Raw genomic sequence first — 115,343 nt, 5'->3', positions numbered from 1 at the left:
CAGGGAGGCGAAAAACGCGTTGAACAACAGGCATACCCACCACGCCATGTGGCCAGTGATGTACAGCGTCGCCGAACCGATCATCCCGGCCAGAGCAAAGGCCAGAATGCCCGCGCCGAGGGCGTCCTGGTGCTGCAGGATCGGGTAGCGTTCGCGCAGCTCGACGCCTTTGGCCAGCACCACTTCGCGAATATGCGCTGATCGCTGGGCAGCATTGTGTCGCTGGGGACTTGCAGAAGTACGGTCCATGCTTCCATCCTCTGTTTATTGATGTTCGCATCCTGCCTTGCGAAAGCTTTATTGATGGTAGCCGTGAACGCCAACCTGTTGACCGGAAGCGCCAATCAGCATGAAGGAACCGACCTCGCTCGCCAGCTGGACCCGTGCCTTGCGCAAGCAACTCGATGCGCTGGGGCTGGACAGTCTCGGCCTGTGCCAACAGGCCGGGCTTGATCCGCAGTTGATGGACGACCCGAACGCGCGGTATCCGTTGTCCGGCACCACGCGCCTGTGGCAACTGGCGGTGCAGTTCAGCGGCGATCCGGCGATCGGCCTGCGGGTCTCGCGCTTCGTCAGCCCGACCACGTTCCATGCGCTCGGTTATGCGCTGGTGGCGAGCGGAAGCCTGCGCGAGGTGTTCGAACGCATCGTGCGTTATCACCCGGTGGTCAGCGATGCGCTGGAACTGGAGCTGAGCCGCAGCGATGACCGCTATCTGTTTCGTCTGAAAATTCCGTCAGGCAATCCGGCGCCGGCCTTCGAAGCCATCGACGCGTTTGCCGCGATCTACGTACGCACCTGCCGCAATCGCCTGGGTCGCGATTACGCGCCGCTGGCGGTGTACCTGCGCCGCCCGGAACCGTCCGATGCACATCAGTGGCACAAGGTGTTCCGCGCTCCGGTGCATTTCTCCTGCGCCGAAGATCGCCTGGAATTCGCCCTCGCCGACTTCGACAGCCACCTCGACGACGCCAACCCGGAACTGGCCGAACACAACGAAGCGGTGCTCAAGCGCACCCTGGCCCAGCTCCAACCGCTGACCTGGGAGCGCAAGGTGCGCGACGCCATCGAAGAACAACTGCCCGAAGGCGAACCCAGCGCCGAACGCATCGCCCAGGCCTTGCACCTGAGCCTGCGCAGCCTGCAACGGCATCTGGCGGATGAGGGCTGTCGCTTCGACACGCTGCTCAACGAGAGCCGCGAAAACCTCGCGCTGCTGCACCTGCGCGATCCGCAGTGTTCGTTGAGTGAAGTCAGTTACCTGCTGGGATTTGCCGACACCAGCAGCTTCAGCCGCGCGTTCAAGCGCTGGACCGGAATGACGCCGGGGCAGTTTCGCGATCAGCTGCGCTGAACATCAGCCCTTGATCAAGCTGCGTTGCAGGCCGGAAGTCCACTGTTCGATCATTGCCTCGCCCACTTCGGCAAACTCGGGATGCTTGCGACTGTATTCGGCCATTTCCTTCATCGCCATCTGCATGCCGTGAGCCACTTGTTGCAGTAATTATTTGCCGCGCTCGCTGAGCTCGAATTTTGGCACTTCAAGACCGCAGTGCTGCGCCGCCCGCATACAGAAATATTCGTTGGTTGCCAGCTGCGGATACTCTTCGGCGCGAAAGGCCTTGACCAGATGAGTCGCGCCCCGATGAGTCAGGCGATCAATCGCCGCAGCGCTGTCACGCACCAGCACTTTGGGCTGCACGCCTGACACTCCGGAATACTGACCGTAGGTCTGTAACAGATCTTCGAACAGCCCCTGAGCACCATCGTGCACCAGCAGATCGCTGAGGGATGTTGCCGGAGGCTGATCAGTCGCCGGTGCGCTGGCAATTGCCAGACGGCCGAGCTGATGAGGCCCGACGATAGCCAACAAAGCAAAATCATCGAAGCCACGCACGGCTTTACTGAAGCGTCGCATCAACTCCTCACGCAGCGCGCCTTCGGGCAGGTTCATCTCGAAGACGGGGTGAATGCCATGTTCCCAGCCATAGCTGTCCAGGCGAGTGGGCATCGTCAGCGATACCGCGTTGTCGGCGCTGGCATCTTCGCGATAACTGAACACACTGTCGTCGCGAACCTGCCCGCGCCCCAGCGTCCCGACCATCTGTTCACCCACACGGATGTGCAACCTGTCCGGCGTTTCAGTCATGGAAATTCACTTTTTGCAGAGTGTCGAGGGTTGGGCGATTGGACTTGCGGGGAACGGCAACCAGCTCGTAACCGAAGCCGTTGAGTATCGCCTCAACCTTGCGCAGGCCGATTTCGGAGACCGTGTTGTTTTCGATCCCCGAGATGGTGGCGCGACTCATGCCATATTGTTGAGCCAGTGCCTGCTGGGAGAGTTTGCGCGCCTTGCGCAAACTTCTGATCACTTCGCCGATCTGTTCCATTGCGCAAACCTGCACTGTTTACGATGCATTTATAGATAAATAAATGAAATGCATCACATGCGATGCACTAGTCACCAAACTCTAGCTGAGTTTCAGAATACTTGCACGGCGCATCATTGGCTCAGGACAAAACCCAACTCAAACACTGTGCCACTCGCATTACTGCTCACCCTGACCTGCCCGCCATGCAACAGCAGGATCGACTGCACAATCGCCAGCCCCAGCCCACCGGAATCTCCAGGCTGTGCCCGTGAAGGGTCGACGCGATAGAAGCGGTCGAACAGTTTGCCCAGATGTTCAGGCGCGATCACCGGGCCGTGGTTGTGTACCTGTAACCAGCACACGCCCGGCTCATCGTGGCGGCGCAGGCTGATCAGTGTGCCTTCATCGGCGTGACGCACCGCGTTGGCCAGCAGATTACCGAGGGCACGTTGCAGCAGTTGCTGGTCGGCCAGCAGTTCGCCGTGCAGCGCATTTCCCAGACGGATATTGCGGTCGTCCGCCAGCGCTTCGAAGTAATCGCACAATTCATTGCCGACCTCGTGCAATTCCAGCGTGCGCAAGTCGAGTGCCCGCTCGGCCTGTTCGGCGCGGGCGAGGAACATCAGGTTCTCGGCCATGCGTTTGAGGCGTTCGAATTCTTCCATATTCGAGGCCAGCAATTCCTGATACTCCGCCGTGCTGCGCGGGTGATTCAGCGCCTGGCCGTTGCTGGCGAGCAAGGTGTGCAACGGGGTGCGGATCTCGTGAGCCAGATCGGCAGAAAACTGCGACAGCCGCTGCACGCTGTCGTCCAGCCGCGCGAGCATGCCGTTGAGCGCCTGCACCGGTTCGAGCAATTCGGCGGGGGTGCCGCTGGCGGGCAGACGTTGATCAAGGCTGCGCAGATCAATGCCGCGCACCGCTTCGCTCAATTGCCGCAACGGTTGCAGCCCCCGGCGCAGCAGCACCAGACCCAGCGCGAACGCCAGCAACGCTCCGAGCCCGACCGCCAGATACAGGCGCAAGCGATAACTGGCGAGCATCTGATCACGTTCGGTCAGCACCTTGCCGGCGATCACCGTCAGCGGTTCGCCGTTCGGCCCTTGGGCTTCACCGGACAGCAGCGCCAGCTCGGCACCGTCCGGCGCCTGCCAGGTCAGCACGTCGCGACGCTGCGGCGTCTGCTCGCGGGGGATCGCGTTCAATGGTGGCAGCTCGCGCTGGCGCGGGTTGATCGCGATCACGTTCGAGCCATCGGCCCGCCGCACCAACAGCAAGCTGTCGAGGTTACCGAGCATGTTCTGGTACAACCGTGGCCGCGCCTGCAAGGCGCCGAGGCTGTCACTGTCGGCGAGCAAGGCGCGCACCTGCTCCAGACGGCCGAGCAACGCCAAGTCATCCCGATAGGCGATCTCCGAGTCGAGCGAGCGGTAGAGAAACAAACCGATCGCACTCAACACCAACGCGCAGACCACGGCGAACGCCAGCGCCAGACGCCAGGCGATCGACCTAGACCGCATTGTCGGGCGCCTCCAGTTGATAACCGACCCCGCGCACGGTGTGGATCAGTTTCGGCATGTACGGATCATCGACCTTGGCCCGCAGGCGACGCACCGCGACTTCGACCATGTTGGTATCGCTGTCGAAATTGAGGTTCCACACCTGCGAGGCGATCAGCGTGCGCGACAGCACTTCGCCCTGACGGCTGGCGAGCAATTGCAGCAGGGCAAATTCCTTGTTGGTCAGGGCAATGCGCTGACCGCCGCGACTGACCCGACGCCGCAGCACGTCAATCTCGAGGTCGGCGATGCTGTAGGACTCGGCCTCGCGCAGCGGCCCACGCCGCAACAGCGTGCGCACGCGCGCGAGCAATTCGGCAAAGGCGAAGGGTTTGAGCAAGTAATCATCGGCGCCCAGTTCGAGGCCGCGCACGCGGTCTTCGATGGCATCCTTGGCGGTCAGGAACAGCACCGGCGTAGCGCCGCGCTGGCGGATCAATTGCAGCAGTTGCCAGCCATTGAGGCCCGGTAGCATCACATCAAGGATGATCAGGTCGTATTCCTGCTGCTCGATGAAATAGCGCCCATCGAGGCCATTGAGCGCCACGTCCACGGCAAATCCCGATTCGCCCAGGCCTTTGGCCAGGAAATTCGCGGTTTTGGCTTCATCTTCTACGACCAGCAAACGCATGGCACACCTCGATTGATCAGGCACACAGGCTAGGCGCCTTCGGCGGCGTTGCCCATTACAAACTTGTAATCGGACTGACGGGGTTCTGACGAAGAGCGGCGATTAAGGTGACGACCTTAGCTTTTGGAGCCTGTCCATGACCGTCAAATACCTCGCAGCCAGTCTCGCCCTCGGCCTCAGCGCCAGCGCTTTCGCCGCCCCTGAATTGCCGCGCCACGCTGACCTGGATCTGAAAACCGCACGCCTGCTGGCCGACACGGCGCTGAGCAATTGCACCGCCACGGTCTCGGTGCTCGACCGTGGCGGCAACTTGCTGGTGACCCTGCGCGGCGACGGCGTCGGCCCGCACAACACCGCTGCCAGCCAGCGCAAGGCCTACACCGCGCTGTCGACGAAAACCCCGACCCGGCTGTTCGCCGAGCGCGCCCGCAGCAACCCGGAAACCGCTAACCTCAACACCCTCGATGAGTTGCTGTTGCTCGGCGGCGGGATCCCGCTGTTCGCCGCTGATGAACTGGTTGGCGCCATGGGCGTGGCCGGATCCGGCGGCGGCGAGCAGGACGAAAACTGTGCCATCAAAGCCGCCGAAAAGGCCGGCCTGACCCTCACCCGTTCCCAGTAAGGAGACTCACTATGCCTAGCCTGCGCATGACCCTCACCACACTCGGCCTGAGTGCCCTCTCCAGCCTGGCACTGGCCGCCGGCAACCCGCTGAGCGTGCATGTGCTCAACCTGGAAAACGGCCTGCCGTCACCCGGAATCAACGTGACCCTGGAAAAACACGTCGGCCAGAACTGGCAGCTACTGGCCCAGGGCACCACCAACGAACAGGGGCGCATCGCCGAACTGTTCCCGGCCAAACAGCCTTTCGAGGCAGGTGAATACCGGGTGGTGTTCAAGACCGGTGAGTATTTCGAGAAGAACAAGCGCGAGACGTTTTTCCCGGAGATTCCGGTGATTTTCCAGGTGAAGCAGACTGACCAGCACTACCACATCCCGTTGCTGCTCAGCCCTTATGGGTTCTCGACCTATCGCGGTTCGTAAGCCGCACTCCTTCAGGTTCTGTGATTTGGCTGAGAACCCTGTGGGAGCTGGCTTGCCAGCGATGGCGTCAGTTCAACAAACACGCATGTCGACTGATGCACCGCAATCGCTGGCAAGCCAGCTCCCACAGTGGAACGGTGTGAGTTTTCAGAGCGTGGCAAGGGCACGCAGCCGCTCGGCATCGAGAATCTCGATCTCGCCATACCCCAGCCCGATAATCCCCTGCCCCTGCAGATCCTTGAGGATCTGGTTGGTGGTCTGGCGTGACAGCGACAGCATCGACGCCAACTGCTCTTGCGGCAGTTGCAGCACACGGCGCGGCGGGTCGAGTTCGCCGTAGCCTTCGGCGATCATCAACAAACGATGGGCCAGACGCGCCGAGGCCGGTAGCAGACTGAGCTGTTCGAGGTTGATGAAGGTCAGGCGCAATTTCTGGCTCATCAGCAATGCCAGATGCCGCCAGTACACCGGCTGTTCATCGAGGATTTTCAGCAGCGTGGCCTGCGGGATATTCAGCAGGGTGCACGGCCCGACGGCATAGGCATCGTGAGTGCGTGGCTGGCCGTCGAACAGGCAGATTTCACCGAACCAGTGCGGCGCCTCGACCAGGCTCAGCAGCGCCTCCTTACCCTGCTCGCTCACCGCCCCGATCCGGATCGCCCCGTCGAGCACCGCGTACAACCCGCACGGCGCATCGCCACGCTGAAACAACCGCTGCCCCGCCGTCAGCCGCCGCTCCCGGGCCGCCGCCAGCAGACTATCCTGAAAGGATGCAGGCAGATGACTGAACCATTGCCCGGTCATCAGCTGTGAACGCTTATCCATGATCACTCCCAATTGTCGCCTGCCTGACAGAGCGAACGCCGAACCCGGGGCATGCTGCTCTCACCCTACAGGAGGAACAACAATGAAAAGCCTCGTCGATCATTTGAGTCAATACGCCGCCTACCACCGCGACCCGCGCAACATCGCCAGCCACTTTATCGGCATTCCGCTGATCGTGGTGGCGGTGGCGGTTTTGTTGTCGCGGCCAGAATGGACGCTGGGCGGCGTGTGGCTATCGCCGGCGGTGCTGCTGGCACTGGCCTCGGCGTGGTTCTACCTGCGCCTGGAACTGAAGCTCGGCGTGCTGATGACGGTGCTGATGGGCCTGTCGGTCTGGGCCGGGCATGCGCTGGCGCAGCAGAGCACCATGGTCTGGCTCGGCAGCGGGCTGGCGATGTTCGTGATTGGCTGGGTGATCCAGTTTGTCGGGCACCACTACGAGGGGCGCAAACCGGCGTTTGTCGATGACGTGAGCGGGCTGATTGTCGGGCCGCTGTTTGTGGTGGCCGAAGTGGCGTTCATGCTCGGCATGCGGCATGAGTTGAAAGCGCAGATCGAGGCGCGGGCGGGGGTGGTGCGGGTCAATCCGAATCGCAAAGCAGCGGCTTAGGCCGTTTGAAAGATCGCAGCCTGCGGCAGCTCCTACATTGGAATGCATTTCCTGTAGGAGCTGCCGCAGGCTGCGATCTTGTGCTTTTAGAGGCCGGCGACTTTCTGCCAGACCTTCGGCTTGAAGAACAGGGTTTCACCCTTGGCCAGTCCGATCAGGCTGTCGTGATCCTTCACCACTTCCGCCTCGATCAGATCCGTCTGCCCTTCGACCTTCAACGTCACCCGCGTGGTCGCGCCCAATGGGCGAATATCACGCACTTCAGCGGCGTGGTGATCTTCCAGCTCATGCTTGGACAACGACACTTCGTGCGGACGGAACAGCACGTGGTTGTCGTCGCTGAGCAGCAAGCGGTTCGAGTCGCCGAGGAAGTGATAAACGAAATCGCTGGCCGGGTTTTCGTAGACGTCGCCCGGCGAGCCGATCTGCTCGATCACGCCCTTGTTCATCACCACGATGCGGTCGGCGACTTCCATCGCTTCTTCCTGGTCGTGGGTCACGAACACCGAAGTCAGGTTGATGTCTTCGTGCAGCCGCGCGAGCCAGCGGCGCAGCTCTTTACGCACCTTGGCGTCGAGAGCGCCGAACGGCTCGTCGAGCAGCAGCACTTTCGGTTCCACCGCCAAGGCACGGGCCAGGGCGATACGCTGACGCTGACCGCCGGAGAGTTGCTCCGGGTAGCGATCCGACAACCAGTCCAGCTGCACCATGTTCAGCAGTTCGTGGACCTTGGTCGCGATCTGGCTTTCGCTCGGGCGCTGGTTTTTCGGCTTCATGCGCAGGCCGAACGCGACGTTGTCGAATACCGTCATGTGCCGGAACAAGGCGTAGTGCTGAAACACGAAACCGACGTTGCGATCACGCACGTCGTGGCCGGACACGTCTTCGCCGTGGAACACGATATTGCCGTTATCCGGGGTTTCCAGACCGGCAATAATGCGCAGCAAGGTGGTCTTGCCGCAGCCGGACGGGCCGAGCAGCGCCACCAGTTCACCGCTGTGGATGTCCAGGCTGATGTTGTCCAGCGCCTTGAACGCGTTGAAATTCTTGCTGACGTTACGCACTTCGATCGACATGAATTATTCCTCCGCGGCGCTGGCGCGCAGGCGGTTGATACGGTTTTCGCTCCACTGCTTGAGCAGCAGGATGAAGAGCGCCAGGATCAGCAACAGGCTCGCCACAGCGAACGCGGCCACGTGGTTGTATTCGTTGTAGAGGATCTCGACGTGCAGCGGCAAGGTGTTGGTCACCCCGCGAATGTGCCCGGAGACCACCGACACCGCACCGAACTCACCCATGGCCCGCGCAGTACACAGCACCACGCCATAGATCAGGCCCCATTTGATGTTGGGCACGGTGACATGCCAGAACATCTGCCAGCCATTGGCGCCGAGCAGCCGCGCGGCTTCTTCTTCCTGCGTGCCTTGTTCCTGCATCAGCGGAATCAACTCACGGGCCACGAACGGCACAGTGACGAAGATCGTCGCCAGCACAATGCCCGGCAGGGCGAACACGATCTGGATGTCGTGATCCTGCAGCCACGGCCCGAACAGGCCCTGGGCGCCGAACATCAGCACGTAGACCAGACCTGCGATCACCGGCGACACCGAAAACGGCAGGTCGATCAGCGTCACCAGCATGCTCTTGCCACGGAACGAATACTTGCTCACGCACCACGCGGCACTGACCCCGAACACCAGGTTCAGCGGCACCGAGATCAGCACGGCGATCACCGTGAGTTTCAGCGCCGACAAGGCGTCCGGTTCAAAGATCGCCGTGAAGAATGCGCCGAGGCCATTCTTCAAACCTTGCGAAACCACGATGAACAGCGGCAGTACCAGAAACAGGAAAAAGATCAGCCAGCCGAGGCCGATCAGGATTCTGCGCGAAGTAGCACTGCCACGGCGGGCAGCGTTGGCCGAGGACGCGGCCGCAATAGACGATTGGGACATGTTCGCGCCTCCTTATGGGGTTTCGATGCGCCGCTGCAACAGGTTGATCAGCAGCAACAGGACGAAGGAAACCACCAGCATCAGCACGCCGATGGAAGTGGCGCCGGTGTAATCGTACTGGTCGAGTTTGACCATGATCAGCAGCGGCAGGATCTCGGTTTTCATCGGCATGTTGCCGGCAATGAAAATCACCGAACCGTACTCGCCGACACCCCGGGCGAACGCCAGGGCAAAACCGGTCAGCCAGGCGGGCAATAGCGCTGGCAGGAGGATATGGCGGAACACCTGCAACGGTTTCGCGCCAAGGCAGGCGGCGGCTTCTTCGACTTCACGGGGAATGTCAGCCAGTACCGGCTGCACCGTGCGCACCACGAACGGCAGGGTGACGAAAGTCAGCGCCAGGGTGATGCCCAAAGGGGAGTAGGCGATCTTGAAACCGAGGTCGGCGGCGAACTGGCCGACCAGACCGGTCGGGGTGTACAGCGCGGTCAGGGCGATACCGGCCACCGCCGTCGGCAGGGCGAACGGAAGGTCGATCATCGCGTCGATGACCTTGCGCCCGGGGAAGGTGTAGCGCACCAGCACCCAGGCCAGCAGCGTGCCGATGATGCCGTTGATGATCGCCGCACACAGCGCGGTGCCGAAGCTCAGCTTCAGCGCGGCCAGCACTCGCGGTGCGGAAATGATCGTCCAGAACTGATCCCAGGTGAGTTGGGCGGCGTGGACGAACATCGCCGCCAGCGGGATAAGCACAATCAGGCTGAGGTACACCAAGGTGTAACCCAGCGTCAGCCCGAAGCCGGGTATGACGGGGGAGATACGACGCGACATAAAAGTCCTTGGTTGTGTGGCGAGGGAGCTTGCTCCCGCTGGACTGCGCAGCAGTCCCTACCTCTTATGAGCGCTGCGCACTCAGGCGGGAGCAAGCTCCCTCGCCACAATGAGTCCGGGTTCTGCTCAGATTACTGCGCCTGATAGATCTGGTCGAACACGCCACCGTCGTTGAAGAATTTCGGCTGCGCGGTTTTCCAGCCGCCGAAGTCCTTGTCGATGGTCACCAGTTCCAGTTTCGGGAACTGCTGGGCGTACTTCGCCGCCACGTCCTTGTCACGCGGGCGGTAGAAGTTCTTCGCGGCGATCTCCTGACCGGCCGGGCTGTACAGGTGCTTGAGATAGGCTTCGGCGATCTGCTCGTTGCCCTTTTTCTCGGCGTTCTTGTCGACCACCGCCACCGGAGGTTCGGCGAGGATCGACAGCGACGGCACGACGATGTCGAACTTGTCGGCGCCGCCATCTTCTTTCAGCGCCAGGAACGCTTCGTTTTCCCAGGCCAGCAACACGTCACCCTGACCGTTGTTGACGAAGGTGATGGTCGAGCCACGAGCGCCGGTGTCCAGTACCGGAACATGCTTGAACAGGGTCTGCACATACTCTTTGGCTTTTTCTTCGCTGCCGCCGTTGGCTTTCAGGCCGTAGGCCCACGCGGCGAGGAAGTTCCAGCGTGCACCGCCGGAGGTTTTCGGGTTCGGGGTGATCACCGAAACGTCGTTCTTGACCAGGTCGCCCCAGTCCTTGATGCCTTTCGGGTTGCCCTTGCGCACCAGGAACACGATGGTCGAGGTGTACGGAGTGCTGGCGTCCGGCAGACGCTTCTGCCAGTCGGCCGGCAGGGTCTTGCCGAGCTTGGCGATTTCGTCAATGTCGCCGGCCAGTGCCAGGGTCACGACGTCGGCGCGCAGACCGTCGATCACCGCCCGGCCCTGCTTGCCCGAACCGCCGTGGGATTGCTGGATTTTCACAGTGTCGCCGGCGTGATCTTTCTGCCAGAACTTGATGAATTCGGCGTTGTAGTCCTGATACAGCTCGCGCGTCGGGTCATACGACACGTTGAGCAGTTCGTAATCCTTGGCAACCGCGGAACCGGCAAACACAGCGCTGGCCAGGGCGGCCAAAGCGTAACGGCGAATCGACGACATGGTGAAAGCTCCTGGAATTCTTGGTGGTGGCTTTTTCTTATGTATTTCGGAAATCGTGGTGCCGGTTCAAAGATCGCCGCCTGCGGCAGCTCCTGCGCATAGCCCCCAGCAGGAGCTGCCGCAGGCTGCGATCTTTTGATCTTCAAATCAGCTCGGCTTGTTACCCGGCTGCTGCAAACGGAATTTCTCTTTGCGTTCGATCTGTACGACCTGGGCGTTGTGCACAGTGATCTCCACTGCGCCAAAACGCAGATCGCGCAGGGCGCTCTGAATTTCACGCAAGATCGTGGTTTCGTCCTGACCGTCAACGCTGCGAAGGGATGCGCTCATGGTGCTGCTCCTTTGAATGGGATATGCCTGGCAGTGGGCGGCACTGCGTTCGGCGTGGGAGCAATATAAGAGAGGCGCAGATATTCTTAAAAAGACTATTTAAGAATGTTTATATAACTGGAAAACATTATGTGGCGGGGCAAGGGTTTGCGCGGTGTTCCCGCGACGAAAGAACACCGCAACCCCTGTGTCGAGGGAGCTTGCTCCCGCTCGAGTGCGAAGCGCTCGCCGTTTTTTTTGGCCTGCTACGCAGTCCAGCGGGAGCAAGCTCCCTCGCCACAGAATCGGATTCAACCGATAAACGGTGCGCGCGCCCAATCAATCTCCCCCGCCGGCACTGGCCGCCCAAACCAGTAGCCCTGCCCCAGATCGCACTCCTGCTCCAGCAGAAACGCCGCCTGTTCGGCCTGCTCGATCCCTTCGGCATGCACCTGCATGCCCATGCTGCGGGCCAGTGCGATGATCACCCGGACAATCGCCGCGTCGTCTTCGTCCCACGGCAGGCCAGCGACAAAACCCTGATCGATCTTGAGCTTCTGCACCGGCAGGCGCTTGAGTCGCAGCAGCGACGAATAGCCGGTGCCGAAATCGTCGATGGCCAGGCGAATACCCAGCTCGCGCAACCGGTGCATTTGTTCCAGCGCCACTTCCGGATCATCCATCACCGCACTTTCGGTGACTTCCAGCTCCAGATATGCCGGATCCAGCCCGGTCTCGTGCAGCACCTGCGCCACCTGCTGATACAGCTCACGCCGGGCAAACAGGCGCGACGACACGTTCACCGCGACAAACGACAGCACAATCCCGGCCTGCTGCCACTGACACATCTGCGAACACGCCTGGCGCATCACCCACGCATCGATTTCGGCGATCAGGCCGGTACGCTCGGCAATCGGGATGAACTCCGCCGGCGACACCAGACCGCGCTGCGGATGCTGCCAGCGCACCAGCGCTTCAACGCCGATCAGGCGACTGCTGTGCAAATCGTGCACCGGTTGGTAATAGACCCGCAGTTCCTGTTGCTCCAGCGCGCGGCGCAGTTCGAAGGCGATCTCGACCCGTTGCTGCGCGTGGGCGGTCAGCTCTTCGGTGTACAACGCATAACCGTTGCGACCGCTGCTCTTGGCCTTGAACAACGCGGCGTCGGCATTGCGCAACAACTGATCGGCACTCAACGCATCACTGGGGAACAGGCTGATACCGATGCTGGCGTTGATGAACAACTCATGCGCATCGATGCAGAATGGCTCCTTCAGCGCATCGAGAATGCGCTGAGCCAGGGCCGCCGCCTGGACCAGCTGTGGACAACTTTCCGCCAGCACCGCGAATTCGTCACCGCCGAGTCGCGCCAAGGTAATCCCGGGACCGAACAATTCCTGCAAACGCGACGCCACCGCTTTGAGCAGGCGATCGCCGATGTTGTGCCCGAGGCTGTCGTTGATCATCTTGAAGTGATCCAGATCGATCATCAGCAACGCGCAGCCGCGCTTGTGGATCTGCGCCGACGCCAGCGCCTGCTCGGCGCGGTCGCTGAACAGCAGGCGATTGGGCAGATCGGTCAGTGGATCGTGGTGCGCGAGGTGCTTGAGTTCGTGTTCGGAATCCTTGATCGCACTGATGTCGGAAAACACCGCCACATAGTGGCTGAGGCGGCCCTGATCATCGTGAATCACGCGGATGGTCTGCCACTGTGGATAAATCTCGCCGCTCTTGCGCCGGTTCCAGATCTCCCCGCTCCACTCGCCCTCGCTCTCCAGCGTGGCGAACATTGCCTGATAGAAGCCCGGCGGATGGTGGCCGGACTTGAACAGGCTTGGCTGATGCCCGAGGACTTCTTCGCGCTGATAGCCGGTGATCGCCATGAACGCGCGATTGACGTGCACGATCAGGCCCTGACGATTGGTGACCAGCACACCTTCGCGGGTGCAATCGAACACCGCAGCCGCCTGGCGCAGGCGCTCACGGTCAGCCTGACGCTCACGCAACCGCGCGCCGATGCCGAGAAACTCGCACAAGCGAACGCGCGCCAGAAAGATCAGCCCGGCACTGAGCGCCGCCCAGACGTAACCGTTGATCAGTTGCCATCGCTGCAGATCGACAGACTCATCAAAGAAACTGTTCAATAAGTAACCAGTGCTCTGCAGCCAGACGACAGCAAGCACCAGGTAAAGCAGCGCTGCACGCAAGGCATCGCGGTAAGTGGCAGGCATTCGGCTGTCCATGTCCCTACAAAAAAGGTTGGAATTATAGGTGAAGAAACATCCAGCGACTCTTATCTGAAAGGGCGACTGGTTTTATCTGTGTGCTTGGTGATAATGCAACGGCTGTTTTTATCTTTATCGAGGGCCCTATAGCCTATGTGGTACGAAGGTTTTCTTGGCTTGTCGGCCTGGTCTCTGGTCGCGGTCACCCTGCTGATGACCCACGTGACAATTGTCGCCGTCACGGTCTATCTGCACCGTTATTCGGCCCACCGTTCGCTTGAGCTGAACGCCGGTCTGAAACACTTTTTCCGCTTCTGGCTGTGGCTGACCACGGCGCAGAACACCCGCGAGTGGACTGCCATCCACCGCAAACACCACGCCAAATGCGAAACCGAAGATGACCCGCACAGCCCGGTCATCAAGGGCCTGTCCACCGTGCTGCGCAAAGGCGCCGAGCTGTATCGCGCCGAAGCCGAGAACCCGGAGACCCTGCGCATCTACGGCAAGAACTGCCCGGAAGACTGGATCGAGCGCAACCTCTACAGCCGCTATCCGCTGCTGGGTGTGGCGATCATGGGCGTCATCGACCTGCTGCTGTTCGGCACCATCGGCATCACCATCTGGGCAATCCAGATGATGTGGATTCCGGTCTGGGCCGCGGGCGTGGTCAACGGTCTGGGCCATGCCATCGGCTACCGCAACTTCGAATGCCGCGACGCCGCGACCAATCTGGTGCCGTGGGGCATCCTGATCGGCGGCGAAGAACTGCACAACAACCATCACACCTACCCCAACTCGGCCAAGCTGTCGGTGAAAAAGTGGGAGTTCGACCTCGGCTGGGCGTGGATCAAAGTCTTCAGCTTCTTCAGGCTGGCCAAGGTGCAGCGTGTGGCGCCGATCGCCCACCGCGTCGAAGGCAAGGGCAGTCTGGACATGGACACCGCCATGGCGATCCTCAACAACCGCTTCCAGATCATGGCCCAGTACCGCAAGTTGGTCATCGGCCCGCTGGTCAAGCAGGAGCTGGACAAGGTCGATCATTCGGTACGCCATCAATTCCATCGGGCCAAACGCCTGCTCTCGCGGGAAACCAGCCTGCTGGAGGACCGTCATCACTTGCGCATCCAGAACATGCTCGAGCACAGCCAGGCGCTAAAGGTAATTTACGAAAAACGCCTGGCCCTGCAGCAGATCTGGGTCAAGACCAGCGCCAATGGTCACGACATGCTCGCCGCCATCAAGGAATGGGTGCACGAGGCTGAAGCCAGCGGCATCCAGTCCCTGCGTGAATTCGCCGACCAGCTGAAAACCTACTCGCTGCGCCCCGCCGCAGCCTGACCGCCATGAACGAATCCCCTGTGGCGAGGGGATTCATCCCCGATCGGTAGCGCAGCTACCGCAAATTTGTCGACGCGTTCTCATTGCTGAAACGCGTCATATCTACCGCCCGGCGGGAGCAAGCTTCCTCGCCACAAAAGCGCGGAACTTAGCACCGAAAGCCCTATCTCAAAGACACTTCGCCACCCTGGCGGGCTGTACTGTGGTCGTTGTCGAAATCGCGGCACGCCCTTTGAGATATGTGCCGATGGTCAACAACAATCAAAAAGACTCATCCCTTGCGCAGTGGCCCGAGGCCGCGCAAACCCTGATGGCGCTGATGCACGCCCAAGGCGAAGTCGCCCGGCTGAGCGAGCGCGAACAACTGTTCAGTTCATTGCTGGTGAGCGTCAACGCGGTGCTCTGGGCGTTCAATTGGGAAACCCGTCAGGTGCTGTACGTCAGCCCTGCGTATGAGCGGATTTTCGGGCGCTCGGCAGGGCTCTTGCTCGCCGATTACAACCAGTGGCGCGACAGCATCTACCCCGATGATCTGGATTACGCCGAACGCAGCCTTGCCGAAGTCCTGCACACAGGCGCAGTGGAAGACCGCGAATACCGGATCATCGCCGCTGACGGACAGGTGCGCTGGCTCAGCGACAAATGCTTCATCAACCGTCAGGACGAGCCCGGGCAACCGGTGATCATTGTCGGCATCGCCGAAGACATCACCGACAAGAAGCACATGGAAACCGAGCTGCAACGCCTGGCGACCACTGACGTGCTGACCCAGAGCAGCAACCGCCGACATTTCTTCGAATGCGCCAACCGCGAGTTCGAAGAGGCGCGCCTGCAAGGTGCACCTCTAGCCTTTCTGCTGTTGGACATCGATGACTTCAAGCAGATCAACGATAGCTACGGCCACCCGGAGGGTGACAACGTGCTGCAGCGGATCGCCGAATGCGGGCGCGGCTCCTTGCGCCGTGGCGATCTGTTCGGACGCATTGGTGGCGAGGAATTCGCCGCCGTGTTCCCGGGTTGCGCGCCGGACATGGCGATGCAAGTGGCCGAGCGGCTCCAGCAGGAGATTCAGCGGTTGAGCTTCAACGTGGACGGCCAGACGTTCGGCATCACCGTCAGCCAGGGATTGACCAGCCTGCACGATGACGACGAAAACCTCGACAGCCTGTTCGCCCGGGCGGACGCGGCGATGTACGAGGCCAAGCGTCAGGGCAAGAACCGGATTATCTCAAGCTGAAACCCACCATCCGATTCACCTCCCCAGTAGGAGCTGCGGCACGCTGCGATCTTTTGATTTTGTTTTAAAAGACAAGATCAAAAGATCGCAGCGTGCCGCAGCTCCTACAGGGGGATGCTCGTGAGTCCGGTTACTTGCGCATCCGCATCAATTCCGGCAGCCCGATCTTCAGCAACCGCGCCGTGCGACTCTTCGCCAGCTCTTCGACGCCCTCATGCTCGGTCAGACGGGCCATTTGCGCCGCCATGTTCATCACCAGCGCCTCACGGGAGTAAACCCCGCCTCCGAGCTGGTAGACCGAGGCAATCAACTCACGCAGCTCCAGCGGCAAGCGCCAGCGTGTACGCAACGCCGAACCGTAAGCCGCGCCGAACTCCGCCAGCGCGTCGCCGACTTCCTCCAGCTCATCCAGCTCGCCGCCGGCCTGCTTCCACTCCTGCAAACAACGCAGCAACGCCAGGTCACCGAGACGATGCAACATACCGGCGCAGTAGCAGCGCTCCTGATCCAGATCGAGCAGGCGCGCCAGCGTGCGGGCATATTCGGCCGTGTGCAGCGACAACCCCCAATAGCGCTCGGCGTAGTCCGCCAGGCATGGATCGCTGAGTTTGGCGCTGCGCTTGAGCGCCAAGCCGAGAATCAGGTTCATGCTCTGCCCGGTGCCGAGGCGATGCAGCGCCTGACCCAGGGTCTGCACCGCCGCGCCATGATGCTGCGCCGCGCTGTTGGCGGCGGCGATCAGCACGGCGGTGATCTGCGGATCGGTGCGGATTTCTTCTTCCAGCAGCTTCAGATCAAGTCCGTTCGGGTTCAGGCTGCGCTTCACCGCCACCTGCACATCGGTCATCAGCGGCGCACCGTCAGCCTGCTCACGACGCCGCTCAAGGAATACCGACAGGGTCATGCCCGCCGCCAGGGCCGGCACTTCGCAAAACACCTCTTCGCCCGCATCCAGCAGCAACCCCTGCAAGCGCTCGGTCAGGTTTTCCATGTTCAGCGGTTTGGTCAGGTAGGCCGTGGGCGCCAACGGAATGGCTTCACGCACGCTGGCGCTGTCGTTGCGGCTGCTCATCAGGATGAACGGCAGCGGCGGATTGCGTTTGCGCTGCCGCACGCTGCGCAGCACGCTCAAACCGTCGATGCCCGACAACTCCCAATCGACAATGGCCAGGTCATAGGGCACTTCGCTGAGTAAAGACAGGGCTTGCTGGCCGTCGGCACACAGGTCCAGCCGCGCATCGCAGCGCACATTGAGCAACACTTGTTTAAGCAGGTCCCGGGACCATGGATCAGCCTCGGCAATCAGCACTCGGGGTACGGCGGGTAAATCAACGGCGGTCATGCGCGCTCTCCCTTGCAATGCCTGAACCTTAGCCAATGCTGGCCTTTCGATACAGCGCAAAAGCGCCGGATGTGTTTCAAGGGGCGTAAAAAAACCCGCCGAAGCGGGTTTTTTGTCGAACCGATCACACAGAGTCGGGGCTTACAGCTCCGAGAAGCACTCTTCGATGATCGCCAGGCCTTTGTCCAGTTGCTCGTCCGGCGAGGTCAGCGGTACGAGGACGCGCAGCACGTTGCCGTAGGTGCCGCAGGACAGCAGGATCAGGCCCTTGTCGCGCGCCTTGGCCACGACAGCCGCAACGGCGGTCGGGTTTGGCTTGTGGCTGTCGCCGTTTTCGAACAGCTCGACCGCGATCATCGCGCCCAGCGCACGCACTTCACCGATCACCGGGTACTTGGCCTGGATGGCCTTCAGACCGGTTACCAGACGCTCGCCGACAGCCTTGCAGCGGTCCAGCAGTTGCTCTTCTTCGAACACTTCCATCACGGCCAGAGCCGCAGCGCAAGCGATCGGGCTACCGGCGTAGGTGCCGCCCAGGCCGCCTGGAGCGATGGCGTCCATGTATTCGGCCTTGCCGCAGACGCCGGCCAGCGGGAAGCCGCCAGCGATGGATTTGGCGAAGGTGGTCAGGTCGGCAGCAACGCCCATCTGTTCCATGGCGAAGAAGGTGCCGGTACGGCCAGCGCCGGTCTGCACTTCGTCAGCGATCAGCAGGATGCCGTGCTGGTCGCACAGGGCACGCAGACGCTTCATGAATTCTTTCGGCGCGACGTAGAAACCACCTTCGCCCTGCACAGGCTCGATGATGATCGCGGCGATGTCTTTCGGCTCGGCGTCGTTCTTGAAGATGCGCTCGATGGACGCGATCGAATCGTCGATGCTCACGCCGTGCAGCTCGTTCGGGTACAGCGCGCGGAAAATGCCGCCTGGCATCAGGCCCATGCCGGCCGAGTAAGGCACGACCTTACCGGTCAGGCCCAGGGTCATCATGGTGCGACCGTGATAGGCGCCGGTGAAGGCGATCACGCCGGCACGGCCAGTGGCGGCACGGGCGATTTTCACGGCGTTTTCCACGGCTTCGGAACCGGTGGTCACCAGCAGGGTTTTCTTGTCGAAATCACCTGGCACCTTGGCGTTGATCTTTTCGCACAGCTCAACGTACGGCTCGTAGGCCAGTACCTGGAAGCAAGTGTGGGTCAGCTTGTTCAGCTGTTCGGTCACGGCGGCGATGATTTTCGGGTGCACGTGGCCGGTGTTCAGCACAGCGATACCGCCGGCGAAGTCGATGAATTCACGACCTTCAACGTCAGTCACGGTAGCGTTCTTCGCCGATTCGGCGAAGATCGGGTGAATCTGGCCAACACCACGTGGAACAGCAGCGGTACGGCGGGCCATCAGATCAGCGTTAGTCTTGCTCATTACAGTCCTCATTCACCGCTCATCGGGCGGCGTGGTTCAAGGATTAAGCGGGAGAAATCGGCGGTGGCAGCATGCGATGATCGACTGCCACGGCGTTCCTGGCCGCAGAGAAAATTCCGGTTTTGAAACGACGCAAAGGGACAGCGCTCTCGTGCCCTTTGCGTTTGCAGCGATCCCTTTCCCGGCTTAGATGCCCAGGCAGAGGTATTTGATTTCCAGGTAATCCTCGATGCCGTACTTGGAGCCTTCACGGCCCAGACCCGACGCCTTGATGCCGCCGAATGGCGCGACTTCGTTGGAGATCAACCCGGTGTTGACGCCGACCATGCCGTATTCCAGGGCTTCAGCCACACGGAACACACGGCCCAGATCACGAGCGTAGAAGTAGGAGGCCAGACCGAACTCGGTGTCGTTGGACATCGCGATCACTTCGGCTTCGTCTTTGAAGCGGAACAGCGGCGCCAGCGGGCCGAAGGTTTCTTCCTTGGCGACAGCCGCGTCTTTAGGCACGTTGGTCAGGATGGTCGGCTCGAAGAAGTTGCCTTCCATCGGCTTGCCACCGGCCAGTACGGTGGCGCCTTTGGCCACGGCGTCAGCGATGTGCTCTTGCACCTTGGCCACGGCTTTTTCGTCGATCAGCGGGCCAGTGGTGGTGCCTTCTTCCAGACCGTTGCCGATCTTCAGCTTGGCCACCGCCACTTTCAGCTTCTCGGCGAACGCGTCGTAGACCGAATCCTGAATGTACAGACGGTTGGCGCAGACGCAGGTCTGGCCGTTGTTGCGGTACTTGGAAATGATCGCGCCTTCGACGGCCTTATCCAGATCCGCGTCGTCGAACACGATGAACGGCGCGTTGCCGCCCAGTTCCAGCGAGACTTTCTTGATGTCCTTGGCGCATTCCGACATCAGCTGACGACCGATTTCGGTCGAACCGGTGAAAGACAGTTTGCGCACGATCGGGTTGCTGGTCAGCTCGCTGCCGATGTCGCCGGCGCTGCCGGAGACCACACTGAACACACCTTTAGGGATGCCGGCGCGCTGGGCCAGTTCCGCCAGGGCGAAGGCGGAGAATGGAGTTTGCGAGGCCGGCTTGAGCACCATGGTGCAACCGGCGGCCAGCGCAGGGCCGGCTTTACGGGTGATCATCGCCGCCGGGAAGTTCCACGGGGTGATGGCAGCAGTAACGCCGATCGGCTGCTTGATCACGATCAGGCGTTTGTCCGGCTGGTGGCCCGGAATCACGTCACCGTAGATGCGTTTGGCTTCTTCGGCGAACCACTCGATGAACGAAGCGGCGTAAACAATTTCGCCCTTGGCCTCGGCCAGCGGCTTGCCCTGCTCGAGGGTCATCAGGCGTGCGAGGTCATCCTGGTTCTCGATCATCAGTTCGAACCAGCGACGCAGCTTGCCGGCACGCTCTTTGGCGGTCAGTGCACGCCAGGCCGGCAGCGCCTTGTCGGCGGCTTCAATGGCACGGCGGGTTTCTGCGGCGCCCATCTTCGGCACGGTGCCGAGGATTTCGCCGGTGGCCGGGTTGTTGACCTTGATCGTCTGACCGTTGTCCGCATCGACCCAAGCGCCATCAATGAAGGCTTGCTGGCGGAACAACTGGGTGTCTTTAAGCTGCATGTCGGCTTTCCTTAACAGCACCGCGGCCTGCGCGGAGCAAAATTATGATTGTAGAAAGGCGCCTCGCAAGGCTGCCGTCAGGGAAATCATCGACCGGGTGAGGCGCAGTGATCGTGCGTTATTCTCAGCACCTGCGCTTCAACACCCGATCAAAGAGCGTTTGAAATCTCAAACGGATCGTAGGAGCAAAGGGGTTAAAGGACAATAGGTCGTTCGAAAAAAAGAACAAAAACCCTGTGTTTGCTGGATTTTTCAGATCAACGCGCAAAAGCCTTCCATGACCGACATCGACAATGAAGGCTTTTGCGAGCGTCATTTCAACCTTTCGGCGTTTTGCTGGCCGAGTCCTGCAGAATCTTCTCGCTGGCTGCCGCACTGGCCGTGGTATCGACGCTGTATATCTGCATCACGCCTTGGTTGGTCGCCGCCTGAGACAACGTATTTTGCTGTTGTTGGGCGCTGACGGCGTTTTCGAACAGGATGCCGGTGGAGTGCGCCATTGTTTGATAAATGGTGCCCATTGCCATGGCCGGCGCTTCAGCTAAAACCTTTACGCTGGTTTGAGTGACTGCGTCGGTGATCTGGTCATTTACAGTTGCCATTGCCTGACTCCTTTCGCTGAACGATGAGTGTTGCAAATGTTGTTCATACCGTCGGCTTGCGCTCAGCCAGACTGCCACTGAACCGGGCGATACTCTGGTTGATTCGCTCAAGGGCCTGATCGACGTTTTCCGCATCCAATACCCCGCTCGCCGCCGCCACCGCAGCAGCGCCACCGACCAGCAAGTGCGTGTGCAGGGCACCCAACGCGCTTTCGTTCGCGGCAGCGAGATCGTCGTTGACAATGTTCTCGGTCATCTGCCGCAGCAGCACACCCTGCGAGGCCAGCGCCAGTTTGGTCACCCCATCGAAATAACTCGCCGCTGACTGCGCCACCAGGCCGCTGGCCTGGCGGATCAGGAGTTCCGACCCCAGCGCTGCCAGCGCGGGGGCTTGAGCTGCCAACTGGCTATTGAGGAAATTCACCGACTCGACCAGTTGCGCATTCAATGCCTCGCTGCCGATGCCATCGGCGGCCTGCTTGAGCAAATGCTCGTTCAGCGCTTCCAGCAAAGACGCAGTGGTAGTCGCGGGATCTGCCGTCGGCGGCTCCTGCCCCGCCGTTTGTGCCTGTTCCTCCGCCATCATGACCGCCCTCCAACCGCCAGAATCTGCTGCACCGCAGCCGCCACAGTGGCATTACCGATAATGTTCAGCGCCTGCTGCTGACTGACCGCGTTCTGCAGTGCCAGGCTGACTGCGTGGCTGGTGACCTGAGTGAGCGTGGCGATCGCCGTCGCGGGCGCAGAGCCAACAACCTGAACATTCGATTGGGTGACTGAATCGGTGATTTGTGGATTGACGGTAGCCATGCATTTCTCCTGAAGGGATAGCGATCAAAGTACCCGCCGCAGGAAAACGATAGATCAGCCCTGCCAAAGCGCCAAAAGATCGTTTTTCAGGACGTTACCGCCTTGAGGAATGCTGCTTTGCGTGGACACGGACGCTGACACAAGCGCCAAAAACCGGCATGGACGCCCCGAGCCGACCTAGGTATGATGTCGCCCGCTGCACCAGTAGCTCAGCTGGATAGAGTACTGCCCTCCGAAGGCAGGGGTCGTGGGTTCGAATCCCGCCTGGTGCGCCATGAATTGAAACGAGAAAGCCCCGGACTGTGATGGTCCGGGGCTTTTTTGTGGGTGCTGCCTTTCATGAGACAGCGGTCACTCCGTCGTCCAGTCAAACTCATCGTAATCCTCATCCTCCTCTTCCTCCCCAGTTTCCTCAAAACCCTCATCTTCTTCCACGACGTCTTCTTCCGACTGGTTCAGCAGAAATTCCTTGCGCGCCTCGGTAATCGCGCGCCGCATCTCCTCGCCCTTCTGCGGGCAGTTGAGGAGTTGGGCGATGCGGTCGATTTTTGCTGCCACTTTGTTCTCCAGCGCTTCAGCCATGGCCCGATAGTGCGCGTTTTTGCCGGGCAATGCCAAATGGCTGGGTGAACAAGCGGTCAGTTCTGGCGGATTTTTTCGAGTCGCCGGTCAAGGTCCACGTCGGGGTAGCGTTTGTGCAAATTGTTGTACAGCGCATCAGCGGCTTGCGACTGGCCGGAGTCGCGCAGGCGCAGGACTTCGTGCAGTTGCGTGTCGAGGCCGTTGGCCGGGGCGGCGGCGCGTTTGCCGAGTTTGGCTTGGTCGCCGCTGATCGCGTCGCTTTGCATCGGCTCGGCCATTTCCATCATCGGTGCCGGCGCGGACATGGCGGCAGCGGGCGGAGCGGCCAGTGACTGCGCTTCCGGTGCTTGCTTGCGCGCCAGTGGCGCGGCCGGTTTGGCGGCCGGGGCGAAGTCGAATTGCGGCTGTGGCTCGGATGCACGTTGCACCAGCGACAGCATCAGTGCCACACCGACCAGGCTGGCGAAGGCGACCTGCCAACGCGGTTTCTGACAGGCCCGCAGCCAGCGTTGCCACAGGCCTGGCTTGGGCACCGGGGTTTCGCGGTGGGCAACATTGAGGATGAACGCATCAAGGTACGCCGGCGGTTCAGCGTTATGCTGTTCACGCACATGTTTGATCACGGGATCTTCGGGTGTCTGGCGGGCGTCAGTCATGTCAGTACCTCCTCGGCCAGCAGCCGACGCAGTTTTTGCTGGGCGTAGCGCAAGCGGCTCTTGACGGTTTCCAGCGGTGTTTCGGTGAGGCTGGCTATCTGCGCCAGGTCGAGGTCGCCGTGGGCGCGCAGCAGGAACACTTCGCGCTGGTCGGCAGGCAAGGTTTGCAGGGCGCTTTCCAGGCGCTGGCAGTCACGGCTGAGGTTCAGCAGTTGTTCGGGATCGTGGGTCTCGTCGCCAATCGCATGCAGCTGTTCGTCGTAACTGTCGTGCAGCGGCTGATGCGCACCGTGTTTGCGCCAGTGATCGATCAGCCGATTGCGCGCAATCTGGAACAGCCATGTACGAAACGTCGCCCGCCTCTGTAGCTGACTGGTGCTGCGGATCAGGCTCAGCCAGGTGTCCTGAAACACTTCGTCAGCCAGTTCCGGTTTGCCGCTCAACCCAAGCAGGAACCGATACAAACCCTGGCGATGGCGCGCGTACAGAATCTCGAACGCCGCGCCGTCGCCCTCGCGATAACGCGCCAGCAGCGTTTCATCGCTGCTGGCGGTCGGGCTGTCTGGCGCAGCAAACAGCTGACTGATGAAGCCTTTGAATCGGCTCACTATTCGATCCGTCGCTCAGTGGGCATCGCATTGGATGCGGTTGAGGTGCGCAGGCTTTGCGCCAGTTCCACCAGTTGCACGAACTCGTTGCGCAAACCGAAACGGTCGTCGCCGCGAGCGCCACGGGCCAGTGCCTCGGTGTCTTTCAGGCTGAAATCGCCGGTATAACGACCGTCCTTGAGCTGCTGGGAAAACGCCGCCACCGCTGCCGCGAAACGCAGGTCCTCGCTGGCCGGTGCGACCTGATTGGCAATCGGCCGGTCGATCAGCAGACTTTTCCCACCTTCAGGCTGTTGATAACGCACACGCAGCATTGCCAATTCCCCGTTGTTCGTCGCCACCGGCGCCTGCGATTTACCGTAACGCAGCGGCTCCAGCCAGCCCTTCTCACCTGCCGGGACAATTTCATACAGCGCGGTCACCGTGTGTCCTGCACCGACTTCACCGGCATCGACCTTGTCGTTGCTGAAATCCTCACGCTTCAAGGCGCGGTTTTCGTAGCCGAGCAGGCGATATTCACTGACCTGCGCCGGGTTGAATTCCACCTGCAATTTGACGTTTTTCGCCAGCACCGCCAAGGTCGAACCGAGTTGATCCACCAGCACCTTGCGCGATTCACGCAGGTTGTCGATGTAGGCGTAATTGCCGTCGCCGGCGTCGGCCAGTTGTTCCATCAAGTGTTCATTGTAGTTATCCACACCGAAACCCAGGGTGGTCAGGGAAATCCCGGTTTTGCGTTTATCCACAGCTATTTGCTTGAGGCTGTCGAAGTCGCTGATGCCGACGTTGAAGTCACCGTCAGTGGCCAACAGGATGCGGTTGATGCCTTTGGGGATGAACGCCTGCTGCGCCATTTGATAGGCCAGTTCGATGCCTGACGCGCCAGCGGTTGAACCGCCTGCGGTCAGTTGCTCGATGGCTGTGCGAATTTTCGCTTTGTCGCGTCCGGAAGTCGGCTCCAGCACCACGCGGGATTCGCCGGCATACACCACCAGCGACACCCGATCCTGTTCGCGCAACTGATCGACCAGCAGTTTCAATGTGCTTTTGACCAGTGGCAGCCCTTCGCGGCGATCCATCGAGCCGGACACATCCACCAGAAACACCAGATTCGCCGGAGCCAGCTCCGCCACGGCGCGGTCGGAGGCCTTGATGCCGATACGCAGCAGGCGGGTGTGCGGATTCCACGGGGTGGCGGCCAGTTCGGTGGTCACGCCGAAGGGTGAACCATCGCTGGGCAGCGCGTAGTCATAGGGAAAGTAATTGACCATCTCTTCCAGCCGCACTGCGCCTTCCGGCGGCACACGTCCCTGATTGAGCAGACGCCGAACGTTGGCGTAGGCCCCTGTGTCGACGTCAGCGCTGAAGGTCGAGACCGGGGCCTCGGCGACGCTGTGAATCGGGTTGTCGGCCAGCGCCTGATACTGCTCGCGCGGCTCGTCGCGATAGCCTTGTGGATAACTTTCCGGTGCCGGGATCGCCGCGAAACTGGCAATCGGCGCCGGACTTGCTCTGCGCTTGACCATCGCACTGTCGGCGGCGAGCGCTTCATGCTGAATCGACGTCTGCGGCTGGGCCGGCGTCGGGACGGCAGCCGATTCGGGATTGGAAGACACGCCGCAACCGGCGACGGTCAACAACACACCGACGGCAACGGGTCGCAGAAAAGGCAGGGAGCGGGACATGGGGGCTGACCTCGGGATGAAAGTGATCCATTCATCCACTGAGACGGGCAGCCCCTTCAGATCGGGTTAAACGCCGCTGAAAATATTTTCAGCGGTGATAACGCCGCACCACGCTGCTGTTACGCAGTACGTGGCCTTTGATTTTGTCCATCAGCTCGGCGCGGGTCAGACCGGCGGGCAAGGCGTCCGGGGCCAGGTCCAAGGCGTAGATCTGAATGATGTAGTGGTGGGCGCTGTCGCCAACCGGTGGGCACGGCCCGATGTAATGGGTGGTGCCTTTGCTGTTGGTACCGCCCACGCCTTCGAGAGTGGATTTGGCGCCGACCCCGGCCGGAATCTGCCGGGTGGTGGCCTTGATGCCGTAGTGAATCCAGTGATCGACGCCCGCACCTTTCTGGCCGTCCGGGTCGTGCATGACGATCGCGTAGCTCAGGGTACCGGCAGGGCCCGCATTCCACGCCAGCGCCGGCGACTGGTTCTTGCCGCCACAGCCAGCCGCATCGCTCGCTGCGGCCGAGGTGAACAGGCGATTGTCCGAGACACCGGGGATGTCGAGGGTAAAGCGCTCGGCCGCCTGCGCCGGAAACTGCACGCAAAGGGCGACGGCGACGGCCGCCAGCCAAGGGTTTAGAGAGGTCAATCGGGTCATTCCGGGAGTACCTTGTGCAGTTGGGCCTTCGTCGGCCTGCAAACTATAGCTGTACCGTTCGTACCTTGGCAGTGGCAATTGGCTGAACCTCGCACTGCGGCGCAAACTCGTAAGAGAAATGCCTGTCAGGAGCACGAACATGAGCCTGCACCGTGTCGCCCATTTCGCCGATGTCCCCGAAGACCATGGGCTGCAAGTCGAAATCGGCGACTGCAAGATCGTCCTGCTACGCGCAAACGGCCAGCTCCGGGCATTTCAGGGCGAATGCCCACATGCCGGCGCACCCTTGGCTGACGGTGCGTTGTGTCACGGACGTCTGATTTGCCCTTGGCACAAGGCCGCGTTTCGCGCCGAAGACGGCGCGTTGTGCGAGCCGCCGGCCCTCGACAGCCTGAAGCGTTATCCGCTGGAGTTACGTGGCGATGAGGTCTGGGTCGATGATCAACCGCTGCCGGATGCGCACACGCCTCCGGCCGATGATCCGCGCATCTTTGTGATTGTCGGCGCAGGTGCAGCGGGCACGGCATGTGCGGCGGCTCTGCGGGAGAAAGGTTTCGGTGGCCGGATCATCATGCTCGACCGCGAAGCGGAGGCCGGTTACGACCGCACGGTGCTGAGCAAATTCGTCCTCGCCGGCGAGATGTCGGCGCAGGAAACCCCGCCGCTGCGCGACGAAGATTTTTATCAAGAGCAGCGCATCGAACGCCGACAAGTCGCAATCTCCGCGCTCGACGCTTCGGCGAGATCCCTGCATCTGAGCGACGGCCAATCCCTGTCCTACGACGCCGCAGTGCTCGCCACCGGCGGCGAGCCCAATCCGCTGCAACTGCCCGGCGCCAACCTGCCGCAGGTGTTTGTCCTGCGTTCGAAAGCCCAGGCCGAACAGATCATGCGCGAGGCCAAACCTGACCAGCGCGCCGTGATCATCGGCGACAGCTTCATCGCCCTCGAATGCGCCTCGGCCCTGCGTCAGTTCGGCCTCGACGTCACGGTCATCGCCCGCCACGCCATTCCGTTCGCCGCGCAGTTCGGCGAAGCCGTGGGCAAGGCGATCCGTGCGCTGCATGAACAACATGGGGTGAAATTCATCACTGATCACGAAGCCCGGGAAATCACTGGCGACGGCAAGGTCGAGGCGGTGTTGCTGGACAACGGTTTGCGCCTGTCGGCGGATCTGGTCCTGGCGGGGGTTGGTGTGCACCCGGCCACCGAGGCTTTTGCGTCGCTGCCTAGGGAGAAAGACCAGTCACTGCGAGTCGATGCCGGCCTGCGTGTTTGCGACGGACTCTGGGCAATCGGCGATATCGCCACCTTCCCCCTGAACGGCCAGCCACAACGCATCGAACACTGGCGCCTGGCCCAGCAGCATGCCCGAATCGCTGCTGCCAACATGCTCGGCGCTGACGAGCATTATCTGGATGTGCCGTTTTTCTGGACCTGGCACTTCGGCAGGAACTATGACTATCTGGGTCACGCGAGTCAGTGGGATGAAATCGAGTTCAAGGGCGAACCCGGGCATCCGCCCTTCATCGGCCTGTTTGGACAAAACGGCGTGGTGGTTGCCGCTGTGGCATGCGAGGAGGAGCGGGCCATGGCGATGCTGGCCGAACGGATGAAACAGCCGCTGACGATGGAAAACGCGTGGGAACTGATTCGCGGCTGAATGCTGATTGCTGATTGCTGATTGCTGATTGCTGAACAATGTAGGAGCTGCCGAAGGCTGCGATCTTTTGATCTTTCAAATCAGAATCAAAAGATCGCAGCCTTCGGCAGCTCCTACAGGGGAGCGTCGTTCAGGTGGGGCGATTTATCGGGTCGCGATTATCGTCGTCCTCGGCGTGCAGGAAGATCACCCGGGGATGTTCCAGCGGCGCCAGCGGTGGCGGCAGCTCGGCAGGCTCCAGCGGACGAAAGTTCAGCACCACATGGCTGATGTCACCGTCCTGATCGTTGTGGATGGTCATCACTCCAGGGGTGCGCAGCTTCTGCAAGCGCTCGTCGCACAGGCGAAAGCTCTTGGTCAGCCCTTCATCATCGACCACCGGTGCCGGCAATCGACGCTGAGCGAAGCTTCTGCTTTTACGCTGTTGATAACGCGCCCAACCAATCAGAATCACTGCGTTGACCAGCGCCACCCACAGGTAGATCTGCAAGGTGCCGAGGGCTTCAAACGCCGAGTTGTCGATGCGCGGCCCACCGGCGTGGGTCTCGATCAATGGCCACAGTCCGCGTATCAGCAGAAACAGCAGGCCGACCCAGGCCAATACGGTGAGGATCACATCGATCACCACCAGGAAGGGCCGCTGGCGGGTCCGGATGATTTTCATTTGATAACCTCCTCTTCGTCGTCGCCAACCGGTTTGATACCCCGATCAGGGCTGACCCAGCGCGCACGCTTCTGATGCTGACCAAACAGCACTTTGGGGAAACTGACCAACGTGGTGAGCAGGCTGACCAGCCAGAACGCGATCGGGTACCAGACCACCCAGAACATGGTTCGGCCCAACCCCGGTTCGTAGCGCCGGTCGATAATGATGCTGACCGCGAATTGCACCAGGCAGACGAACGCCAGTAACAGCCCGGTGAACGCCGGGGGCATCAGGTGATGCACGGCAATCGATTCCGGCATGACCACGAACTTGCCGACGCCCCAGAAAATCACCGACAACAGAAACGTGAAGGCCCACCCGGTCGACAGGCAATATTCGAACAGCAGCGGCCACAGGTAACGATGGCGGTACTGCCAGATGCCGCGAATGTTCTTGAACAGCACCTCGGCACCGCCCTGGGCCCAGCGCAGGCGCTGCTTCCACAGGCCGCGCAGGGTTTCCGGCATCAGGATCCAGCACAGCGCGCGCGGCTCGTAGAAGATGCTCCAGTGATCGAGTTGCAGTTTCCAGCTGATGTCGATGTCTTCGGTGATCATGTCCGGGCTCCAGTAGCCGACCCGGTTCAATGCAGTGCGGCGGAACGCGACGATCACCCCGGACACGGTAAAGATCCGTCCGAACACCCGTTGCGTGCGCTTGATCAGGCCGATGATCGACGAGAACTCGCCGACCTGTACCCGCCCGACCAGGGTCGAACGTGTGCGGATACGCGGGTTGCCGGTCACCGCGCCCAGCCGAGCGTTGTCGAGCATCGGCGCCACCAGATAGGCCGCGGTGTTCGGCGCCAGCAGCGCGTCGCCGTCGATGCACACCAGATATTCGCTGCGCGCGGCAATCGCGCCCATGCGCAGGGCCACGGCCTTGCCCTGGTTTTCCGCCAGGTGCAGCACGCGCAGGCGTGGGTCCTCCTGGGCGAGCCGGTCGAGCACTTCGGCGGTGTTGTCCTTCGAGCCGTCGTTGATCGCGATGACTTCGATGTTCGGATAGTGCTGGGCCAGCGCTGCGTGAATGGTGTCGGCAGCGTTTTCGCCTTCGTTGTAGCAAGGGATGAGGATCGAGATCAGCGGCTCGCCTTCCAGTGGCGGCGGCAAAGTGTCGTCCTTCCATGGCCAGTGGCGTTCCCAGTGCAGCCAGAAATACAGGCCGCCGGCAATCCACAGCCCGGACATGAACAACGGGTAGAAGAACACGAAGTCCATCAGGAACTGCCCGGTGACCAGGAAGATCAACCCCAGCGGCACGCCGAGGACGAGCGCCAGAACAAGCAGGGCTAACAGTCTATCCAGCATGTCATGGGTTCCATTTGTTGGAGAGCGCAGGCCTTACGGTTTTCAGGTCCGGCAGGTTGTCGAGGAAGTTGTCCGGGTAGTAACCGAAACTGGTCGCACCCTGACGCTTGAGTCGGCCCATCCAGTCGGCCAGTTGGGCGCCATCGATGTCGGCCTGATCCTTTTTCGTCCAGTCGCGGGCCTGCAGCTCGAACACCGTGCGATCCAGCGCGCCGGGGCGCTGCTTGATCTTCGCCACCAGTTCTTCGAGCCACGGGCCGGATTGCGCGTGGGTCTGTTTTTCCATCAGCGGCATGGCCATCGGCGCGGTCCAGTCGTAGGTCACGAGGAAGTCGTCGAGGTTCTGCGCAAACCAGGTTTCGCTCTCAGGATTGAGCACCGGCTCGGCGAAGATGTTGCGTGCGGTCAGCACCTGCGGGCCACGGATCGCACGGACCTTGGCGGTCAGCTCATTGGTGAAGTCGATCAGGTATTTGCTCTTGAACCGCGTCCAGCGCTGCATGGCTGCCGGATCATCGCGAAGCGCTGCAATGGATCCCGGCAAGCCGTGCGCGGCATAAGCCTTGAGGGCCTCGGGGCTGGCGTCTTCGAAGTCCGACAGCACCGCGTCGTCGTGATAGAGAATGCCGTCGACCGAGGTCAGGCGCGCCACGTCTTCGTAGATCTCACCGATGATCTGCCGTACTTGCGGATCGAACGGCGACAGGCGCTGATACTGATCCGGATCGACCGCAGTGGTGCCAGTCTTCGGATCCCAGCGAGTCACCCGCGGCAGCTTCGCATCGAGACCGAAACTGAGCACCGGCATCCACGCGAACACCTTCACGTGTGCCCGAGTACGCAACTGCCAGGCAACGCGGTCGAAGATGTCGGCGCGTACCGGCAGGTGACGGTTGGGGAAGTACAGCGAGTGCACCAGTCCGTCGCCCTTCGGATCAGCGAAGGCCTGCAGGAACACGGTATTGGCGCCCATGTCGGCCATGCGCTGGATCAGCTTGCCGAGGTTGATTTCCTGCTGCGCCGGATCCGGGTCGTAGACGTTGTCCAGATCGACGTGGACCACACGCATGGTGAAATCCGACTGCGCCGCGACGATGCTGTTGGCGAAATGCTCGCCATCAGGATCGGAGGCGACCAGAAAGCGCGGGCTGCTCATCAGGTTGTCGAGGGCGTCCAGACCGTCATCCAGCGTCAGGGCCATCTCGTAGCCCTGCTCGCCGACCACGGTCAGCGAAGTGCCGTCCGCCGTGCCGTAGGGCCAGACCCAGACTCGCGGTTTCTTGCCGGTGACCTTGCGGATCTTCTCCGAAATGGTCGCGACGTCGTTGCGGATTCGCGCCTGGAAATCGGCCTCGGACTCGTAGCGTTTGGTCACCGGGTCGTAACGCCGCGTGGCCGCTGCCGGTTGCATGTTGCCTTGCGGGTTGGCAAGGATGCCTTTGTGGCTGGCGTCGGTGTGGGCGGCGATCTCCACCAGACCCGACTGCGAGATTTCCCGCACCTGATCCCAGGTCAGAAAGTCCGAACGTGCGCGGGGTGCACCGGCAAAATCCACCGGTTGATTGAGCGGCGTATCGATCCACACGCCGACCGGTGCCAGCAACGCGTGCCAGTTGTAGGCGCGCAGCACCGGCAGCACGCGGGTATAGAAGCTTGAGTAACCGTCGTCGAAGCTGAGCAGGATCGCTTTGGTCGGCAATTCCGGGCCGCCCTTGCGCGCGGCCATGATCTGATCGACGGTGACCGGCTGGTAGCCGTTCTCGCGCAGCCAGGCCAACTGTTCGATCATGCGCTCGGTGCGCACCGCTACCACGGCCTGATCGGGGTCGCGGTCTTCGATATCGTGATAGGCGATGCCCAGCACGTGGTTTTTCGGCCACGGTTTTTCACTGGCCGCCAGCGGACGTTGCGACGGCGGCGCGAAGGCCGGGGCTTGCTGGGCGCAGGCGCTGATCAGCAGCACTCCCAGCAGAAGGATGAAACGCGTCATCAAAGGCATCTTCAAACTCTTCTAGAAGCGGAAAGTGAGGTCGACGAGCAGACGCAGATCGGTCTCCCGATCACCGTCGTAGGGCCGGTTGATCACACTGAACAAACCGCCCACCTCGAACACGTCGTTCCAGGCATAACGTTGGCCATAACCGAGCATCGCCATGCCGCCGGTGCCGTGGTCACGCTGGCTGTAGGTCCCCGCACCGGCCTGGAATTGCTGGCTCCAGGAGGTTTCGTAGCGGTGGTAGAGCACATGGTTGACGTTGACCGTCGGCATCACGCTGAAGTCCGACTTCGGGTTGAAGTACGGCACATCCTCGGAATTGGAGTTGTGGCTGGTGCCGACCTCCAGACCGGCATCGACCTGCACGTTCGGCGCGCTGTAGACGCCCTCGCGTCCGGTGAGCAAGGCTTCGACACGGTTGTTGCCGTCGCTGAAGTGCGACGGGCTGACCGACAGTTTCCACTCGCGACTTTCGTTGGCGCGCCAGCGGATGAACGCGTTGCCACCGTTGGCCTTGATGTCGCTGTTGAGGGCGCGCAATGGCGTCTCGGCCGACAGATAGGCGAAGCTGCCGCCGTACTGCCAGTTGTCGTTGATGTCCCGGGCGATCGCGATGCGTGCGCCCTGTTTGGCGCCGTAACCGTAATCGTGGTTGGAAACTTCGGCTTCCAGGCTCATATCGCGGGTACGCCGTTCCAGGCCGACGCGCTGGAAGCGGTCGGTGCCGGTGCCTTCGGCAAAGTCGCCGGTGGCATAACCGGCACCGACGAACACCCGCCAGTCTTCATCGATCGGCGGGCTGTACAGCGTGCTCTGGATGCCGAAATCACGGCTGCCGCTGACCGCGCCCGCACCACCGCTGCCGCCACCTCCATTGGCTTTGCCGCCGTAGGCTTCGACGCGCAGTTCGGACATGTCATGTACTTCGCGCTCACGGGCCGCGCGCTGAACCTGACGGTTATCGGGGAAACGCTCGACCACGTCATCGGTCAGCGCATCCATCTGTCGCCATTCCTGCAGGGTCATCGCGGTGCGCGCCTGAGCGAGTTCCAGACCCATGTCGCGGGGCACCATGCTCTCGGTTTCCTTGAGCTGGTTTTCGGCGCGGCGTGGCCATTGTCGGGCCAGGTACAGATCAGCCTGGGCCAGACGCAGGCCGACGTTGCCCGGCGCCTGATCGACCAGGGCCTGCAGGCGCTCCTCGCCATGCGGCAAGTCGGAGCCGTAGGTGCCGGCCTGCGCCGCGAGCTGCTGGGCGTCCATCCATTCGTCGTTGGGGTTGCCGATGGGCAGGCCCTTGAGTTCAATCCGCGGCTTCTGACTCTTGGCCAGATCCTCGGCGACTTTGCGCGCTTCATCGGCGCGGTCGCTTTCCAGCAGCGAGTAATACAACGCGGTGGTGTCTTCGAGACGATCACCGGCATCGGCATCCGGTGCCGACAGCACCTGGCGATACAGGTCGGTAGAGATTTCCGGCTGGCGCTGATCCAGGTAGGACGCCGCCACCCAGCGCAGGGCGTAGGTCGGAATCTTCACCCCTTCAGCCTGCAGCTTTTGATATTCGCTGATGACCTCGGCAGTACGCGCCCGGGCCTTGAGCGCGCCCATGCGGTCGATGCGCCAGCGCACCACGTCATCGTGGGCGCTGGCGTCGGGGGTCCAGGTGGCGAGCAGTTTGTCGTAATCGGCCAACGCGCGGTCGGCGATCACGTAGCGTTCTTTTTCACTGCGGGTGGCAAATTCGGCGAGACGCACACGCTCGGCAGCCAGATCGCCTTCGAGGCGGCGCAGGGTGACCGGGTCGATCAGCCCGGGACGTTGGTTCGCCAGACGCAGTGCCGGTTCCGGCAGCCGCGCCTTTTGCAGGGCCACCACGTATTCACGGGCGACATCCGGCTTGCTGCCGGCACGGATGAACGCCTGATCGTATTCGAACAGCGCGTCGTACTGCTTGCCGGCACGGGTCAGGGCGTAGCCCAGTGCGAGGCGGCGCGAAGGGTCATCGGGTTTGGCGGCGACCAGCGCCTTGGCGCGGGTCACGGCTTCGTCGGGTTTGCCCGAGTCCGCCTGGGTCAGGGCCAGGCCCAGTTGCAGGTCGGCGTTGTCCGGCTCCAGCGCCAGGGCCTTGTTGTAGACCTGGATCGCCTGATCCCAACGCTTGAGGTTGCGATAGGCGCGTGCGGTGGCTGTCAGTGCCTGCACCGGCAGCACCCGGTCACGGCCCTGGGTCTCATAGACCTGCACCACCTCGGCGTCGAGGCCCGCCCAACTGGCGATTTGCAGGTGATCGCTGATCTGCCCGGTGGTGGACTGCCCGGGCGGCACCTGGCGCAGCACGTTCAGCGCCGGCGTGGTCTGCCCGGCCCGGGCATCACGCACCATCTGATCATAGGGTGTATCGGCAAACGCCAGCGCCGGCCAGAGCAACTGGCTGCACAGCGCAACGCGAAACAACGGGCGTAAACCACGATGTAAAACAGGACCATCAATACGCGGCATTCGTCAGCATCCTTACATGGCCAGCCGGGTCGCAATGCCCCCCTTGCCCATTCGTAACGGAGACCGAGTCAAAAGAGACTCAGCCAAGCTTAGTCAGGCAGTCTTGCATGCAAGCGTAGTCGAATATTCAGAACGCAATAATTGTTCAGAATCGTGGCGCCGGCTCAGTGGAAAACCCGCACACCAGACAGCAAAACGCCCGGCGTCTGTGGATCAGAGGCCGGGCGTTGCTATTAAGAGCGCAGGATTACTGCACTTGCGTGACGCCAGCGAACTTGCTCATCAGGAAGCCGACGAACTGCTCGACGGTCATCTTCTGGCCGTTGAACTCCACCTGATTGGCGGCGTAATGCAGCTTGGTCACGACATTGGTGCCATCGACGGTCGCCAACTGCGAACCGACGGCCATGCCGGAGAACATGTCGGCACCGGCGCTGGCCTGGTCGACGATGGCTTTGGCGTCGGTCTGGCCGTCAAGCTGCGCCTGCACGCTGAGCAGATCGATCAGCATCGGCTTGGACACTTGAATGTTCAGGTCCAGCAGCGCGACCAACTGTTTACCCAGTTGATCCGGCGGCAGATCCATCGACTGTGGCTTGGTCAGATCAATCACCAGGCTGGCGCGGCTTTCACCGTTGGCGGTTTTCAGCGACAGGTTTTCCAAGGCGATCTGTGGACTGGCGGCCAGCAGTTTCTGCAGGTCAGCCTTGACCTGTGCCGACTCGGCTTCGGTCAGGTTCAGTTCCGGCGCGGGCAGGCCGGCTTCGGCAGCGGCGGCAGCTTCTTTCTCGTACGGCTGCAATTTGGTCTGGTAGATCTGCATCAGCGACATTGTCGACGGGATGTCGAGGTTCTTCAGGCTCATCGCCATGCTGGCCGAACCGATTTTCTTGTCGTTGAGGGTGACCTCGCCGACCTTGTAGTCAGCGCGGCCCGAGGCATTGCTGCCGCTCTCTTCGGTGAGGTTCTTCATTTCGAAGTTCTTCACGCCGAGCACCGACTGCTTGGGACCGAAGGTGGTTTTGCTGTTGGTCAGCTCCAGGGTGTTTTCCCCGGTGTAGTAGCCGTAGCTGCTCTTGGCGAGGTTGCTGGCCAGGGTCAGACCGTTGAGTTCGACCTGCACCGGCGCCTGATCCTGCGACACGGTGACCAGTTTCAGGCTATCCATGTAGCCGTCAGCCTTGACCTTCTGCGCCTGGGCACTGGCGGAGATGTTCATGGTCAGGCCGGAGAATTTCAGGCTCGACTGCTCGTCCAGCGCGGTTTCCAGCGGCAGCAGCTCGAGGCTGCTGGTGGTGGATTCGTCGTAGCCGATGTTGGTCACGCCCTTGAGCGGCGCGGCGCCCTTGGTGGCGGCAAACCACTTTTCGGTGGCCGGGCTCTTTTCCAGCTCGTAATTGCTGGTGGCCATGACCGGCAGCCACTTCAGCGACACCAGACGCGAGAACGGCAGCGGGCCGTGCTCGATGTGGTCGACGAACAGCAGCTCGACCGGCTGGTCGCCGAACATCTCGCCCTCGCCCTTGAGACGGTAGTGCGCGGTGCTGGTGAAGGTGTGGCGTTCCAGCGACACCAGCTCCAGCGACGCGGTGCCATTGGAGCCGGCCATCGCGGTCTGCAGCTCTTTGTTGGCGTTGCTGACGGCGTTGTTCAGCACGCCTTCGATCTTGGTCCCGGTGTACCAGGCCCCGCCGGCGCTGATCGCACCGATGGCAACAACAATCCCGAGAAGCACGCCTGCTGATTTATTCATGAATGACCTGATCAATGTCCGTGGCTGAAAGGTGGTCGTCTTCCCTGAACCCGTAACCGGGTTGCGGCTCGACTCCGCTGAAATTAGCGGTGGAGATTAGCACTGGCAGCACGAGGCGGCCCAATGTTTAAAGGTTAAAGAGTGTCTATGGGGAGTGTGGACAGCTGACAGGCGGGGAGAGTTGCAGTGTTTTTGAGGACGCTATCGCTGGCAAGCCAGCTCCCACAGGATTGGTTGTGTTCACAAAATCCGAGAACACCACAAAAACTGTGGGAGCTGGCTTGCCAGCGATGGGGCCAGAGGACTCCCAGAAGATCAGGAATACTGAACCTCGATCTCATCGAGTTGATGATCGAAGCTCTTCAACCGCGCCGTCCAGGTATACACCAGCACTTCAAAGTCGCGGTCGATCACCGCCCCGCCCGGCCCATCCGCCCGGGGGTCGCAGAAATCCAGCTGATAGCGTTCGCGGGCCATGGCCGTGGCGACATCCGACAGTTCGCGGGCATTGTTGAGCCAGTGCCAGCCTTCATCGGCGATCTGCTTGTCGAGTTCCAGACACTGTTTTTTCAAGGCTTCGAGGCTTTTTTCCAGCGGCGTGCCGGTCAGTTCGCCCATGACTTCGGCGAAAGTCCGTCCCGGCTGCCAGTAGCTGCCCCAGAAGTAGCGATCGAACACGGTTTCGACCCGGCGCAGGGCGACTTTGGTGTCCCAGATCAGCACCAGGGTCTTGCCTTGTTCAAGTTGTCTTTTCTTGACTCGCTGCACCTGGATCGACGCCCAGGCCACGACGACGATTGCCATCACCGCGATCAACGCCGTGGCGCTGTCGAGGAAGACCATGGCCTTGTCGATCTGATGGGCCAGCATGATGCCGTAGAAATAGGTGGCCGATAGCAGCACCAGCGCTACCAGGGCGCACCAGAAGCCGAGAGCGTAAGGGTTTTTCATTATTGGTTTCCCCTAGACCAGCGCTAGCAATGTGCGTTGAAAGGGCGCCTTGCTCGGGGCGCCCTTCCAACACTTCAAAGCATAGCAACGGCCTCAGGGTTTGCTGGCGGTTGGAGCGTGCGTTCGTCCGCTTTCCCAACCGCCGCCCAAGGCAAGGAACAAATCGATCTGGCTCATGGCGACCTGGGTGTTGGCGGCGGCCAGTTGCGCGGTGACGTCGGTGTAGGTGCGGGTCGCCTGCAGGTCGGCGAGGAACGACTCGCGCCCGGCCTGGAAGAAGCGGTGGGTCTGGTCCGCCGCCAGTTTCGCCGACTGCTCGGCATCGGCCAGGGCGTCGCGGCGTTGCAGCAGCGCGCTGTACTGGGCCAGGCCGGTCTGGGTTTCGCGGATGGCGTTGAGCACCACGCCGTCGAAATGCGCCAGTGCGCCTTGGGTGTTGGCTTCGGCTTCGCGGATCCGCGCACGGGCGCCGTTGGTCGGCACCTTCCAGCTCAACGACGGGCCGAAGCCCCAGCGGTTGGTCGACGGATCGCCAAGGTCGGAAACGATGCCGACGGTGCCGATGGTCGCACCAATGCTGATGTCCGGGTACAGCTCGCCCGTGGCAATGCCGATCCCGGCGGTCGCGGCGGCAAGACGACGCTCGGCCTGCCGCACATCGGGACGGCGCTTGAGCAGCGCCGCACCGTCGCCCACTGGCACCAGTTGGGCGATTTTCGGCAGTTCGGAGCAGGTGGCGGTGCCGGCCGGCAATTGATCGACCGGTTTCGCCAGCAGCATCGACAGGCGGAACAGCCCGGCCTGACGCGCCGCTTCGTAGCGCGGCATGTCGGCGCGCAACGACTTGAATTGGGTTTGCGAACGGGTGACTTGGGTTTCATCGCCACGCCCGGCATCGCGCAGGCGCTGGATCAGCGTGGTGCCTTGCGATTGCAGGTCGAGAGAGTGCTGGGCGATTTCCCGTTCTTCGTTGGCCGCACACACCTGGGTGTAGGCGCGCACCACGTCCGCCACCAGGGTGATGCGCGCGGTGTCGGCGGCCGCTTGTGTGGCATCGGCATTGGCCTTCGCCGCTTCGATCCCGCGTTGCAACGTGCCCCACAGATCGAACTGATAAGACGCGCTGATACCGATGTCAGCGACGTTGGCCACCGGGACTTTTTCCGGCAGCAAAAACGCCTGACCGGACTCCTGCAAACGCTGGGCGCCCATCTTCACGCCGCCGCTCCAGCCACCGGCCGCTTCGGCTTCATCAACCTGCGCACGGGCCCGCGACAGGTTCGCCGCCGCCACGCGCAAATCCGTATTGGAAGCCATGGCCTGCTGCACCAGTTGGTCCAGACGCGGGTCTTGATACAGCCGCCACCAGTCAGCCGGCACCGGCGCCGACACCACCGGTTTGCCTTCCACCGCCAACTCGCCCTGAAAATCCTTGCGCTGCACCGCCGCGTCAGCGGGCAGGTGATAGTCCGGCCCGACCATCTGACACGCCGAGAGCATCACGCCCAACCCGGCGATCATCAGGAGCCTGTTCATTGCGCGGGCTCCTGTTTGCGGTCGTCGCGGGGCTGATCGTCGATGATCGACACGGTCGCGGTCCGCCCGGCGATCATGCGGAAGTCTTCCGGCACCTCGTCAAAAGCGATACGCACCGGAATCCGCTGCGCCAGGCGCACCCAGCTGAACGCCGGGTTGACGTTGGGCAGCAGGTTGTTGCCGCTGGTGCGGTCGCGGTCTTCGATACCGGCGACGATGCTTTCGACATGCCCGCGCAGCCTGGCTTTATCACCGATTACGCGGATATCCACCGACTGGCCGACATGAATGCCGTCGAGTTTGGTTTCTTCGAAATAGCCGTCGATGTGGAACGAGTTGCTGTCGACCACCGACAGCACCGGCCGCCCGGCGGTGACGAATTCCTGCACCCGTGGCGCGCGGTCGTTGACGTAGCCGTCCACCGGGCTGCGAATCACCGAGCGATCAAGATTGAGCTGCGCGCTGTCCACCGTTACCAGCGCTTCGGCCAGCGCCGATTGCGCGCGGGCGACTTTCGACTGGCTTTCTTCCAGCTGTTCGGCCGGCACCAGATTGCCCAGGCCACGGTTACGCTTGGCTTCGCGCTGCGCCTGGGCGAGGGTTTCTTCGCGATCGGCGACCGCCGCTTTAGCCTGACGCAGAGCCAACTTGAAACGGTCCTGGTCAATGCTGAACAGCACCTGGCCGCGTTTGATCAACTGGTTGTCCTTGACCTCGACCTGCTGGATCAGCCCGGATACGTCCGGAGCGATCTGGATGATGTCGGCGCGGATGTGGCCGTCGCGGGTCCACGGCGCGAACATGTAATACATCACCATGCGCCAGACGAGGACGACGGCAAAAGTCACGATCAGCAGGGTCAGGACCACGCGACCGATGGTCAGAAACGGTTTTTTCATGTCATCAGGTATCGACTGAGTGAGTCCACGCCGTACAGCATCACGGCGTAGAGGGCCACGTTGAACAATGCCCGGTGCCAGACCAGACGGTAAAAGTGCAGGCGCGTGAGCACGCCGTGCACCAGCACAAACAACACATAGGTGATGCCCATCAACACCAGCAGGGTCGGCAGGAAAATGCCGCTGATATCCAGATCACCGATCATAGGGGCGCTCCATCGGGCAGCGGTTCTTCGGCATCGCCCGTGCTGACAAATTCCACGCCGGGCAACAGCGCCAGACGCAAGCCGCTCAGGGCATGCAACAGGTTTAGCCGGGTTTCATCGTCGCCGTGGCCTTTGAGGGCGCGGCGCGCACGGTCCATGGTCATCAGTAGCGGGCTCGGTGCCGGCAAGCGTTCGCCGGCCTTGAGGCAGGCGCGGAAATACTCGCCGACCTCAGCCACCACTTGTTGCAGCAGGGCATTCGGCGCGCCTTCCACCCGTGGGGTGTAGGCCAGCAGATCGAGCAGGTTGAGGCCGACGCGCACTTCACGCATGGCAATCCCGGTGTCCTGACCGGTCATGGCCAGACGCGGCAGGTGCTGCATCAAACGGTCAAGCAATTGCACGCCCAGTTGCCGGTGCTCGGCGAGGTTGGCCGGCTCGGTCATGTGCACGATGTCTTTCCAGCTGAAGCGGGTCAGGCGCTTGGCCGCCAGCTCGACGCCGAACGGGCGGGCGATCAGGGTCCAGATGAACGCGAACAGCAAACCCATCGGGCCGGCCAGGTTGGAGTTCACAAAGGCGAAGAAGTCCGCGTCGTAGGCGCCCTGAATGCTGATGAACGACGAGGTGTTGACCAGCGTCAGGAGCATGCCGAGGTAGAATCGCGGCTGTACCGTCAGGGTGCCGACGCAGATGAACGGTATCGCAAAGGCCAGCACCAGCATCGGAAAATCGTGCAGGTTCGGCAGAATCAGAAACAGGTAAAGACTGGCGAACAGCACCGACATTCCGGTCCAGAAAAAGAACCGGTAGATCTGCGGCGCCGGGTCGTCCATCGAGGCGAAGAAACTGCACGCTACCGCCGCCAGAATCACCGCGCTGCCGCCGTCCGGCCAGCCGAGCAGAATCCACAGCACCGAGGCGACGATGATCGCCAGAATGGTCGAGGCCACCGAATACAGCATCATCCCGCGGTCGAGAAACGGCGTCAGCCGCCCGAGGCGCCAGTGCCGGTACACCGCGCGCCAGCTGTCCTGACGCTCGCAGAGAATCGCGTCCTGCAGGCTGCGGCAGTCCTGCCACAAATCGATGAATTCACCGAGGCGATAAATCGCGTTGGAGAACAGCAATTGCTTGCGATCTTCCAGCGCCTCGCAGCTTGGCTGCAGGGTCTGGAGCTGATCCTTGAGGGCCTGCCAACGCGCCAGATCAGCGTCGTTATGGCCGAGCCACTCCTGGGTCGCGGTCAGCAGCGGTGCGAATTTCTCCACCAGCTCCGGGGTGCGCCGTTCGAGGGCGTAAAGCGAGTCTTCCAGCGCGTCGATCACCGGCAGCAGGTGGATCATCCGCCCGCGCAGCTCCTTGGTGTTGCGCACGGTTTGCGGCCGGGCGCCTTCGTGGGGCAACTGGCCGATCATCAATTCAAGGCTGTTGAAATTGGCGACCATGGCCATGCGCAGCGCGGTGATCTGTTCAGGCTGCACATCGCGACTGAGAAACTTCAGGCTGTAGGTGGTGGCGTCAGCGAACCACTTGCCCACCGCGTCGTTGAACACCGGCGCCAGACGCCGTGGCCAGAACATCGCGCCGACCACCGCCGCCACAGCGATGCCGAGAAAAATCTCTTCGGTGCGCGCTTCCGCCACGTCCCACACCGCCAGCGGGTTATCCACGGTCGGCAAGGCGATCAGCGGCAGGGTGTAGCCGGCCAGCATCAGCGCGTAGTTATTGGCGGTACGCAGGTGCAGCGACAGGAACAGCAAAATCCCCGTCCACAAGGCAATCACCACCACCAACACGTACGGACTCTGCACGAACATCGGCACGAACAGCACTGCCGCCGCCGCTCCGAGAAAAGTGCCGATGGCGCGGTACAGCGCCTTGGAGCTGGTCGGCCCGAGAAACGGGCTGGAGACAATGTACACCGTGGCCATCGCCCAGTACGGACGCGGCATTTGCATGAGCAAGGCGATGTACAGCGCGATCATCGACGCTGCAAAGGTACGGACCCCGTAGAACCAGTCGCGGGCAGGCGGGATGCCAGAGAAAAAACCGTTCAAGAATTGATCACCACAGGCGGATTGGCCGCCTCAAAAGCTCGCAGTACCCGAAGCGTAGCTTCCAGATCACTCTGGTCGATGCCTTCGAGCACTTCATGACGCAGACGCACCAGTTCGATCTCCACCGCTTGCACCAGTTCACGGCCGGTGTCGGTCAGGCTCAGGCACTTGGCCCGACGATCCTGCGCATCTTCGGTGCGGCAGACATACCCGGCGTGGCACAACTGATCGAGCAGGCGCACCAGCGACGGACTCTCCATCCCGGCCGCCTGCGCCACTTGCACCTGACGCACACCCTCGCCCAACCGCCCGATCATCAACAACGGCACGGCGCAGGCTTCGGATATTCCATAGTTGACCAGCGTGGTCTGGCAGATCTTCCGCCAATGCCTGGCGGCCACCACCATGGCACTGCTGATGTTCATCTGGAGAGCGTCGAGGGAATCGGGCACGGGAAAATGCACACTGTTAGTTTGCTAACTATCAATATCGCATTGACGGGGAATTTCAGTCAAGTTTTGAAACAAATAGGTTGTCAGAGGAGAAAAAAAACGCCGAGGTCTGGACGACTCAGCGTTTTTTGGCTTTCTCATAGACACTGCTGCGCTCGCGTTTTCCCACAGCGACTACCGAAACGACGATTCGCTCATCTATCACTTGATAGACCAGACGGTAACCAGAAGCCCTCAGTTTGATTTTGTAGCAGTCAGGCATTCCATGAAGCGCATCAGCCGATACCCTTGGCAGTGACAAGCTTTCAGCGAGCTTTTTCTTGAATTGATCTCGCAATGTATGACCCAGCTTGTTCCACTCCTTATGAGCAGACGGCAGAAATTCGAGCTTATAGGTCATCCAGGCTTACCGAAATGGGTGTTTCATGACTGCGGGAACGGACGATCTCGGCCAGTTCCAAATCATCAAGCCGCTCCATCATGGCTTCGTAAACATCGGCTGGCACCATGTAACCCATGACGCGATTATGGTTCAGCACAGCCACAGCACCACCCTGTGCGCCACTCAGCACTGCTGATGGATTTTTCTTCAATTCGGAAACACTGACCGCCATATCGGCAAGAACACTTTGCATAATAAAAGACCTCAATTGAGGTCGTGATATTGGTCTATTTATACCCTCCATACAACCGAAAATGTGCTCAGCCGCCAAGTGGTCATCCCTCCCGCCCCTTGCGCAACAGCACGTTCAGCTGATCCACCACCTCCGCCCAATCTGCATCATCGAGAATCTCGCCGCGCAAGAAATCCGCCTGACTTTTGCTCCAGAAAAACGCGTCCGCCAGGTGCAGTTCGGGTTTGAGCGGGGAATGGGTGGCGATGAATTGGTCGATGCTCACTGGGTCGCTGCTCAGGCCGAGCTGCTCGAACAGGGATGGCAGGCTGTGGGTTGGCTGTTCCATTGCTGAACTCCTTCAAGAATGCGGTGGGTGGGAGATTATTCGCGAGCAGGCTCGCTCTCACAGGGGGAACGCGCTCAACCTGTGGGAGCGAGCCTGCTCGCGGAGGCGTCGGCAAGAGCGCTGCAAATCCTACTGACTCAACTCCCGCACCTGCGCATGCGGCACCATTTTCAGGAACTCGGGCATGCTCATGTGCAGCAGGTAGTTGTGGTTGCCGGCTTCCAGGTAAATGTCCTTCTGCCGGGTCAGCAACGGATCGATGACCATGTCCAGCCCGTAGGAACCACCCAGCGGCGGCACCGCGCCACGTTCGCAGTCATCGAAAATATGCGCCAGGTTGCTTTCCCGGGTGATCTGCCATTCGCCGCTGTTGCGCACCTTGCTCAAGTCCAGGTGCCGACTGGCCGGCAGCACGGCCATCAGGTAATGCCCGTGGTGGTCGTCGAGAATCACCGACTTGGCTACGCGCTCGGCGGGCACCCCGCTAACCCGAGCGGTTTCCAGGCTGCTGGCCGAATGTCGGTGGGCCACGACGTCATATTCGCAGTGCGCCCGATTCAGGCTGCTCTGCACTTTTTTTGCCATACGCATGCTCACCTCGGTGTCCCGCGGAACGTTGTGCCTGTTCTGCTGAGTCTAGTTCGGCAAGCCGCTGGCGAAGGGAAATCCGCTCACTGGACACATCCACTCATTGATCAAAATTCATCCAGCGTCAGGCTCAACTAGACTTAATGAACCAACCCATGACTCTCCCGGAGGGTCACGTGAACAGCCGATGTTGTTTGTTTTTCCTGATACTGCTGGCCAGCGCCTCGGTCCTTGCGGCTGACGTCCCGCTGACGGCGGTCAATCCGATCGGCCTGTGGCTGATCACCCTCGGCATTGCCTTTCTGATCGCCGAAGCGGCGCTGCCCAACTACGGGGTGATCGGCCTCGGCGGGATCATCATGTTCGTCATCGGCGCGCTGATTCTGGGCAACGCCGAGTTGCCGGTGCCGATGATCATCGGCCTCGGCCTGCTCAGCGCCCTGCTGCTGATCGCATTGATCGTCCGCGCCTTGAAAACCCGCCCGCGCCATGCTGTCAGCGGCGATGCCGGGCTGGTCGGCAGCGTGACGGCGGTGACCACCGTGCAAGCGCAAAACGCCCACAGCGGCTGGGTGCAATTGCAGGGCGAACAGTGGCAAGTGCACAGCGCGACACCGCTGCACACCGGGCAATCGGTGCGCGTGGTCGGGCGAAATGGCTTATTGCTGAAAGTCGCCGCGACTGACGCGGTGCGACACGGAGAGTGATCATGGGTCTGCAAATCGGTTTTGTTGCACTGCTGCTGTTGGTGATCGCCCTCGCCGGGTCGACGTTCCGCATCCTGCGTGAATACGAGCGCGGCGTGGTGTTTCAGCTCGGGCGCTTCTGGCAGGTCAAGGGCCCGGGGCTGATCCTGCTGATTCCGGTGGTGCAGCAAATGGTCCGGGTCGACTTGCGCACCGTGGTCCTCGATGTGCCGCCGCAGGACGTGATCACCCGCGACAACGTCTCGGTGAAGGTCAACGCGGTGCTGTACTTCCGCGTGCTCGACCCGCAGAAGGCGATCATTCAGGTCGAAGACTTTCTTTCGGCCACCAGCCAACTGGCGCAGACCACCCTGCGCGCGGTGCTCGGCAAACATGAGCTGGATGAACTGCTGGCCGAACGCGAGCAGTTGAACATCGACATCCAGCAGGTGCTCGACGCCCAGACCGACGCCTGGGGCATCAAGGTGGCCAACGTCGAGATCAAGCACGTCGACCTCAACGAATCGATGGTGCGCGCCATTGCCAAACAGGCCGAAGCCGAACGGGAACGTCGCGCCAAGGTGATTCACGCCGAAGGCGAATTGCAGGCTTCGGAAAAGCTCATGCAGGCCGCCGAAATGCTCGGCCGCCAGCCCGGTGCGATGCAGCTGCGCTACATGCAGACGCTGAGCTCGATTGCCGGTGACAAGAGCTCGACGATTGTCTTTCCCCTGCCCATCGAGCTGCTCAAGGGGATGGCGGATCTGTCGGGAAAAACCTGACAGCGAAAGATCGCAGCCTGCGGCAGCTCCTGCATCGGTTATGCGTACACCCTGTAGGCGCTGCCGAAGGCTGCGATCTTTCAAGCGTTGCGCAGCAACTCAAGATTAATAAAGGCATCCCGGGCACATTGCCGAACCCGTTCGCGCAACCACGGCGAAGCCTCGCGGCGCTTGTCTTCGCCATCGGCGACAAAACGCTGGGACGGCTGCTTGGCATGCTGCATCGTCGCCGCCAGCACCTGCTGCCGCTGCTCGGTATTCAAGCGGAAAAACTTCGCCAATCGCCCGGCCATGGCCTCGGGCAATTCGCTGTAGTTCACCAGCTGTCCATCACCCTCACGGCAATGCAGATAAGCCGACGCCAGCAAACGTCCCAACCGTCGTGCGATGAAGTCTTCACTGCCGGTAAACGGCAACCCATCGTCGAGCACACAGTCACCAAGCAGCCCCGGCACCATGTGCATCCCCGGACGGCGCACGTGCGACACGGCAATTTCCAGCGGATCGCGATACACGAACAACCACGGCGTATCGGGAAAGCATGCCTGCAACAGCGGCCATTCGCCGATGTTCCAGGCATCGAGCTTGATCACCAGTCGTTGCTCGACACCGCGCCGGCGTTGACCGTAGGCCGAGAGCAGTCCACTGATCGCTGCCCGCCGCTCGGCTTCGGGCAGCTCACCGCGCAAAAGCGCATCAAGCGGCGGTGGCTCCGAGACTACGATTTGGTCATCGAGCCGCGCGAGCATCTGGCTAATCAATGTCGAACCGCAACGCGAGGCGTGCAGGATAAAGGCACTCGGGGCCAACCCCGGACTTTGCGCTTGCCACTCGGTCAACACCGACAACGGTGTCTGCCGGCGAAAAGCCTGATTGAACGGCAACCGCAGCGCCTCTTCGACGGCGTCACGAAAAAAAGGCTGATGCAGTGGCGTGTCATCAAACCAGCACCAGTCGACTTGCCACTGCCCCGCCAGCGACCAGATCCGGATCGGCAGCCAGCCGTCGAAGTTCAGCCTTTCCATTGTTCATTCCATTGCCGACGACCGCTGCGCATCGCGGCGCGCAGTTCTTCGCGGGAGAATGGCAAGCCGTGTTCGGCGGCCAACTCCAGAGTGCGCTCGATGAATATTTCGGGGTCCGTCATGTGCTGCAGAGTCGCCGCCAACGCTGCATCACCTGCAACCCGTCGCTGGAATTCCTGTAACGCCGAATCGGCCGGTTGCGTTGCAGGAGTATCGCGCAAACCTTCAGCGATCTTCTGCGTGAGCCAGGCCCCGGGCCGGCAGTCGAGCACCAGATGAATCCGCGCGCTGGTATCGAAGTTATCCACCCGATGCGCACGAGCGAGATCGAGAAACCAGCACTCCCCCGCCGCCATCGGCACGCGTTGACCCTCGAGCCAGAAATCCACCGCAGGTGGGCTGAGCAACGGAATATGCAGGCGCAGATCGGCATCCGGCCCATCCAGGTCGTAATCACGATGCTCATGAATGCGGCCGCCTGGCCCCAGACGCAACAGGCGCGCACTGACGATATCCAGCGTCAGGTCGCGCAGCCCCAACCGCCAGCGTTCATCGCGCAGCCAGGGCGTGCGCTGCAGCGTTTCGCCGCGCCCGGGCGATAACTCGGTCAGCGCATCGGCGGCCGAAATCAGTGCCACGCCGCTCCAGTCGCCGGTGAAGTAATCCGTGTTGAAGTGGCCGCGCCATGCCTCTTCGGCAATCGCCTGCAGCGCCTGCAACAGCAGTGGCAAGTCCACCGCCACCGGCAAACGCGAACAGACCGGGCGGCTCATGCCTTGGGCAACACCGCGCATTCGCCAAGCCAGGTCAGCAGCCGATCCAGACAGGCTTCCACGGTCTGTACGCCGGTGTCGAGCACCAGCGAGGCCTGCGCGGGCGGCTCATACGGTGCCGAAACCCCGGTGAAACCGGCCATTTCGCCACGCCGTGCACGGGCGTAATGCCCCTTCGGATCACGCTGCTCGCACACCGCCAGCGACGCACTGCACCAGACTTCGCTATAGTCCTCACCCAACCGCTGGGCGAATACCTCGCGCAGCTCCAGCAACGGCGCGATCATCGCCAGAATCACGATCTGGCCGTTTTCCACCAGCAGCGCTGCCAGCTCGCTGGCACGGCGGATGTTCTCCAGGCGATCGGCGTCGCCAAACCCCAGATCGCGGTTGAGCCCGACCCGCAAGCCGTCGCCATCGAGCACCACGCTGTGCAATCCACGGGCGAATAGCTCGGCGTGCAGCGCCTGGGCCAGCGTCGATTTGCCCGCCGCCGGCAGACCGGTGAGTAAAATCGCCGCACCACGATGGCCGTTGCGGGCCTCGCGTTGCGGGCGGCTGATGCTGGCGACGGGCGCCAGCAGATTATCGGGCAGCGGCATGCGCCACCACAGGCACCGAAATATCCCCCGACGCCCACGCCGATTCGCGGTTGGCCAACGCCGTGGCGATCGACTGCACTTCGGTGGACTGCACCTGATCCGGCAGCGGATCGAGGCCGGCACTGGCGAAGATCTGCCCGTAGGCGTTACGCAGATCGGCATACGACAAGTCACGGCGCAGGTCCGCTTGCAGGTTGTTCAGTTCACCCTGAATCAGTTCAAGTTCACCGATACCGGCGGCCTGATGCCGATTGCGCAACTGGCCGACGATCTGCCCGTCGATGTCCGACAACTGCTGATTGGTCTTGAACTGGCGCAGCGCCTCCTGATAGTTGGCGTTGGCCACATACAGCTGCGCCAGCACCGCGATCGACATCGCCTGCCGCCGGGCGGTGGCGACTTCCTCGCCAGCCTTGGCCACATCGATGGCCGCCGGAGCGGAAATCACGTTGAACAGGTTCCAGGTGACTTTCACCCCGTAGTCGGCCCAGCCCTGTTCGACGAGGAACGAGTTGCTGTCGTAATGGCCGCCGGCGGAGAACTCCAGGCCCGGCAGCAGGCGCAACATCGCCTTGCGGGTTTCGGCGGCACTGATGCGGCTCTGGTAATCCTGCTCGCGCAGTTCCGGGCGGCTGGTCAGGGCTTCCTGCTCGAGTTTGGCCATGGCGACCTTGAGTTCGGGAATCTGATAACCGTCATCGGTCGCCAGCGTCAGGTTGGTGCCCAGCGGCAGGTTGATCAGCGTTGCCAATTCGGTTTTCGCCAGCGACAAGGCGCGGCGCTGTTCTTCCAGTTGTCGCGTGGCTTCGATCAGCGAGCGCTGGTAACCGAGTGCCTGTACCGGGTCGCCGATGCGTTGATCGCTCAGGCTCTGGCTGTCACGCCGGGCGGTGTCGACGCGGGCCATCAGGCTGTCGATCTGCTTGAGCAGGCGTTCTGCAGCCATCGCGCGCCAATAGGCCGAGCGTACGTCCTGCACGATGGTGTTGATCACCTTGCGCCGGCGCTCCTGCACGATCAGGCGCTGGTCGCCCTGCTGCTTGGCGCTGATGTAGCTGACGCCGAAGTCGAGGACGTTCCAGACCATGGTCAGGTCGGCGACATCGCGGTCACGGTCCTGCGAGGTCGAGGGTTCCAGGGACTGGGTGCCGGTGCGCACGCTCTGGCTGCTGGAGGCGTTGACGTTGTTGCGCCCGACGTAACCGGCGTCCAGCGCCATGCGCGGCAGCATGTCGAAACTGGCGAGGTCGAGCTGCCGCTTGGCCAGCGCTTCCTCCATGATTTTCAAGCGGCCTTCGAGGTTGTATTTCACCGCGCGGGCCATGGCCTGATGCAGGGTCAGCGGGCCACGCAGCGGCTCCTGATCCTTGTACATGCTCTGCAGGTCGGTTTTGGCCCGCTGCTCACTGACGCTGCGTTCGATCGGTTCACTGGTCACTGCACATCCGCTGATCGCCAGCGCCAGCAGGCTGGCGCCGAACAACTTCTGACTTTTCTTCATCCCTGGATCGCCCCTAGGTGCCGCACCGTGTTGAGTAGTTGTATGTTCAGGCCTGCATTTCGCTGATGTCGACCTGGCGCAATGCCGCTGCCAGGTCGTCGACCCGGTGCTGCTCGCTGTCCTTGAGTTGCTGCAATTGCTGCCCGAGGGTCGGCGCGCCAAATACCCCGCGCAGCCCCTGGGAAATGTCACCGGCCTTGAGCGAGTGACTGCCGAAGGCGTTCAGCGCCTCCCGCTCGGCGCCGTCGTTCTGGTGGAACAGGCTCGACAGCGTACTGCTGGCGAAGACTCCGCCGTCACCGCCACCGAAACCGAGGAAGCCGTGCCCGCTGCCGTCACCGCTTCCGTCGCTGCTGCTGAACACCTGGGCGATGAAGCTCGGGCTCAAGGCACCGTGATTGATGAATATGTCCCCCAGCGGCCGGATGCCGTCGCCCAGTACACGCTGCTCGAACAGCGGCGGGAAAGTCAGCGGCGAGCCGAGATTGCCGGTCGGTGGCGTGAACACGAACGGTTGCAACGGCACGTCCGGGGCCGGCGGCGGTGCGACCGGATCGCTGCTGCGGAACAGCGGGTCGGGAATCACCCCATTGGTCGGCGTGGTCGGCACCGTTGGCGGAATAACCGGCGGCACGGTATTGATCGCGTAGTTATTGGAGCTGCTGACACCGCTGCCGCTGTTGCCGGACAGGTCACTGACCCCGGCGCTGTTGACGCTGATCGCATTGCTGGCGCTGTTGATGTTGGCGCCCGGGGTCAGCGTCGCGGTCCAGGTCTTGCCGCCGTCGCTGCTGCTCAGGTTCGACAGGGTGCCATTGCCGACATTGATGTCACTGAGATCAAACCCGGTCACCGCTTCATTGAAGCTGATGGTCACCTGCGAAGTCTGGCCCACGCCCAGATTCGGATTGGCAACCACCACCGTGGCGGTCGGCCGTTCGCTGTCGAGGGCGTAGTTGTTCGACACCGCCACGGTGCTGCCGGCGTTGCCCGCCAGATCAGTGACGTTGCTGGTGTCCAGCGCGATGAAGTTGCTCGGGTCGGTAACGTTGGCGGTCGGGGTGAACGTCGCGGTCCAGGTCTTGCCGCCATCGCTGCTGGTCAGATTGCTCAGGTCGCCATTGGTCACGCTCAGGTCGGACAGGTCGAAATTGCTCACCGCCTCGCTGAAGGTGAAGGTCACCGTGGTGGTCTGGCCGATGCCCAGGTGCGGGTTGGCAACCACGATGTCCACCGTCGGCCGGGTTGCATCAAGGATGTAGTTGTTGGAGATGGCGATACTCGCGCCAAGGTTGCCGGCCAGATCCTGAACGCCGGCGGTGTCGATCAGAATCAGGTTGGTCGCGTCGTTGACGCCGGCTGTCGGGGTGAAAGTCGCGGTCCAGGTCACGCCACCGTCGCTGCTGCTCAGGTTCGACAGCGCACCGTTGGCGACGCTGATGTCCGACAGATCGAAACCGCTCACCGCTTCGCTGAAGGTGATGGTCACTGTGGTGGTTTCACCAATGCCCAGGCGATTGTCGGCAACCACAATGCTTGCGGTCGGCAACGCGGTGTCGATGGCGAAGTTGTTGGAAACGGTAGTACCGACGCCGCTGTTGCCCGACGCGTTGACCACACCGCTGTTGTCGAGGGTGATCAGGTTGCTGGTGTCGGTGATGTTGGCGGTCGGGGTAAATGTCGCCGTCCAGGTGATGCCACCGTCGCTGGATGTCACGTTGCTCAACGTGCCGTTGGCGATGCTCAGGTCAGCGTTGCTGAAACCGCTGACGGCCTCGCTGAAGGTGATGGTCACCGCCGAGGTTTCACCAGCCTTGAGCGCGTTATCGGCGACCACAATGGTCGCCGTCGGCACTTCGGTCTGCACCGCATAGTTGGCCGAATTGGTGATGCCGGTGCCGGCGTTGCCGGCCAGATCGCTCACTCCACTGTTGTTCAGCACGATCAGATTGGTGGCGTCACTGACGCCGATGGTCGGCGTGAACGTGGCCGTCCAGGTAACGCCGCCGTCGCTCGACGAGACATTGCTCAAGGTGCCGTTGGCGACGCTCAGGTCGGCATTGTCGAATCCGGTTACTGCCTCGCTGAAGGTGATGGTCACCTGCGCAGTTTCTCCGGGGCGCAGATCCGTGTCGGAAAGGATGATGGTCGCCGTCGGACGCTGACTGTCGACCGCATAGTTGTTGGAATCGGTGGTGCCGCTGCCGGCGTTGCCCGCCAGGTCGGCGATACCGGTGTTGTCCAGGGTGATGATGTTCGTGGTGTCGGTGATCCCCGCCGCCGGCGTGAACGTCGCGGTCCAGGTAATACCGCCATCGCTGCTGCTCACCGCGCTCAGCGTGCCGTTGGCGATGGTCAGGTCGGCGTTGGTAAAACCGCTCACCGCTTCGCTGAAGGTGATGGTCACCAGGCTGGTCTGGCCGACGCCGAGTGCGGTGTCAGCCACCACGATGGTGGCGGTCGGGCGCTGAGTGTCGATCGAGTAATTGTTGGAATCGGTGGTGCCGCTGCCGGCGTTGCCCGACAGGTTTTGAACACCGGAATTGTCCAGGGTGATCAGGTTGGTCGCGTCGGTGATGTTGCTGGTCGGCGTGAACGTGGCCGTCCAGGTGATGCCGCCGTCGCTGCTGCTGACTGCCGACAACGTGCCGTTGGCAATCGTCAGGTCGGCGTTGGTGAAACCGCTCACCGCTTCGCTGAAGGTGATAGTCACCAGCGAGGTATCACCGACTTTCAGCGCGTTGTCGGCAATGATGATGGTCGCAGTCGGCAGCACGGTGTCGATGGTGTAGTTCGGCGAGCTGGTGGTGCCGGTCCCGCTGTTGCCGGCCAGGTCGGCGATGCCGGTGTTGTTCAGGACAATCAGGTTGGTCGCATCGTTGACGCCCACGTTCGGCGTGAACGTGGCCGTCCAGGTGATGCCGCCGTCACTCGATGAGACGTTGCTCAGCGTTCCGTTGGCGACGCTCAGGTCGGCATTGGTGAAGCCGGTCACCGCCTCGCTGAAAGTGATGGTGACCAGCGAGGTTTCGCCAGCACTGAGAGTGCTGTCGGAGAGCACGATGGTCGCCGTCGGACGCTGACTGTCGACCGCATAGTTGTTGGAATCGGTGGTGCCGCTGCCGGCGTTGCCCGCGAGGTCAGCGATGCCGGTGTTGTCCAGGGTGATCACATTGCTGGTGTCGGTAATCCCTGCCGCCGGAGTGAAGGTCGCCGTCCAGGTGATGCCGCCATCGCTGCTGCTCACCGCACTCAGCGTGCCGTTGGCAATGGTCAGATCGGCGTTGCTGAAACCGCTCACCGCTTCGCTGAAGGTGATGGTCACCAAGCTGGTCTGGCCGACGCCGAGTGCGGTGTCAGCCACCACGATGGTGGCAGTCGGGCGCTGAGTATCGATCGAATAATTGTTCGAGTCAGTGGTGCCGCTGCCGGCGTTGCCCGACAGGTTTTGCACACCGGAATTGTCCAGGGTGATCAGGTTAGTCGCGTCGGTAATGTTGCTGGTCGGGGTGAACGTGGCCGTCCAGGTGATGCCGCCGTCGCTGCTGCTGACCGCGCTCAACGTGCCGTTGGCGATGGTCAGGTCGGCATCGGTGAAACCGGTGACCGCTTCGCTGAAGGTGATGGTCACCAGCGAGGACTCGCCGATTTTCAGGCTGGGGTCAGACACGATAATGGTCGCAGTCGGCACCACGGTGTCGATGGTGTAGTTGTTGGAGTTGGTCGTGCCGCTGCCGGCGTTGCCCGCGAGGTCGGCGATGCCGGTATTGGCCAGCGTAATCAGGTTGCTCGCGTCGTTGACGCCCACGTTCGGCGTGAAGGTCGCGGTCCAGGTGATACCGCCGTCGCTGCTGCTCACCGCCGTGAGGGTGCCGTTGGCAACCACGATGTCCGCATTGTTGAAGCCGGTCACCGCTTCACTGAAGGTGAAAGTCACCAGCGTCGTTTCACCGGCCGTGAGGGTGCTGTCGGCGACCACGATGGTCGCGGTCGGGCGCTGGGTGTCGATGGCGTAGTTGTTGGAATCGGTGGTGCCGATGCCGGCATTGCCCGCCAGGTCGGCGATGCCGGTGTTGTCCAGGGTAATCAGGTTGGTGGTATCGGTGACGCTGGCGCTCGGGGTGAACGTCGCGGTCCAGGTGATACCGCCATCGCTGCTGCTCACCGCACTCAGCGTACCGTTGGCGATGGTCAGGTCGGCGTTGCTGAAACCGGTCACCGCTTCGCTGAAAGTGATGGTCACCAGCGAGGTTTCACCGATCCGCAGGTTGTTGTCAGCCACCACGATGGTCGCGGTCGGGCGCACGGTATCGATGGCGTAGTTGTTGGAGTCGGTGGTGCCGCTGCCAGCGTTGCCGTTCAGGTCAGCGATGCCGGTATTGTTCAGCGTGATCAGGTTGGTTGCGTCGGTGATGCTGGCGGTCGGTGTAAAGGTCGCCGTCCAGGTAATGCCGCCGTCGCTGCTGCTGACCGCCGTCAAGGTGCCGTTGGCGATGGTCAGGTCAGCGTTGGTGAAGCCGGTCACGGCTTCGCTGAAGGTGATGGTCACCAGCGAGGTTTCGCCGATCCGCAGGTTGTTGTCGGCCACCACGATGGTCGCGGTCGGCCGCGCGGTGTCGATCGCGTAGTTGTTGGAGTTGGTGGTGCCGCTGCCGGCGTTGCCGGCCAGATCGACGACCCCGGTGTTGTCCAGGGTGACCAGGTTGGTGGTGTCGGTGATGCTGTTGGTCGGCGTGAGCGTGGCGGTCCAGGTGATGCCGCCGTCGCTGCTGCTCAGACCGCTCAGAGTGCCGTTGGCCACTGTCAGGTCGGCGGTGGTGAAGCCGCTGACCGCTTCGCTGAAGGTAATGGTCACCAGCGAGGTTTCACCCGCTGCCAGATTGCTGTCGGCCACGACAATGGTCGCGGTTGGCCGCACGGTATCGATCACGTAGTTGGCCGAATCCGTCGTGCCGCTGCCGGCGTTGCCGGCCAGGTCGGCGATACCGGTGTTGTCCAGAGTGATCAGGTTAGTGGTGTCGGAGATGCTGGCGGTCGGGGTGAACGTTCCGGTCCAGGTGATGCCACCGTCGCTGCTGCTGACTGCCGACAATGTGCCGTTGGCGATGGTCAGGTCGGCGTTGGTGAAACCGCTCACCGCTTCGCTGAAGGTAAAGGTCACCAGCGACGTGTCGCCGATCTTCAACGCCGTGTCGGCCATGACGATGGTCACGGTCGGCCGCGCGGTGTCGATCGCATAGTTGACGGAGCTGGTCGTGCCGACGCCCGCCACGCCGTCGCTGATCGCGGTCACCCCGGTGTTGTCGAGGGTGATCAGGTTGGTGGCGTCGGTGATGTTGTTGGTCGGGGTGAACGTCGCGGTCCAGGTCAGGCCGCCGTCGCTGCTGCTGACCGCTGTCAGCGTGCCGTTGGCGATGGTCAGGTCGGCGTTGGTGAAACCGGTGACTGCGCGGCTGAAGGTGATGGTCACCAGCGAGGTTTCGCCGATTTTCAGGGCCGTGTCCGACATCACGATGGATGCGGTGGGCGGTTCCACATAAGCAGTATTGAGTGTGCCGCCATTGTTGTAGATTGCCGCGAAGGCCAACGGTACAGAGCCCGACACGCCGCCGCCCAGTTCTGCGCCGCCGGCGCCGCTGCCCGCTGCGTTACCGCTGATGGCGCTGAAGTTGGAGGCCGTGATCAGCACCGTGCCGCCCTGGTTCCAGATCGCGCCGACACCCCGGCCACCATCGCCACCGTTCAGGTTGTTGCTGCCCAGGCCACTGCCGCCACCGCCACCGCCGCCCGCACCGATGTTGTTGCTGATGACCGAGGTGCCGACGATTTTCAAAGTACCGGTCGAGGCGTTGTAAATGCCGCCGGCCGCATTGCCGCCGACGCCGCCGACCTTGTCCCAGCCGGAGCCACCACCGCCGCCGCCAATGGAAATCGTGCCATTGTTCGCGGTGCCGCCATTGCCGCCGTTGCTGTAATCGAACACGCCCACGCCGCCGGTGCCGCCGACCGTGGAACCGCCGCGTCCACCCATGTGCGTGGCGTCGTAGCCACCGCCGTAGCCACCGACGCCACCGCTGCCGGCCTGGCCGCCCAACGTTCCGGTGCCCGGCCCGGCCGTACCGCCATGGCCGCCGCCCTGACCACCAATACCACCGCCGCCGCCACCACCGCCGCCGTAGTTGGCGCCCGTGACACCGCCACCCCCACCACCGCCGGCCGCCGCGTTACCGGTGACCGAAACGTTGTTCAGCGTGAGGATGCCGGCGTTGAAAATCCCGCCGCCCATGGCCCCGGTCGCGCCATAGCCACCATTGCCGCCGTTGCCAGAGACCAGGCCCCGGGTAATCACCAGACCATCGAGAGTCACCGTGCTGCTGGAGGTGATTTCCACCACCCGCGTCCGGTACTGGCCATCGAGGGTGACGTCCGCCACCCCGTCGTTGTTCAGGTCGCCATCGACAGTGATGTTCTTGTTGATCAGCAGTTCCGAGGTGAGCTGCACCGTCATGCCGCTGCTGAAGGTCACGATGTCGCCGTTCTGCGCCGACGCCAGCGCTGCGCGCAACGAGCCGACCCCGGTGTTTGCGTTGTTGGTGGCGGTCCAGGTGGCGAGGCCCCACTGGTATTCGCTCATCGACAGGGTCGACAGCACGTTGGCGCTCTCGATTTTGCCGGTGGCGATCTCCAGATCCCAGTCGCCGCCCACGCCAGTGCGATTGTTCGAGGCAGCCACATCGCGGCCGGTCAGTTGTGCCAGCGAGTCGACGAAACTCAGGCCGCGGTCGCCCTCGGCGGTGTAGCAGCCGTAAATGAGGATGTCGCCGCCGACGTTCATGTCCTTGCCGATGTCCGCCAGCACTGCACTGCGTTGCGCGACGTTGTCCGCCGACAGATAGCTGTTGCCGAGCCACAGGTCACCGGCGTTGCCGTGAGCGATGATCTGTACCGAGCTGACGCCCGAGTGCTGGTCGAGATAATCGGCGATCTGCTGCAAGCCGTCCTTGCTTGCATCGAGCTTGACCACTTGCGCGCCGGGAGCAACGCCTTTGAGCAGGCTGTCGGCATCCTTGACCCGGGCATCGACGAACACCACGCTCTGGCCCGGTACGGCCACAGGGCTGGCAGCCGGCGTGGCATCGGCCTGACCGTGGGTGTCCTTGCTGACCGACGGATGATCGGCCGCAGGTGCCTTGGCCGCATCGGCAGCGGGATGGCTGTCGGCCTGGGCGGCGGTGTCAGCGACAGTCGCCGCGACGGCGCCGTCGAACAGCATGCGCGGTTCCAGCGACATGATCAGCGGCGCAGCCAGCGTCCGTTGGCCCTCGGTTACCCGCGACTTTTGCTTGCTCCACCACATGTTGCTCACCCGGACTCGAACAGTTGTAAACGCATCAATGAAAAACGCCGCGATCAACTGATCGCGGCGTCGGACTTCATACGAATCACATTGGCAGCACTGGCTGAGCCATCGAGCCAAAACGACAGATCGGCGTATTGCTTGAACAGGTCCGGCGGCAGAATCGTGCGCCGGGACTGCAGGGCGACCTTGGGTTTGACCTTGTGCAAGCCGGCCACACCCAGGGCCTGGTCGAACTCCGGCGCGTCATAGACCAGGTGTTCGAAATCGTGCTCGAACCAGGACTCGCCAATGAAGTCGTAGACCAGCCGCAGCACGCGCTCCGGGGCCTGGGTCAACAAGTCGTAATCGACGATCAGCAGCGAATCGGCGTGTTCGCCGTAATAGGCTTCCTTGAGCGCCGCCCAGGCAAAACCCACCAGACGATTGCGCTGGGCCAGGGTTTCGCAGCGGCTGTAGACCGTGTTGCGCTCGACGGCATCGCCGAACAGCTTGGTGTTTTCATAGGGATTGGCGCGGTACAACCGTTCCAGGCTGTCCATCACCCAGGCGACGTTGCGCACGCAGGCAATGACTTTGGCTTTGGGAAACAGATCGCTGATCGCCGGCAGGCGCGAACTCCACTGCCGGTTGGTATCGAACACCACCGGTTTGTCAGCCTTGTCGGCGTAGTAGGCATCGAACAGCCCGCGCAGCAGACGCCGGCGCATGTCGGTGTCGATCACCGCGCCGAATTCGCTGCCGGCGCTGCATTGTTCAAGGACACCGGAGAACAACGCGCCGACCGGACTGGTCATGCCGGCATGAAAGCGCGGGTTCTGCAGAAGAATCGCAGAAAGAAGGGTGGAACCTGAGCGCGGCAAGCCGGAGATAAAGTGGAACTGCTGCAATCCCTTCACCCTACTTTGTAAGTCCTTTTGTCCGACGAGCGTAGTCCAACAATACCCTTTCGACTAGTAGTGTTTTGATATCAAAATAGAGCAAAACGGACTATAAATAGTCATTCTTATCGCGAAACAACTGGTGAACCGTTTAAGTCATTTCGCCGCCGTCCCGTTAGCCGTCGTCAACGAAAAAAGTCGCGCATTCGCGCCGCCGGCGTGGGTCTGATCACGCAACTGCCAGGTCGTCGGCAAGGGTCGGAACGGATCGGGCACGTCCACGTCCAGATCGCCGATCAACCAGACGCGAGCACTGCCCTTGGGCAGGTCATCGAGTCGATCCAGATAGACCTCCTCGGACACCAGGGTGCCGAAACCGTAGTGATTGGGACGCGTCGAACGGCCATCGGCGGCGGGCGGGGTAAACAGCCGCACCTGAGCGTCAGTGCGGTTGTAGTAGACATAACTGAGATACCAGAGCATGTCGCTGGTGACGATGCGGTCACCGCTGACGAAATGCCGGTTGATGTAATCGACCATGACGTTGAACTGATCGTGCGGATCGACCGTGGCGTTGGTGTTTACGCCCACCAGTTCAACCCCGACCAATGACACCAGGATCGCCACTGCCAGCACACGAGCGCGGTGGTACAAGCGGTCGATGGCCAGCGCTGCCAGCATCGGCAATCCCAGCGCGTAGGCTGTCAGGTAACGCTCGATGAACACCGGGCTGATGAAGGACACCGCGAACACCAGCAACAATGGCATACCGGTGTAAAGCGCCAGCAGGACGCTGCCATGGTTCACGCTGCGGTCGCGGGCCACGGCCACGCCCGCCAGCGCCAGCAGGGCCAGCGGTACGCCGCAGAACAGCAGCAACGGCAGATGCTCGCCTTCGTCCTGGATCAGCCAGAGCCAGATCATCGACGGCAGCGAGGACAGGGTCACCGGATCTTCCCAGCCCACATCGCCACCGACCTTGAGTTCTTCCATGTGTTGCGTCAGATCAAGCAGATTCGGCAACCACGGCAGGTAGAGCACGACGATGGCCAGATTGGCCAGCCACCAGTCCTTGCGCTGGATATGCCGCAGGCGATAGCCCGGCAGCAGGCGAATCAGTCCCAGGTACAGCCAATGGCTCAGCGCCGCCAGCACGGCGAAGTAGTGGGTGTACAACGCGGCGCTCATCAGCAATGCATAGATCAGCAGATACCGGCGGCGCTGCGGGCGCCTGACCCAACAGATCAGCGCCAGTGTCGTACCGATCAGGAGCAGGCCGAGCAGCGAATACATGCGCACTTCCTGGCTGTAGCGCACCGCCGTCGGCAGCAACGCCAGCAGCACCCCGGCAATGATCGCGGCGCGGCGGGTGGCCAGCCGATCGACCAGGCACACCCCCAGCCCGACCGTGGCAATGCCGGCCAGCGCGCTGAGGCTGCGGATCGACAGAATCGTGTCACCGAACAACCCGATCCAGCCGTGCAGCAACATAAAGTAAAACGGCGGATGCACGTCGAACGCCGCGTGCTCCCAGATACCACTGAGCGAATAGTTCGCCAGCAACAGGCTTGAGCCTTCGTCGCCCCAGATCGCGGCGGCGGTCAGGTCATAAAAACGCACCACCGTCGCCAACAACAGAATGGGGATCAGCCACTGCTGGCGAGCCCAGCGCCATAAACGCCGGACACCGGCATTCGGTGCGGCAAACGGGTCCTGGGTATCCCCCAGCGGAGTCTCGCGACGCGCTTCCATCAACCTTCCCTTACAGATTTACCGAGTAAAAACCAGCGCCACTCGTTGCGCACACTGTAGGCCAGAGTCGAAGTCGATGCGCGGCCACGACGACGTCCGGCAAGTCCGCCGATCCGGGTCTACGCTACGGCTTGGCGTGACCTGCCCGCGCAAACGCAAGACGTCAGCACAGCATCTGTGCCTACCCTGCCAAGGCTAACGCGCGGCGCGCCGACCACATAACAGAAGGATGAGGAACCATGGAAGTCTTTATGGGTACGATTCAACCGTTCGCCTTCAACTTCGCCCCCAGTGGCTGGGCCTTGTGCAACGGACAAATCCTGAGTCTCTCGCAATACCAGGCATTGTTCGCCTTGCTTGGCACCTACTATGGCGGCAATGGCACGACCAATTTTCAGTTGCCTAACCTGCAAGGTCGCGTACCCGTGGCACAGGGCAGCGGACAGGGACTGACGCCGCGTCTCATCGGTCAGGTGTATGGCACGGAAAACGTCACGGCCACGATCGCCAACATGCCTAACCACACCCACGCGATGACCGGCCTTTCCGCCAACACCGCCCTGCAACTGGCGGTACCGGCAAGCAATCCGGCGACCGTACCGACCGCCACCAACTCGTACATCGGCGCGTCCGGCGGCGGCCCTGGCTCGGCAAACATCTATTCAGATGCCCAGGGTGCCACGCCGGTTCCCATCAAAGGCCTGACCACGACTGTCACCGGAGACATTTCCTCCACGGGCGGCAGTCAGCCGTTATCCATCGTCAACCCCTCTCTGGTCGTCAACTTCAGCATTGCCCTGAACGGGCTGTTCCCTTCGCGCAATTGAACCACTGCCGGGGGCTTCCGGCCCCCGGCCGTTTCTCTCTTCACTGGAGTCAGACCATGTTGCAAGCGGTTCAGATCCAACACGTCCAGGCATTGCTGGGCCAGCAACACACGCTGTACCTGCCGGATGGCACAGCGCTGCCGATCCACATCGAGTACCTCGACGAAGTCCCCGCCGCGAAGACGCGCTACAGCGAGCGCATGCCCTTCTGCCTCGAATTCAACAGCCTGGTGCCGACCGGGTTCGTCGACGGCCTGTGCGCACTGGAACTGCCGGAACTCGGGCGAGTGGAGGATATCTTCGTGTCACGAGTGCCGGCGATGGGGCGGGATCCGCAACTGGGTTATTTCTGTATTTCCTTCAACTGAAATCCCGCCTCATTGCGGATACCACACCAGCCGCTCCGCCGCCGGATTACGCTCCTCCACCGCAAAGCCCAACGCCAGGTAGTGTTGCCGCGCGTGGGGGTTGTTGGCCCAGACCACCGTTGCCACCGGGCAACGGACCTGCTGCGCGGCCTTTTGCACGCCTTGCAAAACCGCGCGTCCGTAACCCTGGCCCCGCGCCTGCGGGATGAAGGCGATGTACAGCACGCGGATTTCATTGGGGCCGAAGTCGGTGCTGAGCGCTCCGATGGCCGTGCCGAGTTTTTCCACGACGTAGTGCATGGCGTTGGGATGGTTTTCACCCACGCCCTGTTCCTGCACCTGAAATTGCTGGGCGAGCACTTGCTGCACCACTTCCTGCTCGCCGTCGATCCATTGCAGATCCGGGCGCGCCGACTGATAGAGGCGGTGCAAAAACGGCTCGTCGGTGGCCCGCGCAGGTCGCACCACCAATCCGTCTGCCGTCACATCCGCGTTGCTCGCCATGTTCACGCTCCCTAGAAACCGCTTTCCCTGACCCCCAGCGCCGCCAACCGGCGCCAGGCCACGCCGAGTACCGACTCGCCGCTGCCCTGCAGCACCACCACACCGCGCAACGGCTGAACCGGGGCAGGTGGCTGATCCAGCGTAGTCAATCGCGCGCCATATTGCGCCTGTACAGGTTCGGCTCGTTGCTGTTGATCGCGGCGCACGGCTATCGGCCCGTGATGATCGGAGGTCAGCGCTTCCTGATCGACATAGGCCACGCCATTGGTATCGATTTCATCCAGTTTTACGCTGATCGCCGGGTGCATCGGATCATCGGCGATGAACCGCCCGGTCGCACCCGGTTTGACCCGCCACAACTCGGCTTCAGCGATATAGCCGCGCAGGCGCGAACCGTCCTCGACCACCCGCGCCAGCGCATCCTTGCTCGACAGCCAGCGCCCCGGCGTCAGGTTTGGCAGCACGTCACGCACAGTGCCGGCATGGGGCGCGCGCAACAGCAGGCGCTCGCGTCGAGCGCTCAGACCACGGTATTGCGCCACGGCTTCGGCGAGGCGTTGCTCGATGATACTGGCGTCGGCCGCGGTTTCACTGCGACCGGCCTGTCGGCGCATCAGCAATTGCTGGATCTGGATTTCCCGGCGGACGATGGCCTGCTGCGAATCGAGATCCGGTGACTCCAGTTCGATCAACACATCACCCTGAGCGACTGTCTGCCCGTCCGTGACCTTGACTGTTTTGACCCGCGCCGCCACCGGCGCATGCAACGCACTGGCCCGACCGCCCTCAAGCATCGTCGGCAGTTCCACCGCGCTGCGCCACGGCACGCTCAGCACCAGCAGCAGACCAAGCACAGCGAGACTGCTCAGCAGCACGCGCGCACCGTGGGCCTGTTCGCGGCGGCTCCACCACTGGCGCCACTCATTCATGATCGGCAGAAAGATGAACCACACCAGTTCCACCAGCATCAGGAAAATCCCCAACACCTTGAAAAACAGGTGATAGACCGCCAGCGCGATCCCGAAAAACAATGCCGCACGCCACAACCACGAGCCATACCCCCAGATCAGCAAACGCCGTTGCATCTTCGGCGACCAAGGCTCCGGCGCCGCAGCGCCATAGCCGAACAAAAACTCGCGCAACCGCCAGCGACACAGGGCAAAGGCTCGCCCCTGAAGGTTGTCGACCTCCCACAGGTCACTGAGCAGAAAATAGCCATCAAAACGCATGAACGGGTTGAGATTGACCACCAGCGTGGTGATCCACGTGGCGCTGGCGAGCATGAACGCCGCCGTGCGCCCTGGACCATCGGGCAACAGCGACCAGGCCAGCAGCGCGATGCACGCCAGCAGCAGTTCCGCGAGCACCCCACCCGCACCGATCAGCAATCGCGCGCGCCGATCATTGACCCGCCAGGCATCGCTGACATCGGTGTAGAACATCGGCAGCAAGACCATGAACGCCACGCCCATGCTCTGCACCCGACACCCGGCGCGCTTGGCCATGAACGCATGGCCGAACTCGTGGCACAGCTTGGCAAAGAACAACGCCACACCAAACGAGAGCGCCCCACCGAGGCTGAACAGGTGCGGAAATGTACCGACAAACCGCTGCCAGTCCCGCGACACCAGAAACACCCCCAGCCCCAGCGTCAGCGGTAAACCGTAACGCAGCACGCGCGGGCCGAAGCGCTCCAGCCAGGGCCAAGCGCGGTTGAGAAAGGCGTCCGGGCGCCACAACGGAATGCGGAAAAACAGGTATTGATGCAGCAGGATTTTCCACAGGCTCTGCCGTTGCGCGAGGGCCTTGAGCGAGTAACTGGCACGCTGCTGATCGTCGAGGGCGCTGATCAGGTCATGCCCGCGTAGAAACGTCAGCAGTTGCTCCAACTCGACGCCGTCCAGCGGCAGGCCCGGTTCACGATTGGCGGCGCGCAACACCTGTTCGGCATCACCCAGCGACCAGTGCCGCAACAGACGCATCGCCGCCGTGCCGAGTTTGAAATAGCGACCGCGCACCGGATCGGCCAGGGTCCAGCGCGGTGAACCGTCCAGTGCCGGCGCCGCGGGCGACAGTTGCAGGTCGGCACGCAGGCTCGGCAGATTCATTTACAGGCCCACGCTCTGGCGCAGACCGGCCAGTGGCCGACGCAGCAGGTACAAGGCCAGCGGGGCGCGATCACCGAAAATTTTTGCCGTGCCGCGCAGGCCGATACGCGGTGGCGCATCAGCAAAATTGGCATCGAGGCGATATGCAAGCTGCCCGCCCGCCGTCGGTTGCGCCTCGTAGGCCGAGCGCTCAAGCGTGGCGAGGTGGCGCTGCAACGGATCGCTGTCGAGAAACAGCGCGACTTCGGCACCCGGCGCCAGCGCAATCGCGTCGCCCACCGCCAGTTCGATGCGCAGTTCGGCCTGATTCGGGTCAGCGATTTCCATCAACCGCTCGCCGGTCTGCACCGGTTTGCCGGTCAGGCGCTCGGCATCGGCGAACACTGCGATTCCGTCACGCTCCGCGCGCACTTCGCTGCGCGCCAGCAGTTCGCGGGCGTAATCGCGCTCGGCGCGTTTTTGCTCGGCGCGGGCGGCGAGCAAATCGACCCTGGCACTGGATTCGGCATCGGCAAACGAACGTTGCGAGTTGGATTTCAGCTCTGCTTCCGCGACGCCTAAGGCACGCTCGGCGACATCGGCCTGGGCCTTGAGGGTGGTGCTTTCAAACCGCAGCAGCAGGTCGCCGGTTTTCACCGGTTGATTGGGCTTGACCAGAAACTCGGCGATCACCCCGTCCAGCGGCGCCGCGACCACGCGCCCGCCCTGCGGCACCACTTCCGCCGGAGCCAATACCGACTGGCGCACCGGGATCAGCAACCCGAGCAACAGCACCGCCACCAGCGCCACCTGACGCTTGCGCGTCCAGCGCAGACGCCACGGTTTGCGCGGCTGCAGCGCCAGCCAGGCGTGACTGTAGGTGTCGCCCAGTTGCGACAGCAGCACTTGTTCGGAAGGGTTCCACGGCACATCGCGGGCCAGCCACAGACCGCCGAACACTTCGCCCTGGCGGTCGATCAAGGGCAGCCAGAACACCTGCGCCGCCGACAGCGAGCGCCAGTCGGCCTGAATCGACTCGGCAAGCAGTTGCGGCGCAATCACCCGTGCCTGCTTCAGCACATCCTGCTGGAACAACTGCGCCACGGCCTGCTCGACAAACGCCACGAACGGCGCATTCGGCTCCACCGCGCTGACGCCGGTCACCGCCTGCACCTTGCCAGCAATCAGCAACGCTGCATGACGAAAGCCGAACAGCGACTGGCCGTCATTGACCAGACTGTAGGCCAGTTGCGAGGCATCGCGGGCGGCGCGGGTCTGGCGTTCGAGGTCAAGGAATCGCGCGAATACCTGCTCGGCACCGCCGGCGACCGGGGCGTTCATTTAAGCTCCGCAAAGTGCGCCGTGCCGCTCATGCCGGCAAGCAAGCCCTTGGCTTCGGGAAGCGTGGCGACCAGCAACAGTGTCTGGCTGCCTTCGTCGATGCGCGCGCCGAGGCGTTTGACCGTGGCATCGATCGACTGGCCGGTTTCGTCGGGGATAAAGCTGAAGGTCTGGCCGGGTTTGAGTCTGGCCATCCAGCGCGACGGCACCAGCAGGTGGATCTCCAGGGTGCGGTTATCCACCACGTCCAGCAGCGGCGCGCCGGCCGCCACGCTTTCGAAACGCTGGACCTTGCGCTCCACCACTTGCCCGTCGAATGGCGCGACCACGCTGCAGCGTTTGACCTGAACCTGATAAACCTGAGATTGCGCCTGGGTTTCGCTGACCTTGGCCTCGGCCCGCGCCACTTCGAAACGCCCGACGGAATTGAGCGCGGCCAACTGCCTGTTGTGCGCCAGCTCTTCACCGGCACCGCGATTGGCCGCCTGCGCAGCATTGAGCTGAGCCTGATACGCCGAGCAGTCGAAGCGCGCCAGCACATCGCCTTTCTTGAACGACTCGCCCTCGCTGAACGGCAACTCGACAATCCGCCCCGACAGCTCGCTGGCCAGCACCGCCTGATCCCGAGCGCGCAACACCCCCCGCGCCTCACTGCTCGCCGTGGTTGCCGCAGGCGCTGCGTTATCCAGCAGCGGATCGTCTGGCCCGGGCGTTTGCGCCTGAACTGCACACGTGACAAAGGTCAATCCGATAACCCAACCGCGCAAACGCTGCATAACCGCTACTCCCTGACGGATGAGCGGAGTCTACGACAGCGGGGAATAGCGTCAAGCGAAAGGCCATCACTGTGCCGTTACGCTTGCTGTAATCCGAGCGAAGCGCTATGGTCACCCATCGAAAATATGACTTTGATGGAATATTCCATAACGATCATATTAGTGCCCATGAATTGGGATATCGAATACACCGACGAGTTCGGCAACTGGTGGGAAGAACTGTCTGAGAGCGAGCAGAGCTCTGTGGCGGCAAGCGTCAAACTGCTTGGGCAATTCGGCTCAGGCCTGCGTTTTCCGCATAGCAGTGCAATCAATGGAGCGCGGCATGGTCATTTACGGGAATTGCGCGTCCAGCATGGCGGGCGACCGTATCGCGTGCTCTACGCGTTTGATCCAAGACGCTGCGCGCTGCTTTTGATCGGTGGAGATAAAACCGGTCAGGATCGCTGGTATGAACTCAACGTCCCGCTCGCCGATCGACTGTACGATGAGCATCTCGAAACATTGCGCAAAGAGGGTTGCAACAATGGCTAAGAAATTCGCCGACCTCGAAGCACGCATGACACCCGAAGCCCGGGCGCTTGCCGATTCGATCTACGAACAACACATCAAGGAAATGCCGCTTAACGAACTGCGACAAGCCAAGGCCCTGAGCCAGGCCACGCTGGCTGAAATGCTGCACGTCAATCAAGCGGCGATCTCAAAAATGGAGCGCCGTACCGATATGTACATCAGCACGTTGCGCAACTACATCCGGGCAATGGGTGGCGAACTTGAAATCATCGCAACCTTTCCTGACGGACAAATCAAAATCGAAAACTTCGCAGGCTGAGCATCCGTAACCTGTTTCAACCTGTGAATCGTCCAACTGTGCGAATAGCCGTACCGCAGCAAATCGAATTCGCCGATTTGCTCCCTCTGGTGCAATCTCAGCGCTGAGCCATACCCCCCGCCGGGTAAACCGCCTCCCATCCCCCACCCAACGCCTTGTACAACCCGACCATCGCCAGCGACACCCCGGTCGAACTCTCCACCCACTGCTCCTGAGTTGCCAGCAACGCGCCTTGCACGGTGAGCACGTTGACGAAATCGACCACGCCTTCGACGTATTGCTGTTGCGCGGTGCGCAGGGCGATCTGGTTCTGGCGTACGGCTTCGGCGAGGCTGTCGCGGCGGCGTTGGCTGGCGTTGTAGGCCGTCAACTGGTCGTCGATTTCATGCCAGGCGCGCAGCACGGTCTGCTGGTAGGCGATGGCCGCTTCCTGTTGCTGAGCTTCACGCAGTTGCAGCATGCCGCGCAGACGTCCGCCGTCGAACAGCGGCAGGCTCAATTGCGGGCCGATACCGAAAGCGCGCGAACCCCAGGAGCCGAAATCGCTCAGTTGCATTGCTTGCGAGCCGAGGTTGCCAGACAGGGTGATGCGCGGATAGAAATCGCCCTTGGCCACGCCGATGTTGGCGGTGGCGGCGTGCAGGCGCGCCTCGGCCTGACGGATGTCCGGACGGCGTTCGGCCAGTTGCGACGGCAGGCCGATGGCGACTTGCAACGGTGACTGCGGCACCGCACCGTCTGTGGATAACTCCTTGGCCAGCGCTTGGGGCGCTTCGCCCATCAACAGGCTGATCGCGTTGATCAGTTGCGACTGACGCTGCTCAAGGGCCGGCAGGCGCGATTCGATGGCCGCGACCTGCGCGGCGGCTTCGGCGACGTCGAGATCGGTCGCTACACCGTCGTTGAGGCGCAGTTGCGACAGCTTGAGGCTGTGCCGGGCGACGTCGAGGTTCTGCTCGGTGACCGCGCGGGTGTTCTGCACACCGCGGAGCTGGATGTAGTTCTGCGCGGTGTCGGCGAGGACCGCGAGCAGCACGCCGCGACGATCATTTTCGGCGACTTCGAGGTTGGCGTCGGCGGCTTCGGTTTCGCGGCGAACACGGCCCCAGAAATCCAGTTCCCAGGAGGCGGAGAAACCTGCGTCCCACAGGTTGAAGGCGGAATCCCCATTGTGCCCGGACGGGTCGCTCAAGCCTTTGCCGCTGTTGCGTTCGCGTGCATAACTGCCGGTGGCTGCCGTCGATGGATAACGATCAGCGGTGATCACCTGGCGCGCGGCACGGCTTTGTTGCAAACGGCTGCTGGCCAATTGCAGGTCGAGGTTGCTGCTCATCGCCCGCTGAGTGAGGGCCGAGAGTTGCGCATCATGGAACACTTCCCACCAGCGTTCGTTCAGCGGTTCGCTGACCACCCGACTAGCGGCGGCCTTCACGGGTTTGGCCCAGTCGGCGATCTGTGTGGCTTCGGGCTTGTGGAAGTCCGGGCCGACGGTGCAGGCGCTGAGGCCAAACAAGCTCACCACAACAAGTGACTGAAACAGACTTTTGTGGCGAGGGAGCTTGTCGAATCGTCGCACCGTCCCGCTCGAGTGCGTAGCACTCGCGATTTTTGCGGTCGCTTCGCAACCCAGCGGGAGCACGCTCCCTCGCCACAGGTTTTTATGCAGAATCATCGCTGAGTTACCTCACGCTCCGACGCCGCCGGACTGCGGGTATCGATGCTCGCCTCCACCGACATGCCCACACGCAATCGCTCGGCCAACGGCTGACCCGGTTCGAGCAGGATCTTCACCGGAATCCGCTGCACGACCTTGGTGAAATTACCGGTGGCGTTGTCCGGCTTCACAGCGGCGAAGGTCACGCCGGTCGCCGGGGCGATACTCTCGACGCGGCCGCTCAACGCTTCGCCGCCGAGACTGTCGACGCGTACCTGCACGTCTTGCCCCGCCTGCACGTCGGTGAGTTGGGTTTCCTGAAAGTTGGCGACCACATACGCCTGACGCAACGGCACCACCGCCAGCAGCTTGCTGCCCGGCGTGACATAAGCGCCGACACGCACTGCGCGCTCGCCGACCATGCCGTCCTGCGGCGCGGTGATGCGCGTGTAGGACAGCTCGAAACTGGCGATTTCCAGCGCCGCCTGCGCGTGCTTCAGATTGCCTTCGGCAGCATCGCGCTGCGCCGTGAGAATCTCCACCTGCTTGCGCTCGGCCGCCAGTTTCGCGCTGGCGGTATCGAGCCGAGCGCTCGCCTGATCGATGCGCGTGCGGGCCTGTTGCGCGTTCTGCACCGTGCCGGCGCCGACGCCAGCGAGGTGGTTGTAGCGATTGAGTTCCTGCTGGGCGAAGGCCATTTCCGCCTTGGCCGAGACCACCGAGGCCTGCGCCTGAGCGATCACCGAGGTCTGCCGTTCCAGCGTGGCACGGGCGTTTTGCAGCTGGGCACGGGCGACCAGGGTTTGCGCATCGGCCGCTTCAGCGGCGGCGCGCAAATCGCGATCATCGATCAACGCCAGCAATTGCCCGGCCTTGACTTGCTGGTTGTCTTCCACCAGCACTTCCTTGATGAACCCGGCCACGCGCGGCACCACCAAGGTGTAATCGGCGGAAACGAACGCATCGTTGGTGTTTTGCTGAGTACGCTTGCCGAACAGACCGGGCATCGCCAGGTACACCAGCACGCCGACCGCCAGTGCGGCGGCCACGGCCACCGCGAGTTTTTGCTTTGCTTGAGTCGTCATAAAAACCTTCTGTTTCAGTACAGCCATCAGGTCGGCGCGCGCGGCGGAAAGATCCGCGTCGGCAGCCAGAAAATCAGCAGGATCAGCGCCACTGCGACGCCAGCCATGCACACATAGAGATCAGAAGAAGTCAGCACCACCGCCTGTTCGTGCAGGCGATGGGCGAGGCCCGGATCGCTGCGATCGGCCAGCGGTGAATTGCCGAGGTTGTCGATCAACATGGTCGAGTGGAAATGCAGGCGCGCGGTGGTCAGCGCTTCGATGACGCCGGTGGCGATCACCGCCGCCAGGCCTTTCACCGTGTTGAACCAAGCGGAGGCGAACGGCCCGTCCTGCGGCTGGATGCTGCCGGTCGAGAGCATCAACAACGGCAGCACCGACATCGGCTGACCGAAAATCTGCAGCCATTGCAGGACGTAGAAATTGTCGCGAATCCACTCCGAGGTCAGCAGCGAGCCGCCCAGGCAGGACAGGGTCAACATGCTCAAACCGATGCCGAGCACCCAGCGGCAATCGACCCAGCGCAGGTTGCACAACGCCGCCACCAGCGGCAGTGCAATCAACTGCGGCAGCGCGGCGATCAGCATGATCGGCGCGGTCTGCACCGGGCGATAACCCTGCACCTGCGCCAGATAGCTCGACGGAATCAGCACCACCGCCTGCAATACCACCAGCACCCCGGCCAGGGTCATCAGGGCAAACGACAGGTTGCGGATGCCGAGCATCTGCAACTTGAAAAACGGAATCGGCTGCGACCATTCATTGATCAGAAACGCCACCAGCAGCAGCGAGCCGGCACCAAGCAATGCGCAGATCAGGTTCGATTCGAACCAGTCCAGCCGATTGCCCTGGAGCAAGCCGATCACCAGCATGCAGATCGCCGGAAAACCCAGCAGCAGGCCTTTCCAGTTGAATGTCTTTAGACGTTCCAGGCGCAGCGGATCCTGCGGAATGCCCCAGGCGACCATCGCCATGGCGATCAGGCACGGCACGATGATTTGCCAGAACGTCCATTGCCAACCGACGTATTCACTCCACAAACCCGCCAGTGGCGTGCCGAGCCCGGGGCCGAACGTCGCCGTCAACGCGTAACCGGCCAGGCCATAGAGTTTGAAATTGGCTGGCAGAAAGCGCAGGGCGACCGTCATCAGCATCGGCGGCAACGCACCGCCCGCCAGCCCTTGCAGGGTGCGCATCAGCAGCAGGCTTTCGTAATTCGGGGCGAACGGGCACAACACGCCGAGCAGGGTAAACAGGCTGATCGCGCAGAGGGTGAAACGGCGCAGCGAAAAGGTCACCGAGCACCACGGTGCAAACGCCATCGCCGCCACCGAAGTCGCGGCGTAGCAGGACACCAGCCAGGTGCCTTCGTCGTAACCGATGTTCAGCGCGCCACGAATGTCGGCCAGCGCAACTTTGGTCACCATTTCGTTGAGGCCCGAGACCAGCACCGCCAGCAGTACGCCAACCAGGCCGGTGATGATCCGCGCGCCGAACACCGGTGGCGTGGCCGCCGTCGCCGGACTGGCCGCAGCGAAGGGCGCCGGGACGGTCAGGGATGTCATGAATGCACACTCCGGAGGGAAAAATACCGGAGCATCTTAGTCGGGCTTAGTGCTGACGAAAATTGACTTATTGGCAGGTTATAAGTGCGTCAGACACAATTGTTTAAAGCAAAAGATCGCAGCCTTCGGCAGCTCCTACAGACTGCTTTCCCTTGTAGGAGCTGCCGAAGGCTGCGATCTTTTGACTTTCAGGGTTGCGCGGCCAGCCACGTCTCGTCGCAACACGCCTTGAGCGTTTCACGCAGCCAGCGGTGCGCCGGGTCTTTGTCGAAGCGCGGGTGCCAGGCCTGGGTCAGCATCAGGGTCGGCAACGGGATCGGCAGATTGAACGAGCGCAGCTTCAGGCCCAGTCGGCGCACGCTGAGCAACGCTTCCTTGGGCACGGGCAGGATCAGGTCGGAATCCGGCAAGGCGAACATCGCCGCGTGGAAGCTGGGCGCGATCACCGCCACCCGCCGCTCCAGGCCCAGGGCATTCAACGCGGTATCAATAGGGCCGCGAGCAATGCCACGGCGCGACATGCTGATGTGCGAGTAACCGGCATAGCGCTCGGCAGTGATTTCGCCGTCGAGCAGTGGATGATCCTCCCGTACCAGACCGACGAAATGCGTGGAGAACAGGTTCTGCACTTTGACTTCCGGGGTCACCGGACGGGTGTTACTGACACTCAGATCGATCCGCCCTTCGCGCAGCGCCTCATCGTCGCCATCGCCCTCGGGGACGAAGCGTAACTCGCAGTGCGGCGCCTGTTGGTCAAGGGTGTCGAACAGCTTGCCGCCGTACACGCCGATGAAAAAGTCATTGGCGCGGATGCTGAAGCGCCGGCGCAGGGTGCCGAGCTCCACGCTGTCGGCGGAGCGAAACAGCAGCGCCGCCTGCTCGACCACCTCGCGCACCTGCTCGCGCAATTCGAGGGCTTTGGGGGTCGGCACCAGGCCACGGCCAGCGCGCACCAGAATCGGATCGCCAATGGCTTCGCGAATGCGCGTCAGGGTGCGGCTCATGGCGGCAGGGCTGAGGTTCATCCGCCGCGCGGCGCCGACCACACTGCCTTCGTCGAGCAGGGCGTCGAGGGCGACCAGGAGGTTCATGTCCGGGAGTTGCATGCAGAGCACTCGTGGCTGATCTGGATTGATCCGGGTGCAATGCTAGCAAACATCCTTCAACTTCGCGGCGGCTGTAAGGACGCCATCGCTGGCAAGCCAGCTCCCACAGGATTTTCGGCGGTCACAGAATGAGTGAACGCCACAATCCCTGTGGGAGCTGGCTTGCCAGCGATGGGGCCAGCTCAGTCAATACACATCAGCGCTGCGTGCCCCAACGCTTCACCGTCACCCGCTCCAGCGTATCGAACACCAGATTCTCCACCAGCAATCCAATCAGGATCACCACCGCCAACCCGGCAAACACCTTGTCGGTGTACAGCTCATTGCGGTTCTGAAAGATGTACCAGCCCAAACCGCCCTTGCCACTGGTCGCACCGAACACCAGTTCGGCGGCGATCAGCGTGCGCCAGGCAAACGCCCAGCCGATTTTCAGCCCGGCGAGGATCGACGGCAGCGCTGCCGGGATCAGGATGAACAGCACAAAACGCATGCCCTTCAGCCCATAGTTACGCCCGGCCATGCGCAGGGTTTCCGAGACACCGAGAAAACCGGCGTAGGTGTTCAACGCCAGCGCCCACAGCACCGAATGCACCAGCACGAAAATCAGGCTGTTCTGCCCCAGCCCGAACCAGAGCAAGGCCAGCGGCAGCAAGGCAATCGCCGGCAGCGGGTTGAACATCGAGGTCAGGGTGCTCAGCAGATCCCGGCCAAACTGCGTCGACACCGCCAGTGTGGTCAGGGCGAACGCCAGCACAATGCCGATCAGGTAACCCTTGATCAGCACTACCAGCGATATCCACACCTTGCCCAGCAACTCACCACTGAGCAGACCGTCGTACAGCGCATGACTCGTCTGCAGAAAACTTGGCAGCAGCAGGTCGTTGTTCTGCACCCGGGCGATCACTTCCCAGAGAATCGCCAGCAGAATCAGGATCACACTCTTACGCAACCAGCCCTGTTGCCACAGGCGTTGGCCCAGCGGCAGTTCGCGCTCAAGCGGCACGTTGGTCAGTGGTTCAAGGACGGTTTCAAACTCTTGACGTACAGACGATGGTTGGCTCATCGGGCAATCCTCCAGAACGCTCAATAAGCGATACGAATGTCGTTGAAGTCATGGTCACGCTCGGTTTCCGGCGACTGGCCTTCATCGAACAGCAAACGGTGAATGCGCCGTGCCGACTCCTGAAACGCCACACCGCCGAGGCTTTGCAGATCGTATTGATGGCTGTGCACTTCGGCGCGTACCCGCCCCGGATGTGGCGACAGCAGCAGGATGCGATTGCCGACCACCAGCGCCTCTTCGATCGAGTGGGTGACGAACAGCAAGGTAAAGCGCACCTCTTCCCAGAGCAGCAACAATTCTTCCTGCATCTTGCGCCGGGTCAGTGCGTCCAGTGCGGCGAACGGCTCGTCCATCAAGAGGATTTTCGGCTGCATCGCCAGCGCCCGGGCAATCGCCACCCGCGCCTTCATGCCGCCGGACAAAGTGTGGGGATAGGCGTCGGCGAATGCTGCCAGACCGACTTTTTCCAGATAGTGCAGTGCACGTTCTTCAGCGTCTTTTTTGTTCAAGGTTCGCGAGGCGAGCAGCGGAAACATCACGTTCTGTTTGACGGTTTTCCACGGCGGCAGTTGATCGAACTCCTGGAACACCACGATCCGGTCCGGCCCCGGCCCCTCGACCCGCTGCCCTTGCAGGCGAATCTCACCTTCACTCGGTGCAATGAAACCAGCGGCCGCCTTGAGCAAAGTCGACTTGCCGCAGCCGGACGGGCCGAGCAGGACGAAGCGGTCTGCCGGATCGATTTCGAAGCTGACCTGATGGGTGGCGCGCACCACCCGTTGCGGGGTGCGGTATTCGAGGCTGACGTTATCCACCGCCAGCAGCGCTTGCGTACTGGCGATCGGGTTGCTGGCCGCGTGGCCTTGCAAAGGGGCGTTCATCTCGATCAGCTCCCCTGCAGCGGTTTGGCGTCCTGGAAGAAGTAGTCCTTCCACGATTCCGGTTTGTTCTTGATCGCGCCGACGCGGTAGAGGAATTCAGCCAGTGGATAGGTGTTTTTCGGCGTGACGCTGAATTCGAATTGCGGGTTGTCGATGATTTTCAGCAGCTCGGCGCGGTCGATCTTGGCCTTGGTCACGCGGATGTAGGTGTCCGCCGCCGCGCCCTTATCGTTCTGGGCAAATTGCGCGGCCTCGGTCAGCGCTTCGACGAAGGCTTTGTAGGTTTTCGGATTCTCGTTACGGAATTTCTCGGTGGCGAACAGCACGGTTGGCGAGTTCGGCCCGAGGATGTCGTAGGAGTTGAGCACCACGTGCACATTCGGGTTCTGCAGCGCCTGATCCTGGAACGGTGGGTTGGAGAAATGCCCGGTCAGCTCGGTGCCGCCGGCAATCAGCGCAGCGGTCGCATCCGGGTGCGGCACGGCGATGGTGTACTTGTCGAGGCGATTGAATTCCTTGTCACCCCACTGCTTGGCCGCCGCGTATTGGAGGAAGCGCGACTGCACCGACACGCCCACCGCCGGCACCGCAATGCGGTCCTTCTCGGTGAAATCGGCAATGGTTTTGACCTTGGGATTGTTGCTCACCAGGTAGTAAGGGAAATTGCCGAGCGAGGCCACGGCCTTGACGTTCTGCTTGCCGTGGGTGCGATCCCAGATGGTCAGCAACGGGCCGACCCCGGCGCCGGCAATGTCGATGGAACCGGACAACAGCGCATCGTTGACCGCCGCGCCGCCCGAGAGCTGCGTCCAGTCGACCTTGATGTCGAGGCCTTCCTGCTTGCCGTACTTCTCGATCAGGCCCTGATCGCGCACCACATTGAGCAATAAATAGACGATCCCGAACTGTTCGGCGATGCGGATTTCACCTTCGGCGTGGGCCACGGTTGGCGCCACCAGGCTGCCGGCAAGCAGGCTTAAACCCAGGCCGATGGCCGCCGCCAGCGGTGCAAATGGAAGACGTTTGGACATGATCGGATCTCCGGCAAATCAGAAAGGCGCGTCGCCCTGAATGGTCGTGCGATACAGCTTGCGGCGCAGGTGCGCAGGGCAGCCGGCGGCAAGGTGGATCAGCGAACGGTTGTCCCAGAACACCATGTCGTGGGGCTGCCACTGATGGCGGTAGATGTTTTGCGGCAGCACGCTGTGGGCGTAGAGCTCGGCCAGCAATTGTTGGCTCTCGTCCTCCGGCAGACCGACGATGCGGGTGGTGAAGCCTTCGCTGACGAACAACGCCTTGCGGCCGTTTTCTGGATGAGTGCGGACGATCGGGTGCACCACTTCGGCGACCTGCGCCAGTTGCTCCGGGGTCAGGGTCGGGCGCCAGTTGCCTTCGAATTTGGTCTCGCTGTAACGCGCGGTGTAGGAATGCGCGGCCGATCGGCCTTCCACGGCTTTGCGCAGCGCTTCGGGCAGGTTGTCCCAGGCTTTGTGCATGTCGGCAAACAGGGTGTCACCGCCCTCGGACGGTAATTCCTGGGCATGCAGCATCGAGCCAAGGCTCGGCAGCTCTTTATAGGAAAGGTCGGAGTGCCAGAACTTGCCGGCATCGCCGAGGCCGATGTTCTGGCCGTTCTCGACGATGTTGGAAACGATGAGGATTTCCGGGTGATTGGCCAGCAGGAACTGCTTGAGCACGTGGATCTGCAACACGCCGAAACGGCGGCTGAAATCGGTTTGCTGTTGCGGAGTGATGCGCTGATCGCGGAAGACCACGACGTGGTGATCCAGGTGCGCACGATGTATGCGCGCGAAGTCCTGATCGTTGACCGGCCGGGTCAGGTCCAGGCCGATGATCTCGGCACCGACGGCACCGCTGAACGGGCGAATTTCAAAGCTTTGCGGCGCGGCAGTCGCGGCGCTTGGGGTGGCAGTAGCTGCGGACATCTCTCAATCTCCCACGCACGGCGCGCTCACGGGCGCGCACGTCGATCAGACACTCACGCTGGATTGCGTGTCGGTTCAGGTCGTGCGGCGCGCCGATTGGTCGGCAGGTACGCAGGGGGATGACTTTAAAGCTATAAGAAAAGGAAATTAAATACCGTTAATGAATAACGATATGGCGGATGGTGAGGAATGGACTGGATGGTGAGTGACGATTTGTGTCACTTCTATGCGTAATGTGGCAACTTCACTGGCGCCTTCGCTGGCAAGCCAGCTCCCACAGTTTCCGATGTCGAGCACACAATCGTGTTCCAACCGGAAACTCTGTGGGAGCTGGCTTGCCAGCGATGAGGCCCTGATGACCGCTAGAGAATCAACGCTCGTGCAACGCCTCGGCCCGCGCCCGGATGATCGGCTTGAGCAGGTAACTCAGCACCGATTTCTTGCCGGTGATGATATCCACCGACGCCACCATCCCCGGGATGATCAGCAACGGCTTGTCATCGGTGCCCAGGTGGCTGCGCTCGGTGCGTACCTTGATGATGTAGTAGGTGGTTTTCTTGTCTTCGTCGGTGATGGTGTCGGCACCGATCTGCTCCAGCTTGGCTTTGAGCCCGCCGTAAATGGTGTAGTCGTACGCGGTGAATTTGACGATCGCTTCCTGCCCCGGGTGCAGGAAGGCAATGTCCTGCGGACGGATCTTGGCTTCGACCAGCAAGGTGTCATCCAGCGGCACGATCTCCACCATGTCGCTACCCGGCTGGATCACGCCGCCGATGGTGTTGACCAGCAACTTGTTGACGATGCCGCGTACCGGCGAGGTGACCAGCGTCCGGCTGACCCGATCTTCCAGCGCCTTGCCGGTGGCCTGGGCCTTGTTCAGGTCGGTGCGGGCTTCGTTAAGCTGGGTCAGCGCCTCGCTGCGGAATTTGCCGCGAGTCTCGTCGATCTTGCGCTGGACTTCCTTGATTGCAGATTCAGCGCGCGGGATTGCCAGCGTGGTGGCGTCGAGCTGACCACGGGTTTCCACCTCGGCACGCTTGAGCCGCAGCACTTCTACCGGCGATACCGCGCCCTGCGCCACCAGCGGCTCGGACATGTTGATTTCCTGGCGTTGCAGGCCCAGCTGCTGACGGTATTGCGCTTGCTTGGAGCTGAATTCACGCAGCTCTTGCTGACGCTGGATCAACTGCTCCTGCAAACCGCCGATCTCGTCATGCAATTGCTGACGACGACTGATGTACAACGATTCTTCGCTTTTTGCCTGACCCGGCACGGCTTTGAGCACGTCTTCCGGGAAATTCAGTGGACGGTCATCGACCTCGGCGCTCAGGCGTTCGACGCGCAACAGCATCGACAGTCGATCGGCCTCGGTCTCACCGACGTTGGAAGCAAATCGCGTGTCGTCCAAGCGAATCAGCGGTGCGCCGGCCTCGACGATCTGACCTTCCTTGACGAACATTTCCGAGACGATCCCGCCCTCAAGGTTCTGGATTTTCTGGATCTTCGACGACGGAATCGCCTTGCCGTCGCCCTTGGTCACTTCGTCGATCACGGCGAAGTTGGCCCACAGCAGCAGGAACAGGAAGAAGCCGATGATTGCCCAGATGGTCAGGCGCACGACGCGCGGGGCGTCCTCGATCAGCGCCTTGTTGACCTCCGGCAGCGGCTGGCCCTGCAGCGAGGCAGAGCCCTTGAAGTAGCGACGGATCGACTCTTTGACACCCGACTTAAGCAACACTGATCTGCCCCTTCTTCAACGCTTCCATCACGGCGGCTTTCGGGCCATCGGCGAGAATCTGTCCACGGTCGACCACCAGCAGGCGGTCGACCAGCGACAGCAGCGAGGCCCGGTGCGTCACCAGCACCACGGTCTTGTTTTCAACCACGGCGGCCAGACGTTGCTTGAGGCGTTCTTCGCCGGTGTTGTCCATGGCGCTGGTCGGTTCGTCGAGCAGCAGGATCGGCGGATTGAGCAGCAGCGCCCGCGCCAGTGCAACGTTCTGTCGTTGGCCACCGGACAGGTTCTGTCCACGCTCGCCGACTTGCAGTTCATAACCTTGCGGGTGAAGGCGAGCGAATTCGTGGACGCCGGCCAGTTCGGCAGCTTGCAGTACCAGCTCGTCTTCGACATAGCGCGCGCCGGAGACCAGATTGTCACGCAGGGTACCGGCCAGCAGCTGGATGTCCTGCGGCACGTAGCCGATGTTGTAGCGCAGCTCGCTGACGTCGATCTGGCGGATATCCACACCGTCCACCAGCAACGCGCCGTCGTCCGGCTGATACAGGCCCACCAGCAGTTTCGCCAGCGAACTCTTGCCCGAACCACTGCGACCGATGATGCCGATCTTCTCGCCGGGACGGATCACCAGGTTGATGTTCTTCAGCGCCGGGTTCTGCTGTTCCGGGTAGGTGAAGTTCAACTGACGGCACTCGATCGCGCCTTGCAACACCTTGCGGCTCAGCGGGCGCTCTTCGAAATTGCGCTCCTGCGGCAGCTCCATCATCTGGTCAACCGAAGTCATGGTCACCCGCGCCTGCTGGTAGCGGGTCAGCAGACCGGACAGCGACGCCAGCGGACTCAGCGCACGGCCGCTGAGCATGTAGCAGGCAATCAGACCGCCCATGCTCAGGTTGCCGGCGATGATCTGGTACACGCCGAAGACGATCATGATCACCCCGGCCAATTGCTGGATCAGCAAGGTGATGTTCATCGCCAGACCGGAGAGCATTTTCACTCGCAGCTCGAGGCGGCTGAGGGTGCCGATGGTCTGTTCCCACTGGTACTGGCGTTCGCTTTCGGCGTTGTTGACCTTGACCGCATCGAGGCCGGCGAGGGTTTCGATCAGGCTCGACTGCCGCTCGGCGCCGAGGGCCATGGTGCGTTCCATGGTCGCTACCAGCGGCTTCTGCAACGCGTAGCCGATCAACAGCGCAATCGGGAACGCCAGCACCGGAATCCACACCAGATGCCCGCCGAGAATCGCGATGACGATGAAGATCAGAATGGTGAACGGCAGGTCGATCAGGCTGGTCAGGGTCAACGAGGCGAGGAAGTCGCGCAGGCTCTGAAACTCATGGATGTTCTGCGCGAAGCTGCCGACCCGCGCCGGGCGGTACTTCATGGCCATGCCGACGATGCGCTCGAACAGCGTCGCGGAGATGATCAGGTCGGTTTTCTTGCCGGCCAGATCCAGGCACAGGCTGCGCAGGCTTTTGAGGATCAGGTCGAAGATATAGGCACCGGTGATGCCCAGCGCCAGCACCCACAGGGTCGCCTCGGCCTGGTTCGGCACCACGCGGTCGTAGACGTTCATCACGAACAGCGGCGCGGCCATGGCGATGATGTTGATCAGGAAACTCGCGGCGATCGCATCGGCATACAGCCAGCGCGAACGCTTGAGGGTATCGCGGAACCACGAGCGAGCGCGCGGGATCAGCGTGCCGTGGTTGACGTCGAATTTGTGCTGCGGCTGAGCGAAGAACACTTTGCCGGTGTAGTCGTCGGCCAACAGTTCGCGGCTGACCACCGATTCGCCGCCATCGCTTTCGCTGAGCAGCACCCGGGCTTCGTTGTCACCTTGCCAGCCGAGCAGAACAGCACTGCGGCCATCCTTGAGCAGCAACAGCGCCGGCATGGCAATCGCCGGAATCTCTTCCAGCTTGCGTTGCAGCACCCGGCCCTGCAGCCCGGCGCGAGCCGCTGCGCGGGGCAGCAACTCGACACTCAGGCGCTGCTTGGGCAGCGGCAGGCCAGTGGTCAACATCGCGGCACTGGCCGGCTTCTGGTGCAACATGCATAGAGCGAGCAGACCATCCAGTAACGGATCGTCGTGCATCGCGCGCGGATCATGAATGAGTTGAACTCGACTGACTTCTGATTCCACGCTCGGCACTCTTGGCTAACAATTGAACAATGAAGGTTCTGCTCAATTCATACCCGGCAGTTGGACCTTCGGCTTCACATCGTTCTGCACGACGGATGCCAACGGTGCGACCACTCCCTGGCTCTTGAGCAACTCGCCCATGGTCGCCTTGATTCGATACTGAGTAAATAACTGAATGTTCTTGATTTCGGCCAAACGGCGCGAAGCGGTGAACAACTCGTTTTCGCTGTCGAGCAAATCGAGCAGGGTGCGCTCGCCGAGGCTGAACTGACGCTGGTAGGCGGTACGCACCGCGGTGCTGTGATCAACGTACTGCTGAGCGATCGGCACCTGCGCATTGGCATTGTTCAGGGCGTTCCAGGCCAGACCCAGTTCTTCGTTCAACTGACGCAGGGCGTTGTTGCGGATGTCCAGCGCCTGGTTCGACAGGTACGACTTGGATTCCAGATCGGCCTTGTTGCTGCCACCGGAGTACAGGTTGAAGCGCATGCGCAGCATGGCCTGCCATTCGTTGTTGTGGCCGTTCTGACCGTCGAGATCGTTGTCGGCAGTGCGACCCAGCTCGGCGTCGAAACGTGGGTAAAAGGTCGACTTGGCGGTTTCGTACTGCTTTTCGGCAGCGGCGATATCGGACTCGGCCGAGCGCAGGATCGGGCTGTTTTCCAGCATCTGCGTACGGGCTTCATTGAGGTTGGCCGGCATCATCGCCATGAACGGCGCCGGGCGCTCCAACTGGTCAGGCATCTGGCCGACGGCACTGAGGAAGTTGGTCTCGGAGTCGGCGAGGTTGGTCTGTTCGGTGATCAGGTTGTTGCGGGCCTGAGCCATCCGCGCTTCAGCCTGATCAAGGTCAGCGCCGCTACCAACGCCACGCTGGGTGCGTAGCTGGATCTGATCGTAAATGCGTTGGTGACTCTTGAGGTTCTCTTCGGCCAGACGCACGAATTCGCGGCGGGTCAGCACGTCCAGGTACACCTGGGCGACGGTCAGCGCGGTGCGCTCGGAAGTGCCGAGCAGCGAGTAGGCGCGCGAGTTGACGGTGGCTTGTTGACGCCCGACTTCGCTCGACGTCGCAAAACCGTCAAAAACCATTTGCGAGAGACGTAAACTTGACTCGCTGCGGTTCAACGTTTCCCAGTGGTTGCCACCACCATTGGCGCGGGTGGTCACGCTGTCAGTGCCCTCACGACCATAACCGCCCAGCAGATCGACCTTGGGCAGGTATCCCCCTTTGGCTGCCTTTAACTGATAATCCGCGGCCAAACGACTGTTGACCCCCGCCTGGATTTCCGGATGGACATCCAGTGCCTGCTGCATGGCTTCTGGTAAGGATTGTGCTTGGACAAAAGAGGCGGCGAGGGCGAACGGTAGAGCCTTGAACAGGTGCAAACGCATGGTAAAGATTTCCCAGGACTTCTTGTCTTGAATCACAGCAAAACGTGCTGCTGCGTCGGATGATTGGCAACCGGAATGACCGTATGTCGGAAAGTTCAAATTAGGAACTGGATCACACGCTGAGGGACAGGTCGCCGCGGAAATATCAATGTGACATTAGTGGGGCGATTGTTTAGGATGGCACCCAGAAGGTCAATAGTTTGGCATAAAGTTAATAGCGAAAGAATCTAGCCAAATTATTGACGAAGAACAGCGTCAATCTTGATTCGCAAATTTTAAAAGTACGTCCAGACTGAATCGGCGCCGAAGCCATCAGGCTATGGAAGTCAACTGAACGTGACACCCGGAGAGTCTTCAATGAGCAGTGTTGTTGCCATCGTCAAAAGCATTGTCGGTCAGGTATTCGTGGTCTCCCCCGAGGGTGTACGCCGCGTGCTCGTTGAAGGCGATCGCCTGTATGTCGGCGACCAGATCGATACCGGCCTCTCCGGCGCCGTATCGCTGGAACTGGCGGATGGCCGCACCCTGGACCTGGGCCGCGAAACCCAGTGGAGCGCCAACGCGCCTGACTCCAGCACTGATCTGGCCGAAGCCACCGCGCAGGCCGCGCCGTCTGTAGCCGAGCTGCAGCAGGCCATCGCCGCCGGTGCCGACCCGACCACCGCCCTTGAAGCCACCGCTGCCGGCGCTACCGCCGCAGGGACTGGCGGCGCGGCAGGCGGCGGTCATAGTTTCGTGATGCTCGACGCCACCGCCGGCCGCGTCGACCCGACCATCGGTTTCCCGACTGCGGGCATCAACTCCGGTGCGCAAGCGGCACAGAACATCACCGGTGGCCAGACCACCGACACCACCACCAACGCCCTGCGTGAATCGACCCTAAGCCTCAGCGCCACGCCGACCATCACCGAAGCCGGCGGCGTGCTGGTGTACACCGCGACCCTGACCCAGGCGCCGCTGACCGACCTGACCATCACCCTGTCCAACGGCTCGGTGATCGTGATTCCGGCCGGCTCCACCACCGGCACTGTCAACGTGCCACTGGCACCGAACGACACCGTCTACAACGACCCGACCCAGATCGATGTGACCGTCACCGGCACTACCGGTGGCAACGGCATTACCGTGACCCCGCCGACCACCCCGGCCACGACCCAGGTCACCGACACCATCGACACCACCACCGTCACCCTGACGGCGGGCAACAGCGTCACCGAAGGTGGCCAGATCACCTACACCGCGACCCTGACCAACCCGGCGCAGACGCCGGTCACCGTCACCCTGTCCAATGGCTCGACCATCACCATCGAAGCCGGCCAGACTACCGGCACCGTCAACGTGCCGACCGCGCCGAATGACGTCTACAACAACGGCAGCACCGTCACCACTACGATTACCGGCGCCAGCGGTGGCAACTTCGAGAACCTGGTGCCGAACACGACGCCAGCCGTAACGAACATCGTCGATTCGCGCGACACAACCGGCCTGACCCTGACCGCCACCGGCAGCGTGGTCGAAGGTGGCCAGATCACCTACACCGCGACCCTGACCAACCCGGCACAGACGCCGGTCACCGTCACCCTGTCCAACGGCTCGACCATCACCATCGAAGCCGGCCAGACCACTGGCACCGTCAACGTGCCGACCGCGCCGAACGACGTTTACAACAACGGCGGCACCGTCAGCACCACGATTACCGGCGCAACCGGCGGCAACTTCGAGAACCTGGTGCCGAACACCACGCCGGCCACCACCACCGTGACCGATTCCATCGACACCACCAACCTGTCGCTGACTGCCACCGGCACCGTCGCTGAAGGCGGTTCGATCGTTTACACCGCAACCCTGACCAACCCGGCCGGTACCCCGGTGACCGTGACGTTGAGCAATGGCTCGGTCATCACCATCGAGGCTGGCAAAACCACCGGCACCGTCACCGTTCCGGCGCCTGCCGATGACGTCTATAAAGATGCCGGCAAAGTCGAAGTCAGCATCACCGGCACTACCGGTGGCAATTTCGAGAACCTGGTGCCGAGCACCGTTCCGGCGGTCACCGAAGTCACCGACACCATCGATACCTCGACCGTCAAACTGACCGCTGATACCTCGGTCGCTGAGGGCGGCACCGTCACTTACACCGCCACCGTCGGTGCACCTGTCACCGGTTCGCCAGTTGTCGTGACCCTGGCCAACGGTCAGTCCATCACCATCGAAGTGGGCAAAACCACCGGCACCGTGACCACCACCGCGCCAAACGATGCGTTGACCGGCAACCCACCGCTGACCAACGCCATCACCAACGTCAGTGGCGGCAACTACGAAAACCTCGTCGCCGACAAAACCCCGGTTTCGACCACCGTCACCGATACCGTCGACACCACCAACCTGTCGCTGAGCGCGACCGGCACCGTGGCCGAGGGCGGTTCGATCGTCTACACCGCGACCCTGACCAACCCGGCCGGCACGCCGGTGACCGTGACCCTGAGCAACGGCTCCGTCATCACCATCGAAGCCGGTAAAACCACCGGTACCGTGACGGTTCCAGCGCCTGCCGATGACGTTTACAAAGACGCCGGCAAAGTCGAAGTCACCATCAACGGTGCAACCGGCGGAAATTTCGAAAATCTGGTGCCAAGTACTGTTCCTGCAGTTACCCAAGTCACCGATACCATCGACACCTCGACAGTCAAACTGTCCGCTGACACCTCGGTCGCCGAGGGCGGCACCGTCACTTACACCGCGACGGTCGGCGCTCCCGTGACCGGTTCGCCGGTTGTCGTGACTCTGGCCAACGGCCAGACCATCACCATCGAAGTCGGCAAAACCACTGGCACCGTGACCACCACCGCACCGAACGACGTGCTGAACGGCCAGGCTCCGCTGAGCAACTCGATCACTGGCGTGAGCGGTGGCAACTACGAAAATCTGGTCGCCGACAAGACGCCGGTCAGCACCACCGTGACTGATACCGTCGACACCACCAACCTGACGTTGAGCGCCACTGGCTCCGTCGCTGAAGGCGGTTCGATTGTCTACACCGCGACCCTGACCAACCCAGCCGGCACCCCGGTGACTGTGACCCTGAGCAATGGCTCCGTTATCACCATCGAAGCCGGTAAGACCACCGGTACCGTGACCGTTCCGGCGCCTGCCGATGACGTCTATAAAGACGCCGGCAAAGTCGAAGTCAGCATTACCGGAACCAGCGGTGGCAATTTCGAGAACCTCGTTCCAAGTACCGTTCCGGCTGTCACCGAAGTCACTGACACCATCGATACTTCGACCGTCAAACTGAGCGCTGACACCTCGGTGGCCGAGGGCGGCACCGTCACTTACACCGCTACGGTTGGCGCACCAGTGACCGGCTCGCCTGTGGTCGTGACCCTGGCCAACGGCCAGACCATCATCATCGAAGTGGGCAAAACCACCGGCACCGTGACCACCACCGCGCCGAACGATGCATTGAATGGTCATGAGCCGCTGACCAACGCGATCACTGACGTGAGCGGCGGCAACTACGAAAACCTCGTGGCCGACAAAACTCCGGTTTCGACCACCGTTACCGACACCGTCGACACCACCAATCTGTCGCTGACTGCGACCGGTACCGTGGCCGAAGGTGGTTCGATCGTATACACCGCGACCCTGACCAACCCGGCCGGCGCGCCGGTGACCGTGACCCTGAGCAACGGCTCCGTCATCACCATCGAAGCCGGTAAAACCACCGGCACCGTGACCGTTCCGGCGCCTGCCGATGACGTCTACAAAGACGCCGGCAAGGTCGAAGTCACGATCAAGGATGCGTCCGGCGGCAACTTCGAAAATCTGGTACCAAGTACCGTTCCAGCCGTCACCGAAGTCACTGACACCATCGACACCTCGACCGTGAAACTCACGGCCGATACTTCGGTGGCTGAAGGCGGCACTGTTACTTACACCGCCACCGTCGGCGCGCCTGTCACCGGCTCGCCAGTGACTGTCACTTTGGCGAACGGCCAGACCATCACCATCGAAGTGGGTAAAACCACCGGTACCGTGACCACCACCGCGCCAAACGATGCGTTGAACGGTCACGAGCCGTTGAGCAACGCGATTACCGCCGTAACGGGCGGCAACTACGAAAACCTCGTGGCCGACAAAACCCCTGTCAGCACCACCATCACCGACACCGTCGACACCACCAACCTGACGTTGAGCGCCACCGGTTCCGTCGCTGAAGGTGGTTCGATCGTCTACACCGCGACCTTGACCAATCCAGCGGGCACACCAGTCACCGTGACCCTGAGCAACGGCTCGGTGATCACTATCGAAGCCGGTAAAACTACCGGCACCGTGACCGTTCCAGCACCAGCCGATGACGTCTACAAAGACGCTGGCAAGGTTGAAGTCACGATCAAAGACGCCGCAGGCGGCAATTTCGAGAACCTGGTGCCAAGCACCATTCCAGCCGTCACCGAAGTGACCGACACCATCGACACGTCGACCGTGAAACTCACGGCCGATACCTCGGTCGCTGAAGGCGGGACTGTCACTTACACCGCCACCGTCGGCGCGCCGGTCACTGGCTCGCCAGTGACCGTGACCCTGGCGAACGGTCAGACCATCACCATCGAAGTCGGCAAAACCACCGGCACCGTCACCGCCACTGCGCCGAACGATGCGTTGAACGGTCACGAACCGCTGAGCAACTCGATTACCGGCGTAACCGGCGGCAACTACGAAAACCTCGTGGCCGACAAAAACCCGGTTTCGACCACCGTCACCGATACCGTCGACACCACCAACCTGACCCTGAGCGCCACGGGTACCGTGGCCGAGGGTGGTTCGATCGTCTACACCGCGACTCTGACCAACCCGGCCGGCACCCCGGTGACCGTGACGTTGAGCAACGGCTCCGTCATCACCATCGAAGCGGGCAAAACCACCGGCACCGTGACCGTTCCTGCGCCCGCCGATGACGTCTATAAAGACGCCGGCAAGGTTGAAGTCAGCATTACCGGAACCACCGGTGGCAACTTCGAGAACCTGGTGCCGAGCACCGTTCCAGCCGTGACCGAAGTCACCGACACCATCGACACAACGTCGGTGAAACTGACCGCGACCGAGTCCGCTGCTGAAGGCGGCACGGTCACCTACACCGCTACCGTTGGCGCACCCGTCACCGGTTCGCCAGTCGTGGTGACCCTGGCCAATGGTCAGAACATCACCATCGAAGTCGGCAAAACCACCGGCACCGTGACCACCACCGCGCCGAACGATGCGTTGACGGGTCACGAACCGCTGACCAACTCGATCACCGGCGTCACCGGCGGTAACTACGAAAATCTGGTCGCTGACAAAACCCCGGTCAGCACCACCGTCACTGACACCGTGGACACGACGAATCTGTCGCTCAGCGCCACCAACTCGGTCGCCGAGGGTGGTTCGATCACCTACACCGCGACGCTGACCAACGCTGCTGGCTCGCCAGTCACCGTGACGCTGTCCAACGGTTCGGTGATTACCATCGAGGCCGGCAAAACCACCGGCACCGTGACTGTTCCAGCGCCTGCCGATGACGTCTACAAAGATGCCGGCAAAGTCGAAGTCACCATCAAGGATGCGTCCGGCGGCAACTTCGAAAATCTCGTTCCAAGCACTGTTCCGGCAGTTACCGAAGTCACTGACACCATCGACACCACCTCGGTGAAACTGACCGCAACCGAGTCTGCTGCTGAAGGTGGCACGGTCACCTACACCGCCACTGTCGGTGCTCCGGTAACCGGCTCGCCTGTGGTCGTGACCCTGGCTAACGGTCAGAACATCACCATCGAAGTGGGCAAAACCACCGGCACCGTCACCACCACCGCGCCAAACGATGCGTTGACCGGTCATGCACCACTGACCAACGCGATCACTGATGTCAGCGGCGGCAATTACGAGAATCTGGTTGCCGACAAAACCCCGGTCAGCACCACCGTGACCGATACCGTCGACACCACCAACCTGTCGCTGAGCGCCACTGGCACTGTGGCCGAGGGCGGTTCGATCACCTACACCGCGACACTGACCAACGCTGCTGGCTCGCCAGTCACCGTGACCCTGTCCAACGGTTCGGTGATCACTATCGAAGCGGGCAAGACCACCGGCACCGTGACCGTTCCAGCACCTGCCGATGACGTCTACAAAGACGCCGGCAAAGTCGAAGTCACGATCAAGGACGCAGCGGGCGGCAACTTCGAGAACCTGGTGCCAAGCACTGTTCCGGCCGTCACCGAAGTCACCGACACCATCGATACCTCGACCGTCAAATTGAGCGCCGATACTTCGGTCGCCGAGGGCGGCACCGTCACTTACACCGCCACCGTCGGCGCTCCGGTAACCGGTTCGCCTGTGGTCGTGACTCTGGCCAACGGCCAGACCATCACCATCGACATCGGCAAGACCACCGGCACCGTGACGACCACCGCACCGAACGATGCGTTGAACGGTCACGAGCCGCTGAACAACTCGATCACCAATGTCAGCGGCGGCAACTACGAAAACCTCGTCGCCGACAAAACGCCGGTCAGCACCACCGTGACCGACACTGTCGACACTACCAACCTGTCGCTGAGCGCGACTCCGGTGGTGAACGAAGGCGGCCAGATCACCTACACCGCCACCCTGACCAACGCCGCCGGCACCCCGGTGACCGTGACCTTGAGCAATGGCGCGGTGATCACGATCGACGCCGGCAAAACTTCCGGCACCGTGACCGTCGATGCGCCGAAGGATGACGTCTACAAGGACGCCGGCACCGTTGAGGCGACCATCAAGGGCGCGACCGGTGGCGACTTCGAAAACCTGGTGACCAGCAACACTCCGGCGGTGACCACCGTCAACGACACCATCGACACTTCCACCGTGTCGCTGACTGCCACCGCTAACGTCGCCGAAGGCGAGACCGTGGTCTACACCGCGAGCGTCACCGCGCCGGTAACCGGCTCGCCAGTTGTGGTCACTCTGTCCAATGGCCAGACCATCACCATCGCCGTCGGTGAGACCACCGGCAGCGTGAATTTCGTTGCACCGAACAGCCCATTGGCGGGCGGCAGCTCGTTGAGCGTCGCCATCGACAAGGTTGCCGGCGGCAACTATGAAAACCTGGTGGCCGACAAAACACCGGCGAACACCTCAGTGTCGGACACTGTCGACACTACCAACCTGAACCTGACCGCCAGCGACTCGGTGGCGGAAGGTGGTTCGATTGTTTACACCGCGACCCTGACCAACCCGGCCGGCACTCCGGTAACCGTGACTCTGTCCAACGGCGCGGTGATCACCATCGAAGCCGGTAAAACCTCGGGCACCGTGACCGTTCCAGCTCCGGCTGACGACGTGTACAAAGACGCCGGTAAAGTCGAAGCAACCATTTCCAGCGCTACCGGTGGCAACTTCGAGAACCTGGTGCCTAGCACCGTTCCGGCCGTCACCAACGTGACCGACACCATCGATACCACCACGGTCAAACTGACCGCGACCGAATCGGCTGCGGAAGGTGGCACCGTCACTTACACCGCGACTGTCGGTGCGCCAGTGACTGGCTCGCCGGTCGTGGTGACCTTGGCCAACGGTCAGAACATCACCATCGAAGTGGGTAAAACCACTGGCACCGTGACCACCACTGCACCAAACGATGCGCTGACCGGCCATGCTCCGCTGACCAACGCGATCACCGGTGTCACTGGCGGCAACTACGAAAACCTCGTGGCGGATAAAACGCCGGTTTCGACCAATGTCACCGACACCGTCGACACCACCAATCTGTCGCTCAGTGCGACCGGCACCGTGGCCGAGGGTGGCTCGATCGTCTACACCGCAACCCTGACCAACGCCGCTGGTTCGCCAGTCACCGTGACCCTGTCCAACGGCGCGGTGATCACTATTGAAGCGGGTAAAACCACTGGCACCGTGACCGTGCCGGCCCCTGCCGATGACGTGTACAAAGATGCCGGCAAAGTCGAAGCGACCATTTCCAGCGCTACCGGTGGCAACTTCGAAAATCTGGTGCCGAGCACTGTTCCGGCCGTCACCAACGTTACCGATACCATCGACACCACCACAGTGAAACTGACCGCGACCGAGTCTGCTGCGGAAGGTGGCACCGTCACCTACACCGCGACTGTCGGTGCTCCGGTAACCGGTTCGCCTGTGGTCGTGACCCTGGCCAACGGTCAGAACATCACCATCGAAGTCGGCAAAACCACCGGCACCGTGACCACCACCGCACCGAACGATGCGCTGACCGGTCATGCACCGCTGACCAACGCCATCACCGAAGTCAGCGGCGGCAACTACGAAAACCTCGTGGCGGATAAAACGCCGGTTTCGACCAATGTCACCGACACCGTCGACACCACTAACCTGTCGCTGTCCGCGACCGGCACCGTGGCCGAAGGTGGCTCTATCGTTTACACCGCGACTCTGACCAACGCTGCCGGTTCGCCGGTTACCGTGACGTTGAGCAACGGCGCAGTCATCACCATCGAGGCCGGCAAAACCACCGGCACCGTGACTGTTCCAGCTCCGGCGGACGACGTTTACAAAGATGCCGGTAAAGTCGAGACAACCATCTCCACCGCCACCGGTGGCAACTTCGAAAACCTGGTGCCAAGTACCGTGCCGGCTGTCACCGAAGTCACCGACACCATCGACACCTCGACCGTCAAACTGACCGCCGATACCTCGGTAGCCGAAGGCGGCACCGTCACCTATACCGCCACTGTGGGCGCACCAGTCACCGGTTCGCCGGTCGTGGTGACCCTGGCCAACGGTCAGAACATCACCATCGAAGTCGGCAAAACCACCGGCACCGTGACCACCACCGCACCGAACGATGCGCTGACCGGTCATGCGCCGCTGACCAACTCGATCACCGGTGTGACCGGTGGCAACTACGAAAACCTCGTTGCTGACAAAACCCCGGTCAGCACTAACGTCACCGACACCGTCGACACCACCAACCTGTCGCTGTCCGCGACCGGTACCGTGGCCGAAGGCGGCTCGATCGTTTACACCGCAACCTTGACCAACGCCGCTGGTTCGCCAGTCACCGTGACCCTGTCCAACGGCGCGGTGATCACCATCGAGGCCGGTAAAACCACCGGAACCGTGACTGTTCCAGCTCCGGCGGACGACGTGTACAAAGACGCCGGTAAGGTCGAAGCAACCATTTCCACCGCTACCGGCGGCAACTTCGAGAACCTGGTGCCAAGCACCGTTCCGGCTGTCACCAACGTTACCGACACCATCGATACCACCACGGTCAAGCTAACCGCGACTGAGTCTGCGGCAGAAGGCGGCACCGTGACTTACACCGCCACTGTCGGTGCGCCGGTGACCGGTTCGCCAGTCGTGGTAACTCTGGCTAATGGTCAGAACATCACCATCGAAGTCGGCAAGACCAGCGGTACGGTCACCACCACCGCACCGAACGATGCGTTAACGGGTCATGCTCCTCTGACCAACGCGATCACCGGCGTGACTGGCGGTAATTACGAGAATCTGGTCGCTGACAAAACCCCGGTTTCGACCAATGTCACCGACACCGTCGACACCACCAACCTGTCCCTGAGCGCAACCAATTCGGTCGCCGAGGGCGGTTCGATCATCTACACCGCGACCTTGACCAACGCCGCTGGCTCGCCAGTCACCGTGACTCTGTCGAACGGCGCTGTGATCACCATCGACGCCGGTAAAACCACTGGCACTGTGACCGTTCCGGCACCTGCCGATGACGTGTACAAAGACGCCGGCACCGTTCAGGCAACGATCACCAACGCTACCGGTGGCAGCTTCGAAAACCTGGTACCGAGCACCGTGCCGGCTGTGACTCAGGTCACCGACACCATCGATACCACCACGGTCAAGCTGACCGCGACCGAGTCCGCGGCCGAGGGCGGCACCGTCACCTACACCGCGACCGTTGGTGCGCCAGTGACTGGCTCGCCAGTCGTGGTAACTCTGGCTAATGGTCAGAACATCACCATCGAAGTCGGCAAAACCACCGGCACCGTCACTACCACTGCACCGAACGATGCGCTGACCGGCCATGCGCCTTTGACCAACGCCATCACCAACGTCAGCGGTGGCAACTACGAAAACCTCGTTGCCGACAAGACCCCGGTCAATACCACGGTCACCGATACCGTCGACACCACCAACCTGTCGCTGTCCGCGACCGGTACTGTGGCTGAAGGCGGCTCGATCGTTTACACCGCGACGCTGACCAACGCTGCCGGCTCGCCGGTTACCGTGACGTTGAGCAACGGCGCCGTGATCACCATCGACGCCGGTAAAACCACCGGCACCGTGACCGTTCCGGCACCGGCTGATGACGTCTACAAAGACGCGGGCACCGTTGAGGCCACGATCAAGACCGCGACTGGCGGCAATTTCGAAAACCTGGTGACCAGCAACACCCCGGCCGTGACCAGCGTCACCGACACCATCGACACCACCACGGTCAAACTGACCGCGACCGAGTCTGCTGCTGAAGGTGGCACCGTCACCTACACCGCGACCGTTGGTGCGCCGGTAACCGGTTCGCCAGTGACCGTGACTCTGGCCAACGGCCAGAACATCACCATCGAAGTGGGCAAAACCACCGGCACCGTGACCACCGCCGCACCGAACGACGTGTTGACCGGTCATGCGCCACTGACCAACGCCATCACCAACGTCAGCGGCGGCAACTACGAAAATCTGGTGGCCGACAAGACTCCGGTCAGCACCACCGTGACCGACACCATCGACACCACCAACCTGTCCCTGAGCGCGACCGGCACCGTGGCCGAGGGTGGCTCGATTGTTTACACCGCAACGCTGACCAACGCCGCTGGCTCGCCAGTGACCGTGACGCTGAGCAACGGTGCAGTCATCACCATCGACGCCGGTAAAACCACCGGTACCGTCACCGTTCCTGCCCCGGCTGACGACGTCTACAAAGACGCCGGCACCGTGCAGGCAACGATCAAATCCGCCACGGGTGGCAGCTTCGAGAACCTGGTGCCAAGCACCACGCCAGCCGTGACCAGCGTCACCGACACCATCGACACCACTGGCGTGAAACTCACCGCCACGGGCACCGTGGCCGAAGGTGGCACCGTCACCTACACCGCGACTGTCGGTGCACCTGTGACCGGCTCGCCTGTCGTCGTGACCCTGGCCAACGGCCAGACCATCACCATCGACATCGGTAAAACCACCGGCACCGTAACCAGCATCGCGCCGAACGACGCGCTGACCGGCCACGCGCCGTTGACCAACTCGATCACTAACGTGACCGGTGGCAACTACGAAAATCTGGTGGCCGACAAGACTCCGGTCAGCACCACCGTGACCGATACCGTCGACACCACCAACCTGACCCTGAGCGCCACCAACACGGTCGCCGAGGGCGGTTCGATCATCTACACCGCGACCCTGACCAACGCTGCTGGTTCGCCAGTCACCGTGACTCTGTCGAACGGCGCCGTGATCACCATCGACGCGGGCAAAACCACCGGCACCGTGACCGTCCCTGCTCCGGCCGACGACGTCTACAAGGACGCCGGCACCGTTCAGGCCACGATCACCAACGCCAGCGGTGGCAACTTCGAAAACCTGGTGCCGAGTACCGTGCCGGCCGTGACCAGCGTCACCGACACCATCGACACCACTACCGTGAAGTTGTCTGCCACCGGTACAGCGGCTGAAGGCGGCAACGTCGTCTACACCGCCACCGTCGGTGCGCCAGTCACCGGTTCGCCAGTCGTGGTGACCCTGGCCAACGGTCAGACCATCACCATCGACATCGGTAAAACCACCGGCACCGTGACCAGCATTGCACCGAACGATGCGCTGACCGGCCACGCACCGTTGACCAACGCCATCACCAACGTGACCGGCGGCAACTACGAGAACCTCGTTGCCGACAAAACCCCGGTCAGCACCACCGTGACCGACACCGTCGACACCACCAACCTGTCGCTGTCCGCGACTGGCACCGTGGCCGAGGGTGGGTCGATCGTTTACACCGCAACGCTGACCAACGCCGCTGGCTCGCCAGTGACCGTAACGTTGAGCAACGGCGCCGTGATCACCATCGACGCCGGTAAAACCACCGGCACCGTGACTGTTCCGGCTCCAGCCGACGACGTCTATAAGGACGCCGGCACCGTGCAGGCAACGATCAAGTCCGCCACCGGTGGCAACTTCGAAAATCTGGTGCCAAGCACCACGCCAGCCGTGACCAGCGTCACCGACACCATCGACACCACCGGCGTGAAACTCACCGCCACGGGCACCGTGGCTGAGGGTGGCACCGTCACCTACACCGCCACTGTGGGTGCGCCAGTCACTGGCTCGCCAGTCGTCGTGACTCTGGCCAACGGTCAGACCATCACCATCGACATCGGCAAAACCACCGGCACCGTGACCAGCATCGCGCCGAATGACGCGCTGACCGGCCACGCACCGTTGACCAATGCGATCACTAACGTGACCGGCGGCAACTACGAAAACCTCGTAGCCGACAAAACACCGGTCAGCACCACCGTGACCGACACCATCGACACCACCAACCTGTCGCTGTCCGCGACCCCGGCGGTGAACGAGGGCGGCCAGATCACCTACACCGCAACCCTGAGCAACGCCGCCGGTTCCCCGGTAACCGTGACCTTGAGCAACGGCTCGGTGATCACCATCGACGCCGGCAAAACCACGGGCACCGTGACCGTTCCGGCTCCGGCTGACGACGTCTACAAAGACGCCGGCAGCGTGCAGGCGACCATCACCAACGCCAGCGGTGGCAACTTCGAGAACCTGGTACCGAGCACGACACCTGCCGTGACCAACGTCGCCGATACCATCGACACCACCACCGTCAGCATCACCGGCAGCACCTCGGTGACCGAAGGCCAGACCGCCAGCTACACCGTCAGCCTGACGCACCCGGCACAAACCGACGTGACCCTGAAAATCGTCTACAGCGGCACCGCCGCCGACGGTTCGGACTTCACTGGCGTGTACACCGTGAAGATCCCGGCGGGCGCCAGCAGCGCGCAGTTCAACGTCGCGACCATCGATGACAAGATCACCGAAGGTACCGAGAACTTCGTGGTCAAGATCGACTCGGCTACCGGCGGCAACTTCGAGAATCTGGCCGTCAGCAGCACCAACGGCAGCGTCAGCACCTCGATCATCGACAACGATGCGCCACCGGTCATCGACCTGGATGCCAACAACTCCAGCGGCGCCACCGGTGCCGACTACAAGGTGACGTTCACCGAAAACACCCCGGGCGCCGGCGTGTCGATTGCCGACACTGACCTGACGATCACCGATCCGGACAGCACCATGCTGACGGGTGCGACCATCGTCCTGACCAACCGTCAGGACGGCGATGCGCTGAACCTCGGCAACAGCGTCAACGGCATCACCATCAATGCCAACAGCACCAACGGCACCGTGACCCTGACCCTGTCGGGCAACGCGACGCTGGCCGACTACATGCAGGCCATCAAAAACATCACCTTCACCAACAGCAGTGAAGACCCGAGCACCGTGCCGCGGATCATCACCGTGACCGTGACCGATGGCGGCAACTACTCCAACACCGCGACCACCACGGTCAACGTGGTGGCGGTCAACGATGCGCCGGTTGCAGCGCCAGTCAACGTCACCGGCACCGAAGACACGCCGCTGATCCTCGGCTGGTCGACCTTCGGTGTGACCGACGTCGACAGCCCGGCCAGCAGCCTGGGGATCAAAATCACCCAGCTGCCGGGCGAAGGCAAACTGCAGTATCTGGACGGTTCGACCTGGAAAGACGTCGCCAACAACCAGACCTTCAGCAAGGCTGACATCGACGCCGGCAAGCTGCGCTTCATGCCGGATGCCAACGAGTCGGGGGTCAACGGTTACGGCGGCACCGGCATGGGCAACAACCAGGCCGATTACGCGCAGATCAAGTTCCAGCCAACCGACGGCCAGCTGCTGGGCAACACCGGCACCGTGAAGATCGACATCACGCCAGTGGCGGATGCACCGACCGTGAGCGTGGCCGATAACAGCGTGAAGTCCACCGGACTGGTCAAGGAAGTCTGGACCGGCCTGGCGGGCCTGGGCACCAGCGGCAACGGCGCTGACTCGACTACGTTGAAAAACGTGATCGACGGCGCCGGCACCCCGAACTCCAGCACCAACGTGACCAACGTGCAGTCCGACGGCAGTGTGACCGCCGGCACCGCGTCGAAAACCTCGGGCCTGATCTATCTGGAAGCCGGCAAGACCTACAGCTTCAGCGGTGTGGCTGACGACAGCCTGCTGATCACCATTGGCGGCAAGAGTGTGGCGTCGGGTACCTGGGGCGCGGGCGGTGCGATCAGCGGCTCGTTCACCCCGACCACCAGCGGCTACTACACCCTGGACATCTACCACCACAATCAGAGCGGCCCGGGCAGCTACGACGTCAACCTGTCGGTCAACGGCAGCACGCCGATCGACCTGAGCAGCGCCGGCGTGCCGATCTACACCGGCGTGCAGGATCTGGTGAACGCCGGTGTGACCGTCTCCGATCTGCACGGCAGCAACGGCGAAGGCTATTACGACGGCTACAAACTCAACACCGGCGCCGAAGGCACCACGGTGAAACTGTCGGCGATCAACACCGCGCTGACCGATACCGACGGCTCGGAAACCCTGAGCGTGAAGATCAGCGGTGCGCCGGTCGGCTCGGTTCTCTCCGACGGCCATGGCCACACCTTCACAGTCACCGCAAGCAACGGCGAAGCCAACGTCACCGGCTGGAACCTCGGCAGCCTGACCGTGACCCCGCCGACCTACTACAACGGCCAGTTCAACCTGACCGTGACCTCGACCTCCACCGAGATGGTCGGCGGCTCGGCCAGCAGCACCGCGACGATTCCGGTCACCGTGGTGCCGGCGGTGTACAACGCGGTGGTCGGTACCTCGGGCGATGACACCTTCAACGGCACCGATGGCAACGACATCATGGTCGCCGACATCGGCGGTCTGACCGTGGTGCCGGGCACCAACTACAACATCGCGTTCATGGTCGACAGCTCGGGCAGCATGAGCACCTCGTCGATCAACGCGGCCAAGGACTCGCTGACCTCGGTGTTCAACACCCTCAAGCAGAGCCTGGGCGGCAGCAACTCGGGCACGGTGAACATCTTCCTGGTGGACTTCGATACCCAGGTCAACAAGTCGGTGTCGGTGAACCTCAACGACTCGAACGCGCTGACCAAGCTCAAAGCCGTGCTCGACTCGATGACCTCTGGCGGCGGCACCAACTACGAGGACGTGTTCAAGACCACGGCCAACTTCTTCCAGAGCACGGAAGCGCTGGCCAACACCGGGGCGAAGAACCTCACGTACTTCATTACCGACGGCCAGCCGACCTACTACCAGAGCGGCGAGCAGACCAACCCGACGCTGTATGGCAGCGTGAAGTTCGACAGTGTGGTGACGACCAGCAACTACAAGCTGGGCGATACCTTCAGCACTTACATCGACAGCACGCATTACCTGAGCATCAGTGCCGCCGGTGCTGCTGTTCTGCAAACGTATAAAAACGGCAGCTGGAAATGGAGCGACCTGGGTACCGTTCACGCCCAGGGCGACGGCACTTATGAGCTGTCGAGCCTGGCGGGCAGCGGCAGCAGCACCAGCTCGGCCACCACAGACAACTCGACCAGCAGCTTCGCCTTGCTCAGCGGTCTGTCGAATGTCGAGGCGATCGGTATCAACAGCGGCGTCAGTCTCAACGACCTGAAACCGTATGACTCGGATCACTCGCCGCAAACCAACATCGATCCGAAGGATCTGGCCAACTCGATCATCGGCCACACCGAAGCGACAATGCCGGGCAACGACACCGTCAGCGGTGGCGACGGCAACGACATCCTGTTCGGCGATCTGGTGAGCTTCAACGGCATTGCCGGCGAGGGTTATCAGGCGATGCAGGCGTTCGTGGCGCAGCAGACCGGGGTCGACGTCAGCAAGGTCACCACCAGCAATGTGCACCAGTACATCACCGAGCACTATCAGGCGTTCGATGTGTCCGGTGCACATGACGGTAACGACACACTGTTGGGCGGCGCAGGTAACGACATCCTGTTTGGCTCGGGCGGCAACGACCTGCTCGACGGCGGCAAGGGCAATGACATCCTGCTCGGCGGCACCGGCAATGACACGCTGATCGGCGGCCAGGGCAACGACATCCTGATCGGTGGTTCCGGTGCCGACACTTTCGTCTGGAAAGCAGGTGACACCGGCAACGACGTGATCAAGGACTTCAATGCCAACGAAGGCGACCGCATCGACCTGCGCGATCTGTTGCAGGGTGAAACCGGCAGCACCATCGACAACTTCCTGAAGATCACCACGGTTGATGGCACGTCGTCGCTGCAAGTCAGCTCGGCGGGCAAGTTCAACTCCGGCGATGCGGCAGCCGCCACGCCGGACGTGACGATCAAACTGGAAGGCAACAACTGGTCAACCGCCAACATTCACAACCTGATTGCCGGCAGCGACCCGACCATCAAGGTCGACCACAACAACAGCTGATACGTAAACCAAACGGCCGCCCCTTGGGGCGGCCGTCACCTTTGCGGCTAACTCAGCGGTGACGATTTCTTCGCCACCCCGCATACTCGCGCGCAGTTGGCCTATGCTGCTGACAGCATGACGCTGGTTTCTTTCTGAGGGATGCTCAATGTTTTACGTGCAACGCGATGCGCAAGGTCTGTTGATTCGCGTGGAAGCCGCGGCCTACGCCGAGGCCACGGAAACGCTGCCGGCCGACAGCCATGAAATCCAGGCCTGGTTCGCCAATGAAGTGGTGGAAACCAGCCTGAAACAGCTCAAGCAGAGCGACCTGGAAATGATTCGGGTACTCGACGACCTGATTCAGGTGCTGACCCAGAAGGGCGTGATCCGCGTCACCGACCTGCCGCCGGCGGCGCAGGCCAAGTTGATGGATCGGACACAGGCGCGGGAAGCGCTGGGCGGGTTGAGCCAGTTGATCGACGATGAAGAGACCGGGTTGATCTGATCCCGAATCTTCGTTGACTGAGCTGGCCTCATCGCGGGCAAGCCCGCTCCCACAATGGGGTGGGTCACCGCAGTTATGTGAACGACACAAATCCTGTGGGAGCGGGCTTGCCCGCGATGGCGGCATCACTGACGCCACAAGGATAAGGTCTTAGCTCCAGGGCTTGGGTTCACCAAACAACTGCCCCTGCACCCCATACAAGCCCATCTCGCGAATCACCGATAACTCGCCTTCGGTCTCCACCCGCTCGGCAATCAATGGCAGGTCGATGCTGTGCGCCGCACGCTGGATCGCCTCGATGAACAGGCGCTTGTCGCTCTCCTGATCGATGGCGCGAATGTAACTACCATCGATCTTCAGATACGCCAGCCCCAGCCGTGCCAGGTTGCCGATCATGCTGAAGCGTCCACCAAAGCGCTGCAGGCTCAGGGAGAAACCGAGTTCACGCAGACGCCGGGTCAACTGCTCCAGCACCGCTTGCTCCGGCAATTGCTCCTCGCCGATCTCCAGCGTCAGGCGCTCGCCGAGGTCGGAGTGCGCGCGCAGAATCTCGAACACTTTGTTCAACGCCTGTGGATCGGCCAGGGTCGCCGAAGACAGGTTCAGCGCCAGCGAATCTTCATGCGCCTTCATTTGCTCCAGCACGCGCTCGAGCATCAGACGGTCCAGCCGCGCGGTCCAGCCAAAACGCTCGAGCCACGGCAGGAAACGCCCGGCCGGGATGGTCTGGCCTTGATCATCGAGCAAGCGCGAGAGCACTTTGTAATGCAGCACCAGTTGCGTGTCCTGGGCGGCCACCACCGGTTGGAAGTACAGCTCGAAACGTTGTTGATTGAGCGCCTGATCGAGCAAGCGATGCCAGGCGTGGTGATCGTCACCGACGTCCGCCACCAGGCTTTGATCGATGCACGCCCAGTTCTGCTCGCCCTGCCCCTCGGCCTGCGCCAGCGCCTGATCGCCCAACGTGAGGACCGTTTGCGGCGAATCACCGTGGGCAAACGGGGCGAGGCCGATGGAGGCCACGGCCGGCACATCGGTGGCGCCGGTGGCGTGCAGGCTGCTCAGCGCACTGTCGAGATTCTGCGCCAGTTGCAGCGCTTCTTCGCGCACCAGCCCCGGCGCCAGCACGGCGAACTCACCACCGCGAATCCGGGTGACGAGGTTCTGGGTTTCCGGGTATTTGGCGCATTCGCGGGACAGTTGCTCGCCGACGGCTTTCAACAATTCATCGGTGCGCTGACCGCCCAGACGCTGATTGAGCCCGGCCAGATCCTTGACCCGCAACAGCAGCAGGTAACCGGAACTGGCCTGCTCCGGATTGCTCACGCGGTTGTGCAGTTGCATCTCGAAATAGCGCCGGTTGGCCAGCCCGGTGAGGTTGTCCTGATAAGACTCGGCGCGCAGTTTTTCGCTGCGCTCGGCCTGCTCCTGGAACAACGCCTTGAGCTTCTCCACCATCTGGTTCATCGCCTGCACCACGCGCCGCAGTTCAGGGGTACGCGGCAACTCCGGCAGGCTGAGGAATTCGCGGCGGGCGATGGCGTGGGACTGTTTGACCATGTAATCCAGCGGGCGCAATTGTCGGCGCAGCAGCAGCGCGCCGAGCACTGCACTGACCGCGCCGCACAGCAGCAGCCAGCCGAGGCTGCCCAACGCGCTCTGCCACAGTTTGGCCACGGCAAACATTGGGTGGCTGACCACCTCGACCCGCGCCGCCTGCTCCCAGCCACGACTGACCAGTGCGTCGCCACCGGCCGGTTCCAGGCCGATCAGGTTGACGAACCAGTCGGGCACATTGCTCACCGCCGGAATCCCGCTGCGCTCGACAATGGTCTTGTCGGTCTTGAGATCGACCACGCGGATGCTCGCGTAATAGCCGCTGTCGAAAATCGAGCTGACCAGCAGCTCGACCATCGCCGGGTCGTCGATATTCGGCGTCAGCGACAATGCCAGCGCCGTGGCGGCGTCCTGAGCGTGAGAGCGCAGCTGGTTGACGTACTGGGTGCGCGAGCTCTCCAGACTGACCATGAAGCTGCCGGTGAAGGCGACCACCAGGAACAGACAGATAGCGATCAACAGCTGTTTGAACAAAGACATCTGAGCGCGTGCTCCTAGTTAGTCGTTTCGACCGGGAAACCTTCGGCCTGCATTTTCTTCAGCACATCCTGCCAGCGCGACAGGCGTTTGGTGTCACCGACCTTCTTGTTGCCCTTGGCTCCCGGCAGGTACAGACCTTCAGCATTGAAAGAGTAGACCGGCAGCAAATCGGTTCGCTGGGACGCAGGCTGAATCGGATCGATCAGGCTGTCGAGCACCAGCGGCATGGCATCGGGGGTGGCGTAGTAAGTCAGTACCATGTGCGCGCGATTCTGGCGCAGTGCCTTGACGTAGGTGATGCGCAGCTTGTCACTGGAGACCCCGAGATGGCGCAGGCTGAAATACTTGGCGATCGCGTAGTCTTCGCAATCGCCGGCGCCTTTCCACAGGGCTTCGATGGGCGTCTCCCAATAATCGACCTGCCCCCACAGATCGATATCTTCTACATAACGCACCTGTTTGTTGAAAAACAGGTTCACCACCTTGAGCTTTTCCATCTCGCTGACCTGTTTCTGCGTGGCCAGCAGGTTCTGCCACGCATCGATCCGCTGCTGCCCGGCACCCAACGGGCCGTACAACGCCGTGGCTTTGCGGCTGATCGCGGAAAAATCCCAATCGGCATGCAGGCCGCCCAGCATGACGCCGGCCAGCAACAGTGCGCAGCCTAGCCAGCGCAGAGTCCGGGGGATCGCGAAACGTACCGCCACAGCAGGTTTCCAGGGGGCAGGAAGGAAAGCGTTTGATGGTGAAGCTTAGCCCGGCAAAAAACAATGGCACCATGAGATCATCGCCATCGCGCTAAACTTCACACAGGACAGCAATCCTTTACATGGTTTGACAACCTGTAGAGCAATCACTAGTGTCTTTGGATCCAAATTCCGTGGTCATTCAGGGTGAGTAGTTGTGACACAGAAGCCCAAACCGCTGCACAGCATCAAAGTCGATGGGCCGATTCCCGCACACCTCGCCCGCTCGATCATCGAAGAGACCCTGCGCTCGGCGATCCTCGACGGTCGCTTGCCGTGCGGCACCGCCCTGCGCCAGCAGGACCTGGCCGACCTGTTCGGGGTCAGTCGCATGCCGGTGCGCGAGGCTCTGCGCCAGCTCGAAGCGCAGGAACTGCTGAGCGTCACCACCCACAAGGGCGCCGTGGTTGCGCCGCTGATTCAGGGCGACGCCACCGAAACCTACGAGTTGCGGATCCTCCTCGAATCCGAAGCCATGCGCCAGTCGATCCCGCTGCTGACCAGCGCCGATCATGCACACGCCGCCGGCTATATCGAAGAACTCGAAACCCAGCACGACTACAGCGAAATCGGGCGGCTCAATCGCCTCTTCCACATGGCCCTGTACAGCAAGGCACCGAATAAGCGTCTGCTGCGGCTGGTCGAAGACGGCCTCAACGAGGAGGAGCGCTTTCTGCGTTTCAACCTCGAAGCCATGGGCCTGGGCAAACTGTCCCAGGAAGATCACCGCGCCATGCTCCAGGCCGTGATCGCGCGCGACGTCGAGCTGTCGGTGAAGTTGCTCACGCATCACCTCAACCGTGGCGTCGAGGTCATCACCCGCTTTCTCGCCAGCCCTGCCGGACAAAACCGCAAGGCCGTGCGCTGATGCTCTCCACGCCGGTCTCAGGCCCTCGCAGCTGACCGGCGAATAACCCGCTTACAAATCCCCTCTACGGTCTGCCGCAAACCCCGGTGGCGGATCCGCCTGTTCGCTCTAACCTCCCTGCGCCCATAAGCCTGGCATTGCAGTTCGCTGCGGACGAATCGGTCATAGCCGTCCCGCCAATTTACCCGCACTCTTAAACGGCCAACCCATGAAGAACGGGCGACGCACCGCACCGCCGGCGCAGTCCCCGCACCAGGAACCTACGGAAGGAGCCTTGCCACGGGATAAAAGGAAGTTACGGCGCCGTTTCCGGCCCACTTTCATTCCTATACATCACATCAATTTTTCGCTGCTTAAAGTTGCTTTGAGTGAGGCATTCACTCTTGTATTCAATTTTGGCCATTATTTGCCGAAAGGAGCAACTACGCCCAAGTAAAACTTAAATCAAAAGTTTTACCAGGCCGACTCATACTTGAAAAACATACAACTAAAAATAATTAAAAATAAACTTGTTAAGATATTTGACGATGTATTAGCTTTTCCTCGCCGAGCAGGGTTCGCCCAGCAAATACGGCGCCGCTCTGCAGTCAGTCAATAGCTTTGGCAAATAGTCGCCAACGCACGACCGAGAGCCTTTCATGCACTTTGCAAACTTTCATTAACCCGAATGAGGCCCGCGCTCGCCAATAGAAAACATTTCAAACTTATCAAGTCCGCGTTGATGCACTGAACGAGCAACTCCCTCTATTCCAATAAAACCGAGGTTCGCCATGATGCCAACTAAAGAACAACTCGCCCTGAAAAAAGCGCAATTGAGCGTTCACCCGATCTTTACCGAAATCGATTCGTTATCGGTACTGCGCAGGTTCATGGAATCCCACGTCTTCGCCGTGTGGGACTTCATGTCGCTGACCAAGCGCCTGCAACAGGAACTGACCTGCACCCGCCTGCCATGGCTGCCGCCACGCGACCCGCATGCTGCGCGGCTGATCAACGAGATCGTGCTTGGCGAAGAGTCGGATGATCGTCCCGCCCACGGCCATTACAGCCATTTCGAACTGTACCTGGACGCGATGCGCGAAGTCGGTGCGAGCACCACGGCGGTCGAACGGTTTGTCGCGCTGCAACAGGAAGGCGTGAGTTACGACGTCGCCCTGCAAAGCGTCGAAGTGGATCCGGCAGCAGCAAAATTTGTGCGCGAGACGCTGAACACCGCGCTGCATGCGCCAGGCCACAGCGTTGCTGCCGCGTTCCTGCATGGTCGCGAGAGCGTGATCCCGACGATGTTCCAGCGCATTCTTGATGACTGGGGGATCGGCATCGAGCAGGCGCCGACCTTTCGCTACTACCTGGAACGCCACATCGAGGTCGACTCGGAAGATCACGGCCCGGCGGCGGAGCAGTTGCTGGAACGCCTGGTCGATGGCGATCCGCAGCGCGAAGCCGAGGTCTATGCCAGCGCCATCGCGGCGGTGGAAAGCCGCATCGCCCTGTGGGACGGCCTGCGCCTGAGCATGCGCGAACCCTTGGCGGAGGTGGCCCAATGAACGCCGCCGACTATCAATCCTTCGCCGACGCCTGGGAAACCCGCGCCACCATCCGCACCCGGCCACGGCGCGTGCTCGAAGACGATGAGCGCCTGATCTATCCGTTGAGCCGCCAGCCGCTGGTGCTCAGCGAAACCTTCCTGCGCGAGTGCCCGCAGCAGCGTGATTTCGCCCTGGTGCAGACGCTGTACAAGTTCATCAACGACGTGGTGATTTTCGAAACCGAAATCGTCGACCAGACCGCCCGCGCCATCGCCAAGAATCGCTTCGCCGTGCCGTTCCCGTTCGCCTGTCGCTATGACGCCATGACCGTGGTGGTGGACGAGGATTACCACGCACTGGTGGCGATGGATTTCATGCAGCAGACCGTGGCCATGACCGGCATCGAGCCGATCGAATTGCCCGCAGAAATCGAACTGAGCCGGGCAATTCCTGCCGCTGTGGCGTTGGCGCCCGAGCACCTGCGCAGCGCGGTGGAACTGATCTGCGTGGCCATCGCCGAGAACACCGTGACCGGCGACGTCGCCGCGTTCGCCCGGGACGATACGGTCAAGCCATCGATCAAAGGGTTGATGGCCGATCACTTGCTCGACGAGGGCCGGCATTCCAGCTTCTGGGCCCGGATGGTGCGCATCTATTGGCACACCGCCAATGACGCGGATCGGGAAACCATCGCGCAGATCCTGCCGGTGTTCATCGGCCATTACCTGACCAACGACATCCAGAAGTCCTTCGATCTGCGCCTGATCGACGCCTTGCCGGTCAGCGAGGCAGTGCGCCGCTCGCTCAAGGACGAAATGGCCGGGCTGGCGTTTCCGATCAATCGCCACCATCCGCTGGTGGGCAACATCGTGCGCTTTTTCCACAGCAGCTCGCTGCTCGAAACGCCCTGCGTGCAGCACGCCCTGCGTGACTATCTGGTTTGATGAGGAGGCCGACATGAGACGTCTCGACATTTTATTGATTGGCGCCAGCCAAGCCATGACCGACCTGGCGCAGGAACTCGAACAGCACGGTCATTCCTTACGACGCAGCGGTACGGCGCAATCGCCGGTGGATCTGATCATCGACGATGGCTTCATCGGCGCTGGCGATTTCTGCGCCATCCCGCACTTGCATCTGCGTCTGGGTATCGGGGCGCCGGGCCTTGGCGGTTTGCCGACACTCGACCTGCTGTGCTTCCTCGGCTCATCACTGATCAGCCGTGTGCCGATTGGCGATGAGCCGTCCGGCAATGGTCAGGCTCTGCGTCAACGGGTGCTGACGCAGGTGATCGACGAAGTCGCGCTGCTGGTCAGCCGCTTCTCCCGCGATGCGGAGTATTTCCAGCAGGCGATGCCCGCCACGGCACCGGACTTCGAACAGGTGGAGGACCTGCGGTTTCTCGACAGCCTGGCCTACGTCCATCGCCTCAACGACACGGCCAGCTCGGTGCTGCTGAAGCAGGCGCAGATCCCGCTGATCAAGCGCCTGCAAGAGAGTCTGATCGAACACGCCGAACGGCCGGCGCTGCACCTGGCCGAGCAGTCGCTCAGCTATCGTCAGTTACATGCTCACAGCCGGGCGATCCAGCAACGTCTGCAACCGTTGCTCGAGCAGCATCCGCAGCCGTGGATCGTGGGCATTTGCCAGCCGAAAAGTCCGGCGCTGTTCGCCTCGATTCTGGCGGTGCTCGGCAGTGGCGCCGTGTATCTGCCGCTGGAGCCGAGCCATCCGTTGCAGCGCCAGCAATACATCCTGCAAAACGCCGGCGCGGTGTTGTTGCTACACGACGGCGAGCATCCGCTCGGTGAGTCGATGCCCGGGCTGGATGTCAGTCGTATCGACAGCGCGGACGCGGATATCAGCCAACCGTTGATGCGTCAGCGGCCGTCGCTCGACGCACCGTGCATGGCGCTCTACACCTCCGGCACCACCGGGCATCCGAAGGGCGTGCTCTTGAGCCAGGCGAACCTTGCGCACTTCACCGCGTGGTACGCCGATTACGTGCAGCTGCGCGCCGAGAGCCGGGTGTTGCAGTTCTCTTCGCTGAGTTTCGATTCTTCGCTGATCGATATCTTTCCGAGTCTGCTGCAAGGCGCGGAACTGGTGGTGCCGGATGACACGCAACGCCGCGATCCATTGCAACTGGTGGCGCTGATCCGCCGTCGGCAACTGACCCATGCGTTCCTGCCGCCGGCGCTGCTGAGCATCCTGCCGTTGGAGCAACTGCAAGGCGTCGAAGTGATGACCGGCGGCGACGTCTGCGAGCCTTTCGTCATCGAGCAACTGACCCGTCAGGGCAAGCTGCACAACCTCTACGGCCCCACCGAAGCGACGGTGCTGATTACCGCTCGCCAGCTCAAGCCGGGTGACAGCAACCGCACTCTTGGCGCACCGATTGCCAACAGTCAGGTGCTGATTCTCGATGACGACTTGCAACCGGTGCCGGAGAACACCGTCGGCGAATTGTTCATCGTCGGCCCCGGCGTCTGCCTCGGTTACTTGAACAATCCGCAGCAGACCGCAGAGCGTTATCTGACCCTGCAACTGCCGCACGGTGAGAGCTTGCGCGCCTACCGCAGTGGCGACATGGCCAAGTGGGGCGAACACGGCATCGAGCTGTGCGGACGGCGTGACAATCAGGTGAAGATTCGTGGTTTCCGGGTAGAGCCGGAAGAGATCGAGCGCTGCCTGCGCGAGAGCCAGTTGTACCGTCAGGTGGCGGTGGTGATCGACAGTCAGCGGCGGATTCTGGCGTTCCTTGCGCAGCCGCAATCGGACGCCGCTCGCGATGCATTGAAGGCGCATGCCCAGCAGTTTCTGCCGGACTACATGCAACCGGTGGCATGGACTGAACTGGCGCAGATGCCGTTCGCCAGCAACGGCAAAGTCGACCGCAAGGCGTTGCTGGAGCTGCCGGTGAGCGTGCAGGACAGCGGCCCGAAATGCCTGCCGGCAAACGCTGACGAAGCGCTGCTGCTGGAGATCTGGGCAGAGTTGCTGGAGCTGCCGAGCAGCGATATTTCCACCGACGAAAGCTTCTTCAATCTCGGTGGTCATTCGATTCTGCTGTCGCGGATGTTGCTGCGCTTGCGTGAGGAATTCGGGCGCAGCATCTCGATCAACCGCTTCATCGAATTGCCGACCATCATCAAGCTCGCAACGCTGGTGCGCGGTACCGATGACAGCGCGGTGCTCAGCGCCCAGGCCATGGCCGACGCCGAGCGTCCGCTGAACATCGAGCCGCTGCCGATCAGTCGCCTGGGCGATGTGCACAAGGTAATCGTCACTGGCGCCAACAGCTTTGTCGGCGTGCACATCGTCGAAGCGCTGCTTGGATGGGGCGCCAGCGAGGTGGCGTGTCTGGTGCGTGACGGGAGCGGGCAAACCGCGGCGCAGCGCTTTGCCCAGGCGTTGCGCGAGAACCGTCTGGAGCATCTGGATTTGAGTCGGGTACGGATCTATTCGGCAGACCTCACCCGTCCGCAACTGGGTCTGGCCGATGACGATTATCAGCGCCTCGATCGCGAGTTCGGCGCGCTGGTGCACAACGCCGCCAACGTCAATCACGTGCTCGATTACGAGTCGCTGGCCGCGGATAACGTCGAGCCGATTTTAGAGCTGCTGCGTCTGTGTGAAGGGCGCAGCAAAAAGGTCTTCAACTTTGTCTCGACGCTGTCCGCTTCCAGCACCGTCGATAGCGAAGGCCGCGTGCTCGAATTGCCCGCCGCAGCGACCCCGCCAATCTACATCCGCAACGGCTACAACCTGTCGAAATGGGTCGGCGAACGCATCCTCGAACGGGCCCGCGAACGCGGGGTGTGGGTCAATCTGTATCGCCCCGGCAACATCAGCTTCAACAGCCTGAGCGGCGTCTGCCAGCCGCACAAAAACCGTTTGATGCTGATGCTCAAGGGTTCGATCCAGCTCGGACAGGTGCCGGCCTTCGCGCTGAATTTCGACCTGATGCCGGTGGACTTTCTCGCCCGCTTCATCGCCTTCCACGCCAGCCGTTACTCGAGCGAAAGAGCGGTGTTCAACCTGCACAACCCCGAGCCGCTGAGTTGGGACGCCTACGTCGCTTCGTTCCGCGAAACCGGCAGCGAGTTCTCGCTGGTCAGCGTCGCCGACTGGCAGCAGCAACTGGGCCGGGTCGACGCCGACAACGCGCTGTTCGGCGTGCTCGGTTTCTACCTCAACGGCTTCGAGGAAGACATCGGCGACATCTCCCTGATCGGCCACGCCAACGCCGAAGCCGGTGTGCAGCAGATGGGCGCGCAGTATCCGGAAAAATCTCCGGCGCTGCTGCGTCGCGGCTGCGATTACCTGAAACAGATCAACTTCATCTAACTCATCAAGAAGGAGCAACACCATGAGCAATCTGCAACCCGACACCCTGATCAAAAACCCGCACGGCTGCCACGTTGTGTCGTCGGTGGAAGTGCCGGCGGACGCAGCGCAGGTCTGGGCGGTGGTCGGCAATTTCGCAGGCTTCGACCGCTTCATTCCGGCGCTGTCACACATCGAGATGACCGGCGACGGCGTGTCTTCGCTGCGCAAGAAATTCTTCAAGGACGGCAACGTGGTGGTCGAACAACTCAACTCCCGCGATGAGCAGGCGCGCGCCATGACCTGGACCACGATCTACAACACGCTGGGCGTGGCGAATTTGTGGGCGGCGATGAACGTGGAATCGCTGGGGGCGGGTAAGTCGCGGGCGACCTGGACGATCATTGCCGAGCCGGCCAACGGAGGTGCCGAGGCGCTGCCGGGATTCAAGGATTTCGTGCAGGGGTTTGCCGATGATGCGATGGGGAATGTGCTGAAGCTGTTTGTCTAAGGCTTCGGATTTGCGGTGATTGCACCGCCGCTATCGCTGGCAAGCCAGCTCCCACAGGTTCCAGGTCGGTCACAGATGTTGTGTTCGCCAGAAATCCTGTGGGAGCGGGCTTGCCCGCGATGAACGATAACGCGGTCTGCCAGACGTCAGATCTTGAAGCTGTCCACCAACTGCTTCAGGCGATTGGCCTGCTGCGACAACGCATCACAATCCTTCAATGTTTCATTGAGGTTGGCCACGCTCTGCTGGTTCAGCAGGTTGATCTGGTTGACGTCGACGTTGAGGGTTTCCACCACCGCGGTCTGCTCTTCGGTTGCAGCGGCCACCGACTGGTTCATGCCGTCGATTTCGCCGATGCGCTGGGTCACGCTGACCAGGCGCAGACCGGCCTGATTGGCTACTTCCACGCTCTCTTCGCTGGACGCCTGACTGGCGTTCATGGTGGTCACCGCTTCACGGGAGCCGACCTGCAAGGAGGTGATCATTTTGTGGATCTCTTCCGCCGATTCCTGGGTGCGGTGGGCGAGGTTGCGCACTTCGTCCGCCACCACCGCAAAACCGCGTCCGGCTTCACCGGCACGGGCCGCTTCAATCGCCGCGTTGAGTGCCAGCAGGTTGGTCTGCTGCGAAATGCCTTTGATCACATCGAGGATGTGGCCGATGTTGTCGGTGCTGGCATTCAGGGTTTCGATCTGGGTGCACGACAGGCTGATCTTCTGCGACAGCTCGGTCATCGCCTGAATGGTCTGCTCGACCACCTGACGACCGTCATCGGCCTGCTCGCTCGCGCCGCTGGCGTGCTGCGAGGCATCGGCGGCGTTGCGGGCGATTTCCTGGGTGGCGGCGCCCAATTGGTTGATCGCTGCGGCGACACTGTTGGTGCGCGCGCTTTGCTCGTCGGAACCGACGATCGAGGCGTTGGACGAGGCCATCACGCGTTGCGACAGGTCGTGCACGTGACGGGTGGCCGACGACACTTCGGAAATCGACGCATGAATGCGCTCGACGAACTGGTTGAACGCGCTGCCCAGTTCGGCGAACTCATCCTTGCCTTCCACCACCAGACGCCGGGTCAGGTCGCCTTCGCCTTGAGCGATGTCCTGCATCGCGCGGCCCATGGTGGTCAGCGGACGCATCAGCACGTTGATCAGCAGGCTCAGCAGCAGCGCAATCGCAGCGACCGCGACGAACATTGCGATCAGCGCCGAAGTACGGAACTGGCTGAGGGCGGCGTAGGCCTTGTCACGATCGATCGACAGCCCGATGTACCAGTCGGCATTCGGCAAACCGCTGACCGGGGTGAACGACAGGATGCGTTCCTGGCCGTTGAGCACCACGTTCTGGTTGCCCTTCTCGATGCGCACGCCGGAATTCGGGTAGATGTCCTTGAGGTTCTTCATCACCTGGTCTTTGTCCGGGCTGACGATCACCTGACCGTCGCCGCTGACCAGGAACGCGTGGCCGAGGCCACCGAAGTCCACCGAATTGATGATCTTCACCAGGGTTTCCAGGCTCAGGTCGCCACCGACCACACCCAGCAGTTCGCCATTCTTTTTTACCGGCATGGCGATGGTCACCACCAGACCACCGACCGCCGCCATGTACGGCGGGGTCAGCATGGTTTTGTCAGCAACGACTGCTTGCTTGTACCAAGGGCGCTGACGCGGGTCGTAGCCGTCGGGCATCTTCGCGTCAGGGCGCTGAGTGAACACCCCGTTGGCCTGGCCGACGTAGGTGAACTGAAAGTTCGAGGTGAAGGCCGGTTGATCGACCAGCCCCGGGAAGTCGGCGTCTTTGCCCTGATGGGCAACGTTCTGCGCGAGGTTTTCCAGCACCAGAATTCGCCCGCTCATCCAGTTCTGCACGCTGCTGGCGGTCAGATCGCCGGCCTGCTGCACGGACGACTGGAGGTTCTGGCGAATGGTGTTGCGCTGCAGATAGTCGTTGTAGAGGGTGAACAAAGCGAAAGCCAGGACCACGACGCCCGAGGCGGCCAACAGGATTTTATGGCTGAACTTGAGATTCATTTCATGGGACTTCTTATGCAAAAGTGGGGATGCGTTCCGGGATGCAACATTCCATGTACAGCGCAGGCGGCGTTCTGACGGCCGCTCTACTTTGGTGCACGCATGTCTCACCAGTCTGTCGGCACCATTCGCGGAAATCTTAGGGCTGCGTGGGAAATGGCCTGCATTTCTGTCAGATTCCCGCCGAACGGCGTGCCAGAGCGTTCGCCACGAAGTTTTTTTGCTGGATCTCCGAGCGGAGGTTGCAAAATTCGCAGCCCCTGATAAAAATGCGACTAATTATCATTTGTGACGTTCGGGCTGTCGCGTTCATGTCCTCACCTGAGTTTGCAGTGCAGGCGCTTTACAGAAGTCATCACGGCTGGCTCAACGCTTGGCTGCGGGCGCGGCTGGGTAACGCCGCGGATGCCGCGGATCTGGCCCAGGACACCTTCGTCCGTCTGATACAGCGCAGCGAACGTCTTGAACTCAAGGCGCCTCGCGCATTTTTACGCACCATCGCCCGGGGTCTGGTGATCGACCATTGGCGTCGTGAAGAAATCGAACGCGCCTATCTCGAAACCATCGCCCACTTGCCCGAAGCCGAAACCCCGAGCGCCGAAGCCCGCGCGTTGGTGATCGAGTTGCTTGAGAGCGTCGCGCGTATGCTCGAAGGCTTGCGCCCGAAAGTCCGTCAGGCGTTTCTACTGGCGCAGTGCGAAGGTTTGACTCACAAGCAGATCGCTGCGCAGATGGACTTGTCACTGCGTTCAGTCGAACGTTACGTCGCCGATGCGCTGTATCACTGCTATGTGTTGCGGTACGAAGTCTGATGCCTGTGGATAACAACGCAGCCGGGCGCCGCACCGAGCCGCAACAACAGGTGGTCAAGCAAGCCATTCACTGGTTGCTGCGGCTGCGCAACAACCATGGCAATGCGCGCCTGAGTCATCAGTGCGACGCGTGGCGCGCCGAACATTATGAGCATGAACTGGCCTGGCAGCGCGTGCAGTCGCTTCAGGCTGAGCTGAGCCATAACCTGCGCACCGTGCCCGGCGCCCAGGTGGCGTTCAATACGCTGGAAAACAGTGCGCAAGGGCTGGGGCGGCGACAAGCCTTGAAGCTACTGTCTGGCGCGGTGCTGATGGGCTCTGCGGCATGGCTGGCCAAGGACACCTCCGTCTGGCAGCAGTGGCGCGCTGATTACGCGACGGCGACCGGCGAGCGCCGCAGCTTCCAGTTGCCCGATGGCACGCGGATCGAGCTGAACACTGCCAGCGCAGTGGATCTGGATTACACCGCGCAGCAGCGGCTGATCAAACTCACTCGCGGCGAAATCATCGTCACATGCGGCGGTAACGATGAAGGCGCGGCGTTCAACCGGCCACTTCGCGTGCAAAGTCGTCACGGAAGTTATGAGCCGATAAAAGCCCGCTTCATCCTGCGTCAGGACAACGATTGCACGCGACTCACCGTCAGCTCAGGGAGCGTCGCCATCCGCAGCGGCGCAACCTCGGTCGAGGCGCTCGCCGGGCAGACCTATCTGATCGATCACCATCAGGTGCGCCCGGCACTTTCACTGAATATGGAGGCGGGTGCGTGGGTCGACGGTTTGATCGTCACTCGCAACATGCGCCTGGGCGATTTCCTCAATGAAGTCGGGCGTTATCGTCAGGGTTTTGTGACGTGCGCGCCGCAGGTGGCGGACTTGCGCCTGTCCGGAGTGTTCCGCCTGGAGGACACCGACAAGTTGCTGGCCATCCTGCCGCAGACGTTGCCGGTGCAATTGCGTTATCGCACCCGTTGGTGGGTCACGCTGGAAGCAGTGACCTGAATTTATTTTGGCGGGTTTTCGCGACAAGTCCGGCTTGGTCAGTAAGCACTTCAACTCAGCCTTTGCGACTTGCCACGGAAACCTACAATGACTGTCCGCATCACCTGTAAGAACCCGCTGAATTTCACTGCCGAATCGGGCCTGCTGCGCCACGCCATTCGCGCCGCCCTGCTCTCCACCGTTCTGGGTGCCGGTGCATTGCCCGGCATTAGCCTCGCCGCCAACACCAGTGAAGCGAGCAGTCATCGCTACAACATCGCCGCCGGCCCGCTGGGCGAAGCGCTGAACCAGTTTGCGCGCCAGGCGGGCATCACCTTGTCGATGACCCCGCAGCAAACGCAGGGGCGACAGTCTCCGGGCGTACAGGGCGAATATTCAACCGATCAGGCGCTGAACCATTTGCTCAGCGGCTCGGGGCTGGAAGCGCTCAGCCAGGACGGCAGCAGCTACATCCTGCACTCAGTAAGCGATAGCGCCGCACTGGCGCTGCCGACCACCGACATCAAAGGCTTCGCCCTCGGCAACGCGCTGGGCAGCATGGAAGGCTACAACGCCACCCACAGTCAGATCGCCACCAAGACCAGTACCGCGTTGCTGGAAACTTCGCAAAGCGTGTCCGTGGTCACTCGCGAGCAAATGGACGATCAGGGCTCACAGACTGTCTCCCAGGCGATGCGCTATACCCCCGGGGTGCTGACCAACCCTTACGGCGCGACCCATCGTTACGACTATGTGGCGATGCGCGGTTTCAACGACGGCTCGGTGGACAACATCTATCTCGACGGCCTCAAGTCGATGGGCGACAGCGGCACCTACAGCACCATGCAGGTCGATCCGTATTTCCTTGAGCGCGTGGATATTCTCAAAGGCCCCTCGTCAGTGTTGTACGGTCGCAGTTCGCCCGGTGGACTGGTGGCGCTGACCAGCAAAAAGCCGTTGTACGAGGCCTATCATCAGGTTCAGGCCACGGTCGGTACCCAAGGTCAACGCGGGATCGGTTTTGACTTCAGCGGTCCGGTCGATGACGACAAGCGCATTGCCTATCGTCTGACCGGTTTGACCGATCAGTCCGACACGCAATTCGACCACAACAAGGAAAAACGCTTCGCCCTCGCCCCGACTCTGAGCATCGATTTCACTGAAGACACCTCGCTGACGCTGCAGGCGTATCTGCAACATGATCCGGATGGCGGCTACCACGGCGGCGTGCCAGCAGACGGGACGATTCATCAGCGCAACGGCAATCGTATCTCGCCGCACTTCTTCGAGGGCGAGCCGGGAATTGATGGTTACTCGCGGGATCAGCAGTCGTTCGGCTATCAGTTCGAACATCGCTTCAACGATGTCTTCACCGCACGGCAGAACTTCCGTTACCTCGACTCCAAAGTGAACATGGATCAGGTTTACGCCTATGGCTGGACGACGCCGACCAGCAATGAACTGAACCGCTACTACACCGGCGGCGATGAACGTCTGCATGCGTTCATCGTCGACAACATGCTGCAGGCCGAATTCTTCACCGGGGCTACCAAGCACACCGTGTTGATGGGTGCGGACTATCAGCGGCGCAAAACGGTGGTCGACTGGACCAGCGGCGGTCTGGCGCCGATCAATGCGTTCAATCCGGTCTACGGCAACTCGGCGATCGACCTGTACGGCGAGACCAGTTACCTGCGACGCCTGGAGCAAACCGGCGTGTACCTGCAGGATCTGATCGAGATGGACCAATGGCGCTTCTCGCTGGGTTTGCGGCAGGACTGGGTCGAGACCTCGGATGAGAACCGTATCGCCGAAGCGGGCCGTCCGGTGGGCACGGAAATCAATGACCGCCGCACCAAAGTGACCGGTCGCGCTGGCGCGTTGTATCTGTTCGATAACGGCCTGGCGCCGTACATCAGCTATTCCGAGTCGTTTAACCCGAACTCGTATGCCGACAGCGCCGGCAATCCGCTGCCGCCGACCGATGGTACGCAATGGGAAGTCGGCCTGAAGTACCAGCCGCCGGGCACCGACAACCTGTTCACCGCCTCGCTGTTCCGCATCGATCAGGAAAACCTGGCGACCAAACTGCCGCAGGAAAACTTCTATCGCGCTGTAGGCGCTGTCCGTTCGCAAGGCCTGGAACTGGAAGCGCACATGCAGGTGACCGACAACCTGAAAGTACTCGGCAGCTACACCTTCACCGATATCGAGTATTCGAAATCGATGGTCAGCACCTTGAGCACACCGACCGATGTGATCGAGAACAAAGGCAATTCGCCGACTCAGGCACCGCGGCACATGGCGTCGCTGTGGGCGGACTACAAATTCGACAGCGCGGCACTCGATGGCCTGCGTCTGGGCGGTGGTGTGCGCTATGTCGGCTACAGTTGGGCGGATGCGGAAAACACGCTGAAGGTGCCGTCCTACACCTTGTTCGACGCATCGATCGGTTATGACCTGGGCAAGGTTGGTTTGAAGGGTGTCGACGTGCGCCTGAACGCAAACAACCTGACCAATGAATCCTACGTCGCCTCCTGCGCGAGTCTGAACTTCTGCTACATGGGCGAAGAGCGCAACGTCGCCGCCACGGTCAGCTACCAGTTCTAAGCCTTTGCCTTGTGCATAAAAAAGCCAGCCCATGATTGTTCAGGGGCTGGCTTTGTCGTCTTTGTGGGGAAATTTCATGCGCGCATTATTGGTGTTGTTGCATCGCTATATCGGGCTGGCGACGGCGGTGTTTTTGCTGCTGGCCGGGATCACCGGGAGCATTCTGGCGTTCAATCATGAGCTGGATGAGTGGCTGAATCCGCAGTTTTATGCAGCCTCCGCAGAGGGGCAGCGATTGCCTCCCGGGGCGTTGGTCGAGGCTGTGCAAACCACGCATCCGAGGCTGCAGGTCTGGTACATGGAGTACCCGGACGAGTTGGGGCATACCGCGCTATTGGCAGCTGTTCCGCGTAACGACCCGGCGACAGGCAAACCGTTTGATGAGCGCAATCAGGTGTTCTATCTGGATCCGGTCAATGCCGAGCAGAAAGGCCAACGTTACTGGGGCGAGTGCTGCTTCGCGCGGGAGAACTTCATTCCGTTCATTCTCGAGTTTCATTACAACCTGACCCTGCCCGGTAACTGGGGCTTGTGGTTGATGGGTCTGGTTGCCAGCGCCTGGGTGATCGATTGCTTCATCGCGCTGTGGCTGACATTTCCTCGTGGCAAACCGTTCTGGAAGAAATGGTCGACGGCTTGGAAAATCAAGGGCGGGCACGCTTATCGGCTCAACTTCGATCTGCATCGAGCCGGGGGATTGTGGCTGTGGTTATTGTTGCTACCGATTGCGGTCAGCAGTATCGCGATGAACCTGCCAAGTCAGGTATTCAAACCAACAGTGTCGCTGTTTTCGCCGATTGAGCCGAGCGTTTATGAAGCCCGAGGACGAATACCTCCTTCCGAGTTGGGGGTGACGCAATTGAGTTATCAACAGGCGTACGAAAGGGCATTGCAGGAGGGAAAGAGGTTGGGGCTGACAGCGGCGATCGGGGAATTGTATTACAGCTTTGAGTACAACTTTTACGGTGCAGGATTCGGGCAACACGACACTCAAGCGCATGGCAAATCCTGGTTGTTCTTCCACGGCACTGACGGGCGATTATTAGGTCAGGAAATTGCCGGACAAGGGACATTGGGGGAGCGGTTTTACCGATTGCAGTTACCGATACATGGCGGACGGATCATCGGCTTCACCGGGCAAGTGATCATTGCGGTGTTAGGTGTAATGATCGCGGGCCTGTCAGGGACTGGCGTGTATATCTGGTGGCGTAAATGGCAGGCTCGGCGCATCAGCAAGGCTCGTAAAGCGTCCTGATATTTGGAGTCCTGAAACGACAAAACCCCTGTCTGCTAACGCAGACAGGGGTTTTGAAATTTAATCTTGACGATGACCTACTCTCACATGGGGAAACCCCACACTACCATCGGCGATGCATCGTTTCACTTCTGAGTTCGGGATGGGATCAGGTGGTTCCAACGCTCTATGGTCGTCAAGAAAT

Annotated in this window: 87 protein-coding genes, 1 tRNA gene, 1 rRNA gene and 1 pseudogene (1 of these 90 running past the window's edge); 25 read left to right on the top strand and 65 right to left on the bottom strand. The window is 61.7% G+C overall.

Annotated elements, in window-relative coordinates; translation table 11 throughout:
- Positions 1–249: the beginning of a fatty acid desaturase gene (locus ACU680_RS11080; RefSeq protein WP_448179464.1), read on the bottom strand. 825 nt of this gene lie to the left of the window's left edge; the window shows 249 of its 1,074 coding nt (coding positions 1–249); it begins with the start codon at positions 247–249; its stop codon lies off the left edge, out of view.
- A 100-nt stretch (positions 250–349) separates the two neighbouring features.
- On the opposite strand from ACU680_RS11080, the gene ACU680_RS11075 reads away from it, so the two are divergent.
- The gene (locus tag ACU680_RS11075) at positions 350–1,354 is read left to right on the top strand and encodes an AraC family transcriptional regulator (RefSeq protein WP_115988474.1); all 1,005 of its coding nucleotides are present in this window, start codon (positions 350–352) and stop codon (positions 1,352–1,354) included.
- Between the two features lie 3 nt (positions 1,355–1,357).
- On the opposite strand, the gene ACU680_RS11070 is transcribed toward ACU680_RS11075, so the two are convergent.
- From ACU680_RS11070 to ACU680_RS11050, 5 genes and pseudogenes are all read right to left on the bottom strand, one after another.
- On the bottom strand, positions 1,358–1,480 hold the full coding sequence (locus ACU680_RS11070; protein ID WP_448179463.1) for a hypothetical protein: 123 nt from the start codon (positions 1,478–1,480) through the stop codon (positions 1,358–1,360).
- A 27-nt stretch (positions 1,481–1,507) separates the two neighbouring features.
- Positions 1,508–2,149: pseudogene (locus ACU680_RS11065) on the bottom strand (type II toxin-antitoxin system HipA family toxin); the annotation flags it as partial.
- Positions 2,142–2,390, bottom strand: a complete 249-nt coding sequence (locus ACU680_RS11060) for a helix-turn-helix domain-containing protein (RefSeq protein ID WP_007963482.1) — start codon at positions 2,388–2,390, stop codon at positions 2,142–2,144. The gene ACU680_RS11060 and the pseudogene ACU680_RS11065, both read right to left, overlap by 8 nt.
- A gap of 113 nt (positions 2,391–2,503) precedes the next feature.
- Positions 2,504–3,892 (bottom strand): heavy metal sensor histidine kinase, encoded by a 1,389-nt coding sequence (locus ACU680_RS11055; RefSeq protein ID WP_448179462.1) that lies wholly within the window; start codon positions 3,890–3,892, stop codon positions 2,504–2,506.
- Positions 3,882–4,562 carry a heavy metal response regulator transcription factor gene (locus ACU680_RS11050; RefSeq protein WP_367082417.1) on the bottom strand — a complete coding sequence of 227 codons (681 nt, stop codon included), beginning with the start codon at positions 4,560–4,562 and terminating at the stop codon, positions 3,882–3,884. The genes ACU680_RS11055 and ACU680_RS11050 overlap by 11 nt, the downstream gene beginning before the upstream one ends.
- Positions 4,563–4,698: 136 nt before the next feature.
- Here ACU680_RS11050 and ACU680_RS11045 point away from each other — a divergent pair, with 136 nt between their 5' ends.
- Both ACU680_RS11045 and uraH read left to right on the top strand, forming a co-directional pair.
- Entirely contained in the window at positions 4,699–5,184 is a 486-nt protein-coding gene (locus ACU680_RS11045; protein WP_448179461.1) for a GlcG/HbpS family heme-binding protein, read from the top strand.
- An 11-nt stretch (positions 5,185–5,195) separates the two neighbouring features.
- Positions 5,196–5,606, top strand: a complete 411-nt coding sequence (uraH, locus tag ACU680_RS11040) for a hydroxyisourate hydrolase (protein ID WP_448179460.1) — start codon at positions 5,196–5,198, stop codon at positions 5,604–5,606.
- Between the two features lie 147 nt (positions 5,607–5,753).
- Here uraH and ACU680_RS11035 read toward each other — a convergent pair whose 3' ends face one another.
- Entirely contained in the window at positions 5,754–6,431 is a 678-nt protein-coding gene (locus ACU680_RS11035; RefSeq protein ID WP_448179459.1) for a Crp/Fnr family transcriptional regulator, read from the bottom strand.
- Between the two features lie 82 nt (positions 6,432–6,513).
- Between ACU680_RS11035 and ACU680_RS11030 the strand changes: the two genes are divergently transcribed.
- Positions 6,514–7,041, top strand: coding sequence for an Mpo1 family 2-hydroxy fatty acid dioxygenase (locus tag ACU680_RS11030; RefSeq protein ID WP_448179458.1), 528 nt, complete (start codon positions 6,514–6,516; stop codon positions 7,039–7,041).
- A gap of 86 nt (positions 7,042–7,127) precedes the next feature.
- On the opposite strand, the gene ACU680_RS11025 is transcribed toward ACU680_RS11030, so the two are convergent.
- The 6 genes from ACU680_RS11025 to dibA form a co-directional block, all read right to left on the bottom strand.
- Positions 7,128–8,117: a sulfate/molybdate ABC transporter ATP-binding protein gene (locus tag ACU680_RS11025; RefSeq protein WP_367082408.1), complete on the bottom strand. Its 990-nt coding sequence runs from the start codon at positions 8,115–8,117 to the stop codon at positions 7,128–7,130.
- A 3-nt stretch (positions 8,118–8,120) separates the two neighbouring features.
- Entirely contained in the window at positions 8,121–8,993 is an 873-nt protein-coding gene (gene cysW / locus ACU680_RS11020; protein WP_007952817.1) for a sulfate ABC transporter permease subunit CysW, read from the bottom strand.
- Between the two features lie 12 nt (positions 8,994–9,005).
- Positions 9,006–9,824 (bottom strand): sulfate ABC transporter permease subunit CysT, encoded by an 819-nt coding sequence (gene cysT / locus ACU680_RS11015; protein WP_448179457.1) that lies wholly within the window; start codon positions 9,822–9,824, stop codon positions 9,006–9,008.
- Positions 9,825–9,955: 131 nt separating this feature from the next.
- Positions 9,956–10,969, bottom strand: a complete 1,014-nt coding sequence (locus tag ACU680_RS11010) for a sulfate ABC transporter substrate-binding protein (protein ID WP_003220509.1) — start codon at positions 10,967–10,969, stop codon at positions 9,956–9,958.
- A gap of 147 nt (positions 10,970–11,116) precedes the next feature.
- Entirely contained in the window at positions 11,117–11,299 is a 183-nt protein-coding gene (oscA, locus tag ACU680_RS11005) for a sulfur starvation response protein OscA (protein ID WP_003220508.1), read from the bottom strand.
- Positions 11,300–11,589: 290 nt separating this feature from the next.
- Complete coding sequence (gene dibA, locus ACU680_RS11000; protein ID WP_448179456.1) at positions 11,590–13,509, bottom strand: phosphodiesterase DibA; 1,920 nt, start codon at positions 13,507–13,509, stop codon at positions 11,590–11,592.
- Positions 13,510–13,656: 147 nt separating this feature from the next.
- Between dibA and desA the strand changes: the two genes are divergently transcribed.
- Together desA and ACU680_RS10990 are read left to right on the top strand one after the other, a co-directional pair.
- A complete protein-coding gene (gene desA / locus ACU680_RS10995) occupies positions 13,657–14,841 on the top strand; it encodes a delta-9 fatty acid desaturase DesA (RefSeq protein WP_367082404.1) in 1,185 nt (394 codons plus the stop codon).
- A gap of 247 nt (positions 14,842–15,088) precedes the next feature.
- On the top strand, positions 15,089–16,078 hold the full coding sequence (locus ACU680_RS10990) for a GGDEF domain-containing protein (RefSeq protein WP_367086207.1): 990 nt from the start codon (positions 15,089–15,091) through the stop codon (positions 16,076–16,078).
- Between the two features lie 130 nt (positions 16,079–16,208).
- Here the strand turns inward: ACU680_RS10990 and ACU680_RS10985 are convergent, their stop codons facing one another.
- From ACU680_RS10985 to ACU680_RS10960, 6 genes are all read right to left on the bottom strand, one after another.
- Positions 16,209–17,420, bottom strand: coding sequence for an HDOD domain-containing protein (locus ACU680_RS10985; protein ID WP_448179455.1), 1,212 nt, complete (start codon positions 17,418–17,420; stop codon positions 16,209–16,211).
- A 141-nt stretch (positions 17,421–17,561) separates the two neighbouring features.
- Positions 17,562–18,839 carry a 4-aminobutyrate--2-oxoglutarate transaminase gene (gene gabT / locus ACU680_RS10980; RefSeq protein WP_448179454.1) on the bottom strand — a complete coding sequence of 426 codons (1,278 nt, stop codon included), beginning with the start codon at positions 18,837–18,839 and terminating at the stop codon, positions 17,562–17,564.
- A gap of 186 nt (positions 18,840–19,025) precedes the next feature.
- Positions 19,026–20,468 carry an NADP-dependent succinate-semialdehyde dehydrogenase gene (gene gabD / locus ACU680_RS10975; protein ID WP_007963502.1) on the bottom strand — a complete coding sequence of 481 codons (1,443 nt, stop codon included), beginning with the start codon at positions 20,466–20,468 and terminating at the stop codon, positions 19,026–19,028.
- Between the two features lie 317 nt (positions 20,469–20,785).
- The gene (locus ACU680_RS10970; protein WP_145595722.1) at positions 20,786–21,070 is read right to left on the bottom strand and encodes a RebB family R body protein; all 285 of its coding nucleotides are present in this window, start codon (positions 21,068–21,070) and stop codon (positions 20,786–20,788) included.
- A gap of 43 nt (positions 21,071–21,113) precedes the next feature.
- A complete protein-coding gene (locus ACU680_RS10965; protein ID WP_367082401.1) occupies positions 21,114–21,656 on the bottom strand; it encodes a hypothetical protein in 543 nt (180 codons plus the stop codon).
- Positions 21,653–21,880 (bottom strand): RebB family R body protein, encoded by a 228-nt coding sequence (locus tag ACU680_RS10960; protein ID WP_145595719.1) that lies wholly within the window; start codon positions 21,878–21,880, stop codon positions 21,653–21,655. Before ACU680_RS10960 ends, ACU680_RS10965 begins: the two co-directional genes overlap by 4 nt.
- Positions 21,881–22,078: 198 nt before the next feature.
- Here ACU680_RS10960 and ACU680_RS10955 point away from each other — a divergent pair.
- A tRNA-Arg gene (locus ACU680_RS10955) sits at positions 22,079–22,155 on the top strand.
- A 76-nt stretch (positions 22,156–22,231) separates the two neighbouring features.
- Here ACU680_RS10955 and ACU680_RS10950 read toward each other — a convergent pair.
- The 5 genes from ACU680_RS10950 to ACU680_RS10930 all read right to left on the bottom strand — a co-directional run bounded on the left by ACU680_RS10950 (position 22,232) and on the right by ACU680_RS10930 (position 26,060).
- Positions 22,232–22,462 carry a hypothetical protein gene (locus ACU680_RS10950; protein ID WP_448179453.1) on the bottom strand — a complete coding sequence of 77 codons (231 nt, stop codon included), beginning with the start codon at positions 22,460–22,462 and terminating at the stop codon, positions 22,232–22,234.
- A 56-nt stretch (positions 22,463–22,518) separates the two neighbouring features.
- Positions 22,519–23,118, bottom strand: a complete 600-nt coding sequence (locus tag ACU680_RS10945) for a hypothetical protein (protein ID WP_448179452.1) — start codon at positions 23,116–23,118, stop codon at positions 22,519–22,521.
- Positions 23,115–23,696: an RNA polymerase sigma factor gene (locus tag ACU680_RS10940; protein ID WP_448179654.1), complete on the bottom strand. Its 582-nt coding sequence runs from the start codon at positions 23,694–23,696 to the stop codon at positions 23,115–23,117. The genes ACU680_RS10945 and ACU680_RS10940 overlap by 4 nt, the downstream gene beginning before the upstream one ends.
- Positions 23,697–23,725: 29 nt before the next feature.
- Positions 23,726–25,411, bottom strand: coding sequence for a vWA domain-containing protein (locus ACU680_RS10935; protein ID WP_448179451.1), 1,686 nt, complete (start codon positions 25,409–25,411; stop codon positions 23,726–23,728).
- Between the two features lie 88 nt (positions 25,412–25,499).
- On the bottom strand, positions 25,500–26,060 hold the full coding sequence (locus ACU680_RS10930; protein WP_103367783.1) for a YbhB/YbcL family Raf kinase inhibitor-like protein: 561 nt from the start codon (positions 26,058–26,060) through the stop codon (positions 25,500–25,502).
- Between the two features lie 139 nt (positions 26,061–26,199).
- Between ACU680_RS10930 and ACU680_RS10925 the strand changes: the two genes are divergently transcribed.
- Positions 26,200–27,723: an FAD-dependent oxidoreductase gene (locus ACU680_RS10925; RefSeq protein ID WP_448179450.1), complete on the top strand. Its 1,524-nt coding sequence runs from the start codon at positions 26,200–26,202 to the stop codon at positions 27,721–27,723.
- Between the two features lie 130 nt (positions 27,724–27,853).
- Here ACU680_RS10925 and pgaD read toward each other — a convergent pair whose 3' ends face one another.
- From pgaD to ACU680_RS10850, 15 genes are all read right to left on the bottom strand, one after another.
- Positions 27,854–28,387: a poly-beta-1,6-N-acetyl-D-glucosamine biosynthesis protein PgaD gene (gene pgaD, locus ACU680_RS10920; protein ID WP_400760179.1), complete on the bottom strand. Its 534-nt coding sequence runs from the start codon at positions 28,385–28,387 to the stop codon at positions 27,854–27,856.
- The gene (pgaC, locus tag ACU680_RS10915) at positions 28,384–29,739 is read right to left on the bottom strand and encodes a poly-beta-1,6-N-acetyl-D-glucosamine synthase (protein ID WP_007961454.1); all 1,356 of its coding nucleotides are present in this window, start codon (positions 29,737–29,739) and stop codon (positions 28,384–28,386) included. The genes pgaD and pgaC overlap by 4 nt, the downstream gene beginning before the upstream one ends.
- A 1-nt stretch (position 29,740) precedes the next feature.
- The gene (gene pgaB / locus ACU680_RS10910) at positions 29,741–31,738 is read right to left on the bottom strand and encodes a poly-beta-1,6-N-acetyl-D-glucosamine N-deacetylase PgaB (RefSeq protein ID WP_448179449.1); all 1,998 of its coding nucleotides are present in this window, start codon (positions 31,736–31,738) and stop codon (positions 29,741–29,743) included.
- A 12-nt stretch (positions 31,739–31,750) separates the two neighbouring features.
- On the bottom strand, positions 31,751–34,234 hold the full coding sequence (pgaA, locus tag ACU680_RS10905; RefSeq protein ID WP_448179448.1) for a poly-beta-1,6 N-acetyl-D-glucosamine export porin PgaA: 2,484 nt from the start codon (positions 34,232–34,234) through the stop codon (positions 31,751–31,753).
- A gap of 247 nt (positions 34,235–34,481) precedes the next feature.
- Positions 34,482–35,987: a YdgA family protein gene (locus tag ACU680_RS10900; RefSeq protein ID WP_367082389.1), complete on the bottom strand. Its 1,506-nt coding sequence runs from the start codon at positions 35,985–35,987 to the stop codon at positions 34,482–34,484.
- Positions 35,988–36,302: 315 nt separating this feature from the next.
- Positions 36,303–36,938, bottom strand: coding sequence for a hypothetical protein (locus tag ACU680_RS10895; protein WP_025113416.1), 636 nt, complete (start codon positions 36,936–36,938; stop codon positions 36,303–36,305).
- Positions 36,939–37,031: 93 nt separating this feature from the next.
- Positions 37,032–38,474, bottom strand: coding sequence for an efflux transporter outer membrane subunit (locus tag ACU680_RS10890; protein WP_448179447.1), 1,443 nt, complete (start codon positions 38,472–38,474; stop codon positions 37,032–37,034).
- The gene (locus ACU680_RS10885) at positions 38,471–39,373 is read right to left on the bottom strand and encodes an efflux RND transporter periplasmic adaptor subunit (protein ID WP_108591736.1); all 903 of its coding nucleotides are present in this window, start codon (positions 39,371–39,373) and stop codon (positions 38,471–38,473) included. Before ACU680_RS10885 ends, ACU680_RS10890 begins: the two co-directional genes overlap by 4 nt.
- Complete coding sequence (locus tag ACU680_RS10880) at positions 39,370–39,579, bottom strand: DUF1656 domain-containing protein (RefSeq protein WP_007957657.1); 210 nt, start codon at positions 39,577–39,579, stop codon at positions 39,370–39,372. The genes ACU680_RS10885 and ACU680_RS10880 overlap by 4 nt, the downstream gene beginning before the upstream one ends.
- Positions 39,576–41,639, bottom strand: coding sequence for an FUSC family protein (locus tag ACU680_RS10875; protein WP_448179446.1), 2,064 nt, complete (start codon positions 41,637–41,639; stop codon positions 39,576–39,578). Before ACU680_RS10875 ends, ACU680_RS10880 begins: the two co-directional genes overlap by 4 nt.
- The gene (locus ACU680_RS10870; RefSeq protein WP_007961473.1) at positions 41,636–42,064 is read right to left on the bottom strand and encodes a MarR family winged helix-turn-helix transcriptional regulator; all 429 of its coding nucleotides are present in this window, start codon (positions 42,062–42,064) and stop codon (positions 41,636–41,638) included. The genes ACU680_RS10875 and ACU680_RS10870 overlap by 4 nt, the downstream gene beginning before the upstream one ends.
- A 145-nt stretch (positions 42,065–42,209) precedes the next feature.
- Complete coding sequence (locus ACU680_RS10865) at positions 42,210–42,491, bottom strand: type II toxin-antitoxin system RelE family toxin (protein WP_448179445.1); 282 nt, start codon at positions 42,489–42,491, stop codon at positions 42,210–42,212.
- The gene (locus ACU680_RS10860; RefSeq protein ID WP_204894228.1) at positions 42,481–42,726 is read right to left on the bottom strand and encodes a type II toxin-antitoxin system Phd/YefM family antitoxin; all 246 of its coding nucleotides are present in this window, start codon (positions 42,724–42,726) and stop codon (positions 42,481–42,483) included. Before ACU680_RS10860 ends, ACU680_RS10865 begins: the two co-directional genes overlap by 11 nt.
- An 82-nt stretch (positions 42,727–42,808) precedes the next feature.
- Positions 42,809–43,054: a DUF2789 domain-containing protein gene (locus ACU680_RS10855; RefSeq protein ID WP_329699094.1), complete on the bottom strand. Its 246-nt coding sequence runs from the start codon at positions 43,052–43,054 to the stop codon at positions 42,809–42,811.
- A gap of 129 nt (positions 43,055–43,183) precedes the next feature.
- Positions 43,184–43,645: an aminoacyl-tRNA deacylase gene (locus tag ACU680_RS10850; protein WP_448179444.1), complete on the bottom strand. Its 462-nt coding sequence runs from the start codon at positions 43,643–43,645 to the stop codon at positions 43,184–43,186.
- Between the two features lie 173 nt (positions 43,646–43,818).
- On the opposite strand from ACU680_RS10850, the gene ACU680_RS10845 reads away from it, so the two are divergent.
- Both ACU680_RS10845 and ACU680_RS10840 read left to right on the top strand, forming a co-directional pair.
- A complete protein-coding gene (locus tag ACU680_RS10845; protein ID WP_448179443.1) occupies positions 43,819–44,349 on the top strand; it encodes an NfeD family protein in 531 nt (176 codons plus the stop codon).
- Positions 44,350–44,351: 2 nt separating this feature from the next.
- Complete coding sequence (locus ACU680_RS10840) at positions 44,352–45,110, top strand: slipin family protein (protein ID WP_041070974.1); 759 nt, start codon at positions 44,352–44,354, stop codon at positions 45,108–45,110.
- A gap of 80 nt (positions 45,111–45,190) precedes the next feature.
- On the opposite strand, the gene ACU680_RS10835 is transcribed toward ACU680_RS10840, so the two are convergent.
- From ACU680_RS10835 to ACU680_RS10805, 7 genes are all read right to left on the bottom strand, one after another.
- Entirely contained in the window at positions 45,191–46,135 is a 945-nt protein-coding gene (locus ACU680_RS10835) for a sulfotransferase family protein (RefSeq protein ID WP_448179442.1), read from the bottom strand.
- Positions 46,123–46,908, bottom strand: a complete 786-nt coding sequence (locus tag ACU680_RS10830) for an aspartyl/asparaginyl beta-hydroxylase domain-containing protein (protein ID WP_448179441.1) — start codon at positions 46,906–46,908, stop codon at positions 46,123–46,125. Before ACU680_RS10830 ends, ACU680_RS10835 begins: the two co-directional genes overlap by 13 nt.
- On the bottom strand, positions 46,905–47,510 hold the full coding sequence (gene cysC / locus ACU680_RS10825; protein ID WP_448179440.1) for an adenylyl-sulfate kinase: 606 nt from the start codon (positions 47,508–47,510) through the stop codon (positions 46,905–46,907). The genes ACU680_RS10830 and cysC overlap by 4 nt, the downstream gene beginning before the upstream one ends.
- A complete protein-coding gene (locus ACU680_RS10820) occupies positions 47,494–49,011 on the bottom strand; it encodes a TolC family protein (protein WP_139053652.1) in 1,518 nt (505 codons plus the stop codon). The genes cysC and ACU680_RS10820 overlap by 17 nt, the downstream gene beginning before the upstream one ends.
- Positions 49,012–49,057: 46 nt before the next feature.
- Positions 49,058–56,368, bottom strand: a complete 7,311-nt coding sequence (locus ACU680_RS10815) for an Ig-like domain-containing protein (RefSeq protein ID WP_448179439.1) — start codon at positions 56,366–56,368, stop codon at positions 49,058–49,060.
- Between the two features lie 53 nt (positions 56,369–56,421).
- On the bottom strand, positions 56,422–57,267 hold the full coding sequence (locus ACU680_RS10810) for a sulfotransferase family protein (RefSeq protein WP_448179438.1): 846 nt from the start codon (positions 57,265–57,267) through the stop codon (positions 56,422–56,424).
- Between the two features lie 138 nt (positions 57,268–57,405).
- Positions 57,406–59,001: a glycosyltransferase family 39 protein gene (locus ACU680_RS10805; RefSeq protein WP_367082368.1), complete on the bottom strand. Its 1,596-nt coding sequence runs from the start codon at positions 58,999–59,001 to the stop codon at positions 57,406–57,408.
- Positions 59,002–59,240: 239 nt separating this feature from the next.
- On the opposite strand from ACU680_RS10805, the gene ACU680_RS10800 reads away from it, so the two are divergent.
- A complete protein-coding gene (locus tag ACU680_RS10800; protein ID WP_367082366.1) occupies positions 59,241–59,828 on the top strand; it encodes a phage tail protein in 588 nt (195 codons plus the stop codon).
- 56 nt (positions 59,829–59,884) lie between these two features.
- Entirely contained in the window at positions 59,885–60,196 is a 312-nt protein-coding gene (locus ACU680_RS10795) for a hypothetical protein (RefSeq protein ID WP_329699101.1), read from the top strand.
- Between the two features lie 9 nt (positions 60,197–60,205).
- Here ACU680_RS10795 and ACU680_RS10790 read toward each other — a convergent pair whose 3' ends face one another.
- The 4 genes from ACU680_RS10790 to ACU680_RS10775 are packed head-to-tail and all read right to left on the bottom strand — an operon-like array spanning position 60,206 to position 64,904.
- Positions 60,206–60,700 carry a GNAT family N-acetyltransferase gene (locus tag ACU680_RS10790; protein ID WP_367082364.1) on the bottom strand — a complete coding sequence of 165 codons (495 nt, stop codon included), beginning with the start codon at positions 60,698–60,700 and terminating at the stop codon, positions 60,206–60,208.
- Positions 60,701–60,711: 11 nt separating this feature from the next.
- Complete coding sequence (locus tag ACU680_RS10785; protein WP_448179437.1) at positions 60,712–62,808, bottom strand: site-2 protease family protein; 2,097 nt, start codon at positions 62,806–62,808, stop codon at positions 60,712–60,714.
- The gene (locus tag ACU680_RS10780; protein WP_367082360.1) at positions 62,809–64,128 is read right to left on the bottom strand and encodes an efflux RND transporter periplasmic adaptor subunit; all 1,320 of its coding nucleotides are present in this window, start codon (positions 64,126–64,128) and stop codon (positions 62,809–62,811) included.
- Positions 64,125–64,904, bottom strand: a complete 780-nt coding sequence (locus tag ACU680_RS10775) for an efflux RND transporter periplasmic adaptor subunit (protein WP_367082358.1) — start codon at positions 64,902–64,904, stop codon at positions 64,125–64,127. The genes ACU680_RS10780 and ACU680_RS10775 overlap by 4 nt, the downstream gene beginning before the upstream one ends.
- 168 nt (positions 64,905–65,072) lie before the next feature.
- Here ACU680_RS10775 and ACU680_RS10770 point away from each other — a divergent pair, with 168 nt between their 5' ends.
- Complete coding sequence (locus tag ACU680_RS10770; protein WP_448179436.1) at positions 65,073–65,438, top strand: type II toxin-antitoxin system RelE/ParE family toxin; 366 nt, start codon at positions 65,073–65,075, stop codon at positions 65,436–65,438.
- Positions 65,431–65,736 carry an XRE family transcriptional regulator gene (locus tag ACU680_RS10765; protein ID WP_098966556.1) on the top strand — a complete coding sequence of 102 codons (306 nt, stop codon included), beginning with the start codon at positions 65,431–65,433 and terminating at the stop codon, positions 65,734–65,736. Before ACU680_RS10770 ends, ACU680_RS10765 begins: the two co-directional genes overlap by 8 nt.
- 97 nt (positions 65,737–65,833) lie before the next feature.
- Here the strand turns inward: ACU680_RS10765 and ACU680_RS10760 are convergent, their stop codons facing one another.
- From ACU680_RS10760 to ACU680_RS10710, 11 genes are all read right to left on the bottom strand, one after another.
- Entirely contained in the window at positions 65,834–67,408 is a 1,575-nt protein-coding gene (locus ACU680_RS10760) for an efflux transporter outer membrane subunit (protein ID WP_367082354.1), read from the bottom strand.
- Positions 67,405–68,475, bottom strand: coding sequence for an HlyD family secretion protein (locus ACU680_RS10755; protein ID WP_367082352.1), 1,071 nt, complete (start codon positions 68,473–68,475; stop codon positions 67,405–67,407). Before ACU680_RS10755 ends, ACU680_RS10760 begins: the two co-directional genes overlap by 4 nt.
- Before the next feature lie 26 nt (positions 68,476–68,501).
- Complete coding sequence (locus tag ACU680_RS10750; protein WP_448179435.1) at positions 68,502–70,040, bottom strand: MFS transporter; 1,539 nt, start codon at positions 70,038–70,040, stop codon at positions 68,502–68,504.
- Positions 70,041–70,228: 188 nt separating this feature from the next.
- Complete coding sequence (locus ACU680_RS10745; RefSeq protein WP_108591604.1) at positions 70,229–71,146, bottom strand: LysR family transcriptional regulator; 918 nt, start codon at positions 71,144–71,146, stop codon at positions 70,229–70,231.
- Between the two features lie 196 nt (positions 71,147–71,342).
- Entirely contained in the window at positions 71,343–72,209 is an 867-nt protein-coding gene (locus ACU680_RS10740) for an ABC transporter permease (protein ID WP_448179434.1), read from the bottom strand.
- A gap of 20 nt (positions 72,210–72,229) precedes the next feature.
- The gene (locus ACU680_RS10735; protein WP_448179433.1) at positions 72,230–73,090 is read right to left on the bottom strand and encodes an ABC transporter ATP-binding protein; all 861 of its coding nucleotides are present in this window, start codon (positions 73,088–73,090) and stop codon (positions 72,230–72,232) included.
- A 5-nt stretch (positions 73,091–73,095) separates the two neighbouring features.
- Positions 73,096–74,121, bottom strand: coding sequence for an ABC transporter substrate-binding protein (locus tag ACU680_RS10730; RefSeq protein ID WP_448179432.1), 1,026 nt, complete (start codon positions 74,119–74,121; stop codon positions 73,096–73,098).
- A gap of 18 nt (positions 74,122–74,139) precedes the next feature.
- Entirely contained in the window at positions 74,140–75,036 is an 897-nt protein-coding gene (locus ACU680_RS10725; protein WP_448179431.1) for a TauD/TfdA dioxygenase family protein, read from the bottom strand.
- 370 nt (positions 75,037–75,406) lie between these two features.
- Positions 75,407–76,774, bottom strand: a complete 1,368-nt coding sequence (locus ACU680_RS10720; RefSeq protein ID WP_007961500.1) for an HlyD family type I secretion periplasmic adaptor subunit — start codon at positions 76,772–76,774, stop codon at positions 75,407–75,409.
- On the bottom strand, positions 76,764–78,920 hold the full coding sequence (locus tag ACU680_RS10715) for a type I secretion system permease/ATPase (RefSeq protein WP_027611114.1): 2,157 nt from the start codon (positions 78,918–78,920) through the stop codon (positions 76,764–76,766). Before ACU680_RS10715 ends, ACU680_RS10720 begins: the two co-directional genes overlap by 11 nt.
- Before the next feature lie 42 nt (positions 78,921–78,962).
- On the bottom strand, positions 78,963–80,315 hold the full coding sequence (locus tag ACU680_RS10710) for a TolC family outer membrane protein (protein ID WP_007961502.1): 1,353 nt from the start codon (positions 80,313–80,315) through the stop codon (positions 78,963–78,965).
- 357 nt (positions 80,316–80,672) lie between these two features.
- On the opposite strand from ACU680_RS10710, the gene ACU680_RS10705 reads away from it, so the two are divergent.
- Both ACU680_RS10705 and ACU680_RS10700 read left to right on the top strand, forming a co-directional pair.
- Positions 80,673–96,908: a LapA family giant adhesin gene (locus tag ACU680_RS10705; protein ID WP_448179430.1), complete on the top strand. Its 16,236-nt coding sequence runs from the start codon at positions 80,673–80,675 to the stop codon at positions 96,906–96,908.
- A 148-nt stretch (positions 96,909–97,056) separates the two neighbouring features.
- On the top strand, positions 97,057–97,395 hold the full coding sequence (locus ACU680_RS10700; protein ID WP_007962018.1) for a hypothetical protein: 339 nt from the start codon (positions 97,057–97,059) through the stop codon (positions 97,393–97,395).
- A gap of 150 nt (positions 97,396–97,545) precedes the next feature.
- On the opposite strand, the gene lapD is transcribed toward ACU680_RS10700, so the two are convergent.
- Positions 97,546–99,492, bottom strand: coding sequence for a cyclic di-GMP receptor LapD (gene lapD / locus ACU680_RS10695; RefSeq protein WP_448179429.1), 1,947 nt, complete (start codon positions 99,490–99,492; stop codon positions 97,546–97,548).
- Between the two features lie 14 nt (positions 99,493–99,506).
- Positions 99,507–100,199: a cysteine protease LapG gene (lapG, locus tag ACU680_RS10690; RefSeq protein ID WP_007962016.1), complete on the bottom strand. Its 693-nt coding sequence runs from the start codon at positions 100,197–100,199 to the stop codon at positions 99,507–99,509.
- 196 nt (positions 100,200–100,395) lie between these two features.
- Here lapG and ACU680_RS10685 point away from each other — a divergent pair, with 196 nt between their 5' ends.
- The 5 genes from ACU680_RS10685 (at position 100,396) to ACU680_RS10665 (ending at position 107,475) form a co-directional block, all read left to right on the top strand.
- A complete protein-coding gene (locus ACU680_RS10685; protein WP_400760220.1) occupies positions 100,396–101,106 on the top strand; it encodes a GntR family transcriptional regulator in 711 nt (236 codons plus the stop codon).
- 770 nt (positions 101,107–101,876) lie between these two features.
- Entirely contained in the window at positions 101,877–102,653 is a 777-nt protein-coding gene (locus ACU680_RS10680) for a DUF3050 domain-containing protein (protein WP_448179428.1), read from the top strand.
- Complete coding sequence (locus ACU680_RS10675) at positions 102,650–103,579, top strand: diiron oxygenase (RefSeq protein WP_448179427.1); 930 nt, start codon at positions 102,650–102,652, stop codon at positions 103,577–103,579. The genes ACU680_RS10680 and ACU680_RS10675 overlap by 4 nt, the downstream gene beginning before the upstream one ends.
- Positions 103,580–103,592: 13 nt before the next feature.
- A complete protein-coding gene (locus ACU680_RS10670; protein WP_448179426.1) occupies positions 103,593–106,985 on the top strand; it encodes an amino acid adenylation domain-containing protein in 3,393 nt (1,130 codons plus the stop codon).
- A 22-nt stretch (positions 106,986–107,007) separates the two neighbouring features.
- Complete coding sequence (locus ACU680_RS10665; RefSeq protein WP_367082328.1) at positions 107,008–107,475, top strand: SRPBCC family protein; 468 nt, start codon at positions 107,008–107,010, stop codon at positions 107,473–107,475.
- A 146-nt stretch (positions 107,476–107,621) separates the two neighbouring features.
- Here ACU680_RS10665 and ACU680_RS10660 read toward each other — a convergent pair whose 3' ends face one another.
- The gene (locus tag ACU680_RS10660; RefSeq protein ID WP_448179425.1) at positions 107,622–109,502 is read right to left on the bottom strand and encodes a methyl-accepting chemotaxis protein; all 1,881 of its coding nucleotides are present in this window, start codon (positions 109,500–109,502) and stop codon (positions 107,622–107,624) included.
- A 311-nt stretch (positions 109,503–109,813) separates the two neighbouring features.
- Here ACU680_RS10660 and ACU680_RS10655 point away from each other — a divergent pair, with 311 nt between their 5' ends.
- The 4 genes from ACU680_RS10655 (at position 109,814) to ACU680_RS10640 (ending at position 115,159) form a co-directional block, all read left to right on the top strand.
- Positions 109,814–110,314 (top strand): sigma-70 family RNA polymerase sigma factor, encoded by a 501-nt coding sequence (locus ACU680_RS10655; RefSeq protein WP_448179424.1) that lies wholly within the window; start codon positions 109,814–109,816, stop codon positions 110,312–110,314.
- Positions 110,314–111,315, top strand: coding sequence for a FecR domain-containing protein (locus tag ACU680_RS10650; protein ID WP_448179423.1), 1,002 nt, complete (start codon positions 110,314–110,316; stop codon positions 111,313–111,315). The genes ACU680_RS10655 and ACU680_RS10650 overlap by 1 nt, the downstream gene beginning before the upstream one ends.
- An 87-nt stretch (positions 111,316–111,402) precedes the next feature.
- Positions 111,403–113,904 carry a TonB-dependent siderophore receptor gene (locus tag ACU680_RS10645; RefSeq protein WP_448179422.1) on the top strand — a complete coding sequence of 834 codons (2,502 nt, stop codon included), beginning with the start codon at positions 111,403–111,405 and terminating at the stop codon, positions 113,902–113,904.
- 76 nt (positions 113,905–113,980) lie between these two features.
- Positions 113,981–115,159 (top strand): PepSY-associated TM helix domain-containing protein, encoded by a 1,179-nt coding sequence (locus tag ACU680_RS10640; protein WP_448179421.1) that lies wholly within the window; start codon positions 113,981–113,983, stop codon positions 115,157–115,159.
- A gap of 64 nt (positions 115,160–115,223) precedes the next feature.
- Here ACU680_RS10640 and rrf read toward each other — a convergent pair.
- Positions 115,224–115,339, bottom strand: a 5S ribosomal RNA gene (gene rrf, locus ACU680_RS10635).
- Between the last annotated feature and the right edge of the window lie 4 nt (positions 115,340–115,343).

This window comes from Pseudomonas sp. LF020 (assembly GCF_053456425.1).
The sequence above is the reverse complement of the archived record's forward strand: the minus strand, read 5'-3'. Positions and strand labels throughout refer to the sequence as shown.

Coding starts and splice junctions, on each gene's coding strand:
- ACU680_RS11075 (WP_115988474.1), top strand. CDS start 350: ATGAAGGAACCGACCTCGCTCGCCAGCTGGACCCGTGCCTTGCGCAAG.
- ACU680_RS11070 (WP_448179463.1), bottom strand. CDS start 1,480: ATGCAGATGGCGATGAAGGAAATGGCCGAATACAGTCGCAAGCATCCC.
- ACU680_RS11060 (WP_007963482.1), bottom strand. CDS start 2,390: ATGGAACAGATCGGCGAAGTGATCAGAAGTTTGCGCAAGGCGCGCAAA.
- ACU680_RS11055 (WP_448179462.1), bottom strand. CDS start 3,892: ATGCGGTCTAGGTCGATCGCCTGGCGTCTGGCGCTGGCGTTCGCCGTG.
- ACU680_RS11050 (WP_367082417.1), bottom strand. CDS start 4,562: ATGCGTTTGCTGGTCGTAGAAGATGAAGCCAAAACCGCGAATTTCCTG.
- ACU680_RS11045 (WP_448179461.1), top strand. CDS start 4,699: ATGACCGTCAAATACCTCGCAGCCAGTCTCGCCCTCGGCCTCAGCGCC.
- uraH (WP_448179460.1), top strand. CDS start 5,196: ATGCCTAGCCTGCGCATGACCCTCACCACACTCGGCCTGAGTGCCCTC.
- ACU680_RS11035 (WP_448179459.1), bottom strand. CDS start 6,431: ATGGATAAGCGTTCACAGCTGATGACCGGGCAATGGTTCAGTCATCTG.
- ACU680_RS11030 (WP_448179458.1), top strand. CDS start 6,514: ATGAAAAGCCTCGTCGATCATTTGAGTCAATACGCCGCCTACCACCGC.
- ACU680_RS11025 (WP_367082408.1), bottom strand. CDS start 8,117: ATGTCGATCGAAGTGCGTAACGTCAGCAAGAATTTCAACGCGTTCAAG.
- cysW (WP_007952817.1), bottom strand. CDS start 8,993: ATGTCCCAATCGTCTATTGCGGCCGCGTCCTCGGCCAACGCTGCCCGC.
- cysT (WP_448179457.1), bottom strand. CDS start 9,824: ATGTCGCGTCGTATCTCCCCCGTCATACCCGGCTTCGGGCTGACGCTG.
- ACU680_RS11010 (WP_003220509.1), bottom strand. CDS start 10,969: ATGTCGTCGATTCGCCGTTACGCTTTGGCCGCCCTGGCCAGCGCTGTG.
- oscA (WP_003220508.1), bottom strand. CDS start 11,299: ATGAGCGCATCCCTTCGCAGCGTTGACGGTCAGGACGAAACCACGATC.
- dibA (WP_448179456.1), bottom strand. CDS start 13,509: ATGCCTGCCACTTACCGCGATGCCTTGCGTGCAGCGCTGCTTTACCTG.
- desA (WP_367082404.1), top strand. CDS start 13,657: ATGTGGTACGAAGGTTTTCTTGGCTTGTCGGCCTGGTCTCTGGTCGCG.
- ACU680_RS10990 (WP_367086207.1), top strand. CDS start 15,089: ATGGTCAACAACAATCAAAAAGACTCATCCCTTGCGCAGTGGCCCGAG.
- ACU680_RS10985 (WP_448179455.1), bottom strand. CDS start 17,420: ATGACCGCCGTTGATTTACCCGCCGTACCCCGAGTGCTGATTGCCGAG.
- gabT (WP_448179454.1), bottom strand. CDS start 18,839: ATGAGCAAGACTAACGCTGATCTGATGGCCCGCCGTACCGCTGCTGTT.
- gabD (WP_007963502.1), bottom strand. CDS start 20,468: ATGCAGCTTAAAGACACCCAGTTGTTCCGCCAGCAAGCCTTCATTGAT.
- ACU680_RS10970 (WP_145595722.1), bottom strand. CDS start 21,070: ATGGCAACTGTAAATGACCAGATCACCGACGCAGTCACTCAAACCAGC.
- ACU680_RS10965 (WP_367082401.1), bottom strand. CDS start 21,656: ATGATGGCGGAGGAACAGGCACAAACGGCGGGGCAGGAGCCGCCGACG.
- ACU680_RS10960 (WP_145595719.1), bottom strand. CDS start 21,880: ATGGCTACCGTCAATCCACAAATCACCGATTCAGTCACCCAATCGAAT.
- ACU680_RS10950 (WP_448179453.1), bottom strand. CDS start 22,462: ATGGCTGAAGCGCTGGAGAACAAAGTGGCAGCAAAAATCGACCGCATC.
- ACU680_RS10945 (WP_448179452.1), bottom strand. CDS start 23,118: ATGACTGACGCCCGCCAGACACCCGAAGATCCCGTGATCAAACATGTG.
- ACU680_RS10935 (WP_448179451.1), bottom strand. CDS start 25,411: ATGTCCCGCTCCCTGCCTTTTCTGCGACCCGTTGCCGTCGGTGTGTTG.
- ACU680_RS10930 (WP_103367783.1), bottom strand. CDS start 26,060: ATGACCCGATTGACCTCTCTAAACCCTTGGCTGGCGGCCGTCGCCGTC.
- ACU680_RS10925 (WP_448179450.1), top strand. CDS start 26,200: ATGAGCCTGCACCGTGTCGCCCATTTCGCCGATGTCCCCGAAGACCAT.
- pgaD (WP_400760179.1), bottom strand. CDS start 28,387: ATGAAAATCATCCGGACCCGCCAGCGGCCCTTCCTGGTGGTGATCGAT.
- pgaC (WP_007961454.1), bottom strand. CDS start 29,739: ATGCTGGATAGACTGTTAGCCCTGCTTGTTCTGGCGCTCGTCCTCGGC.
- pgaB (WP_448179449.1), bottom strand. CDS start 31,738: ATGCCTTTGATGACGCGTTTCATCCTTCTGCTGGGAGTGCTGCTGATC.
- pgaA (WP_448179448.1), bottom strand. CDS start 34,234: ATGCCGCGTATTGATGGTCCTGTTTTACATCGTGGTTTACGCCCGTTG.
- ACU680_RS10900 (WP_367082389.1), bottom strand. CDS start 35,987: ATGAATAAATCAGCAGGCGTGCTTCTCGGGATTGTTGTTGCCATCGGT.
- ACU680_RS10895 (WP_025113416.1), bottom strand. CDS start 36,938: ATGAAAAACCCTTACGCTCTCGGCTTCTGGTGCGCCCTGGTAGCGCTG.
- ACU680_RS10890 (WP_448179447.1), bottom strand. CDS start 38,474: ATGAACAGGCTCCTGATGATCGCCGGGTTGGGCGTGATGCTCTCGGCG.
- ACU680_RS10885 (WP_108591736.1), bottom strand. CDS start 39,373: ATGAAAAAACCGTTTCTGACCATCGGTCGCGTGGTCCTGACCCTGCTG.
- ACU680_RS10880 (WP_007957657.1), bottom strand. CDS start 39,579: ATGATCGGTGATCTGGATATCAGCGGCATTTTCCTGCCGACCCTGCTG.
- ACU680_RS10870 (WP_007961473.1), bottom strand. CDS start 42,064: ATGAACATCAGCAGTGCCATGGTGGTGGCCGCCAGGCATTGGCGGAAG.
- ACU680_RS10865 (WP_448179445.1), bottom strand. CDS start 42,491: ATGACCTATAAGCTCGAATTTCTGCCGTCTGCTCATAAGGAGTGGAAC.
- ACU680_RS10860 (WP_204894228.1), bottom strand. CDS start 42,726: ATGCAAAGTGTTCTTGCCGATATGGCGGTCAGTGTTTCCGAATTGAAG.
- ACU680_RS10855 (WP_329699094.1), bottom strand. CDS start 43,054: ATGGAACAGCCAACCCACAGCCTGCCATCCCTGTTCGAGCAGCTCGGC.
- ACU680_RS10850 (WP_448179444.1), bottom strand. CDS start 43,645: ATGCGTATGGCAAAAAAAGTGCAGAGCAGCCTGAATCGGGCGCACTGC.
- ACU680_RS10840 (WP_041070974.1), top strand. CDS start 44,352: ATGGGTCTGCAAATCGGTTTTGTTGCACTGCTGCTGTTGGTGATCGCC.
- ACU680_RS10835 (WP_448179442.1), bottom strand. CDS start 46,135: ATGGAAAGGCTGAACTTCGACGGCTGGCTGCCGATCCGGATCTGGTCG.
- ACU680_RS10830 (WP_448179441.1), bottom strand. CDS start 46,908: ATGAGCCGCCCGGTCTGTTCGCGTTTGCCGGTGGCGGTGGACTTGCCA.
- cysC (WP_448179440.1), bottom strand. CDS start 47,510: ATGCCGCTGCCCGATAATCTGCTGGCGCCCGTCGCCAGCATCAGCCGC.
- ACU680_RS10820 (WP_139053652.1), bottom strand. CDS start 49,011: ATGAAGAAAAGTCAGAAGTTGTTCGGCGCCAGCCTGCTGGCGCTGGCG.
- ACU680_RS10815 (WP_448179439.1), bottom strand. CDS start 56,368: ATGTGGTGGAGCAAGCAAAAGTCGCGGGTAACCGAGGGCCAACGGACG.
- ACU680_RS10805 (WP_367082368.1), bottom strand. CDS start 59,001: ATGGAAGCGCGTCGCGAGACTCCGCTGGGGGATACCCAGGACCCGTTT.
- ACU680_RS10800 (WP_367082366.1), top strand. CDS start 59,241: ATGGAAGTCTTTATGGGTACGATTCAACCGTTCGCCTTCAACTTCGCC.
- ACU680_RS10795 (WP_329699101.1), top strand. CDS start 59,885: ATGTTGCAAGCGGTTCAGATCCAACACGTCCAGGCATTGCTGGGCCAG.
- ACU680_RS10790 (WP_367082364.1), bottom strand. CDS start 60,700: ATGGCGAGCAACGCGGATGTGACGGCAGACGGATTGGTGGTGCGACCT.
- ACU680_RS10785 (WP_448179437.1), bottom strand. CDS start 62,808: ATGAATCTGCCGAGCCTGCGTGCCGACCTGCAACTGTCGCCCGCGGCG.
- ACU680_RS10780 (WP_367082360.1), bottom strand. CDS start 64,128: ATGAACGCCCCGGTCGCCGGCGGTGCCGAGCAGGTATTCGCGCGATTC.
- ACU680_RS10775 (WP_367082358.1), bottom strand. CDS start 64,904: ATGCAGCGTTTGCGCGGTTGGGTTATCGGATTGACCTTTGTCACGTGT.
- ACU680_RS10770 (WP_448179436.1), top strand. CDS start 65,073: ATGAATTGGGATATCGAATACACCGACGAGTTCGGCAACTGGTGGGAA.
- ACU680_RS10765 (WP_098966556.1), top strand. CDS start 65,431: ATGGCTAAGAAATTCGCCGACCTCGAAGCACGCATGACACCCGAAGCC.
- ACU680_RS10760 (WP_367082354.1), bottom strand. CDS start 67,408: ATGATTCTGCATAAAAACCTGTGGCGAGGGAGCGTGCTCCCGCTGGGT.
- ACU680_RS10755 (WP_367082352.1), bottom strand. CDS start 68,475: ATGACGACTCAAGCAAAGCAAAAACTCGCGGTGGCCGTGGCCGCCGCA.
- ACU680_RS10750 (WP_448179435.1), bottom strand. CDS start 70,040: ATGACATCCCTGACCGTCCCGGCGCCCTTCGCTGCGGCCAGTCCGGCG.
- ACU680_RS10745 (WP_108591604.1), bottom strand. CDS start 71,146: ATGCAACTCCCGGACATGAACCTCCTGGTCGCCCTCGACGCCCTGCTC.
- ACU680_RS10740 (WP_448179434.1), bottom strand. CDS start 72,209: ATGAGCCAACCATCGTCTGTACGTCAAGAGTTTGAAACCGTCCTTGAA.
- ACU680_RS10735 (WP_448179433.1), bottom strand. CDS start 73,090: ATGAACGCCCCTTTGCAAGGCCACGCGGCCAGCAACCCGATCGCCAGT.
- ACU680_RS10730 (WP_448179432.1), bottom strand. CDS start 74,121: ATGTCCAAACGTCTTCCATTTGCACCGCTGGCGGCGGCCATCGGCCTG.
- ACU680_RS10725 (WP_448179431.1), bottom strand. CDS start 75,036: ATGTCCGCAGCTACTGCCACCCCAAGCGCCGCGACTGCCGCGCCGCAA.
- ACU680_RS10710 (WP_007961502.1), bottom strand. CDS start 80,315: ATGCGTTTGCACCTGTTCAAGGCTCTACCGTTCGCCCTCGCCGCCTCT.
- ACU680_RS10705 (WP_448179430.1), top strand. CDS start 80,673: ATGAGCAGTGTTGTTGCCATCGTCAAAAGCATTGTCGGTCAGGTATTC.
- ACU680_RS10700 (WP_007962018.1), top strand. CDS start 97,057: ATGTTTTACGTGCAACGCGATGCGCAAGGTCTGTTGATTCGCGTGGAA.
- lapD (WP_448179429.1), bottom strand. CDS start 99,492: ATGTCTTTGTTCAAACAGCTGTTGATCGCTATCTGTCTGTTCCTGGTG.
- ACU680_RS10680 (WP_448179428.1), top strand. CDS start 101,877: ATGATGCCAACTAAAGAACAACTCGCCCTGAAAAAAGCGCAATTGAGC.
- ACU680_RS10675 (WP_448179427.1), top strand. CDS start 102,650: ATGAACGCCGCCGACTATCAATCCTTCGCCGACGCCTGGGAAACCCGC.
- ACU680_RS10670 (WP_448179426.1), top strand. CDS start 103,593: ATGAGACGTCTCGACATTTTATTGATTGGCGCCAGCCAAGCCATGACC.
- ACU680_RS10665 (WP_367082328.1), top strand. CDS start 107,008: ATGAGCAATCTGCAACCCGACACCCTGATCAAAAACCCGCACGGCTGC.
- ACU680_RS10660 (WP_448179425.1), bottom strand. CDS start 109,502: ATGAATCTCAAGTTCAGCCATAAAATCCTGTTGGCCGCCTCGGGCGTC.
- ACU680_RS10655 (WP_448179424.1), top strand. CDS start 109,814: ATGTCCTCACCTGAGTTTGCAGTGCAGGCGCTTTACAGAAGTCATCAC.
- ACU680_RS10650 (WP_448179423.1), top strand. CDS start 110,314: ATGCCTGTGGATAACAACGCAGCCGGGCGCCGCACCGAGCCGCAACAA.
- ACU680_RS10645 (WP_448179422.1), top strand. CDS start 111,403: ATGACTGTCCGCATCACCTGTAAGAACCCGCTGAATTTCACTGCCGAA.
- ACU680_RS10640 (WP_448179421.1), top strand. CDS start 113,981: ATGCGCGCATTATTGGTGTTGTTGCATCGCTATATCGGGCTGGCGACG.